97 protein-coding genes, 2 tRNA genes, 7 pseudogenes and 1 other annotated feature (2 of these 107 cut by a window edge) are annotated in these 115343 nt (G+C 65.4%); of the genes and pseudogenes, 57 read left to right on the top strand and 49 right to left on the bottom strand.

Features of this window, described 5'->3' with window-relative positions:
* The 3 genes and pseudogenes from K2L43_RS04810 to K2L43_RS04800 form a co-directional block, all read right to left on the bottom strand.
* Positions 1 to 401 (bottom strand): annotated as a pseudogene (locus K2L43_RS04810) (LysR substrate-binding domain-containing protein) (its annotated part extends 277 nt beyond the left edge of the window); the annotation flags it as partial.
* A 36-nt stretch (positions 402 to 437) separates the two neighbouring features.
* The gene (locus K2L43_RS04805; protein ID WP_011804356.1) at positions 438 to 1664 is read right to left on the bottom strand and encodes an IS256 family transposase; all 1227 of its coding nucleotides are present in this window, start codon (positions 1662 to 1664) and stop codon (positions 438 to 440) included.
* Positions 1665 to 1735: 71 nt separating this feature from the next.
* Positions 1736 to 1996: pseudogene (locus tag K2L43_RS04800) on the bottom strand (LysR family transcriptional regulator); the annotation flags it as partial.
* Between the two features lie 111 nt (positions 1997 to 2107).
* On the opposite strand from K2L43_RS04800, the gene K2L43_RS04795 reads away from it, so the two are divergent.
* On the top strand, positions 2108 to 2500 hold the full coding sequence (locus K2L43_RS04795) for a Rid family hydrolase (RefSeq protein ID WP_196995046.1): 393 nt from the start codon (positions 2108 to 2110) through the stop codon (positions 2498 to 2500).
* 66 nt (positions 2501 to 2566) lie between these two features.
* Entirely contained in the window at positions 2567 to 3070 is a 504-nt protein-coding gene (locus K2L43_RS04790; protein WP_196995045.1) for a hypothetical protein, read from the top strand.
* A 535-nt stretch (positions 3071 to 3605) separates the two neighbouring features.
* Here K2L43_RS04790 and K2L43_RS04785 read toward each other — a convergent pair.
* On the bottom strand, positions 3606 to 4694 hold the full coding sequence (locus tag K2L43_RS04785; RefSeq protein ID WP_011803559.1) for an IS5-like element ISDisp1 family transposase: 1089 nt from the start codon (positions 4692 to 4694) through the stop codon (positions 3606 to 3608).
* Between K2L43_RS04785 and K2L43_RS04780 the strand changes: the two genes are divergently transcribed.
* From K2L43_RS04780 to K2L43_RS04770, 3 genes are all read left to right on the top strand, one after another.
* Positions 4684 to 6093, top strand: coding sequence for a tyrosine-type recombinase/integrase (locus tag K2L43_RS04780; protein ID WP_370633109.1), 1410 nt, complete (start codon positions 4684 to 4686; stop codon positions 6091 to 6093). The genes K2L43_RS04785 and K2L43_RS04780 overlap by 11 nt on opposite strands.
* Before the next feature lie 72 nt (positions 6094 to 6165).
* Positions 6166 to 6765 carry an AbiEi antitoxin N-terminal domain-containing protein gene (locus K2L43_RS04775; RefSeq protein WP_049756454.1) on the top strand — a complete coding sequence of 200 codons (600 nt, stop codon included), beginning with the start codon at positions 6166 to 6168 and terminating at the stop codon, positions 6763 to 6765.
* Entirely contained in the window at positions 6762 to 7664 is a 903-nt protein-coding gene (locus tag K2L43_RS04770; protein ID WP_011804354.1) for a nucleotidyl transferase AbiEii/AbiGii toxin family protein, read from the top strand. The genes K2L43_RS04775 and K2L43_RS04770 overlap by 4 nt, the downstream gene beginning before the upstream one ends.
* A gap of 12 nt (positions 7665 to 7676) precedes the next feature.
* On the opposite strand, the gene K2L43_RS04765 is transcribed toward K2L43_RS04770, so the two are convergent.
* Positions 7677 to 8501, bottom strand: coding sequence for a hypothetical protein (locus tag K2L43_RS04765; RefSeq protein WP_220638609.1), 825 nt, complete (start codon positions 8499 to 8501; stop codon positions 7677 to 7679).
* Between the two features lie 119 nt (positions 8502 to 8620).
* On the opposite strand from K2L43_RS04765, the gene K2L43_RS04760 reads away from it, so the two are divergent.
* Positions 8621 to 9819, top strand: a protein-coding gene (locus K2L43_RS04760; protein ID WP_103738857.1) for an IS3 family transposase whose coding sequence is annotated in 2 segments (ribosomal slippage) — positions 8621 to 8888 and positions 8888 to 9819 — 1200 coding nt in all. Because the reading frame shifts where the segments join, the coding sequence is not laid out codon by codon here.
* Positions 9820 to 9827: 8 nt separating this feature from the next.
* Here K2L43_RS04760 and K2L43_RS04755 read toward each other — a convergent pair.
* From K2L43_RS04755 to hrcA, 4 genes are all read right to left on the bottom strand, one after another.
* Positions 9828 to 10196, bottom strand: coding sequence for a hypothetical protein (locus K2L43_RS04755; protein WP_220638608.1), 369 nt, complete (start codon positions 10194 to 10196; stop codon positions 9828 to 9830).
* 86 nt (positions 10197 to 10282) lie between these two features.
* A protein-coding gene (locus tag K2L43_RS04750) for an IS3 family transposase (RefSeq protein WP_085947515.1) occupies positions 10283 to 11517 on the bottom strand; the annotation gives its coding sequence in 2 pieces (ribosomal slippage) (positions 10283 to 11229 and positions 11229 to 11517; 1236 coding nt in all).
* Positions 11123 to 11239: a sequence feature (AL1L pseudoknot), on the bottom strand. Its footprint overlaps the gene before it by 117 nt.
* Positions 11417 to 12103: a hypothetical protein gene (locus K2L43_RS04745; RefSeq protein WP_083766726.1), complete on the bottom strand. Its 687-nt coding sequence runs from the start codon at positions 12101 to 12103 to the stop codon at positions 11417 to 11419. The genes K2L43_RS04750 and K2L43_RS04745 overlap by 101 nt, the downstream gene beginning before the upstream one ends.
* Before the next feature lie 674 nt (positions 12104 to 12777).
* Positions 12778 to 13782, bottom strand: coding sequence for a heat-inducible transcriptional repressor HrcA (gene hrcA, locus K2L43_RS04740; protein WP_220638607.1), 1005 nt, complete (start codon positions 13780 to 13782; stop codon positions 12778 to 12780).
* A gap of 28 nt (positions 13783 to 13810) precedes the next feature.
* Between hrcA and K2L43_RS04735 the strand changes: the two genes are divergently transcribed.
* The 3 genes from K2L43_RS04735 to rapZ are packed head-to-tail and all read left to right on the top strand — an operon-like array spanning position 13811 to position 17241.
* On the top strand, positions 13811 to 14707 hold the full coding sequence (locus K2L43_RS04735; protein ID WP_012655803.1) for an NAD kinase: 897 nt from the start codon (positions 13811 to 13813) through the stop codon (positions 14705 to 14707).
* Between the two features lie 2 nt (positions 14708 to 14709).
* Entirely contained in the window at positions 14710 to 16374 is a 1665-nt protein-coding gene (recN, locus tag K2L43_RS04730; protein ID WP_220638606.1) for a DNA repair protein RecN, read from the top strand.
* 3 nt (positions 16375 to 16377) lie between these two features.
* Entirely contained in the window at positions 16378 to 17241 is an 864-nt protein-coding gene (rapZ, locus tag K2L43_RS04725) for an RNase adapter RapZ (protein WP_123675086.1), read from the top strand.
* A 110-nt stretch (positions 17242 to 17351) separates the two neighbouring features.
* On the opposite strand, the gene mutY is transcribed toward rapZ, so the two are convergent.
* The 3 genes from mutY to mutM form a co-directional block, all read right to left on the bottom strand.
* A complete protein-coding gene (mutY, locus tag K2L43_RS04720) occupies positions 17352 to 18425 on the bottom strand; it encodes an A/G-specific adenine glycosylase (RefSeq protein WP_220638605.1) in 1074 nt (357 codons plus the stop codon).
* Positions 18422 to 20404 (bottom strand): dynamin family protein, encoded by a 1983-nt coding sequence (locus K2L43_RS04715; protein WP_047350002.1) that lies wholly within the window; start codon positions 20402 to 20404, stop codon positions 18422 to 18424. Before K2L43_RS04715 ends, mutY begins: the two co-directional genes overlap by 4 nt.
* Positions 20405 to 20497: 93 nt before the next feature.
* Positions 20498 to 21313 (bottom strand): bifunctional DNA-formamidopyrimidine glycosylase/DNA-(apurinic or apyrimidinic site) lyase, encoded by an 816-nt coding sequence (gene mutM, locus K2L43_RS04710; RefSeq protein WP_220638604.1) that lies wholly within the window; start codon positions 21311 to 21313, stop codon positions 20498 to 20500.
* 29 nt (positions 21314 to 21342) lie between these two features.
* Between mutM and K2L43_RS04705 the strand changes: the two genes are divergently transcribed.
* From K2L43_RS04705 to pth, 7 genes are all read left to right on the top strand, one after another.
* The gene (locus K2L43_RS04705) at positions 21343 to 23142 is read left to right on the top strand and encodes a tetratricopeptide repeat protein (protein WP_220638603.1); all 1800 of its coding nucleotides are present in this window, start codon (positions 21343 to 21345) and stop codon (positions 23140 to 23142) included.
* Complete coding sequence (locus K2L43_RS04700; protein ID WP_220638602.1) at positions 23139 to 23654, top strand: lipoprotein insertase outer membrane protein LolB; 516 nt, start codon at positions 23139 to 23141, stop codon at positions 23652 to 23654. Before K2L43_RS04705 ends, K2L43_RS04700 begins: the two co-directional genes overlap by 4 nt.
* Before the next feature lie 9 nt (positions 23655 to 23663).
* Positions 23664 to 24548 (top strand): 4-(cytidine 5'-diphospho)-2-C-methyl-D-erythritol kinase, encoded by an 885-nt coding sequence (gene ispE, locus K2L43_RS04695; protein ID WP_220638601.1) that lies wholly within the window; start codon positions 23664 to 23666, stop codon positions 24546 to 24548.
* Positions 24549 to 24555: 7 nt separating this feature from the next.
* Positions 24556 to 24632: transfer RNA gene (locus K2L43_RS04690), tRNA-Gln, on the top strand.
* Positions 24633 to 24679: 47 nt separating this feature from the next.
* Positions 24680 to 25645: a ribose-phosphate pyrophosphokinase gene (locus K2L43_RS04685; protein ID WP_011804339.1), complete on the top strand. Its 966-nt coding sequence runs from the start codon at positions 24680 to 24682 to the stop codon at positions 25643 to 25645.
* A gap of 153 nt (positions 25646 to 25798) precedes the next feature.
* The gene (locus tag K2L43_RS04680; protein WP_011804338.1) at positions 25799 to 26425 is read left to right on the top strand and encodes a 50S ribosomal protein L25/general stress protein Ctc; all 627 of its coding nucleotides are present in this window, start codon (positions 25799 to 25801) and stop codon (positions 26423 to 26425) included.
* A gap of 134 nt (positions 26426 to 26559) precedes the next feature.
* Positions 26560 to 27195, top strand: a complete 636-nt coding sequence (gene pth, locus K2L43_RS04675) for an aminoacyl-tRNA hydrolase (RefSeq protein WP_011804337.1) — start codon at positions 26560 to 26562, stop codon at positions 27193 to 27195.
* A gap of 63 nt (positions 27196 to 27258) precedes the next feature.
* Here the strand turns inward: pth and K2L43_RS04670 are convergent, their stop codons facing one another.
* A complete protein-coding gene (locus tag K2L43_RS04670; RefSeq protein WP_011804336.1) occupies positions 27259 to 27516 on the bottom strand; it encodes a YfhL family 4Fe-4S dicluster ferredoxin in 258 nt (85 codons plus the stop codon).
* A 175-nt stretch (positions 27517 to 27691) separates the two neighbouring features.
* Between K2L43_RS04670 and K2L43_RS04665 the strand changes: the two genes are divergently transcribed.
* The 6 genes from K2L43_RS04665 (at position 27692) to K2L43_RS04640 (ending at position 34477) form a co-directional block, all read left to right on the top strand.
* On the top strand, positions 27692 to 28654 hold the full coding sequence (locus tag K2L43_RS04665; RefSeq protein WP_220638600.1) for an ABC transporter permease: 963 nt from the start codon (positions 27692 to 27694) through the stop codon (positions 28652 to 28654).
* Positions 28651 to 29526: an ABC transporter permease gene (locus K2L43_RS04660; protein ID WP_011804334.1), complete on the top strand. Its 876-nt coding sequence runs from the start codon at positions 28651 to 28653 to the stop codon at positions 29524 to 29526. The genes K2L43_RS04665 and K2L43_RS04660 overlap by 4 nt, the downstream gene beginning before the upstream one ends.
* Positions 29523 to 30527: an ABC transporter ATP-binding protein gene (locus K2L43_RS04655; protein ID WP_220638599.1), complete on the top strand. Its 1005-nt coding sequence runs from the start codon at positions 29523 to 29525 to the stop codon at positions 30525 to 30527. The genes K2L43_RS04660 and K2L43_RS04655 overlap by 4 nt, the downstream gene beginning before the upstream one ends.
* Positions 30524 to 31381 (top strand): ATP-binding cassette domain-containing protein, encoded by an 858-nt coding sequence (locus K2L43_RS04650; RefSeq protein WP_220638598.1) that lies wholly within the window; start codon positions 30524 to 30526, stop codon positions 31379 to 31381. The genes K2L43_RS04655 and K2L43_RS04650 overlap by 4 nt, the downstream gene beginning before the upstream one ends.
* Positions 31382 to 31479: 98 nt before the next feature.
* Positions 31480 to 32970: an ABC transporter substrate-binding protein gene (locus K2L43_RS04645; protein ID WP_220638597.1), complete on the top strand. Its 1491-nt coding sequence runs from the start codon at positions 31480 to 31482 to the stop codon at positions 32968 to 32970.
* A 103-nt stretch (positions 32971 to 33073) separates the two neighbouring features.
* Positions 33074 to 34477, top strand: a complete 1404-nt coding sequence (locus K2L43_RS04640; RefSeq protein WP_220638596.1) for an amidase — start codon at positions 33074 to 33076, stop codon at positions 34475 to 34477.
* 66 nt (positions 34478 to 34543) lie between these two features.
* On the opposite strand, the gene K2L43_RS04635 is transcribed toward K2L43_RS04640, so the two are convergent.
* Positions 34544 to 35200, bottom strand: coding sequence for a LysE family translocator (locus K2L43_RS04635; protein ID WP_103737771.1), 657 nt, complete (start codon positions 35198 to 35200; stop codon positions 34544 to 34546).
* 128 nt (positions 35201 to 35328) lie between these two features.
* Between K2L43_RS04635 and K2L43_RS04630 the strand changes: the two genes are divergently transcribed.
* A complete protein-coding gene (locus tag K2L43_RS04630) occupies positions 35329 to 35940 on the top strand; it encodes a hypothetical protein (protein ID WP_047349991.1) in 612 nt (203 codons plus the stop codon).
* 74 nt (positions 35941 to 36014) lie between these two features.
* Positions 36015 to 36701, top strand: coding sequence for a hypothetical protein (locus tag K2L43_RS04625; RefSeq protein WP_220638595.1), 687 nt, complete (start codon positions 36015 to 36017; stop codon positions 36699 to 36701).
* On the opposite strand, the gene K2L43_RS04620 is transcribed toward K2L43_RS04625, so the two are convergent.
* Entirely contained in the window at positions 36691 to 37509 is an 819-nt protein-coding gene (locus tag K2L43_RS04620; protein WP_220638594.1) for a DUF429 domain-containing protein, read from the bottom strand. The two genes, K2L43_RS04625 and K2L43_RS04620, sit on opposite strands and share 11 nt — an antisense overlap.
* Before the next feature lie 321 nt (positions 37510 to 37830).
* Between K2L43_RS04620 and istA the strand changes: the two genes are divergently transcribed.
* Positions 37831 to 39375: an IS21 family transposase gene (gene istA / locus K2L43_RS04615; protein WP_024099860.1), complete on the top strand. Its 1545-nt coding sequence runs from the start codon at positions 37831 to 37833 to the stop codon at positions 39373 to 39375.
* A gap of 36 nt (positions 39376 to 39411) precedes the next feature.
* Positions 39412 to 40149 (top strand): IS21-like element helper ATPase IstB, encoded by a 738-nt coding sequence (gene istB / locus K2L43_RS04610; protein WP_011805003.1) that lies wholly within the window; start codon positions 39412 to 39414, stop codon positions 40147 to 40149.
* A 295-nt stretch (positions 40150 to 40444) separates the two neighbouring features.
* On the opposite strand, the pseudogene K2L43_RS04605 reads toward istB, so the two are convergent.
* From K2L43_RS04605 to serA, 20 genes and pseudogenes are all read right to left on the bottom strand, one after another.
* A pseudogene (locus K2L43_RS04605) lies at positions 40445 to 40756 on the bottom strand (EamA family transporter); the annotation flags it as partial.
* A gap of 268 nt (positions 40757 to 41024) precedes the next feature.
* Positions 41025 to 41594 (bottom strand): annotated as a pseudogene (locus tag K2L43_RS04600) (SMR family transporter); the annotation flags it as partial.
* 220 nt (positions 41595 to 41814) lie between these two features.
* Complete coding sequence (locus K2L43_RS04595; protein WP_011804324.1) at positions 41815 to 42237, bottom strand: BLUF domain-containing protein; 423 nt, start codon at positions 42235 to 42237, stop codon at positions 41815 to 41817.
* A gap of 3 nt (positions 42238 to 42240) precedes the next feature.
* On the bottom strand, positions 42241 to 42966 hold the full coding sequence (gene folE, locus K2L43_RS04590; RefSeq protein ID WP_011804323.1) for a GTP cyclohydrolase I: 726 nt from the start codon (positions 42964 to 42966) through the stop codon (positions 42241 to 42243).
* Between the two features lie 127 nt (positions 42967 to 43093).
* A complete protein-coding gene (clsB, locus tag K2L43_RS04585; protein ID WP_220638593.1) occupies positions 43094 to 44323 on the bottom strand; it encodes a cardiolipin synthase ClsB in 1230 nt (409 codons plus the stop codon).
* Positions 44324 to 44327: 4 nt separating this feature from the next.
* Entirely contained in the window at positions 44328 to 45095 is a 768-nt protein-coding gene (locus tag K2L43_RS04580) for an endonuclease/exonuclease/phosphatase family protein (protein ID WP_011804321.1), read from the bottom strand.
* A complete protein-coding gene (gene nudB / locus K2L43_RS04575; protein ID WP_103737776.1) occupies positions 45092 to 45544 on the bottom strand; it encodes a dihydroneopterin triphosphate diphosphatase in 453 nt (150 codons plus the stop codon). Before nudB ends, K2L43_RS04580 begins: the two co-directional genes overlap by 4 nt.
* Positions 45545 to 45572: 28 nt before the next feature.
* Complete coding sequence (locus K2L43_RS04570; RefSeq protein WP_011804319.1) at positions 45573 to 46376, bottom strand: hypothetical protein; 804 nt, start codon at positions 46374 to 46376, stop codon at positions 45573 to 45575.
* 96 nt (positions 46377 to 46472) lie between these two features.
* Positions 46473 to 48284, bottom strand: a complete 1812-nt coding sequence (aspS, locus tag K2L43_RS04565; protein ID WP_135148778.1) for an aspartate--tRNA ligase — start codon at positions 48282 to 48284, stop codon at positions 46473 to 46475.
* A gap of 92 nt (positions 48285 to 48376) precedes the next feature.
* Complete coding sequence (locus K2L43_RS04560; RefSeq protein ID WP_011804317.1) at positions 48377 to 49000, bottom strand: DUF502 domain-containing protein; 624 nt, start codon at positions 48998 to 49000, stop codon at positions 48377 to 48379.
* A 15-nt stretch (positions 49001 to 49015) separates the two neighbouring features.
* Positions 49016 to 49288 carry an FmdB family zinc ribbon protein gene (locus tag K2L43_RS04555; protein WP_012655780.1) on the bottom strand — a complete coding sequence of 91 codons (273 nt, stop codon included), beginning with the start codon at positions 49286 to 49288 and terminating at the stop codon, positions 49016 to 49018.
* 75 nt (positions 49289 to 49363) lie between these two features.
* Positions 49364 to 50815 carry a sodium:solute symporter family protein gene (locus tag K2L43_RS04550; RefSeq protein ID WP_012655779.1) on the bottom strand — a complete coding sequence of 484 codons (1452 nt, stop codon included), beginning with the start codon at positions 50813 to 50815 and terminating at the stop codon, positions 49364 to 49366.
* Between the two features lie 35 nt (positions 50816 to 50850).
* Positions 50851 to 52416, bottom strand: a complete 1566-nt coding sequence (gene ubiB / locus K2L43_RS04545; RefSeq protein ID WP_012655778.1) for a ubiquinone biosynthesis regulatory protein kinase UbiB — start codon at positions 52414 to 52416, stop codon at positions 50851 to 50853.
* Positions 52413 to 52991, bottom strand: coding sequence for a hypothetical protein (locus K2L43_RS04540; RefSeq protein WP_220638592.1), 579 nt, complete (start codon positions 52989 to 52991; stop codon positions 52413 to 52415). The genes ubiB and K2L43_RS04540 overlap by 4 nt, the downstream gene beginning before the upstream one ends.
* Before the next feature lie 80 nt (positions 52992 to 53071).
* Positions 53072 to 54076 carry a Tim44 domain-containing protein gene (locus K2L43_RS04535; protein ID WP_047350043.1) on the bottom strand — a complete coding sequence of 335 codons (1005 nt, stop codon included), beginning with the start codon at positions 54074 to 54076 and terminating at the stop codon, positions 53072 to 53074.
* Between the two features lie 38 nt (positions 54077 to 54114).
* A complete protein-coding gene (ubiE, locus tag K2L43_RS04530) occupies positions 54115 to 54846 on the bottom strand; it encodes a bifunctional demethylmenaquinone methyltransferase/2-methoxy-6-polyprenyl-1,4-benzoquinol methylase UbiE (RefSeq protein WP_012655775.1) in 732 nt (243 codons plus the stop codon).
* 124 nt (positions 54847 to 54970) lie between these two features.
* Positions 54971 to 55387 (bottom strand): gamma-butyrobetaine hydroxylase-like domain-containing protein, encoded by a 417-nt coding sequence (locus K2L43_RS04525; RefSeq protein ID WP_012655774.1) that lies wholly within the window; start codon positions 55385 to 55387, stop codon positions 54971 to 54973.
* Positions 55388 to 55550: 163 nt separating this feature from the next.
* On the bottom strand, positions 55551 to 56042 hold the full coding sequence (locus K2L43_RS04520) for an HIT family protein (protein ID WP_255580532.1): 492 nt from the start codon (positions 56040 to 56042) through the stop codon (positions 55551 to 55553).
* Positions 56039 to 59962: an FAD/FMN-binding oxidoreductase gene (locus K2L43_RS04515; protein ID WP_220638591.1), complete on the bottom strand. Its 3924-nt coding sequence runs from the start codon at positions 59960 to 59962 to the stop codon at positions 56039 to 56041. Before K2L43_RS04515 ends, K2L43_RS04520 begins: the two co-directional genes overlap by 4 nt.
* Positions 59963 to 60154: 192 nt before the next feature.
* The gene (gene serA, locus K2L43_RS04510; protein ID WP_041835901.1) at positions 60155 to 61384 is read right to left on the bottom strand and encodes a phosphoglycerate dehydrogenase; all 1230 of its coding nucleotides are present in this window, start codon (positions 61382 to 61384) and stop codon (positions 60155 to 60157) included.
* 311 nt (positions 61385 to 61695) lie between these two features.
* Here serA and ugpB point away from each other — a divergent pair.
* The 6 genes and pseudogenes from ugpB to K2L43_RS04480 all read left to right on the top strand — a co-directional run bounded on the left by ugpB (position 61696) and on the right by K2L43_RS04480 (position 69339).
* A pseudogene (gene ugpB, locus K2L43_RS04505) lies at positions 61696 to 63009 on the top strand (sn-glycerol-3-phosphate ABC transporter substrate-binding protein UgpB).
* Between the two features lie 130 nt (positions 63010 to 63139).
* Positions 63140 to 64021, top strand: a complete 882-nt coding sequence (gene ugpA, locus K2L43_RS04500) for a sn-glycerol-3-phosphate ABC transporter permease UgpA (protein ID WP_012655769.1) — start codon at positions 63140 to 63142, stop codon at positions 64019 to 64021.
* Positions 64022 to 64023: 2 nt separating this feature from the next.
* The gene (ugpE, locus tag K2L43_RS04495; RefSeq protein ID WP_047349979.1) at positions 64024 to 64872 is read left to right on the top strand and encodes a sn-glycerol-3-phosphate ABC transporter permease UgpE; all 849 of its coding nucleotides are present in this window, start codon (positions 64024 to 64026) and stop codon (positions 64870 to 64872) included.
* A 63-nt stretch (positions 64873 to 64935) separates the two neighbouring features.
* Entirely contained in the window at positions 64936 to 65943 is a 1008-nt protein-coding gene (locus tag K2L43_RS04490) for a sn-glycerol-3-phosphate import ATP-binding protein UgpC (RefSeq protein WP_012655768.1), read from the top strand.
* Between the two features lie 25 nt (positions 65944 to 65968).
* Positions 65969 to 66718, top strand: a complete 750-nt coding sequence (ugpQ, locus tag K2L43_RS04485; RefSeq protein WP_012655767.1) for a glycerophosphodiester phosphodiesterase — start codon at positions 65969 to 65971, stop codon at positions 66716 to 66718.
* Positions 66719 to 66816: 98 nt separating this feature from the next.
* The gene (locus K2L43_RS04480; RefSeq protein ID WP_220638590.1) at positions 66817 to 69339 is read left to right on the top strand and encodes a DUF3772 domain-containing protein; all 2523 of its coding nucleotides are present in this window, start codon (positions 66817 to 66819) and stop codon (positions 69337 to 69339) included.
* A gap of 72 nt (positions 69340 to 69411) precedes the next feature.
* Here K2L43_RS04480 and K2L43_RS04475 read toward each other — a convergent pair whose 3' ends face one another.
* Both K2L43_RS04475 and K2L43_RS04470 read right to left on the bottom strand, forming a co-directional pair.
* A complete protein-coding gene (locus K2L43_RS04475; protein WP_220638589.1) occupies positions 69412 to 70305 on the bottom strand; it encodes an N-formylglutamate amidohydrolase in 894 nt (297 codons plus the stop codon).
* A gap of 10 nt (positions 70306 to 70315) precedes the next feature.
* Positions 70316 to 71302, bottom strand: coding sequence for a tripartite tricarboxylate transporter substrate binding protein BugE (locus K2L43_RS04470; protein WP_041835900.1), 987 nt, complete (start codon positions 71300 to 71302; stop codon positions 70316 to 70318).
* 117 nt (positions 71303 to 71419) lie between these two features.
* On the opposite strand from K2L43_RS04470, the gene K2L43_RS04465 reads away from it, so the two are divergent.
* Entirely contained in the window at positions 71420 to 72322 is a 903-nt protein-coding gene (locus tag K2L43_RS04465) for a LysR substrate-binding domain-containing protein (protein WP_123675060.1), read from the top strand.
* A 1-nt stretch (position 72323) separates the two neighbouring features.
* On the opposite strand, the gene K2L43_RS04460 is transcribed toward K2L43_RS04465, so the two are convergent.
* Complete coding sequence (locus K2L43_RS04460; protein ID WP_220638588.1) at positions 72324 to 72602, bottom strand: hypothetical protein; 279 nt, start codon at positions 72600 to 72602, stop codon at positions 72324 to 72326.
* 74 nt (positions 72603 to 72676) lie between these two features.
* Here K2L43_RS04460 and hemA point away from each other — a divergent pair, with 74 nt between their 5' ends.
* The 5 genes from hemA to K2L43_RS04435 all read left to right on the top strand — a co-directional run bounded on the left by hemA (position 72677) and on the right by K2L43_RS04435 (position 77983).
* The gene (hemA, locus tag K2L43_RS04455) at positions 72677 to 73987 is read left to right on the top strand and encodes a glutamyl-tRNA reductase (protein ID WP_220638587.1); all 1311 of its coding nucleotides are present in this window, start codon (positions 72677 to 72679) and stop codon (positions 73985 to 73987) included.
* Positions 73988 to 74100: 113 nt separating this feature from the next.
* The gene (gene prfA, locus K2L43_RS04450) at positions 74101 to 75204 is read left to right on the top strand and encodes a peptide chain release factor 1 (RefSeq protein WP_012655760.1); all 1104 of its coding nucleotides are present in this window, start codon (positions 74101 to 74103) and stop codon (positions 75202 to 75204) included.
* Between the two features lie 57 nt (positions 75205 to 75261).
* Positions 75262 to 76104 carry a peptide chain release factor N(5)-glutamine methyltransferase gene (gene prmC / locus K2L43_RS04445; RefSeq protein WP_220638586.1) on the top strand — a complete coding sequence of 281 codons (843 nt, stop codon included), beginning with the start codon at positions 75262 to 75264 and terminating at the stop codon, positions 76102 to 76104.
* Positions 76105 to 76158: 54 nt separating this feature from the next.
* Positions 76159 to 76488: a Grx4 family monothiol glutaredoxin gene (gene grxD / locus K2L43_RS04440; RefSeq protein WP_220638585.1), complete on the top strand. Its 330-nt coding sequence runs from the start codon at positions 76159 to 76161 to the stop codon at positions 76486 to 76488.
* A gap of 178 nt (positions 76489 to 76666) precedes the next feature.
* Positions 76667 to 77983 (top strand): hemolysin family protein, encoded by a 1317-nt coding sequence (locus K2L43_RS04435; protein ID WP_220638584.1) that lies wholly within the window; start codon positions 76667 to 76669, stop codon positions 77981 to 77983.
* Between the two features lie 84 nt (positions 77984 to 78067).
* Here the strand turns inward: K2L43_RS04435 and K2L43_RS04430 are convergent, their stop codons facing one another.
* Positions 78068 to 78748: a lytic transglycosylase domain-containing protein gene (locus tag K2L43_RS04430; protein WP_041835899.1), complete on the bottom strand. Its 681-nt coding sequence runs from the start codon at positions 78746 to 78748 to the stop codon at positions 78068 to 78070.
* On the bottom strand, positions 78745 to 80490 hold the full coding sequence (locus K2L43_RS04425) for a proline--tRNA ligase (protein ID WP_011804290.1): 1746 nt from the start codon (positions 80488 to 80490) through the stop codon (positions 78745 to 78747). The genes K2L43_RS04430 and K2L43_RS04425 overlap by 4 nt, the downstream gene beginning before the upstream one ends.
* Before the next feature lie 90 nt (positions 80491 to 80580).
* On the opposite strand from K2L43_RS04425, the gene K2L43_RS04420 reads away from it, so the two are divergent.
* Positions 80581 to 81270, top strand: a complete 690-nt coding sequence (locus K2L43_RS04420; RefSeq protein ID WP_220638583.1) for an RNA pyrophosphohydrolase — start codon at positions 80581 to 80583, stop codon at positions 81268 to 81270.
* A 46-nt stretch (positions 81271 to 81316) separates the two neighbouring features.
* Here the strand turns inward: K2L43_RS04420 and proB are convergent, their stop codons facing one another.
* The 4 genes from proB to rplU all read right to left on the bottom strand — a co-directional run bounded on the left by proB (position 81317) and on the right by rplU (position 84339).
* Positions 81317 to 82459: a glutamate 5-kinase gene (proB, locus tag K2L43_RS04415; RefSeq protein WP_220638582.1), complete on the bottom strand. Its 1143-nt coding sequence runs from the start codon at positions 82457 to 82459 to the stop codon at positions 81317 to 81319.
* A 73-nt stretch (positions 82460 to 82532) separates the two neighbouring features.
* On the bottom strand, positions 82533 to 83606 hold the full coding sequence (gene cgtA / locus K2L43_RS04410; RefSeq protein WP_220638581.1) for an Obg family GTPase CgtA: 1074 nt from the start codon (positions 83604 to 83606) through the stop codon (positions 82533 to 82535).
* A gap of 146 nt (positions 83607 to 83752) precedes the next feature.
* Complete coding sequence (gene rpmA, locus K2L43_RS04405) at positions 83753 to 84010, bottom strand: 50S ribosomal protein L27 (protein WP_011804286.1); 258 nt, start codon at positions 84008 to 84010, stop codon at positions 83753 to 83755.
* Between the two features lie 17 nt (positions 84011 to 84027).
* Positions 84028 to 84339 carry a 50S ribosomal protein L21 gene (rplU, locus tag K2L43_RS04400; protein WP_011804285.1) on the bottom strand — a complete coding sequence of 104 codons (312 nt, stop codon included), beginning with the start codon at positions 84337 to 84339 and terminating at the stop codon, positions 84028 to 84030.
* 172 nt (positions 84340 to 84511) lie between these two features.
* Between rplU and K2L43_RS04395 the strand changes: the two genes are divergently transcribed.
* From K2L43_RS04395 to K2L43_RS04325, 15 genes are all read left to right on the top strand, one after another.
* Positions 84512 to 85495: a polyprenyl synthetase family protein gene (locus K2L43_RS04395; protein WP_011804284.1), complete on the top strand. Its 984-nt coding sequence runs from the start codon at positions 84512 to 84514 to the stop codon at positions 85493 to 85495.
* Positions 85496 to 85520: 25 nt separating this feature from the next.
* Positions 85521 to 85597, top strand: a tRNA-Pro gene (locus tag K2L43_RS04390).
* Positions 85598 to 85823: 226 nt separating this feature from the next.
* The gene (locus K2L43_RS04385) at positions 85824 to 86162 is read left to right on the top strand and encodes a hypothetical protein (protein WP_011804283.1); all 339 of its coding nucleotides are present in this window, start codon (positions 85824 to 85826) and stop codon (positions 86160 to 86162) included.
* Positions 86163 to 86570: 408 nt separating this feature from the next.
* A complete protein-coding gene (locus K2L43_RS04380; protein ID WP_011804282.1) occupies positions 86571 to 87479 on the top strand; it encodes a replication protein RepA in 909 nt (302 codons plus the stop codon).
* Positions 87476 to 88525: an integrase gene (locus tag K2L43_RS04375; protein WP_196995926.1), complete on the top strand. Its 1050-nt coding sequence runs from the start codon at positions 87476 to 87478 to the stop codon at positions 88523 to 88525. The genes K2L43_RS04380 and K2L43_RS04375 overlap by 4 nt, the downstream gene beginning before the upstream one ends.
* A gap of 131 nt (positions 88526 to 88656) precedes the next feature.
* The gene (locus K2L43_RS04370) at positions 88657 to 89697 is read left to right on the top strand and encodes a Fic family protein (RefSeq protein ID WP_011804278.1); all 1041 of its coding nucleotides are present in this window, start codon (positions 88657 to 88659) and stop codon (positions 89695 to 89697) included.
* 14 nt (positions 89698 to 89711) lie between these two features.
* Positions 89712 to 95009: a DEAD/DEAH box helicase gene (locus K2L43_RS04365; RefSeq protein WP_220638580.1), complete on the top strand. Its 5298-nt coding sequence runs from the start codon at positions 89712 to 89714 to the stop codon at positions 95007 to 95009.
* 21 nt (positions 95010 to 95030) lie between these two features.
* Complete coding sequence (locus K2L43_RS04360) at positions 95031 to 97823, top strand: helicase-related protein (protein WP_196995928.1); 2793 nt, start codon at positions 95031 to 95033, stop codon at positions 97821 to 97823.
* Complete coding sequence (locus K2L43_RS04355) at positions 97823 to 99256, top strand: ATP-binding protein (protein WP_220638579.1); 1434 nt, start codon at positions 97823 to 97825, stop codon at positions 99254 to 99256. The genes K2L43_RS04360 and K2L43_RS04355 overlap by 1 nt, the downstream gene beginning before the upstream one ends.
* Before the next feature lie 2 nt (positions 99257 to 99258).
* The gene (locus tag K2L43_RS04350) at positions 99259 to 104175 is read left to right on the top strand and encodes an N-6 DNA methylase (protein ID WP_220638578.1); all 4917 of its coding nucleotides are present in this window, start codon (positions 99259 to 99261) and stop codon (positions 104173 to 104175) included.
* Positions 104176 to 104179: 4 nt separating this feature from the next.
* Entirely contained in the window at positions 104180 to 106126 is a 1947-nt protein-coding gene (locus K2L43_RS04345; protein ID WP_220638577.1) for a chromosome partitioning protein ParA, read from the top strand.
* A gap of 73 nt (positions 106127 to 106199) precedes the next feature.
* Complete coding sequence (locus tag K2L43_RS04340; RefSeq protein ID WP_011804274.1) at positions 106200 to 107597, top strand: DUF3696 domain-containing protein; 1398 nt, start codon at positions 106200 to 106202, stop codon at positions 107595 to 107597.
* Entirely contained in the window at positions 107594 to 108121 is a 528-nt protein-coding gene (locus tag K2L43_RS04335) for a hypothetical protein (RefSeq protein WP_011804273.1), read from the top strand. Before K2L43_RS04340 ends, K2L43_RS04335 begins: the two co-directional genes overlap by 4 nt.
* A gap of 5 nt (positions 108122 to 108126) precedes the next feature.
* Entirely contained in the window at positions 108127 to 108834 is a 708-nt protein-coding gene (locus K2L43_RS04330; RefSeq protein WP_220638576.1) for an RNA ligase family protein, read from the top strand.
* Between the two features lie 150 nt (positions 108835 to 108984).
* Positions 108985 to 109764: an HNH endonuclease gene (locus K2L43_RS04325; RefSeq protein WP_255580531.1), complete on the top strand. Its 780-nt coding sequence runs from the start codon at positions 108985 to 108987 to the stop codon at positions 109762 to 109764.
* 294 nt (positions 109765 to 110058) lie between these two features.
* On the opposite strand, the pseudogene K2L43_RS04320 reads toward K2L43_RS04325, so the two are convergent.
* Positions 110059 to 110388 (bottom strand): annotated as a pseudogene (locus K2L43_RS04320) (transposase); the annotation flags it as partial.
* Between the two features lie 82 nt (positions 110389 to 110470).
* Here K2L43_RS04320 and K2L43_RS04315 point away from each other — a divergent pair.
* The 3 genes from K2L43_RS04315 to K2L43_RS04305 all read left to right on the top strand — a co-directional run bounded on the left by K2L43_RS04315 (position 110471) and on the right by K2L43_RS04305 (position 112772).
* On the top strand, positions 110471 to 110809 hold the full coding sequence (locus tag K2L43_RS04315) for a transposase (protein WP_015912731.1): 339 nt from the start codon (positions 110471 to 110473) through the stop codon (positions 110807 to 110809).
* The gene (gene tnpB, locus K2L43_RS04310) at positions 110806 to 111138 is read left to right on the top strand and encodes an IS66 family insertion sequence element accessory protein TnpB (RefSeq protein ID WP_015912732.1); all 333 of its coding nucleotides are present in this window, start codon (positions 110806 to 110808) and stop codon (positions 111136 to 111138) included. Before K2L43_RS04315 ends, tnpB (K2L43_RS04310) begins: the two co-directional genes overlap by 4 nt.
* A gap of 80 nt (positions 111139 to 111218) precedes the next feature.
* Positions 111219 to 112772 carry an IS66 family transposase gene (locus K2L43_RS04305; protein ID WP_015913892.1) on the top strand — a complete coding sequence of 518 codons (1554 nt, stop codon included), beginning with the start codon at positions 111219 to 111221 and terminating at the stop codon, positions 112770 to 112772.
* Between the two features lie 38 nt (positions 112773 to 112810).
* Here the strand turns inward: K2L43_RS04305 and K2L43_RS04300 are convergent.
* From K2L43_RS04300 to K2L43_RS04285, 4 genes and pseudogenes are all read right to left on the bottom strand, one after another.
* Positions 112811 to 114016 (bottom strand): annotated as a pseudogene (locus K2L43_RS04300) (IS66 family transposase); the annotation flags it as partial.
* A gap of 68 nt (positions 114017 to 114084) precedes the next feature.
* Complete coding sequence (gene tnpB / locus K2L43_RS04295) at positions 114085 to 114396, bottom strand: IS66 family insertion sequence element accessory protein TnpB (RefSeq protein WP_011804029.1); 312 nt, start codon at positions 114394 to 114396, stop codon at positions 114085 to 114087.
* 20 nt (positions 114397 to 114416) lie between these two features.
* Positions 114417 to 114824 carry a transposase gene (locus K2L43_RS04290; RefSeq protein ID WP_041835871.1) on the bottom strand — a complete coding sequence of 136 codons (408 nt, stop codon included), beginning with the start codon at positions 114822 to 114824 and terminating at the stop codon, positions 114417 to 114419.
* A 470-nt stretch (positions 114825 to 115294) separates the two neighbouring features.
* Positions 115295 to 115343, bottom strand: the end of a protein-coding gene (locus tag K2L43_RS04285; RefSeq protein WP_220638574.1) for a metallophosphoesterase. 662 nt of this gene lie beyond the right edge of the window; the window shows 49 of its 711 coding nt (coding positions 663-711); its start codon lies beyond the right edge, outside the window — the gene reads right to left on this strand; its stop codon occupies positions 115295 to 115297.

Raw genomic sequence — 115343 nt, 5'->3', positions numbered from 1 at the left:
CGGCCCATCACGCGCACTTGTTCGTCACCGCGGTGCAATACGCAGGATAAGACGCGTCCGGTGCTTGATCCCAGAAAGCCCACGATGTGGTGCGGTGCGGCCTCCAGGTTCTTGGGGTGCAAGGGCATTCCGGCATTCGCCAAGTATGTAGGTGCCGCATACAGCCCCATGGAAAGATCGCCTACATGCCTTGCCACAAGCGAGGCGTCGCCCGGCTCACCTCCCCGCACCACGCAATCGACGTTTTCATCGATCAGATCGACCACTCGGTCACTTACACCCATGTGCAGCTGGATGTCCGGATAGCGCGCATGGAATGCAGCAAAAGCCGGAACAAGGACCATGCGTGCCAGAGGGCTGGGCACGTCCACCCGCAGGCGGCCTTGAGGCGCGCTTGAGGCGGGCGTGTCCGAATTTTTGTGTAAACGGTTCGGACTTCAGTTGACGGAGATGCGGTCTCCGAACTGAATGGTAAAGCGGGTCAGCGCAGCCTTCCAATCCCGGATGGGCATGGTCCACTTCTGGCTGATGTTGCGCAGGGCCAGGTAGAACAGCTTGCTCAGCGCCTCATCGCTGGGGAATGAGCCCCGGTTCTTGGTCAGCTTCCTCAGGCCCATGTTCACCGACTCGATGGCATTGGTGGTGTAGATGACCTTGCGGATTTCCGGCGGGTAGTCAAAGAACGGGGTCAAGCGGCTCCAGTTCCTGCGCCAGGACTGGCCGATGGGCAGGTACTCGGCATCCCATCGGGCCTCGAACTCTGCGAGCATCAGTTCGGCCTCCTCGGCGGTGGCGGCCGTGTAGATACGGCGCAGGTCGGCCGCCACTTCCTTGCGGCGCTTCCATGAGACGTAGTTCAGGCTGTGACGCACCATGTGAACGATGCACAGTTGCACCACCGCCTTGGGGAAGACTGCCTCGATGGCGTCAGGGAAGCCCTTGAGCCCATCGACGCAGGCGATGAAGATGTCCTGCACGCCCCGGTTGCGCAACTCGGTGACCACCTGCAGCCAGAACTTGGCGCCCTCGGTCTGGGCCAGCCACAGGCCCAGCACCTCCTTGTCGCCCGTCATGGTGATGCCGATGGCCAGGTACACCGCCTTGACCCGCACCGCGCCCTCGCGCACCTTCACATGGATGCAGTCCAGATAGACGATGGGATAAATCGGCTCCAGCGGTCGGGCCTGCCAGGCCTTGACCTCGTCGGCCACGGCATCTGTCACCGAGGAAATCAGGCTGGGTGAGACCTCGGTGCCGTACATCTCTTCGAGGTGGGCCTGTATCTCGCGCACCGTCATGCCACGGGCGTACAGCGAGATGATTTTGTCGTCGAAGCCGGCCCAGCGGGTCTGGTGCTTGGGGATGAGCTGAGGCTCGAAGCTGCCATGGCGGTCGCGTGGCACTTCGATGGGCAATTCGCCGAACTCGCCCTTGAGGGTCTTCTTGCTCTTGCCGTTGCGGGTGTTGCCAGCGGGGTTGGCCACCGCCTCGTTGCGTTCATGGCCCAGGTGCTCAGTCAGCTCAGCGTCCAGGGCTCGCTCGACCAGCAGCTTGGTAAGTTGCTTGAGCAGACCGTTCTCGCCGATGAGGTCTTCGGGCTTCTTGTAGTTGGCCAGCAGGCCAGACAGCAGTTCTTCGGGTACGTCGTGTTTCTTGGTGTTCATTGTGCTTACGGACAGGCCGGCTTACGCCGGCGGTGGATTGTCCGTTTACACAAAATTCTGCACACCCTCCTTGAGGCACTGATCAGACTGGTCTCCGCATCATCCAGGTCACCCAACAGACGCACGACACGCTCGTAATAGGCGGCACCTTCGGCTGTCACGTTCACTTTGCGGGTGGTGCGGTTCAAAAGCCTGACCCGTAAACGCGCTTCCAACTGCTGCACAAGCTGAGTTACCGTAGTTTTGCTCATGTGCAGCGTTTGAGCGGCCTAGGTAAAGCTGCGTGTCTCTACCACGCGAGCAAAGGCCACCATAGCGTCGAAACGATCCATAGAGGTCAGGAGATTGTCCAGATTCTGCAAACAGTCTTGATGATACTTTCCTGTTTATCCGAACAGATACAGTGCCTACAGTGGGTTCTTTTATCCAATGAAAGATGTCCCATGCCTCCACGCGACGTTGTCTTCCCGCCAGGCCGCCAAGCTCTTTACGAGAAGAACCGCTACTCACCAGCGATCCGGTCCAACGGCTTTCTATTCGTCTCGGGCCAAGTGGGCAGCCGTGCAGATGGCACGCCAGAGCCCGATCTGGAATCTCAAGTCCGCCTCGCCTTCACTCACCTGAACGCTGTGCTGGAGGCAGCCGGGTGCAGCTTTGACGACGTAGTCGACGTGACGGTGTTCGTAGTGGACCCCGAGAAGAATTTCGAGCGCATTTGGCAGATCGTGCCGGACTATTGGGGCAATGCCCCCTATCCCACGCTGACCGGTATCGGCGTAACCTGGCTTTACGGCTTCCAGTTCGAAATCAAGGTAATCGCAAAGCTTCCAAGCTAAACACTGAGTCCTTGGGGCAACGTGGGCAAGGTAACCTTCGCCTCCAACGAGCAACGGGGGGATAGCATGTCCAATTTCACAGATTACTTGTCGGCGTTCTCTGGTGCGGTGAGTGCGGCAGCCGCTTACTGGGCTTGGAAAACCGCAACCGAGGCGCACCAGTTGTCGAAGTTTGTGACTGCGAAAGCCGAACAAGACAAATTCACGCTGGAACTGGAGCGGCTCACATTGGCCGCCGCTGAAATTGAAGCCGAAGCGACAAACCTCTATTTCCTCGCTGGCACCACTCGCGTTACAGCCACGTCCCGCGCTGTGGCGCTTAGCGGCATGTCGAACAACAGGTTCCAGCTTTTTATAAAACGTCTCGATGAGGAAATAGCCGGTGCGCTTGAAGCGACGACACGCGCAGCATTCTTTAGAGAGCAATCCACGACCGGTTGCAAAGGGAACCTAGAGACGGCGCGAGACATGCGAATTCAGGCCACAGAGCTTTGCATTGCGCTTCGCGGAAAAATACGGTCCCTCGAAGTCGAGCGCACGGGCTGGGTTCACGACGCCCCCAGCAACTGACCACTGACGGAAATTGCGCCCCAACGGCTACATGGTGGCTACATGACCCGGGAAACAAAAAACCATGCTACCAAAACGATAGCAGGGTTTCCTTTATCTACTTGGTAGGGCGTGTTGGACTTGAACCAACGACCAAAGGATTATGAGCATGGTTACGGCTAATGTTGTTTTTCGCCACTCGTCGCCATCTGCGGACAACGGACGTTAACAACCTCAACAGCCCTGCGGGTCAAACGGCAAGTCTCGGTAAACCGTGACCGGCCTCGATCAACGCTCGGCTAGCAAGCGTGCGATCTATCTCTGCAAAAGGCACGGGGCTCGTAGCCACCGCGTAGCAAGATTTCCCGCATGCACAAAGACCAACCGACCCCCAGCAACCGCCTAACAGGCCGTTGAAAAAGTGCTTTTCGAACGCATCAGGGACGCTGAGTGCGAAGACACGAGCTGCCCAGACGCGTCTGCGCAGCGATTGCAACGGCCCATCTGGCCGGTTTGCAGGCCCTCCCGCCCATTTCGGGCGCACGTATCCCTGGGCTCACGCATGATGCGCGTCCCACCAGCCGCCGATGCTGCCCATTCGCACAAGGTTGTAGGTGGCAAAGCACAGCAGCGCCTGGCCCGTGAGCTTGGCCTGACCGATCAGCTTGGTCTTTGCCAGACCACCGACGGTCTTGATCCAGCCAAAGGCCTCTTCGATGCGCTTGCGCACCTTCAGGCTGGTCTTGTAGCCCTCGTGCCGTGTCACTCGCGCATCCACCGCCGAGTGTTTGTCCTTGGCCGCCACGTGGGGCGTGACTTTGAGCTTTCTGCAGCCTTTGATGAAGGCCTTGCTGTCGTAGCCCTTGTCGGCACCGACCGTGGCCCGTTTGTTCCTGTTGCCCCGACGCTCCAACATGGCCAGCGCCGCCTCGCGCTCGGCCGTGCCGCTGGCGTGGGTGATCTCGACATCCACGATCAGCCCGTTGCGGTTCTCCATGAGGATGTGCCCCATGTGGCACAGGCGGGATTTGTCGCCCTGGCTCTTCTTGAACAGCCGGGCATCGGCGTCCGTGGTGCTCTCGTGGGTGTCGTTGCAGCGCTCCTGCCCCTTGAAGTCCACCTCGGGGTTGCGCCCAGGCGGCGTGCCGCTGTCGTCGTCTTTGCGCTTGAAGCTCTTGTGCGAGGCCCAGGCGTCAATGAGCGTGCCGTCCACGCTGAAGTGCTCGTCGCTGGCGAGCTTGCCCCACTGGGCACTGAGCTTGACGCGCTCGAAGAAGGCGCGGGCGAGGTCTTCGTTGAACAGACGTTCGCGGTTGGCGCTGAAAGTGGAGTGGTCCCAGACCTTGTCTTCGATGTTCAGGCCCACGAACCAGCGGTACAGCAGGTTGTAGTTGATCGCTTCGACCAACTGGCGCTCGCTGCGGATGGAGAACAGGATCTGCAGCAGCAAGGCCTTGAGCAGCATCTCCGGTGGCACCGATGGGCGGCCACGGCGGGCGTACACCGCTTCGAACTCGCGGTTCATGGTTGCCAGCAGCGCATCAACCACCGCGCGCAACTTGCGCAGCGGGTGTGCCTGCGGCACGCGCTCTTCAAGGCTGATGTAGCTGAACATCGCCCCCTGGAAATCTTGACTGCCTCTCATCGTCCTCGTCTGGGTCGTTCACCGATGGCTTCAGATCGTAGCGGCCAACGCGGGCGTCGGCGGGGGATTTTTCAACGGCCTGCTAAATTTCACCAAGCGCGCCCTCGACCGGCTGACGCTGCCGTCCGAAGGTGTGGCCTACTTCTACGACACAGACACCAAAGGACTCGCGATCAGCGTCGGCAAGACCGGCCGGAAGAGTTTCTTGCTCTACCGACGCATCCAAGGCAGGCCAGAGCGCATCAAGATCGGGCGCTACCCGGATGTGAGCATCGAGCAAGCTCGCAAGACGGTCGCGGCGCTGAATGCAGACATCGCGCAGGACCTCAACCCTGCCGAGTCGATGCGCGAACGACGCAGCGAGATAACGCTGGCCGACTTCTTCAAGGTCTACTACGAGCGGCACTCGTCCGTCCGCAAGGTGTCCCACAAGGAGGACATCGAAAAATTCGAGCGCCACATCGACACGAACAGGTACGGCGTCAACCTTGCAAAGCTGCGGCTGTCAGACATCACGCGCGCTCAGCTGATCTCCCATCACGCAAAGATGGGCCACATCCCGACGACGGCCAACCGCGTGATTGCACTCATCAGCTCGATGTACAGCCGTGCCATCCAGTGGGGCTACTTCGACGGCAATCATCCTTGCCGGGGAATGGACAAGTACAGGGAGAAGTCCCGCTCAAGATTCGTACTCCCCGATGAGATGCCCCGCCTCATGCTGGCCATGGAGCATGAATCGAACGAGCTGGTGCGTGACTTCGTGAAACTCGCCCTGTACACGGGAGCACGCCGCAGCAACGTCATGTCGATGCAATGGCCGGATGTTCACCTTGAACGCAAGGAATGGAACATCGAGAGAACAAAGAATGGCGAGCCACAGACCGTGCTGCTGACCCCCGAGGCCATCGAGGTTCTGGAACGAAGAAAGAAGGCTGCCCAAAGCAGCGATTCTCTTTTCGTGTTCCCTGGTTCCGGCGAATGCGGTCATTTGGTGGAGCCACGAGGGGCTTGGGAGCGCATGCTGGCGCGCGGCACGGCGTTGGGTTTGGTGGAGGCATTGACGGAGAAGGCAACGGCCAAGACCTTCGACTACCAACTGGCCCTGGAAGAGGCCATCGACTTCCCGGCCCAGGCCATCGAACGCTACACGCCGTTGGCGGAGAAGCACGGACTGCACTTGCAGCACTACGAGATGCGTGACCTGCACATCCATGACCTGCGCCGCACGCTGGGCTCTTGGCTGGCCAGCAGCGGCACCAGCCTGCCCATCATCGGCAGGGTTCTGAACCACAAGACCCCGGAAGCCACCAAGGTCTACGCTCGATTGATCGTCGCCCCGGTTCGCAACGCCATGGAAGAAGCCACGGCGGCCATGCGCAAGATCGGCGAGCAGTAGAACCACGGCGCGGGACTGATTGAATTTCGCATCACTTGAATAAAAGTAATGCGGATATTAAACTACCCCCTCATGAACCAGTCTGACCACATCCTCGAACTGGCCCGGCACCGGCGCGTGCTGCGGGCAGCGGATGTGCGCGAGCATGGCTGGTCACCGCAGCTGCTGATCCGGCTACACCAGGCCGGAAAGCTGCAACGGCTGGGCCGTGGCCTGTATGGACTGCCCGATGCTGAAGTCACCGAGCACCAGACGCTGATCGAGGTCTGCCAGCGCGTGCCCAAGGCAGTGCTGTGCCTGCTGAGTGCGCTGCAATTTCATGAGATCGGCACGCAACTGCCGCATGAAGTGTGGATTGCGCTGCCCGAAGCGACACAGACCCCGGCGCTGAGCTACCCCACGCTGCGCATCACGCGCCTGCGCGGCACCGCCTACAGCAACGGTATCCAGACCGTGACCGAACACGGTGCCCCCATCCGCGTGTACAGCGCCGCCAAGACCGTGGCCGACTGCTTCAAGTTCCGCAACAAGATTGGCCTGGACGTGGCGCTGGAGGCGCTGAAAGATGCATGGCGCAGCCGCAAGGTCACCATAGCCGAACTGAGCCACTTCGCCAAGATCAACCGGGTCGACCGTGTCATGCAGCCCTATCTGGAGGCGGTGACGCAATGACCGGCAACCTATCCGCGTCGATCCTGGCCCGACTGCTGACCCTCGCCAAACAGCGCGGCGACGACTACAACCTGCTGCTGAACCGCTACGGCATGGAGCGCCTGCTGGCCCGCGTCAGCACGTCCCCGCATGCTGACCGCTTTCTGCTCAAGGGCGCCCTGCTCTTTGCGCTGTGGTACGACACCCCGCACCGCCCGACGCGGGACGCTGACTTGCTGGGCTTTGGCCCTGACGACGAGGCGAACCTGATCGCCACTTTCCGCGACATCGCCGCCATGGACCTGGGCGACGGCATCGTGTTTGACCCCGAATCCGTGAAGGCCGACGCCATTCGCGAGGACAACACCTACGGCGGCACCCGCATCACGCTGGTGGCACGCATCGGTTCCGCACGCTGCGCCCTTCAGATCGACGTGGGCTTCGGCGATGCCGTCACGCCGGGGCCACAGACGGTGGCTTACCCGACTCTGCTGGGTGACTTCCCAGCCCCCACGCTGCGGGTCTATCCGGTCTACACCGTGATCGCAGAGAAATACCAGGCCATGGTGATGCTGGGGCAAGCGAACAGCCGCATGAAGGACTTCTTCGACCTGGCGGTGATCGCACGGCGCACGGAACTGGACGGTGCCACACTGGCAGCAGCCATTGCCGCCACCTTTGCCCGACGCCAGACCGCCCTGCCCACCGGGCGGCCCTTGGCACTGACCCAGCAGTTCAGCGAAGACGCCGCAAAGCTGCGTCAGTGGCAGGCCTTCCTGAACAAGAACCGCATCGAAGCCGCGAGCCTGGGCGAGACCGTCGCACTGCTGGACGACCTGCTGTGGCCACCGACGCAGGTCGCCACCGCCAGCAGTCAGGCAACGGCCACTTGGCGCCCTGAAGCCCTGCGCTGGGTCTAAGCGCCAAGCCGTTCATGCCCTCTCGGCAAACAGCCCGGCGAAATCGTCATGCCAAAAGGGACTTTCGCGTTTCGGGAAAACATAGGCGGAGCCCCCACTGTCAGTCACGCCACCAGCAGCGGGGCGTAGTCCTCCTTTGCTGATAAACCCAACCCCAATGACATGGTCCCGGCCGTGGCTGGCCAGAAATTCACTGACCCGAACGCGAAGGGCCGTTGGTGGCTGATCGCCAGCTCCATCCTGCTGAGCAAGGTCCAACAACGATTCCGCCTCCAGCCCGTCGAGGCCCAACAGGAACATCCCGGCTCTTTGTCCAGACAGCTGCCTGTTGGCCGACCGGGACAGGGTGTCAAACGTGTAGGTCAGCAGAGAGTCGTCTTGCGCGCTCTGAAGCACTAGGACGATGGCGCCTCCACTCTTTCGACCAACGATCAGAGCCTGCCTGTTTGTCGTCCCGGTAATCGTATCGACTTGGTCTCTTGAGATCACGGGCCGCCCGTCGTCTCCAACATCTCCAAGCAGAAGGGGATCGAATTCATGAATTCGCAGATTCGCCCCATCCAACTGGCAGTTGCTGACGCCAGACAGCACATGACGAACCAATGATTCCGCCAACTTCCGACGTTCCAAGAAGTTCCCTGGCATGCGCCCATCAAGGGTCAGTACAGCCGCGACACCTACTTTCAGCCCTTTCCCAAGAGCATCCAGCTTGGGCGCCACAAGTGCGCAGAAATCCAAGGCGTCACGCTTTGGAATTTTGCGCCCTTTGTCATCGGAGATAGATTTGCACTCGATTTCAAGCCCTTGTGGTCCGAGAGCCGGGATCAAGAGATCCATCGTGCCTCCCCCGGTCACTTCGGGCCATTGAACTTCGAGACCACGTCGAAGGAAGTGAGGTTGCCCCTGAAAAGTGGAGTTCTTAACCCTTGTTGAAGATACCGACAAGGAGTTCAGAGATGAGTGACAAGCAGGTGCGTGCGCAGTACACGCGAGAGTTCAAGCAGGAGGCTGTTCGGCAGGTCCGCTCGGGTCAGGCGATTGCGGTGGTGGCCAAGGTACTGGGCATCCCCAAAGCGAGCCTGGGCAACTGGGTGCGGCTGTCAGCCAAGGGAGAATTGGACGGTGCGGGCGGTGGTGACAAGGGCATCCAAGTCTCGCCCGAGCAGATGGAGATAGCCCGGTTGCGTGCAGAGAATGCTCGCCTTCGCATGGAGCGCGACATCGCAAAAAAAGCCGCGGCGTACTTCGCGCAGGACACGCTGCGAGGTACGCCTGGATTCACCAAATGAGAAAGCTGTACCCGGTGAGTGTGTCCTGCGGGGTGCTGGAGGTCAGCGCGAGCGGGTACTTCAACTGGCTGCGCCGGCGTGAGTCTGGCCACGGTGGACCTGCCCGGCGTCACAGCGACGAAGCCCTGCTGGCGTACATGCGCGCCATCCACGCCGAGGTGAAGGGGGAATACGGCTGGCCACGCATGCACAAGGAACTGCTGGCCCGGGGCATCCGAGTGGGCAAAGACCGGGTGCGCAAGCTCATGCAGCAGCACGGCATCAGGGCCAAGACCAAACGCAAGTTCGTGGTGACCACCGATAGCCGCCACAGCCTGCCGGTGGCGCCCGACTTGGTACAGCGGCGCTTCAACCCCGAGGCGCCCAACCAGCTCTGGAGTGGCGACATCACCTACATCCAAACCGACGAGGGCTGGCTGTACCTGGCTGCGGTCATCGACCTGTTCAACCGTCAGGTGGTGGGCTGGAGCCTGCAGCCGCACATGCAGGCCAGCCTGGTCAAGGACGCGCTGGCCATGGCGTGGTGGCGCCGCAGGCCGCCTCCTGGGCTGATATTCCACAGCGACCGGGGCAGCCAGTATTGCAGCCATGAGTTCCAGGATGCCTTGAAGGGCTGGGGCATGCGTTCATCGATGAGCAGAAAGGGTAACTGTTGGGACAACGCACCGACCGAGAGCTTCTGGGGCCGGCTGAAAACAGCCAGCGTACATGGGTGCAAATTTGCTACCCGTGAGCAGGCCAGGCAGGCGGTGATGGACTGGATGGCCTTCTACAATCACCGAAGGCTGCATTCGTCGCTGGGCTACCTCAGCCCGATGCAGTACGAGCAGCGCTGGTACGAGGCACAGCGTAAAAAGGCCGCGTGAACCGTGGGTTAAGAGCTACACGAAACAGGGGCAAGGTCAAAGTGAGTCGCGGCCGTCAGCTCCAGGCGCATGCCGCGCAAGTCATCAGGGTTCTTCAGCGCACCGTGAACACGGCGCACCAGCTGGGCTCGCTGGGGGCCGGCGGAGGATTCAGCAATCGACAGTATCTGAGCGGCAAAGGCCATGCACGGATACAGCGGGCTGATGTCCATCTGGTGCACGGGCAACCGGCCATACTTCTTCGTGAGTTCGGACGCCGCCTGCAAGCCAAAAGCAAACTCATTCTCTTGGAGCAGGTGCTCCCTCAGCAGCTTGTTGCCTCGGATATCGGCCTTGAGAAGGTCAACTCGCTTCTTCCAGTGCTGCGCACCGACCAAGTCACTGAACCGCTCAAAAACTGACGGGACGTCCCCGGTATATAGCTCGACCTGAACCGCCCCGGCTTTCGAGGAGGCCGATTGGTTTAAGTTGACACTTCTGTCGAGGTGTCGCTGGCGGCGAGTTGCCTCCAGTAGTTTGCCTCAGCTTCTGCCGGAGGGATGCCCCCAATCGGCGTGAGCAGTCGGACGTGGTTGAACCAGTGCACCCATTGCAGGGTGGCCAGTTCCACGGATTCCCTGGTCTTCCAAGGTCCCCGGCGGTGAATCAACTCGGCCTTGTACAGACCGTTGATGGTCTCGGCCAGCGCGTTGTCATAGCTGTCTCCCCTGCTGCCCACCGAAGGTTGTATGCCCGCCTGGTCCAAGCGTTCGGTGTAGCGGATGCTGACGTACTGACTGCCCCTGTCGGAATGGTGCGTCAAGACATGGGCCGCTGGCTGGCGTTCGTACAGAGCCTGCTCCAGGGCATCGAGCACGAAGTCCGTCTGCATGCTGCGACTGACGCGCCAGCCCACGATGCGCCGAGCGTACACATCCACCACAAAGGCCACATACAACCAGCCTTGCCAGGTGGAGACATAGGTGAAGTCCGACACCCATAGCTCGTTGGGACGGCTGGCATGGAAGTGCCGGTTGACGTGGTCCAGCGGGCACGGGGCCGAGGTATCCGGCGTGGTGGTGCGCACCGCCCTGCCACGGCGTGCCCCTTGCAAGCCCATGGCACGCATCAGACGCTCGACCGTGCAGCGCGCCACCACGATGCCCTCGCGGTTCATCTGCAGCCAGACCTTGTCGGCTCCGTAGACCTGCCAGTTGGCGTGCCACACGCGCTGAATGTCGGCCTTCAAACCCTCGTCACGCTGGGCGCGTGCACTGCGCAGTTGCGCGTTGCGTTGCCGGGCTGCGTGGCGCCAGTAACACGACGGGGCCATCTGCAGCGCCCGGCAGATGGGCTCGACCCCGTAGTCATCACGGTGGCGGTCGATGTAGGCCTTCACGACTTGAGTCGGCGGTCGAGCTCCGCCTGCGCGAAAAACGCGCTGGCCGTCTTCAGGATGTCGTTGGCCCGGCGCAATTCTTTGACCTCACGCTCCAGTTCCTTGATGCGCTGCGCATCCGAGGTGGTGGTGCCGGGGCGCTGGCCGCTGTCGACCTCGGCCTTCTTGACCCAGTCGTTCAAGGTCTGTGGCACGCAGCCAATCTTGGGGGCAATCGATTCAATCGCTGCCCACAGCGACGGGTAGTCGGCTCGGTGCTCCTGCACCATGCGCACGGCGCGCTCGCGCACTTCCGGGGAGAACTTCGGTGACTTGTTCATAGCTCCATCTTCTCAAGTGTTGGAGCCTCCTCAAAACCCGGGGCGGTTCAGCAGCGGGCGCACCGAACAAGCCGCTCTTGCGCAAGTGGTCGAAATGCGTGGCCGGGTTCGGCACGTAGGTGATCCCCCACAGGTCCATGACCCAGCGGTATCGGTTCATCACGAACCATGGCTGCCCCGCTTTCTCCTGCGCCGCGATATAGGAGCCGAAGGTCTCGTCCTGACCTGCAATGGGCGGTTCGCACTGGTGACCACGCAGCGGGCATGTTGCCCAGCCCGGAAAAGCCGGAGGGCTGTCGCTGGTGTAGAAATGCTTGGGACTCGACTTGAAGAAGCTGGGTGACTTGATGCCCAGCTGACCGAGCTTGCGATGTTGCCTGCGGTAACGCGGCATGCGCCGCAACAGTTCCCAGGCCAGTCGCAGGTAGTCGTCGCGCGTGTAGCTGTCCAGCGGCTTGAGCGCCGGATACTGGTCCTGCTTGCGCCAGTTGGCGCCGGGTGCAAACAGCTCGTGCGACTCTTCATCACCCGCCTCGAAGCGCAGCCACTTGGGGCGGTCTGCGGGGCTTGAAGGCGTGCGGGGCATGGGTCCAATTGTCTTATGAATGGTAGGCCGTGTTGGACTTGAACCAACGACCAAAGGATTCAGGTTTGCATGAGTTTCCTCATTCCCTGGACTATCTCACCACCCTCGCCGCGAAATGCTGCGCGCGTTAGGGTGCCGGGCGCTCTTGGGGTGCTTATCGGATTGGCTCCTCACACCCTAGTCTCTGCACCTTCTCGCCTACCGGTCCTTCGACCTGCCTTCGGCGAGCTTGGCTCAGGATTGCCGGGCCATTGACTGGCTGACGGTTTCCCTGAGTTCACCCGGTTTTTCCATTGCCGCTTTCACGGCAAGGTCACCATTTCGATGAGTCCTCTGCTCTAACCAACTGAGCTAACGGCCCATTCATAAAACAACTTCAACTCTCCGCGTTTTCAGCGACCCCAAAGGCCGCCGAAAAACGCCATTTCTCCCTCAGTAGCAAGAACGTAGCAAGCGCCTACCCGCCAACTTCCTCGGTAGCAATCCGGCGAAATCGCCAGACCGCTGTAAGTGCTTGATTTCAAAGCGTTGGAATCAAGCAACCAGTCCGAAAAAAGTGACGGTTAATCGCTCTGGCCTCTTGATTATGAGTCCTCTGCTCTAACCAACTGAGCTAACGTCCCAGGGTGCACTGCCCTGCCTCGTAGGCGGCGCAGCGGCGCGTATTGTAGGGGCTACTTCCGGTGACTCAGGGCGTTGGAGACCAGCTTGGAGGTGATGTCCACGATCTGGATCATGCGGTCATAGGACATGCGCGTGGGGCCGATCACGCCCAGGGTGCCCACCACCTGACCGTCGACCTCATAGGGTGCACTCACCACGGACAGCTCTTCAAATGGCACCACCTGGCTCTCTCCACCAATGAAGATGCGCACCCCTTCTGCCCGGCTGGAAATGTCCAGCAGGCGCAGAATCTGGGTCTTTTGCTCGAACAGGTCGAACGCACGGCGCAAGTGGCTCATGTCGCTGGAAAAATCGCTCACGGACAGCAGGTTGCGCTCGCCCGAGAACACCACCTCGTCCTGCGACCCGGACATGGCCTCCGAGCCCACGCTCACCGCGGCCTGCATCAGCGCCGCGATTTCTCCGCGCAGCTTGTCCACCTCAAGCTTCAGGCGCTCGCGCACCTGCTCCATGGTGAGGCCCGCGTAGTTGGCGTTGAGGAAGTTGGCGGCCTCCACCAGTTGCGACTGGGAGTAATCGGCCTCGGTAAAGATCACGCGGTTCTGCACATCACCGTCGGGCGAGACGATGATCACCAAAAAACGCTTCTCGGACAGCCGCAGGAATTCGATGTGGCGAAACACCGAGGCGCGCCGCGGCGCCATCACCACACCCACGAACTGCGACAGGCTCGACAACAGGTGGGCGGCGTTGGCGATCACCTTCTGCGGCTGCTCGGGCATGAGCTGGACTGTCGGCAACTGCTCCTGCTGCACGGTGAGCATGGTGTCGACGAACAGGCGATAGCCCTTGGCGGTGGGCACACGGCCCGCGGAGGTGTGGGGGCTGGCAATAAGCCCCAGGTCCTCCAGGTCTGCCATCACATTGCGTATGGTGGCGGGCGACAATTCAAGCCCTGATGCCCGCGACAAGGTTCTGGAGCCGACTGGCTGCCCCTCGGCTATGTAGCGTTCCACCAAGGCCTTGAGTAACAACTTGGAGCGGTCATCAAGCATTGAATCATTTTAATGATGTAATTTCTGCATGAAGCCCATCTTCCGCCGCGTTGCAGTCATAGGCAAATACCCGGGGCCTGGCGCCGTTTCAGCGTCCGACAGCGCACGGCAGATCATCGAGAGCATTGCCCAGTTCGTCACCCAGCAGGACTGCGAGTTGACGCTGGAGGCCGAAACCGCCGCCCACACGGGCCTCACGCAATACCACACGCTGGATGTGGAGGGGATCGGCCGGCAATGCGACCTGTGCCTGGTCGTAGGCGGCGACGGCACCATGTTGGGCGTGGGCAGGCGGCTGGCCGGCTACGGCACGCCGCTGGTGGGCATCAACCAGGGGCGGCTGGGCTTCATTACCGACATTCCGCTGGAGGGCTACCAGGACGCGCTCACGCCCATCCTGCACGGAGACTACGAAGAAGACGTGCGCCCGTTGATGCAGGCTTGCGTGATGCGCGGTGGCGAGTGCGTGTTCGAGGCGCTGGCCCTCAACGACGTGGTGGTCAACCGCGGCTCCACCTCCGGCATGGTGGAGCTGCGCGTGGAGGTGGACGGCGTATTCGTTTCCAACCAGCGCGCCGACGGCCTGATCGTCGCGTCGCCCACCGGCTCCACGGCGTATGCCCTGTCTGCAGGCGGCCCGATGCTGCACCCATCGATCCCCGGCTGGGTGCTGGTGCCGATCGCGCCGCACACCCTGTCCAACCGGCCGATCGTGCTTTCCGACGCGACCGAGGTGGCCATTGAGGTGGCCGGCGGGCGCGACATCAGCGCCAACTTCGACATGCAGTCGCTCGCATCGCTGCAACATGGCGACCGCATACTGGTGCGCCGTTCCGCGCACCGGGTGTGCTTTCTGCACCCGCGCGGCTGGAGTTACTTTGCCACCCTGCGCAAGAAGCTGGGTTGGTACGAGGGAGGTTCCTGACCATGGCCCTGAGGCGGATCGCCCTGAGCGATTTCGTGATCGTGCGATCGCTCGAGCTGGACCTGCATGCCGGCTTCACCGTGCTCACCGGTGAAACCGGTGCCGGCAAGTCCATCCTGATCGACGCGTTGCAACTGGTGCTGGGCGCGCGTGCCGACTCCGGTGTGATCCGCGAAGGCGCGCAGCGCACCGACGTCTGCGCCGAATTCGACGGTGGCACCATCGCGCTGGCAGCCTGGCTGGACGAGGCGGGTTTTCCGCGCGACGACACGCTGCTGCTGCGCCGCACCGTCGATGTGCAAGGCAAGAGCCGCGCCTGGATCAACGGCATCCCCGCCACGGCAGCGCAGATGCGTGCCGTGGGCGAGCATCTGCTGGACATTCATGGGCAGCACGCCTGGCAGAGCCTGACGCGGCCCGACGCCGTGCGCGGCCTGCTGGACGCCTATGCCGGCGCGCAGGTGCAACCCTTGGCCGCGCTGTGGACGAGTTGGCGCGACGCGCAGCAGGCGCTGACCCACGCCCGCGCTGCCCAGGACACGCTGCAACAGGAACGCGAGCGCCTGCAGTGGCAGATCGGCGAAGTGGACAAGCTGGCGCCGCGCGATGGCGAATGGGAGGAACTCAATGCCGAGCATGCGCGACTGTCCAACGCCCAGTCGCTGCTGGACAACGCCCAGGCCGCCCTGAGTGTGCTGGAGGACGAAGACGCGGGCGGCGCGCTGCGGGCCCTGGCGCAGGCACAGCACCTACTGCAGGACTACGAGCATGTGGACCCGTCGTTTCGCACCATGAATGAGGTGCTGACCTCCTGCATCGCCCAGGCGGGCGATGTGGCGCACTCTCTGCAAAGCTACCTGCGCCACGCGGAGCCCGACCCGGATCGGCTGCAGCAGCTGGACGCCCGCGTATCGCAGTGGATGCAGCTCGCGCGCCGCTACAAGCGCACCCCACCCGAACTACCCGCGCTGCTGCAAGACTGGAAGGACACGCTGCACCGTTTGGACAGCGCCACTGACCTGGCCGCATTGCAGGCTGCCGAGCAAACCCATGGCGCCGCTTACCAGAAGGCCGCACGCGCCCTGTCGCAAAAGCGCGCCAAGGCTGCGCCGCTACTGGCGCAGGCCATCACCCGCGCCATGCAGGGCCTGGGCATGGCGGGCGGGCGCTTCGAGGTGCAACTGGACAAGGCCGAGCCTGGGCCGCATGGCATCGACCAGGTGGCTTTCCTGGTCAGCAGCCACCCGGGCATGACGCCGCGGCCCATCGGCAAGGTGGCGTCGGGGGGCGAGCTGTCGCGCATGGCGCTGGCGATCTCGGTCACCACCAGCGAACTGGGCGAGGCGCCCACGCTGATCTTTGACGAGGTGGACTCGGGCGTGGGCGGCGCCGTGGCGCAGACCGTGGGCCGTCTGATGCAGCAGCTCGGGACGGCCCGGCAGGTACTGGCCGTCACCCACCTGCCCCAGGTGGCCGCGTGCGCGGACCATCACCTTGTGGTGGCCAAACACAAGCATGCCGAGGGCACCACCAGCAGCGTGGCCGCCGCCAACGAGGAGGCGCGCGTGGCCGAGATTGCGCGCATGCTGGGCGGCGAGCGTCTGTCCCCTACCACCCTGGCGCATGCACGCGAGATGCTGCAGGGCGTCGCCAAACCCACACCCTGAGCCATGGATCTGGAAGTCGTCGTCATCACCGGTATGTCCGGCTCGGGCAAGTCCGTCGCGCTGCATGCGCTCGAAGACGCGGGCTACTACTGCGTGGACAACCTGCCGCCGGAACTTTTGACCTCCTTCGTGGAGCTGGAGCACGCGCACCACGGCCACCGCGTTGCCGTGGCCATGGACGTGCGCAGCGCCACCGCCCTGCCCCTGGTGCCGCAGCAGTTGGCCGGCCTGCGCGAGCAGGGCGTGCAGGTGCGCCAACTGTTCCTGGACGCCACCAACGACGTGCTGGTGCGGCGTTTTTCAGAAACCCGGCGCCGCCACCCTCTGTCCCAGGCCGAGATGCGCGAAGGTCCGCGCCCGCTTTTGCACACCATGCGGTTGGAGCGCGAGCTACTGGCCCCGCTGCGCGAGCAGGCACACGTCATCGACACCAGCACCCTGCGGTCCGCGCAATTGCTGAGCTATGTGAAGGACCTGCTGTCGGTGCCGCCGAGTCGGCTGACCCTGGTATTCCAGTCGTTTGCGTTCAAGCGCGGCATCTCCATGGATGCCGACTATGTGTTCGACGTGCGCATGCTGCCCAATCCCCACTACGAGCCGCTCTTGCGCGCCCTCACGGGCAAGGACGCGCCGGTCATCGACTACCTGCGTCAGCAGCCCGAAGTAGCGCTGATGCTGGCGCACATTGGCGACTTCCTGGACCACTGGCTGGACGCGCTGGCCCACAACCACCGCAGCTACGTGACCGTGGCCATCGGTTGCACGGGAGGACAGCACCGCTCCGTCTACCTGGTGGAGCAGCTGGCGGCGCGCTTCGAGGGCCGCTGGAATACGCTGCGCCGCCACCGCGAGCTCGACGGCATCTAGCATGCACCGCTAGGTGACAGCTATTGTTTTAGTAGCTGCTAGCGCTTGCTATTGAACGACTTGCAATAGTTTTCTACCGGAAGTCGCCTATCTACGGGCGCTACCAGCTCTCATTTTTGACAGTCGTCCCCAAGGGAGGCGAGCAGCTTGCGCACGGGCGCGGGCAGCCCCAGCGCCGGCCATTGCGCCGGAGCGAACCACCCCGACTGCTGCTCAGCGCAATGCGCGTCCGGCTGCGGCGTTGCATCGCGCGCCAGCACCGGATGCAGGTGCAGGTCGCGGTGCGTCAGCACGTGGGTAAAGGCCGGCAGATCCCGCGCATCGCAGCTGGCGTGCAGCTGCAGCGCCTCGTCCAGCGCCGCGCGGCTGTCATAGACCGGCGGACAGTACAGCCCCGCCCAGATGCCGGTGGACGGACGCCGCTCCAGCCACAGCCGGCCAGCACCATCCTGGCGCAGCAGCAGCCACCAGGCCTGCGCGCTGCGCTTGAGCTTGCGCGTGCGCACCGGGTAGTCCTGCGGGTTGCCGTCGCGGCGCGCCGCGCAGGCCTCTTGCAAGGGGCACAGCAGGCAGTTGGGGTTGCGGGGCAGGCAGATGCCGGCACCCAGGTCCATCAGGCCCTGCGTGTAGCGCGGCATGGCATGGGACAGGTCCTGCCGTGGCAGCAGCGCCTCGGCCTGCTGCCATAGCGCGCGCTCGTTCTTCGCCTCGGCCAGGTCGGCGCCGAACCCCAGCACCCGCGTGAGCACGCGTCGCACGTTGGCATCCAGGATCGGCGCCCGTGCGCCGAAGCAGAAAGCGGCTATCGCCCCTGCCGTGGAGCGGCCGATGCCCGGCAGGGCCGCCAGCTCATCCACCGTGCGGGGGAATTCCCCGCCGTGCTGGTGCACGACGATCTGGGCGCAGCGGTGCAGGTTGCGCGCGCGGCTGTAGTAACCCAGTCCGCTCCACAGCGCCAGTACCTCGTCTTGCGCCGCAGCAGCCAGTTGGCGCACGTCGGGAAAGCGCGCCAGAAAGCGCGCGTAGTACTCCAGCACCGTGGCCACCTGGGTCTGCTGCAGCATGATCTCCGACAGCCACACGCGGTATGCATCGCGCGTGTTCTGCCAAGGCAGGTGGTTGCGCCCATGCGCTGCCTGCCAGCGCACCACCTGGGTCGCCAGCTCTGCGGACGGACCGCTCATGACGCCGCGAGCGGCTGGGGTTCGGTAAGGGGTATGTCGATGTCCACGCCCTCAGGCGCTTGCGGCTGCCGCACGAGGTCGGAGGTCAGCTCCGTCAGCCGCTGCTCCAGTTCGGCGAGGTGCTGCTCGGCCTCTTCGATCTCGGCGATGCGGTCCACCAGCCCGTTGGCGGCCTGCTGGATGCGGTTCACCGCCTCGATACGCCGCGAGAAGCTGCGCTTGCGCTCACGCAGTTGCGCGTCCAGCTGCGCCGTGGCCGTCTTGCTCCACAGCTCCAGCTCGTTGGCCGCGGACTCGAACACGGTGCGCAGGCGCAGGCCCATGGCCCGCAACAAGCGCTGCGCGAACTCCGGCTGCGCCAGGCGCAGCGTGTTGCCCATGCCCACGTATTGCAGGTGCCGCTGCTCGATGGCCACGATCTCCTGCACATAGTTACCCAATTGGGGCGCCGCAGGTACTTGCAACGAGAACCCGAACTCCGTGTTGAGCTGGCGGAAGGTGCCGCCCAGCATGGCCTGGATCTCGATGCCCGTGGACTGCGCGGCCTCCATGATGGTGCGCACCTTGGCGAAGGTGTCGCCGTATACCTTGCGCACGCCCAGCTTGAGCCCCTTGGGCTGCAGCGCCTCGGTCAACTCCACCAGTTGCGCCTTGAGCGAACGCGGCCCAAGCTGGTGGAACACCTCGCGCAGCATCTTCAGGTGCACTGCCCGCACGGCCTGGATCTTGGCCGTGCTGGCTTCAAACTCCTGCTGCTCCTGCTCGATGCGCCCGCGCATGGCGTCGATCACCGAGGCATTCTTGCCGCGCAGGCTGCGCAACTCCAGCATCTGATCATCCAGATCGCGCCGGCGGATGTTGATCACCCGCCGCGTCTCGGACTGCAGGCTTGCCACGCCGCTGGCCACCGTGGCCCGCAGGATGGCCTGGCGCCGGCCCATGATGCCCTCGGCCAGCGCTTCCTCCAGCAGCGGCAGCCCGCTGGACTCCAGCAGGATGTCGTCACAGTTGATCTTGGCCACCAGGCCCTTCTGGGCCGACACGGGCACGACATGGCTGAGCGGCACGCCCAGCAATTCGGCCGATGTCTGGCGCTGGCGCTCCAGCTGCGCTTGCACTTGCGACGGGGAACTGAGCGTGTCCCACAGCGTGTCGATCTTGTTGAGCACCACCAGCCGCGCATCGGTCGCGTCTTCAGCCGTGCCCAGGTGGTCGCGCCAGATGGTCAGGTCCGAGCGCGTCACGCCCGTGTCTGCGCCCAGGATGAACACCACGGCGTGGGCCTGCGGGATGAGGTTGATGGTGAGCTCGGGCTCCGCGCCTACGGCGTTCAGGCCCGGCGTATCCAGAATCACGAGCCCCTGCTTGAGCAGCGGATGCGGAATGTTGATGACCGCGTGCCGCCACATCGGCACCTCGACCATGCCCACAGCGTCCAGCACGGGGTTCTCGTCGGCGGCCTCATCGCTCCAGAAACCCAGCGCACGCGCCTCATCCACGGACACGCGGCGCACTTCCGATACTTTTTCAAGCGCCTGGGCGAGTTGGGCCGGGTCGTCCATGTCCAACGGCACCTTCACCCAGCGGTCTGCCTTCAGGCGCCACTCGGCCAGCCCCAGGGACTGCATGCGCGTGTCGATAGGCAGCAGGCGCAGGCTGGGGGCGGTGCCGTTTTCATAGCCCAGCTCGGTCGGACACATAGTGGTGCGCCCCGCACTGGCCGGCATGATGCGTCGGCCATAGCCGGCGAAGAAGATCGCATTGATGAGCTCGGACTTGCCGCGCGAAAACTCCGCCACAAAAGCGACAGTCACCTTGTCGCTGCGCACCTGCTCTTCCAGCCGCTGCAGACGCTCCTCCACAGCCGCGTCCATGAGGTCGTGCGAACCCATCCATTGCCCCAGGCGCTTGAGCTGCTGGGCGAAAGCACGCCTCCATGCGCCGTGCTGGTCAAACTGTTCGTTGAATGAAGGTCCCACTTTGCTCCCGGATATCAATGCAAGCGCCCGCGTGGGCGGGAGATGGCGCAATATAGCATCGCCATTGCGCCGGTCCGCCGCCACGCGGCCCGGTCAGGCGCGCTGGCAGTGCGGACAGAAATAGGTGCTGCGCTGCCCCTGGCGCAACAGACGCACGGGCGTACCGCACTGGCGACACGGCAGGCCCGCGCGGCCATAGACATTGGCCTCCAATTGGAAATGCCCGGCGCTGCCGTCGGCGCTAGAGAAATCACGCAGCGTGCTGCCGCCCCGCTCCACCGCGCGCGCCAGCACCTCGCGGATTGCGCCGTGCAGGCGCCGGGCACGCTGGGGTCCGATCGCGCAAGCGCGGGTGGTTGGCCGGATGCCCGCGAGGAACAGCACCTCGCACGCATAGATATTGCCCACGCCCACGACCACCGTGCCCGCGAGCAGGAGTTGCTTGATGGGCGTGCGTTTGGCGCGCAGCCCCGCGTGGAAGGCCTCGAAGGCGAAGTCCTCGCCCAGCGGCTCCAATCCCCACCCATCGAGCAGCTTGCGCGCACGGGGATCGGACTCACCCGCCGCCCAGACCACGGCGCCGAAGCGCCGCGGGTCGTGCAGCCGCAGCGTGCCGTGGTCCGTTATCAGTTCGAAATGATCGTGGGCGCCGCGCGCGGGCAGGTCGCGCGCAAAGCGCAAGCTGCCCGACATGCCCAGGTGAATGAGCAGCAGCCCTTCATCCAGATCCAGCAACAGGTATTTGCCGCGCCGGCGCACACCGCACACGCGCCGTCCGACCAATACTGCGGGCTCCGTGCCCAGCGGCCAGCGCAAGGGCTTGCCCACCGTAATGCCGCGGACAGTTGCGCCCTCGATCGCGCCAGCGAAGCTGCGCCGCGTGACTTCCACCTCCGGCAGCTCAGGCATCGCAATACTCGTCAAGAAGTTCAAGAGCCATGGATTATTATGGGCCGATGGTGCAATCTCTTCGTTTCAGGGCCGTCGCACTGGCATGTTGGGCTGCGGCGAGCATGCTGCCGGCCATGGCCCAGACGCCTGCCCAGTCCACCGTCCCCGCCCCCCCAGCCGAGCTGGAAGATACCGATGCGGCTTCCAGCGACGATGCAGCCGCCTTGAATGCCGAGCTGTTCTACGAATTGCTGCTGGGCGAGATGACCACCAGCCGGGGCGACCCCGGCACCGGTTATGCCCTGATGCTGGACGCTGCACGCCGCAGCGGCGACCCACAGTTGTACCGCCGCGCCACCGAGATCGCCCTGCAGTCGCGCTCGGGCGAATACGCCTTGATGGCCGCGCGAGCGTGGAAGGAGGCCCTGCCGCAGTCGCGCGATGCCAATCGCTACATGCTGCGCATCCTGGTCGCCCTCAATCGCATCGGCGATAGCGCCGAACCCTTGAAGCGGGAACTGAGCACCGCGCCGACGCGCGACAAGATATCCACCATCCGCGCGCTGCCTCAGCTCTATGGCCGTGCCAGCGACAAGGCACTGGCCGCGCAGGTGGTGCGCCAGGCCCTGCAGGCAGAACTGAACCACCCGGCCATCGGCCCCATTGCCTGGACCACCGTGGGGCGCATGGACCTGGCAGCCAGCGACAAGGCGGGCGCCCTGGAGGCGGCGAGCCAAGCCCATGCACAAGACCCCGCCGACGATGGCGCCGCCATGCTGGCGCTCGAGCTGCTCGCAGAGGGCGTCACGCAGGCGGAGCCGCTGCTCGCGGGTTACCTGGCCGGCAAGCCCCTGCCCGAAGTCCGCATGGCCTACGCACGCCTGCTGCTGGAGTCTCAGCGCCTGGCCGACGCACAGTTCCAGCTGGATGCAGTCAATCGCGAACAGGCCGACATGCCCGAAGCCTGGTTGTTGCAGGCGTCGCTACACCTGCAAGGCGGACGGCTGGAGCAGGCGGAGGAAGCACTGCGGCGTTTTACCGGCTTGCTCGAAGACCTGCCCGCCACGCCCCAACGCAAGCGCGCGCTCACCCAGGCATATCTGATGCACGCGCAAGTAGCGGAGAAGCGTGGCGACTACGCCGGGGCCGAAGGTTGGCTTTCGCGCATTGAAGATGCCGCCGAACGGCTCACGGCTCAAAGCCGCCGCGCTGCACTGCTCGCACGCCAGGGCAAATTGGAAGAGGCGCGCGCACTGATCCGCGCCGTGCCCGCAAGCACCCCGGATCAGGAACGCCTCAAGTTGCAGGCCGAAGCCCAGTTGCTGCGCGAAGCAAAACAATATGCACAGGCCTACACGGTCCTCGGCAAGGCCGTAGCGCTGGCGCCCGCGGACAACGACCTCGCCTACGACCAAGCCATGCTGGCGGAAAAGGCGGGCCGCCTCGACGACATGGAACGCCTCTTGCGCGCCATCATCGCCCGCCAACCCGACTACCACCACGCACTCAATGCCCTGGGTTTTTCCCTCGCAGAGCGGGGCGTACGGCTGGAGGAAGCCAAGGCGCTCATCGTCAAAGCGCTGGAGTTTGCACCGAACGATCCGTTCATCACCGACAGTCTTGGCTGGGTGGAATTCCGCCTGGGCAACCGCCAGGAAGCGCTGACCATCCTGAAACGCGCCTACGAAACACAACCGGACGCAGAGATAGCGGCCCACATCGGGGAAGTTCTGTGGTCTCTGGGAGAACATGATCGCGCGCGTGACATTTGGCGCGAGGGCCTGCGTATCAACAAAGACAACGACACACTCAAGGGCACGCTCGACCGGCTGGGAGTGCGTCTGTGAGCCAACCGCAACTGGCGGCTGACCCCCGCCCTCTGCGCGGCCGGCTGGTGCTCGGGATCGTCGCAGCGGCAACCCTGGTCGCCTGCGCGCAGCCGCCACGCCCTGCGGACGCCAGCCCGGACCACTGGTCCGGCCGGCTGGCCGTTCAGGTGGAAGACGATGCAGGCCAATCCTTCAGTGCCGGTTTTGAATTGAAGGGCCACCCCTCTGCGGGAGAGCTCACTCTCATCAACCCGCTGGGCAACATCATCGCGCGTGTGGAATGGACTCCGCATCGCGCCGTGCTCGTCCAGGGGCAGGAACGCAGGGAGGCTGCCTCGCTGCAGACCCTGGTACATGACCTGACCGGCAGCGACCTACCCATTTACGCGCTTTTCAGCTGGCTGAAGGGCGAATCCCTCCAGGTCGCCGGCTGGCGCACCAACCTCGATGCCCTGCAGCAGGGGCGCTTGTCGGCCACGCGCGAGCAGCCGCTGCCTCGCACTACGCTGCGCATTGTCTTGAGCCTCTGACCGCTTTCCATGCAAGCCCTGTACGACGTGCCGGCGCCGGCCAAACTGAACCTGTTTCTGCATGTCACGGGTCGCAGGCCAGATGGCTATCACCTGCTGCAGTCGGTCTTCATGTTGATCGATTGGTGCGATGTTCTGCATTTCGAGGTGGGCGGCAATGGGACCGTCACACGTGAAGACCTTACCAGTTCCCTGCCTGCGGACGATCTGGTCGTGCGCGCCGCACGTGCGCTGCAAAAGGCCACCGGTTGCCCGCAAGGGGTACATATCGGCGTCTCTAAACACATCCCCACACAAGCCGGCTTGGGTGGCGGATCTTCGGACGCGGCCAGCACACTGCTGGCGCTCAACCGCTTGTGGAAGTTGAAACTGTCTCGGCAGCAGTTGCACTCGATAGCCCTGACGCTGGGCGCCGATGTTCCGTTTTTTTTGTGCGGCGCAAGCGCTTGGGTCGAGGGAATTGGTGACATAATTCGCCCTCTTGAGTTGGAGCACCAACTTCCGCCTGCGGCTTTCGCGGTGGTCAAGCCCGAAGCGGGGCTGGATACGAGAATGATTTTTTCGCATCCCTCCCTTAAACGTGATTCGAGTTGTGCTACAATTTCAGGCTTTGCTGCAACACACTACCAATTTGGAAGTAATGACCTGCAGCCAGTCGCACAAGCCTTGTGCCCCGAGATCACGCAAGCCATCAATTGGCTTGAATCAAAAGGGTTGCGAGGACGCATGACAGGCTCTGGAAGTGCGGTGTTTGCACAAATCACACACGCTGTCGATCTGCACGATGCACCCGCTGCTTGGCATGTCAAAGTGTGTGAAAATCTAAAGTCTCATCCGCTAGCGGATTGGGTTTTGGATGAAAAGATACTGGGTGAGCTGACGCAAGACAGCTGACCTGCGTAGGGGAGTCGCCAAGTTGGTTAAGGCACCGGATTTTGATTCCGGCATGCGAGGGTTCGAGTCCTTCCTCCCCTGCCAAAGATTATTTCCCACACGGGATTTAAATTCAGACGGCTGAGTCGCTCATGCAAACCAATCCCCCCGACTTCGTGGTTTTCACGGGCAATGCCAACCCTGGATTGGCTGCCGAGATCGCTCAAAATCTTGGCACCACTCTCGGCGCCATTGATGTGGGCCGGTTCTCCGACGGCGAAGTCACCGTCGAAATCAAGCAAAACGTCCGCGCCCGCGATGTATTCGTGGTGCAGTCGACCTGCGCGCCGACCAACGAGAACCTGATGGAACTGCTGATCATGGTCGACGCGCTCAAGCGCGCCTCGGCCGAACGCATCAGCGCCGTGATTCCCTACTTTGGTTACGCTCGCCAGGACCGCCGTCCGCGTTCCACACGCGTTCCGATCTCCGCCAAGGTGGTGGCTAACATGCTGCAGGCAGTGGGCGTCGCCCGCGTGCTGACCATGGACCTGCATGCCGACCAGATCCAAGGTTTCTTCGACATTCCGGTGGACAACATCTACGCGTCGCCGGTGCTGCTGGGTGACCTGAACCAGAAGAAGTACGAGAACTTGATCGTGGTGAGCCCGGACGTGGGCGGCGTGGTGCGTGCACGCGCCCTGGCCAAGCAGCTCGGCACCGATCTGGCCATCATCGACAAGCGCCGCCCCAAGGCGAACGTGTCGGAAGTCATGCACGTGATCGGCGACATCGAAGGCCGCAACTGCGTGATCATGGACGACATGATCGACACCGCCGGCACGCTGGTGAAGGCCGCCGAAGTGCTCAAGGAACGCGGCGCCAAGAACGTTTACGCCTATTGCACGCATCCCATTTTCTCGGGCCCGGCCATCGAGCGCATCGCGCAAGGCACGGCCCTCGATGAAGTGGTGGTGACCAACACGATCCCCCTGAGCGATGCCGCCAAGGGGTGTTCCAAGATTCGCCAGCTCTCCGTGGCGCCGCTGATCGCCGAAACGATCCAGCGCATTGCCAAGGGTGAGTCGGTGATGAGCCTGTTCTCCGACCAGGCTTGATGATCGCTCCGCCGCTAGCGGAGGTGTCACAGCCCCAAGCCTCCTTCGGGAGGCTTGCTTGTTCGGAGACAGCGCGGGCCCATGCCATGGTGGCGTGCGGTCTTTATCAACAGGGCCAGGCTGGTCGCGGCCGGCCCCTTCAGGAGTTCAAACATGCAATTCGTCGCTTTTGAGCGCGCCAAGCAAGGTACGGGTGCGAGCCGCCGTCTGCGCATTTCGGGCAAGGCCCCCGGCATCGTCTATGGCGGCTCCGCCGAGCCCCAGCTGATCGAGATCGATCACAACGCCCTGTGGCACGCCCTCAAGAAGGAAGCGTTCCACTCCAGCATCCTGGACATGGAGCTGAACGGCCAAGTCACCAAGGTGCTGCTGCGTGACGTGCAGTACCACCCCTTCAAGCAGCAAGTGCTGCACGTGGACTTCCAACGCGTGGACGAGAAGACCCGCGTGCACCTGAAGGTGCCGCTGCACTTCGAAGGCGTCGAAGGCTCGCAGGCCGTAAAGGTGGAAGGTTGCACGGTGACCCCGCTGATCCATGAACTGGACGTGATGTGCATGCCCGCGCAACTGCCCGAGTTCATCAAGGTGGACCTGAGCGGCCTGACCTCCAAGTCCACCATGGGCCTGCAGTCCGTGAAGCTGCCCCACGGCGTGAAGGCCGTGGTGCGTGGTTCCAACAAGAACCCCGCCCTGGTGTCGATCAAGCTGCCCGAAGTGGTGGCCGACGCGACCGCAGCCGCAGCACCCGCAGCCGCACCCGCCAAGAAGGGCAAGAAGTAAGCACTTCTGCCGGGCCGTCGCCCTCAGGGGCGGCCTCTTGCCTCTCAACGGCCCACCTCGCGTGGGCCGTTGGCGTTTTGTGGCTCCCTGCAAGCGCACGTCGCGCCGCTTCAGGCGCGCCGGATAATCGCAACATGATCAAACTGTTTGTGGGCCTGGGCAACCCCGGCCCGGAGTACGAGGCCACACGCCACAACGCGGGGTTCTGGTGGATCGACGCGCTGGCGCGCGAACTCAAGGTCACCCTGGTCCCCGAGCGCAGCTACCACGGCCTGGTCGCGCGCGCCAGCGTTGCCGGCCACAGCGTCTGGCTGCTGCAGCCGCAGACCTTCATGAACCTCTCAGGCAAGTCGGTGGCGGCCCTTGCGCGCTTCTTCAAGATCCCGCCGGAGGAAATCCTCGTCGCACACGACGAATTGGACATTCCGCCCGGACAGGCCAAGCTCAAGCGCGGCGGCAGCCACGCAGGCCACAACGGGCTGCGCGACATCCACGCGCAACTGGGCACCAGCGACTACTGGCGGCTGCGCATCGGCATCGGCCACCCCGGCGTAAAGGCGGAGGTGGTGAACTGGGTGCTCAAGAAGCCCGCGCCCGACCAGCGCACGCTGATCGAGGACAGCATCCTGCATTCGCTCAAGGCCTACCCCGCCCTGCTGGCCGGTGACATGGACAAGGCCACGCTCCTCGTGCACACCACCAAGCCGCCCCGCCCCAAGACCGCACGCCCCGCCCAGGCGCAGGCCGCACCACAAGCGGGCGCAGATTAACTATTGTTTTGATAGCTGGTAGCGCTTACCAGATAAGCGCTAGCGGCCCAAAAGCCTCCACATTCAAGCCACTTTCGGTGGCTTCAGGCGCTGGAACTTCTGCCACAGCGTCTCGCGGCTTTCCTGGTGGGCCGGGTGGACCGGAATGCAGGCCACGGGACAGATGGCCACGCACTGGGGCTCATCGAAATGGCCCACGCATTCGGTGCACTTGGAGGGTTCGATCTCGTAATGCTCCTGGCCCAGGAAGATGGCCTCGTTGGGGCATTCTGGCTCGCACACGTCGCAGTTGATGCACTCGTCCGTGATCATCAACGCCATGGCGCAACTCCCTTGCGGCACATGGCGCAATGCGGTGACAGGCGGGCGGTGAACAGCATCCTGCAATTATCCGCCCACCCCTGTGCCCCCGTGGGGATGGCCGCCATGCGCCCGCGGTTTTTGTCCTATGCTCGGTCCACCACCGCCCCGGCCGCGCGCCGCGGCCTTCCCTCCCATGGCCCTGTTCTTCCTCCAACGCCTCGCCACTTTGATCGCCACGCTGCTGGGCGCGTCGGCCGTGGTGTTCGTGGTGCTGGAGGTCCTGCCGGGCAACGCGGCCGAAGTGCTGCTGGGGCCTGACGCCGCACCCGAGGCCGTGGCCGAGCTCGCCGCCCGGCTGGGCCTGGACCAACCCGCGCTCGTGCGTTATGGGCAGTGGCTGGGTGGACTGCTCACGGGCCAGTTGGGGGACAGCCATGCCTACAGCGCGCCCGTGGCCGACCTGATCGGCGAGCGCCTGGCGCTGACCATTCCGCTGGCCCTGCTGGCCATGCTGCTGACCACCGCGTTGGCGCTGGCCGCTGGCGTGTATGCGGCATCGCGCCACAACCGCCTGGGCGACTGGGGAGTGATGGGGCTGGCGCAACTGGGCATCGCCATTCCCAACTTCTGGTTCGCCATCCTGCTGATCCTGCTGTTTTCGGTGAAGCTGCAATGGTTCTCGGCCGGGGGCTTTCCCGGCTGGAGCGCCGAAGCCGGCGGCGGCGTGCTGCCCGCGCTGCAGGCCCTGCTGCTGCCCGCCGTGGCCCTGGCCGTGGTGCAGGCCGCCATCCTGGCGCGCATCACGCGCTCCGCCGTGCTGGACGTGCTGCGCGAAGACTTCGTGCGCACGGCGCGCGCCAAGGGGCTTTCGCAACGCGCGGCGCTGTGGGGCCATGTGCTGCGCAACGCCATGATCCCCGTGGTGACGGTGATGGGCCTGCAGTTCGCCAACCTGCTGGCCGGCACCATCGTGGTGGAGAACGTGTTCTACCTGCCCGGGCTGGGCCGGCTGATCTTCCAGTCCATCGCCAACCGCGACCTGGTGGTGGTGCGCAACTGCGTGATGCTGCTGGCGGCCATGGTGGTGGTGGTGAACTTCGTGGTGGACCTGCTGTACGCGGCCATCGACCCGCGCGTAAAGGCCCGCGGCCTATGAGCGCGCTGCCGACCTTCCCCGCGCCCAGCCCCCACACGCCGGCGTTCTGGCGCCGCGCGCTGCGCCACCCCAGCTGCGCGATCGGTGCCGTACTCACGCTGGCGCTGGTGCTCTCCGCCCTGCTCTCCTTCGTCTGGACGCCATGGCCGCCTTATGAGATGGCGATGGATGCCGCCCTGCAGCCCCCCGGCGCGCAGCACTGGCTGGGCACCGACGCCTACGGGCGCGACGTGGCCTCGCAACTGCTCGTGGGCGCGCGCGCGTCCATCGCAGTGGGCGTGATCGCCGTGGGCATCGGCCTGGCGCTGGGCGCCGCGCTGGGGCTGCTGGCAGCGGCGCGCGGCGGCTGGGTGGAGGAAGCCGTCATGCGCCTGGCGGACTTCACCTTCGCGTTCCCCGCGCTGCTGCTGGCCATCATGCTCACGGCCGTGTTCGGCCCCGGCATGGTGAACGCCATCATCGCCATCGGCATCTTCTACATACCGACCTTTGCCCGCGTCACGCGCGCATCGGCCAAGGCGGTGTGGGCGCGTGAATACATCCTGGCGGCGCGCGCCTGCGGCAAAGGCCCATGGCGCATCACCTTCGAGCATGTGCTGCCCAACATCGCTTCCGTGCTCATCGTGCAGGCCACGATCCAGTTCGCGCTGGCGATCCTCGCCGAGGCCGCGCTTTCGTACCTGGGCCTGGGCACGCAGCCCCCGCAACCGTCGTGGGGACGCATGCTGGCCGAGGCCCAGACCCTCATGTTCCAGGCGCCGCTGCTGGCCGTGTGGCCGGGCGTGGCGATTGCGCTGGCGGTGCTGGGCCTGAACCTGCTGGGCGACGGGCTGCGCGATCTGCTGGACCCCCGACTGTCCCGCCAGCGATGACACCAGCGCACGCACCTCCCTCCCCTGCGCCGTTGCTGGACGTGCAGCAACTGGCCATCACGCTGCGCACGCCCCGCGGCCCGGTGCGCGCCGTGCATGACGTGGACTTCGCCCTGCAGCCCGGCGCCACGCTGGGGCTGATCGGCGAATCGGGCTGCGGCAAGTCCCTTACCGCGCTCGCACTCATGGGCCTGCTGCCTGAAGGCGCGCGCGTGCAGGGCAGCATCCGCCTGGACGGGCAGGAACTGCTGCCGATGACCGAGCCCCAGTGGTGCCGGCTGCGCGGCGACCGCATCGGCATGGTGTTCCAGGAACCCATGACCGCGCTCAACCCCGTGCACACCATCGGGCGGCAGGTGGCCGAGCCGCTGCGCCTGCACCGCGGCCTGTCCGACCGGCAGGCGCGTGCCGAGGCCGTTGCGTTGCTGGAACGTGTGGGCATCGCACAGGCCGCGCAGCGGCTGGACGCCTACCCGCACCAGTTCTCGGGCGGGCAGCGCCAGCGCATCACCATCGCCATGGCGCTGGCCTGCGGGCCGCAGCTCCTGATTGCCGACGAGCCCACCACGGCGCTGGACGTGACGCTGCAACGCCAGATCCTGGAGTTGATCCAGGGTCTGGTGGCCGAGCGCGGCATGGCGCTGATCCTCATCTCGCACGACCTGGGCGTGATCGCGCAGAACGTGCAGCGCACGCTGGTGATGTATGGCGGCACGGTGGTCGAGGCCGGCCCCACGCGCGAAGTCTTCCGCACGCAGGCCCATCCCTACACCCGCGGCCTGTTCGCCGCACGCCCGCAGTGGGGCTCCGCACGCGTGCCCGGTGCACGCCTGCCCACGATCGCGGGCACCGTGCCCGACCTGGCCGATCTGCCGCCGGGCTGCCCGTTCGCCGGACGCTGCCCGCTCACCGTGCCCGACTGCCACGCCGCCCTGCCGCCCACCACGGCGCTGGGCCCGGGCCACATGGCGCGCTGCATACGGCTGGGGGAGAGCGCGTGAACACTATCAATTCAATAGCTGCTAGCGCTTTCCCTACAAGCGCTACAGACCATTTCGACCCGAATGCACCCCTTTTGCGCGTACGCGGCCTGCAGCGGGACTATCCGCTGCCCCGCACACGGCCGTGGGGACCGCGCGCGCAGGTGCAGGCGCTGCGGGGTGTGGACCTGGACATCACCACCGGCCGCAGCCTGGGCGTGGTGGGTGAATCGGGCTCGGGCAAGTCCACGCTGGCGCGCCTGGTGATGGCGCTGGACACGCCCAGCGCCGGCAGCGTGCACCTGCTGGGGCGCGACCTGCACCGGTTGCCCGCGCACGCGCTGCGCGCCGCACGGCGCGACTTCCAGATGGTGTTCCAGGACCCCTATGGCTCGCTGGACCCGCGCCAGACGGTGGAGCGCATCGTCACCGAGCCGCTGCAGGCCCTGGGAAGCGCCACACGCGCCGAACTGCGCGAGCAGGCCGCCGCCGTGCTGCAGCAGGTGGGCCTGCGCGCGGGCGATGCCCACAAGTACCCGCACGAATTCTCGGGCGGCCAGCGCCAGCGCATCGCCATCGCGCGCGCGCTCATCACGCGGCCGCGCCTCATCGTGGCCGACGAGCCCGTGAGCGCGCTGGACGTGTCCGTGCAGGCCCAGGTGCTGAACCTGCTGCAGGACCTGCAGGAGCGCCTGGGCGTCACCTATCTGCTCATCAGCCACGACCTGGCCGTGGTGCAGCACCTGTGCGACGAGGTGCTGGTGCTGTACGAGGGGCGCGTGGTGGAGCGCGGTGCGCCGCACACGCTGTTCAGCACGCCGCAACACCCCTACACGCAGGCGTTGGTGGCCGCGGTGCCGCGCATCACGCTCTAGCCACCCTGCGCCGCGCGCCACGCCCGGCCGCGCCCTGTAGTAAAAAGCAGAGCACAGCCCGCCGCACGCATTCCACCCCGTCCAAGGAGATCCCGCCCATGTTCACCCGCCGCACCGCCCTCGCCTCCGGCGCCCTGGCCACTGCCGCGCTGGCCACGCCGCTGCACGCGCTGGCGCAGGGCAAGAAGGACGCCGTGACCCTGGCCCTGGCCCTGGAGCCGCCGGGGCTGGACCCCACGGCCGGCGCGGCGTCCTCGATTGCCGAGGTCACGCTCTACAACATCTACGAGACGCTCACCAAGATCAACCCGGACGGCAGCGTCTCGCCGCTGCTGGCCGAGAGCTGGGAGGTCTCGCCCGACCTCAAGACCTACACCTTCCGCCTGCGCAAGGGCGTCACCTTTCACAACGGCGAGCCGCTCAATGCCGCGGCCGTGAAGTTCTCCTTCGACCGCGCGGGCGGCGACAAGAGCACCAACAAGGACAAGCGCAGCTTTGCCAACCTGAGCACGCTGGCGGTGGACGAGTACACCGTGGTGGTGCTCAACAAGGACATCGACCCCGACCTGCTGTTCGTGCTGGGCCAGGCCACGGCCATCATCGTGGAACCCAAGAGCGCCGCCACCAACGCCACCAAGCCCGTGGGCACGGGGCCCTACAAGCTCGCCGGCTGGAGCCGCGGCGCCTCCATCACGCTGGCCGCATGGCCGGGGTGGCGCCAGCCGTCCAGCATCCGCATCCGCCGCGCCACGTTCCGCTTCATTCCCGATGCGGCGGCGCAGGTGGCCGCGCTGCTGGCGGGCGACGTGGACGCCTTCCCGCGCGTCACGCCGCGCAGCATGGCGCAGTTCAAGAACAACCCGCGCTTTCAGGTGGTGGTGAGCGGCTCGCGCGCCAAGACCATCCTCGCCATCAACAACGCGCGCAAGCCCTTGAACGACGTGCGCGTGCGCCGCGCCATCGCCGCCGCGATCGACCGCAAGGCCATCATCCAGGGCGCGGCCGACGGCCTGGGTGTGCCCATCGGCAGCCACTACGTGCCCGGCGCCTTCGGCTACGTGGACACCACGGGCATCAACCCGCATGACGTGGAGAAGGCCAAGCGCCTGCTGGCCGAGGCCGGCGTGAAGACACCCCTCACCCTCACCATGACGCTGCCGCCGGCGCCCTACGCACGCCAGGGCGGCGAGCTGATTGCCTCACAGCTCGCCAAGGTGGGCATCGTTGCCAAGCTGCAGAACGTAGAGTGGGCCCAATGGCTCAGCGGCACCTACGGCAACAAGAACTACGACCTGACGCTGATCTCACACGTGGAGCCTTTCGACCTGGGCAATTTCGCCAAGCCGGACTACTACTGGGGCTACCACTCGGAAAAATTCGACCAGCTGTACGAGCAGATCAAGACCGCCACCCGCCCGGCCGACCGCGCCCGCCTTCTGGGCGACGCGCAGCGCCTGCTGGCCGAGGACGCGGTGCACGCCTTCCTGTACCAGCCGCAATGGGTCACCGTGGCCCACAAGCAATTGCGCGGTCTGTGGAAGGACATGCCGGTGTTCGTCAACGACCTGTCGGCATTGCACTGGGCATAAGGAGCTGGCGCGTGGTAGCGCCAGCCCCCTCGGCACGGCCACTTCCGCCCGGGTGGAACAGCCGTTCTCTCCACACCGCCTCCGCGATGACACAAGGATCGCCATGACGCAATTGCACGAGCTGTCCGCCAGCGAACTGCTCGCCGGCTACCGCAGCCGCCAGATCTCTCCGGTGGACGCGTTGCTCGACGTGCTCAGCCACGTCGCGCGGTGGGAGCCCCACCTGCAGGCCACCTACCTGCTGCGCCCCGAGGCTGCGCTGGCCCAGGCCCGCCAGAGCGAGGCCCGCTGGCTGCGCGGCGCCCCCTGCGGCCCGCTGGACGGCGTGCCGGTCACCCTCAAGGACAACATCGCCACGCAGGGCGATCCCACACCGCTGGGCACCGCGGCGCTCCCCCTGGTGCCCGCCGCGGCCGACGCACCGCCTGCGGCCCGTCTGCGCGAGGCGGGCGCCGTACTGCTGGCCAAGACCACCATGCCCGACTACGGCATGCTGTCCTCGGGGCTGTCGAGCTTTCATCCGCTGGCGCGCAACCCCTGGGACCTGTCCAAGGGCCCGGGCGGCTCCAGCGCCGGCGCGGGCGCGGCGGCGGCGGCGGGCTACGGGCCGCTGCACGTGGGCACGGACATCGGCGGCTCGCTGCGCCTGCCGGCCAGTTGGTGCGGCATCTTCACGCTCAAGCCCAGCCTGGGCCGCATTCCCATCGATCCGCCCTACACCGGCCGCGCGGCCGGCCCCATGACGCGCGGCGTGGAGGACGCCGCGCTGATGATGCAGGTGCTGTCGCAGCCCGACGCGCGCGACAGCATGAGCCTGCCAGCACAGCCCATCGACTGGCTGCGGCTCGCGCCCGGCACGCAGCGCCTGCGCGGCCTGCGCCTGGGGCTGCTGCTGGACGCGGGCTGCGGCCTGGCTACCGATCCCGAGGTGCGCGCCGCCGTGCAGGCCGCCGCGCAGCGCCTGGCCGACGCGGGCGCCATCGTCGAGCCCATGGAGCCGCTCCTCACGCGCGCCATGCTGGACGGCATGGACCACTTCTGGCGCATGCGCTCGCACATGGACATGCGCACGCTCACCGTCGAGCAGCGGGGCAAGGTGCTGCCCTACATCCGCGCCTGGGCGGATAGCGCCGCCACGCTCAGCGCGGCCCACGTGTACGAGGCCAGCCAGCAGTTCCACGCCACGCGCGTAGCCACGGTGCGCGCCTGCGCAGGGTACGACTACGTGCTTTCGCCCGTGGCGCCCATCACCGCCTTCGCGGCCGAGCTGCCCTCGCCCACCGACGACCCGCTGCGGCCGCTGGAGCACATTGCCTTCACCGTGCCGTTCAACATGTCGGAGCAGCCGGCCGCGTCGGTCAACTGCGGCTACAGCGCCAGCGGCCTGCCCATCGGGCTGCAGATTGCCGGACAGCGCTTTGACGACCTGGGCGTACTGCAACTGGCCCACGCCTTCGAGCAGTTGCGCGGCGCGCAGCGGCCCTGGCCCGCGCCGCCCGCGCCTTGAAGGCACAAGCCAAAATGGCCTCCAGCGCTTGATAGACAAGCGCTAGCAGCTATAAAAAGTGAAGTATCAGCGCTCGGCTGTGGCCAGCCGCACGGCCAGGCCCAGGAACACCAGGCCCGCCGCGCGGTTGAGCATGCGCTGCGCGCGCGCCGAGCGCTGCAGCAGCGCGCCGAACGCCCCGCTGAAGCATGCGATGGCCCCGAACACCAGGAACGTGGCCAGCATGAACACCACCCCCAGCACCAGGATCTGCCGCGCCATGCCGCCGCGCGCGGGGTCGGCAAACTGCGGCAGGAAGGCCAGGAAGAAGATCAGCACCTTGGGGTTGGTCAGGTTCATCACCACACCGCGCCCCACCATGCGCAGTGCACCACCGGGCACGCGGGCGCCCGGCGCCATCGCCGCGCCCGTAGCGGGCGCCTCCTCGGGCACGCTGGCCGGCGCCCGCAACGCCCCCCAGGCCAGATAGGCCAAATAGGCGGCGCCGCAGAACTTGAGCACCGTGAACGCCACGGCCGACGCGGCAAACACGGCCGCCAGTCCCAGCGCCACGGCCGTGGTGTGCCCCACCAGTCCCAGGCACAGCCCCAGCACCACGCACATGCCCGCGCGCCAGCCGCGCTGGGCCGACTGCAGCAGCACGAACAGGTTGTCGGGCCCCGGCGTGAGCGCCAGCAGCACGGAAACACCAAAGAACGCGACAAGGGTTTCGATCGAGGGCATGGGACGGTCTGAGGGTGGGACAGAGAACCGCCGGAGCGGCGGCGCACCATTCTGCACCGCGCACACGGCGGCGCGTGCGCAGGCACGACAATCGACGGTTTCGCCCGCTTTTCACGGACTTGTCTGCCATGGACCTTTTATTCGTGGTGGCCCTCGCGGCCACCGGCGCCTACATGCTCAACACCCAGCAGCAGCGCCGGCGCATCGTGCTGCTGGCGCAGCATCTGCAGCCCTACCAGATCGAACGGCTCATGGAGACACTGACCCAGGGCTACCTGCGCGCCATGGGCGAACAGGACCCCGAGCGCCGCCAGCAGGTGCTGAACCTGCTGGCCAGCAGTGAGGCACAGTTGAGCGAACAGTTTGAGCGCTTTGCGGCAGACTTCCGCCGCGTGCCCGCACCGCTGGCGCGCGCGAGCCGCCTGGCGCTGGGCCTGCCGTTTGCCACGCAGTTGCTGCCCGCCGCCACCTTCGACATGCGCGAGGCCATTGACGTGCACGCGCGCGGCATCGCCCGCGTGGCACGCAACGACGCCGGCCTGTCGCCGCGCGACAAGGCCTTCACCATGACGGCCGAGCTGCTGCTGATGCAGCACACCTGCCACTGGTTCTGCAAGTCCAAGACCGTGGCATCGGCCCGCACGCTGGCGCGCCACCAGACGCCGCACGCCCAGTTGGTGGCTGCGGTTTCGCCGGAAACGCGCGCCGCTTACCTCGCCCTGACCGGCCCAGTGCGCTGAAGCGCGGCGGCGCGGCAACTCGCGCCCCCGTCCTACCCTGCCGGCGCCGGCGCCCGGTTCCAATCAGCCAGCCCATGAATACCCTCCCCACCGACAACGATCCCGTCCAGGCCTGGATGGCGCTGGGCGTGCAAAGCGCCATCCTTGCGCGCACCATGCCCGCCGTGCGGCACGACCTGGCGGGGCCGCTGTCGGCCATGCGCATGGCGGCCACCGTGCTCAAGCGCCGGCTCGGCACGGGCGAGTTGCCGCCCGCACAGGCAGTGGAGCGGGTGGAGCAGTTCGAAGGCCACCTGACCCGCTTGGCCGACAGTGCCAAGCGCCTGCGCCATTGGGACCTGCCCGCGCAGGACAGCGCTCAGCCCCTGGCGGCCGTGGCCGCCCAGGCGGCTCAGCTGGCCCGGCCGCTGCTGGCCATGCGCGGCACCGACCTGCAAGCGCCCGGCCCGTTGCCCGAAACGCCCGTCGCGGCACACACCACCCTGTGCCTGCTGCTGGGCGCCCTCTATCACCTGGCGGAAACGGGCTCCCCGCCTCCCGCACGCATCACGGTGCAGGCCGTGCAAGGCCGCAGCGGCCTGCGGGTGCAGGCGGACGGACAGGCGGACGCCGGCCTGGCGGCATTCGCGTCCCAGCCAGTCCCGCCCCTGGATGCCGCTGCGCTGCTCTGCCTGGCGCGGCATGGCGGCGCACATGTGCAATGCGGCGCAGGCTGGGTGGAGCTGGACGCGGCACCTGCACGACCAGACGTTACGCCGTGACGATCCAGCCCTCCAGCGGGTCCATGTCGGGCGGCAGACCGTAGCGCAGGTCGCCCTGCTGCCGGCAGCGCCATGCCCATGCGGCCTGCAGCAGGCACAGCACCGCATCCAGGCGGTCGCCGCTGCCGTCGTCCAGCAGTGCCGCGCGCTGCGCGGCATCCACTGTCAGGCGCAGGCCCAGGCGGGTGTCGCCGCACTCCAGGCGGCGCAGCAGCTCCGTGCGCGCCGCGTGCCGGTCGGCCGTCTGGCGCGCACGCGCGTCGCTCTTGTAGCTGCGCCGCCCGATCAGCTCGCGCGCCAGCAGGCCGGGGTAGGCCTCCAGCGCCACGCGCCGCGGGTCCCCGGCATGCAGGCCAGGCAGGTGCACGCCGGCCTCCAGCAGCAGCGGCACGCCCGCATGCAGCATGTAAGCCACGGGTGGGTTCACCCATTTCATCGACGGGCTGGAGCCCGCGGGACGGTCCGTGGCGCGGTGGGCCAGCTTGGCGCCGGCAGGGCGCGCGGCGCAGAACGCGGCAAAGGTTTCACGCACTTGCGCGCGCGTGAGGCCGCGGTAGTGCGCGATGCTGCGCGCCCATTCGAGCGGCCAGCCGAGTCCGGTGAGCAGTTCGCGGGGCAGGCCGAAGGGCAGATCGAAGCCGCCCACCCACGCGCGCGGCGCGGCCAGCCATCGGCCGAAGGCGGCGAACGTATCCAGCGGCTGCAGGTCTTGCAGCACCACGCTGCCGCCCTGCAGCGCGCCCAGCGCCAGCACGATGGGCTTGCGCCGGCTGGGACTGCTGGAAAAATCGCACCCTACCAGCAGCATTGCAGCCAGAGCCTGTTCACACTATTTTTGCCAGTGCGAAGGGCGTGAAAACCGCGCCAATCTAGGCGCGTGACGACGCCAAGGCCGGGGCCTTGGCTAGGAGGGCAACGACGCGTGGCGCGGTTCTCACTCCGGCCCTGCGTATTCCACGCGATGGCGGACACGATTCCATGCTGATGGCGGACAGTGTTCCAGCGTGATGGCGGACAGTGTTCCACGCTGAAGGCGGACAGCATTCCAAACTGATGGCGGACACCTGCGGGGTGTTCTGAGTGACCCGAACGCGGCATACGCTGCCCGGTTTTTTGACCGGAACCAGCGATGCCCACACCCAGGGTCACCATGAGCAAACTACGACACACACTGCAACTGCTGCACCGCGGGGCCTTGAGCACCCGTCAAATCGGTGCCGCCCTCGGCATCTCCAAATCCACTGTCAGCGAGATAGCCAGCTACGCGCGCGTGGCCGGCGTGGACTGGGCACTGGCCCAGAGCCTGAACGACGACGAACTCCAGGCCCGGCTCTACAAGCCACCCGTGGCGCGCGAGTCCCGGCACCTTGAACCCGACCACGCCCACATCCACCGCGAACTGCGCCGACCTGGCGTGACGCTGCAGTTGCTTTGGGAGGAATACCAGCAACAGCACAGCGGGCAGGCGTACAAGTACAGCGCCTTCTGCGAGAAGTACAAGGCCTGGGCCCGGCGCCTGCAGCGCTCCATGCGCCAGACCCACACGGGCGGTGACAAGCTCTTTGTGGACTACGCCGGCCAGACCGTTCCCGTGGTGGATGCCGACACTGGCGAGATACGCCAGGCCCAGGTCTTCGTGGCCGTGCTGGGCGCATCGAACTACACCTACGCCTGCGCCACCGCCAGCCAGAAGGCCACCGACTGGGTGGCCAGCATCATTAGCGCGCTGGAGTTCATCGGCGGCGTGCCCCGCCTGCTGGTGCCTGACCAGCCGCGCGCCCTCATGGCCCGACCCGACCGTTACGAGCCCACCGCGCACCGCCTGCTCGAAGAGCTCTGTGCGCACTACAGCCTGGCCGTGATGCCCGCGCGCCCGGCCAAGCCACGCGACAAACCCAAGGTGGAGGTCGCTGTGCAGGTGGTCGAGCGCTGGATTCTGGCCAGGCTGCGCCACCAGACCTTCTTCAGCCTGGCCGAGCTCAACCGGGCGATTGCCGCCTTGCTGGTGGACTTGAACCAGCGCGCGTTCAAGAAGCTGCCGGGCAACCGCACTAGCGCCTTCGCCGAACTCGACCGGCCAGCCCTGCGCCCCCTGCCGCCGGTGCGCATGCCCATCGCGCGCTTCAAACCCGCCCGCGTCAACATCGATTACCACGTTGAGCTCGATGGCCACTACTACTCGGTGCCCCACGCCCTGGTGGGTGAGCCGGTGGAGTTGCGCATCACGGCCGGCACGCTCGAAGTCCTGCACGGCAGCAAACGCGTGGCCGCCCACGCCCTCAATCCCCGACGGGGTGCACACACCACCACGCCCGAGCACATGCCGGCCTCGCACCGGGCGCACCTGCAGTGGACGCCGGCCAAGCTCATCGCCTGGGGTGAGCGCGTGGGCGCGGCCACCGCCGCCGTGGTGCGCTGGCAGATGGAGCACCGCCAGCATCCCGAGCAGGGTTACCGCTCCTGTCTGGGCCTCATGCGCCTGGGCCGTGAGTACGGGGCTGACCGGCTGGAGGCCGCCTGTGCGCGGGCGCAGTCGATTCGCTCACCGTCCTACAAGAGCATCGCCTCCATCCTGGGCTGCGGCCTGGACCAGCGGCCGCTGGATGCGCCGATGGCCGCACAGGCGAACCTGCCGCTGCACGAGAACGTGCGCGGGCCGGGCTACTACCACTGAACTCCAACGTGCAAGCAAACCTAACAAGGAAGAACCATGCTCAACGAACAGACCTTGAACCAACTGCGCGCCCTGCGCCTGGACGGCATGGTGGCCGCCCTCAGCGACGCGGCCACCCACATCACGGCCAGCGAGCTGCCCTTTGAACAACGCCTGGCGCTGCTGGTGCAGCGCGAGGTGGACTGGCGTGACAGCAAGCGCCTGGAGCGCCTGTTGAAGGCGGCCCGCCTGAAGGTCTCCAGTGCCTGCCTGGAGGACATCGACTGGCGCGCCAGCCGGGGCCTGAGCCGAGAGGTCATCACCAGCCTGGCCGGCGGGGACTGGCTGCGCCATGGCCACAACGTGCTGCTCACCGGCGCCACCGGGTGCGGCAAGACGTGGCTCGCCTGCGCACTGGGGCAGCAGGCCGCGCGCCTGGGCTTCTCGGTGCTCTACACCCGCGCGCCACGGCTGCTGCAGGAGCTGCACGTGGCCCACGGCGATGGCAGCCTGGGCAAACGGCTGGCGCAACTGGCGCGGCTGGACCTGCTCATCCTGGACGACTTCGGCATCGCGCCGATTGCCGCGCACGAGCGAAACGACCTGCTGGAATTGCTGGACGACCGGGTGGGCACGCGCTCGACGCTCATCACCAGCCAGTTGCCGGTGACGGCCTGGCACGCCTGGCTGGACGAGCCCACGCTGGCCGACGCCATCCTGGACCGCATCGTGCACGGCTCGCACAAGATAGCCCTCAAGGGCGAGTCGATGCGCAAGCTCACCAAGGCCGTCTGAGCCGGCCGCGCCGACCGCCATTCCACGCTGATGGCGGACACTTCGGCTACGATTTGAGCGTCACTCAGGACACCCGCGCAACGTGTCCGCCATCGCCTGGAACGCTGTCCGCGATGGGAATGGAATCACTGTCCGCCATCAGTGGAATGCGCACCGGCCCCCTCGGGTTGCGATCAAAACGGGACATTCGCGGCGGTGCCAAGCCGCGCCGGGGTCACACCCCAGCTTCGTTTGGCGCCTTGCGCCTGGCCCCTTTTGATCGCAACGCATCTGGCAAAAACAGTGTGAACAGTCCCTAGCCCAGCGCCAGCGCCACCACGCCGGCGGCAATCAGCAGCGCCCCCGCCAGGCGCGCGGCGCGGTCGCCCTCGTCCAGCAGGTGCCCGCCGATGAGCGCCGCGAACAGCATGGAGACCTCGCGCGCCGGCGCCACGTGGGCCATGGGCGCCTCCTGCATGGCAAACAGCACCAGCACGTAGGCGATCGGGCTCACCACGGCCACCAGCAGCGCAAAGCGCCACTGCCCGGCCCACAGGCGCGCCGTCTCGGCGCGGTTGCGCAGGGCCACGGGGGCGAGCGCTGCCACGCGCACGAAGTTGCCCATGTAGGGCCTGTTCACACTATTTTTGCCAGTGCGAATGGCGTGAAAACCGCGCCAATCTAGGCGCGTGACGACGCCAAGGCCGGGGCCTTGGCTAGGAGGGCAACGACGAATGGCGCGGTTTTCACTCCGTTCCCTCCGGGTTGCGATCAAAAAGGGCCATTCGCGGCGTTGCCAAGCCTCGCTGGGGTAGCACCCCAGCTTCGTTTGGCGCCTTGCGCCTGGCCCTTTTTGATCGCAACGCATCTGGCAAAAATAGTGTGAACAGGCCCTAGTCCACCAGCACGGGCGACAGCAGCATGGCCTTGACGGCGTAGCCGTCCACCACGGTATAGCTGGCGATGAAGATGCCGGTCAGCACGCCGTAGCGCAGGCCCGCGCGCACACGCAGGCGCGCCTGGGGGTCGTGCGCCGCGCGCAACAGCCCGGGGCCGCCCGCAATCAGGAAGACGCCGCCCACCACCGCCACGATGCCCAGCACGCCCCAGGCGGACAGCCGCTCGCCCAGCAGCGTGACGGCCACCAGCGCGGTCAGCAGCGGCCCCGTGCCCCGCGCCAGGGGGTAGACCACGGTGAGGTCGGCCTTGCGGTAGCCGCGCAGCAGGATCACGTAGTACAGCACGTGCAGCACGCCGCTCAGGGCCACGATGGCCCACTCGCGCGCGCCCCACAGCGGCACGGCGTCGCGCCCAAGCCACCAGCCCAGCGGTGCCCACACCAGCATCATGAGCACCGAGGTGAAGAAGGCGAAACGCGCATCGCCGCCGGCCTTCTTGGCGGCGATGTTCCAGCCGGCGTGGATCAGGCCGGCGAGGAGGATGAGTGCGAAGGCGTTGAGCGACATGAAGGGCCCGCCGCCGCAGCGCCTCGCGGCCGGCTGCGGCGTTCAGGAGGTGGTCGGCGGCATCAGTGCGCCACGGCGGCACCGGCATGCGCCAGACGGGAGCCGCCCGGCAAGCGCCTGGACCGGCCCCACCGCCCCGCCATACTGACGGCGCCCCCGTCCCGCACGTCGCGCGGGAGTCGGGGACAGCGGCGCAAGCCGCTCAGGGGGTGGTCCACCCTCAGGCCCGGCCGATGATGCTGGCCGTGGCCATGAGTTCTTCGAGCAGCGCGAACGACACCTTGCCCGAGGCTGCATAGGGGTCGAACTCGGGCCGCTCGGAATACTTGAGCACGATGGAGTGGTTGAGCTTGGTCAGGTTGACCTGGCCCATGGTCCAGCCGCCAAAGCGGCGCTCGGTGATTTCCTCGAAGGCCAGCAATTCCACGTCCTTGTGGCGCGGGTCGCGCTGGATGTGGCCGTACAGGTCGCTGACGGCCGAGCGCCCGCCTTCGATGGCCTGCAGGAAGATGCCGCCGCCGTAGCACAGCACGCCCGTGATGCCACTGGCGGGGTTGTGCTGGCGCGACTGGGTGAGGATGGCCTCGATGGCCTCGGACGAGGTATCGACGGCGCGGCTGACGTAGAGAAGACGGACCAGCATGGGTCAGCTCCTTCGGGGAATGAGGGCCAGGAATTCGCGGCGCAGCGTGGGGTTGGTGAGGAACACCCCGCGCATCACCGAGTTGATCATCTTGCTGTCCATCTCGCGCACACCGCGCCAGGACATGCAGAAGTGGCTGGCCTCCATGACGATGGCCAGCCCGTCGGGCTGGGTCTTTTCCATGATGAGGTCGGCCAGCTGCACCACGGCCTCCTCCTGGATCTGGGGACGCCCCATGACCCAGTCCACGAGGCGCGCGTACTTGGACAGGCCGATCACGTTGGTGTGCTCGTTGGGCAGCACGCCGATCCAGATCTTGCCGATCACCGGGCAGAAGTGGTGGCTGCAGGCGCTGCGCACGGTGACGGGGCCGACGATCATCAGCTCGTTCAGGTGCTCGGCGTTGGGAAACTCGGTGATCGCCGGCGGCTGCACGTAGCGGCCCTTGAAGACCTCGTTGAGGTACATCTTGGCCACCCGGCGCGCCGTGGCCTGCGTGTTGTGGTCGCCCGCTGTGTCGATGACCATGCTGTCGAGGACGCCCTGCATCTTGGCTTCGACCTCGTCCAGCAGGCGCTCCAGCTCGCCGGGCTGGATGAACTCCGCGATGTTGTCGTTGGCATGGAAGCGCCGGCGCGCCGCGTTCAGCCGTTCGCGAATCTTGACGGAGACGGGCGTACCCTCGTCGGGCGCGGCGCCGCTCAGGGGTGCTGGGGGTTCTGAAGACATGGCGGCATGGTACCAGCGAATGCCGATCCAGGCTTTATAAGCCTTTTATGCCTCTAGCGCTTATGGGGCAAGCGCCAGCAGCTATCGAAACAATAGCAATATTTTCCCACCGGCAGGGGCGCGGCATTCAGTAGCGGTTGCCCGTCACCCACAGGGCCGCGCGCATGATGCCGAAGGCGATGCGGTCCAGCGCGCGCTCGCGCCAGGGGCGTTCGGCGTAGCGCTGCGGGTCAAGCCGGCGGCCCTCGTGGGCCATGGCGTGGCGCAGCCGCTTGCGCAGGTCCTGGGCAAAGGGGGCGTCGCGCACGATCACATTGGCCTCGCGCGCCAGCAGCAGCGACAGCGGGTCCAGGTTGGACGAGCCCACCGTGGCCCAGGCGCGGCGGCTGTCCGCGTCGATCACCGCCACCTTGGCGTGCAGGAAGCTGGGCGCGTATTCATGAATCTCCACGCCCGCCGCCAGCAGCGTGCCGTACACCGGCCGCGCTGCGTGGTATTGCATGAAGTATTCGTACCGCCCCTGCAGCAGCAGCTGTACGCGCACGCCGCGCAGCGCCGCCAGCACCAGCGCGCGGCGCAGCTTGCCACCGGGCACGAAGTAGGCGTTGGCGATGATGACCTCATGCCGCGCGCGGGCAATGGCGCGCAGGTAGGCGCGCTCGATGCGTGCACGGTTGCGCACGTTGTCGCGCAGCACCAGCTCGGCGCGCATGCCCCGCGCACGGCTCTCGGCGCGCCGCGCCGCCAGGCGTGCGGCGCTGGCGGCGCGCAGGTCGGCCAGCGCCAGCGACAGGCGGCGCTGGCGTACGTCGCGCACCGCGCGCATGCGCCACCACAGTTGCTCCATGGTCTCGCTGGCCTGCTGCACCAGGCTGCCCTCGGCGCGCACGGCAAAGTCAAAGCGCGGCGCGGTGAGCGCGCCGTGGTTGGGGTCGTGGAAGTCGTCCAGCACGTTGATGCCGCCGCAGAACAGCACGCAGCCATCCACCACGCACAGCTTGCGGTGCAGCCGGCGCCAGCGCATCGGCAGCAGCAGGCCCAGCGGGCCGAGCGGCGAATACACCTGCACGTGCACGCCGGCCTGCACCATGCGGGTGCGCCAAGGCTCGGGCAGCCGCCCCGTGCCCACGCCGTCCAGCGCCAGGTGCACGCGCACGCCGCGCCGGGCTGCGCGCATCAGCGCCTCGGCCACGTCGGCGCCCGCGCCAGTGCAGTCAAAGATGTAGGTCTCGAACTGGATATCGGACAGCGCCGCATCCATCTCGGCGATCAGCGCCGGGAACAACTCCTGCGTGCCCTGCAGCAGCTGGATCTGGTGGTCTCGGCCGGTAGCGTGCGCGCGCGTGGGGGCGACCATGGAGTCAGAGCTTGAACTCTGCGATCAGCGGCAAATGGTCCGACATGCGCCACCAGATCCGCCCACGTGGCACCTGCAGCCCCAGCGGGGTGAGGCCCCGCACGTACACATGGTCCAGCTGCACCATGGGCAGGCGGGCGGGGTAGGTGAAGGCCTGGGGCGCATCGTCGTACTCGAAGAGCCCGAAGCCCGCAAGCATGCGCTTGATCTGCAGCCCCCAGTCGTTGAAGTCGCCCGCAACGACCAGCGGGGCATCCTCGGGCACCTCGCGCGCGATGAAGCGCTGCAGCTGCGCCACCTGGCGGATGCGGCTGCCGGGCACCAGGCCCAGGTGCACCACGATGGCATGCACCCGGCGGCCCTGTATCTCCACCTCCACATGCAGCAGGCCGCGCTGCTCGAAGCGATGGTCGGAGATGTCCTCGTGCTGGTGGCCGATCACCGGCCAGCGCGTGAGCAGCGCGTTGCCGTGCTCTCCGTGGCGCGTGAAGGCATTGGTGCGGTAGATGGCTTCGTAACCTTCGGGGGCCAGGTACTCGGCCTGCGGCACATGGGGCCAACGCTCGAAGTAGCTGGCCTCCTTGCGGTTCATCCTGCGCACCTCCTGCAGACAGACGATGTCTGCATCGAGCTGCTCGACCGCCAGGCCCAGATTGTGGATCTCCAGCCGGCGCGCGGGGCCCAGCCCCTGCACACCCTTGTGGATGTTGTAGGTCGCTACGCGCAGGATGCCGGAATGCTCGGCAGGCAGTTCGATCGGTGTTGCGGTCATCGTCCAACGAATCGTGGCAGCCAGAGTATGGCCTCGGCATTGGAAGGCGAGTAGCAGCGGTCCGCGGCTTCGCGCCAGCCCATCCAAGCATATGCCGTGTGCTCGCGCGGATTCAAGGCCACTGGCGTCTGCGCCGGCACGCACAGGCCGAAGACACGCTCGGTATTCAGGCAGACACCCGGCGCGTAGCGGTGCCGCCATTGCGGGTAGATGGTGTAGATGTTCTCCATGCCCCAGTCGCGCAGCGCGCAGCCCGCAGCGGCGGCCTGGATGCCGGTTTCCTCCGCCGCCTCGCGCGCGGCGGTGACGGCCCAGTCCTCGCCCGCAAAATCCTTGCTGCCGGTGACCGATTGCCAGAAATCTTCGGCCGAGTCGGCACGGCGCAGCAGCAGCACGTCCAGCGCAGGCGTGTGCACCACCACCAGCACGGATTCGGGAATTTTGTACATGGTGCCGTCCCTGTGCACGCGCGCTGCGCTAGCGGCTCGGCACCGGCGGCGGCAGGGGCTTGGCTTGCAGCGCCCGCACCTGCTCCACCAGGGCGTTGTGCGTATCCAGGAAGGCGGCGGCAACCACCTTGGCTTCGTTGGTGTTGCTCCAACCCGCCCCGGATGCGCCCCCCAGCCGCCCGATCATGATGCCGCCGATGCCCAGATCGGTGGTGCGGGCTGCGCCCGTGGCGGCAGCCACCTGTTCGGTGGTTTCGTTGTCCGACAGCAGTAGCGCCGTCTGCGCCTCCTTGAACTTCACCTGCTCGGCCAGGCCGATCAGGCCGGCCAGGTCGCGCAGCACCGGAATCATGCCCATGATGCCCGCCAGGCCGCGCCCGGCATCGCTTTCGCTGAAGGTCAGGCTGGGAGTGAGCGTGTACTGCGCCTCATAGCCGCGCCCCTTGGCCACGGTCGAGTTGGGGCGCAGCACGCCGGATTCACGCAATTCGCTCTCCTGTACCGTACCACGCAGCCCCGCGCCACGGTCCATCACGCGAAAGCAGCCGCTTTGTTGCACCATGAGCTTGATCAGGGGCACGGGCGAGGTGGGCAGGTTGTAACCACCCGTGGCATAGCCGTGGGGACTCTCGGCCAGCGCCACGGTGGCCACGGGGCTGTCGCAGCGCAGCAGCTCGCGCGCGGCGTTGCGCGGGCCCTGGGGCCCGGCCGAGCCAGCGACCACCGAACCGCCTTCGCCCAGCTCGGTTTTCTTCTCGCCGCAAGCCGATCCCCCCAGCGCCACGCACAGCAGCAAACCGGTATGGGACAGCCGTCGAAACAGCATGCGCATGGTCTCCCTCCAAGAGCTTGTGGACACGTTATGGCAAACAAAAACGGCAGGCACGTGAACGCGCCTGCCGCTTAGGTGTCGGAGCCCGCGCGCTCCTCAGTGGGCTGCAGGCAGCGGGTTGCGCAGGCGGATGTGCAGTTCGCGCAGCTGCTTTTCGTCCACAGGCGAAGGGGCCTGGGTCAGCAGATCCTGGGCGCGCTGGGTCTTGGGGAAGGCGATCACGTCGCGGATGGACTCGGCTCCCGTCATCAGCGTGATCAGGCGGTCCAGGCCGAAGGCCAGGCCGCCGTGCGGAGGCGCGCCGTACTGCAACGCGTCCAGCAGGTAGCCGAACTTCGCGCGCTGGTCTTCCGGGCCGATATTGAGCGCCGCAAACACCTTGGCCTGCACATCAGCGCGGTGGATACGCACCGAGCCGCCGCCCAGCTCCCACCCGTTCAGCACCATGTCGTAGGCCTTGGCAATGCACTTGCCGGGGTCGGTGTCCATGAGGTTCTCATGGCCGTCCTTCGGCGACGTGAAGGGGTGGTGCACGGCCACCCAGCGGTCTTCTTCCTCGTCATGCTCGAACATGGGAAAGTCCACCACCCACAGCGGCGCCCAGCGGTTCTCGAACAGACCATTCTTCTTGCCGAATTCGCTGTGGCCGACCTTCAGGCGCAGTGCGCCGATGGCGTCGTTGACGATCTTTTCCTTGTCGGCGCCAAAGAACAGCAGGTCGCCGTCCTGCGCGCCCGTGCGCTGGAGCACTTCGGCCAGTGCGGCGTCATGGATGTTCTTGACGATGGGCGACTGCAGGCCGTCACGGCCCTTGGCCTTATCGTTGACCTTGATGTAAGCCAGACCCTTGGCGCCGTAGATCTTCACGAACTCGGTATAGCCGTCGATCTCGCCGCGCGACAGGCCGCCCTCTTCACGGGCGCCACCGGGCACGCGCAGGGCCACCACACGGCCGCCCTTCATGTTGGCGGCGCCGGAGAAGACCTTGAAGTCCACGTCCTTCATGACATCGGTCAGCTCGGTGAATTCGAGCTTCACGCGCAGGTCAGGCTTGTCGGAGCCGAAACGGTGCGCTGCTTCCTGGTAGGTCATGGTGGGGAATTCACCCAGGTCCACGCCCAATTGCTGCTGGAACACTTCCTTGATCATGCGCTGGAAGATGGCGCGGATCTCTTCCTCATTCAGGAACGAGGTCTCGCAGTCGATCTGCGTGAACTCGGGCTGGCGGTCGGCGCGCAGATCCTCGTCGCGGAAGCACTTGGTGATCTGGTAGTAGCGGTCGTAGCCGGCCACCATCAGCATCTGCTTGTAGAGCTGGGGCGACTGCGGCAGCGCGAAGAACTGACCGTCGTGCACGCGGCTGGGCACGAGGTAGTCGCGCGCTCCCTCGGGCGTGCTCTTGCCCAGCACGGGCGTTTCGATGTCGATGAAGCCTTCCTTGTCCAGGAAGTTACGCACCTGGATGGCCGTCTTGTAGCGCAGCATCATGTTGCGCTGCATGTACGGGCGGCGCAGGTCCATCACGCGGTGCGTGAGGCGCGTGGTTTCCGACAGGTTGTCGTCGTCCATCTGGAAGGGCGGCGTCACGGACGGGTTCAGGACGTTGAGCTCCTGGCACAGCACCTCGATCTTGCCGCTCTTGAGGCTGTCGTTGGTCGTGCCTTCGGGGCGCGCGCGCACCAAACCCTTGACCTGCACGCAGAACTCGTTGCGGACGTCCTCGGCCACCTTGAACATCTCGGGACGATCAGGGTCGCAGACCACCTGCACATAGCCTTCGCGGTCGCGCAGGTCGATGAAGATCACGCCGCCATGGTCGCGGCGACGGTTCACCCAGCCCGACAGGGTGACGGTTTGGCCCAGGAGGGCTTCGGTCACAAGACCGCAGTAGTGGGAGCGCATGGCCATGGATCAGTCTTCCTGCGTCCTCGTGGGACGCGACGATGGTTGTTCTTTCCACCCACTCGGCGCACAGGCACGGGCGGGCGACGACGGTTTTCTTATGGAGCGGGTTCCGTGGCAACGGGGTCGGGTGGCGACACCACCCCCATCGACACAATGTACTTGAGGGCCGCATCGATGCTCATGTCCAGCTCGATGCAGTCGCTCCTGCGCATGAGCACGAAGTACCCGCCCGTGGGATTGGGCGTGGTGGGCACGTAGACGCTCACATACTCGTCACGCAGGTAAGCCGCCACCTCGCCGCTGGGCGCGCCGGTGATGAAGGCCACCGTCCACACCCCCTCGCGCGGCCACTGCACCAGCACGGCGGTGCGAAAGGCGTTGCCGCTTTCAGAGAACAGCGTGTCGGAAACCTGCTTGACACTGGAGTAGATCGAACGCACCACAGGAATACGGCTGACCAGGCGGTCGCCCCACTCCACCAGCTTGCGCCCCGCGAAGTTGCTCGCCAAGGCCCCCACTACCAGCAGGATGCTGAGCGTGAGCAACACCCCGAAGCCCGGGATGTGAAAGCCCAGCAGTTTGTCCGGCTGCCAGGAGCCCGGCAGGATGGCGAGGGTCTGATCCAGGGTGCTCACGATCCAGCTCAACACCCATGCGGTGATGACGCCGGGCACGATGACCAGCAGACCCGTGAACAGCCACTTGCGCAAGGCAGCCATGCGAGTTATCCGAGGTTAGGAGTCAGAAGTGGCCGTAGCGCTTGCCGGAGCAGCGCTGGCAGCTTCTGTTTTAGGAGCGTCCGATGCCGCAGCAGGCGCACTGGCACGGCCGCTGAAATCGGTGGCATACCAGCCCGTGCCCTTGAGTTGAAAGCCCGCGGCCGTCAGCTGCTTGGAAAAAGCCGGCGCACCGCAGGACGGGCAGACGGTGAGCGGCGCGTCGGAGATTTTTTGCAGCACGTCCTTGGCATGGCCGCAGGAACCGCATCGATAGGCGTAAATAGGCATTACGAAGAAGTGCGAAGAATGTGCAAAACCTTCAATTATAGGCATGCATCCCAGGCCGCACCGCGCGCCCGTGCGTCACTCCACCCCCACCACCCGGTGGTGCGGCGCATGCGAATTGCGCACCACCTGCGGTGCAAGCGAACCGGCCACCATGCCGACCATGGCGGCCAGCAGGCCGGCGAGTTGCTGGGGGAACGCCTCATGCAGCGCGGGGGTGACCATGAACACCAGCCACACGCCAATGCCCAGCGCCACCGCGCACAGCGCGCCTTGCGTGTTGGCACGCTTCCAATACAGGCCGAATACCAGCGGCACGAACGCCCCCACCAGCGGCACTTGGTAGGCGCTGGACACCAGCTCGTAAATGGGCGTGCCTTCCATCTTGATGGAATAGGCCAGCACACCCACCGCGAACACCAGCACACTGATGCGCATGGCCAGCAGGTTCTCGCGGTCGCTGATCTTTTCAGGGCGGAACTGCCGCCAGATGTTCTCGGTGAAGGTGACGCTGGGCGCCAGCAGTGTGGCCGAGGCGCAGGACTTGATGGCCGACAGTAGCGCACCGAAGAACAGCACCTGCATGACGAGCGGCATCTTGTCCATCACCAGAGTGGGCAGCACCTTCTGCGGGTCATCCTTGAGCAGTTCGGCCGTCTCCTGCGGCATGATCAGCAGCGCGCTTGCCACGAGGAACATGGGCACGAAGGCGAAGAAGATGTAGGCCGTACCACCGATCACCGTGCCATGCGTGGCGGCACGCTCGGTATTGGCCGACATGACGCGCTGGAACACATCCTGCTGCGGGATGGAGCCCAGCATCATGGTGATGGCGGCACCGAAGAAGAAGATGATCTCGTGCCAGGTGGGTTCGGGCCAGAACTGAAACAGGTCGCGGCTGGTGGCCAGCTCGATCACCTTGCCCGCGCCCCCCGCCATGTCGCTGGCGAACCAGGCCAGCACCACCAGGCCGACCACCAGAATGATCATCTGGATGAAATCGGTCACCGCCACCGACCACATGCCACCCCACAGCGTGTAGACCAGGATGGACAGCACGCCGATGGCCATGCCCATGGGGATGCTCACCGCACCGCCGGACAGCAGGTTGAACACCAGCCCCAGCGCCGTGACCTGCGCCGACACCCAGCCCAGGTAGCTGAGCATGATGATGAGCGAGCAGATCACCTCCACTGCACGGCCGTAGCGCTCGCGGTAGTAGTCGCTGATGGTCAGCAGCGTCATGCGGTAGAGCTTGGCCGCGAAGAACAACCCCACCAGAATCAAGCACATGCCGGCGCCGAACGGGTCTTCCACCACGGCCTTGAGCCCCCCTTCGATGAACTTGGCGGGCACGCCCAGCACGATCTCGGAGCCGAACCACGTGGCGAACGTGGTGGTGATGATCATGTACATGGGCAGGTGGCGTCCGGCAATCGCGAAATCAGCCGTGTTCTTCACCCGTTGGGCAGCCCACAAGCCAATGCCGATGGTGACAAACAGGTAGGCAATCACCATGAAGAGCAACACGCTGGTACTCCTGAGGAATGAAAGAGGGAAGGAAGTTAGAAGATGCGCACGCGCACGAAGAGCTGCATGACCAGCAGCCCCAGCACGAAGCCCAGGCCGCCATAGATGATGCTTTGCAGCAGCCGGTTGGTGCGCTTCTGGGTGGCCAGCAGTTCCTGCAGATCGCCCCGGTTGTCATGGGGCCGCTGGCGCAGGAAGTCGTGGAGCAGGCGTGGCAGATCGGGCAGGATCTTGGCGTAGTGCGGCGCCTCGGCACGCAGCTCGCGCCACAGGCGTTGGGGACCCAGCTGATCGAGCATCCACTTCTCCAGGAAGGGCTTGGCCGTGCTCCACAGGTCCAGGTCGGGGTCCAACTGCCGGCCCAGCCCTTCGATGTTGAGCAAGGTTTTTTGCAGCAGCACCAGCTGCGGTTGGATCTCCACCTGGAAGCGCCGCGAGGTCTGGAACAGCCGCAGCAGCACCATGCCCAAAGAGATTTCCTTGAGCGGCCGGTCGAAATACGGCTCGCACACGGTGCGGATAGCGGCTTCCAGTTCGTTCACGCGGGTATGGGCGGGAACCCAACCGCTTTCGATGTGCAGTTCGGCCACGCGCTTGTAGTCGCGCCTGAAAAAAGCCGTGAAGTTCTGCGCAAGGTATTCCTTGTCGAACTCGGTCAGCGTCCCGACGATGCCAAAGTCCAGCGAGATGTAGCGGCCGAAGGTCTCGGGTGCCAGGCTCACCTGGATGTTGCCGGGATGCATGTCGGCATGAAAGAACCCGTCGCGGAACACCTGGGTGAAGAAGATGGTCACGCCGTCGCGGGCCAGCTTGGGAATGTCCACGCCCGCGCTGCGCAGGCGCTCCACCTGGTTGATGGGCACGCCCTTCATGCGCTCCATCACCAACACTTCGGCATGGCAGAAATCCCAGAACACCTCCGGGATGAGCACCAGATCCAGCCCCTGCATGTTGCGGCGCAGCTGCGCCGCGTTGGCCGCCTCGCGCACCAGGTCGAGTTCGTCGTGCAGGTAGTTGTCGAACTCGGCCACGACCTCGCGCGGCTTGAGGCGCTTGCCGTCGGCGGACAGGCTTTCCACCCACCCGGCCATCATGCGCATGAGCGCCAAATCCTTGTCGATCACAGGCAGCATGCCGGGGCGCAGCACCTTCACGGCGACTTCACGCGCGTGCCCTTGGCGGTCACGGATCACCGCGAAGTGCACCTGTGCGATGGACGCGCTGGCCACGGGCTGCCGGTCGAACGAGACGAACACCTCGCCGATCGGGCGGCGAAATGCGCGCTCGATGGTGGCGATCGCCACATCAGGGTCGAACGGCGGAACGCGATCCTGCAGCAGCGCCAGCTCGTCCGCAATGTCCGGCGGCATGAGGTCGCGGCGCGTGGACAGGACCTGCCCGAACTTCACGAAAATCGGACCCAGGCTCTCCAAGGCCTCGCGCAGCCGCTGGCCGCGCGGCGCGTCCAGCTTGCGGCCGAAGGTGATGACCCGCGTGACGGCGCGCAGCCACGGCTGCCGGAAGGTCGACAGCACCAGTTCGTCGAGTCCATAGCGCAGCACCACCCAGACGATGGTGATGCCGCGGGCAAAGCGGCTCATGGCGGGGAGCGGTCCGGCAACTCGCCCGCTGCGGGCGCGGGCGCTTGGCCGCCGGGCACGCGTGCGCCCACGAAGCTGCGCAACGCCTGCACGGCGCGTCCCACGACGGATGCCACGGCGCGGGCCGGGGCATCGCCGATCACGCGCGCCAGGTCTTCCTCGACATCCCAGCGCACATGGTCCACCAGCCAATTGATCTCGGCCGCGAATTGCACGTCGCCTTCGATGCGGATGGTGGGCTTGTCGCCGCGCAGCGCACTGCCGGCCAGCGACAGCGGGGAGGTCTCGGACACTTCCAGCCGGAGGTCGGCCACGGCCTCTGGGGGCGCGAGATCGAACAGCCCGGCGGGCGTCACCTGCAGCGCCATCGAGAAGATGCGCCACTGCACGCGCGCGACGCGGCCGCGCTGGCGTGCCAGACGGTCCATGGCTTCCCGCTCCTGCATCAGCACATGGTTGAGGAACAGCACCGTTCGGTGCTGCACCTCATGCACCAGCCACGCGGGCGGCAGGGGGCCAGACATGACGCGTTCGAAGAGCCCGTCCAGGAAAGAAAAAGGGGACCGTGTTGCCATAGTCCCCGATTATTCCCCGAACTGGGCGCAGCGCAGCAGGCTTTTTCGCCGTGCGCCGCCCGGTTCCAGCGGCGCCATGCTTACTGCAGCGCCTGCACGCCCGCAACCAGCCAGCCGCTGGCGCCGTTCTTGGGCTTGGTCATGTTCCAGACCTCGCGGAACGGGCTCGGGCCGGCCGAAGGCTCCTCGCGGATCATGCCGGAGAACTCCACGCTGGCCATGTAGCCGTCGCCCAGGTCCTCGATGCCCAGCAGTTGCGCCTCGAGCATGATCACATCGGTCTGATTGGGCTGCTGGTCGCCGCGGTGCGATTCGCGCTCGTTGAGCTGCGTGCGAATCTCGTCAACCATGCTGTCGGTCATCATGGAGCGCAGCGTGGCGACGTCCGAGCGATCCCATGCGGCCTGCAGCGTGGTGAAGTTGCGCTTGGCGGCCGACAGGAAGCCTTCGGTGTCGAAGCCGGCCGGCACGCCCCAGTTCTGCGAACCCGACAGCGCCGAGCCGATGATCCCGCCGGTAGCGGCAGCGGCCGGCGCCTGGAAGGCCATCCCGCCGCGCTCCCACGGGCGGGCGGACGCGTCGTTACCCACCTTGTCCGGGCTGTACTGGCGCGGCATGCGCGCATCTGCGGCGGGCGCGGAACCCGCGCCCTGGAAGGCGAAGGGCGAGGCGTTCACCGGTGCGCCCGCGGATTTGCGCGCACGCATGACCATGCCGACCACCACCATGACCACCAGTGCCAGCAGGGCGATCAGCAGGAACTGGCCGAACTCTGCGCCCAGGCCCAGCGAGCTGGCCAGCCAGGCCAGGCCCAGGCCCGCGGCCAGGCCGCCCAGCATGGCGCCCCAGGGCTTCCTGGGGGCGGCTGCGGCGGTATTGGGCGCCGCGGCGGGCTTGGCCGCAGTGGTGCCTGCCGCATTCTGCGTGGGTGCGGCAGGAGCGGCGGGGGGCGTCGCAGCGTCGCGCTGGGTCACGTTGCTGGACTGCTTGCCGATGGATTTGCCACCCCCGAGACGGCGCGCATCCGCATCCAGATGCACGACCGCCAACATGGCGACCAAGACCACTGACCACAGTTTCATCATGGCTTCTCCGAAATATCGATAGTTTTCAATGAACTCTTTCAGCACTTGATTCCAACATGCAACGCGACGATGCCGCCGGTCATGTTGTGATAGTCCACATGCCCAAAGCCACTTTGCTGCATGAGGGATTTGAGCTCTTCCTGGCCCGGGTGCATGCGGATGGACTCGGCCAGGTAGCGGTAGCTCGAATCGTCGCCCGCCACCAGCTTGCCCAGCCGCGGCAACACCTGGAACGAATACCAGTCATAGGCCTTTTCCAGCGGCTTGGCCACGCGGGAAAACTCCAGCACCAGCAGCCGGCCGCGCGGCTTGAGCACGCGGCACATCTCGCGCAGCGCAGCGTCCTTGTGCGTCATGTTGCGCAGGCCGAAGGCCACGCTCACCAGGTCGAAGTGGTTGTCAGGAAACGGCAGGTGCTCGGCATCGCACACCGTCGTGGGCAGCACCACGCCTTCGTTGATCAGCCGGTCGCGTCCCACGCGCAGCATGGCCTCATTGATGTCGGTATGCACGACGCGGCCCGTGGCGCCCACTTTCTTGGAAAAGGCCAGCGACAGGTCGCCCGTGCCGCCCGCGATGTCCAGCACCTGGTCGCCCTCGCGCAGGTTGGCCACCATGACGGTGTAGGCCTTCCAGGCGCGGTGCAACCCGGCCGACATCAGGTCGTTCATCAGGTCGTACTTGGGCGCGACAGAATCGAACACGCCGCGCACGTGGCGCGCCTTGTCCTCTTCCTGAACCGACTGGAATCCGAAATGCGTGGTACTCATACCACGATGCTAAGCGCCCACTGACCATGCGTACAGCGGCAACCCCGCATGCGCCTAGGTCATCTGTCGCTATTTAGGCTAAAGCGTGGCGCGGCGCGGCCACGCGGGCGGGCCGTGCTGCGCCTCAATGCCCGCCGCAGCCGTGGCCGCCGGCCTTGGGCGCCATGGGTGCATCACGGTCCACGCCGGCGGCGGCCAGCCGCTCGGCATAGTCTGCCCACAGCGCCTGCTCGTCACGGCCCAGTTCGTACAGGTAGTCCCACGAGAAGATGCCGCTGTCGTGCCCGTCGGAGAAGGTGGGCTGCACAGCGTAGTTGCCTACGGGCTCCAGCCGCGTCAACGTGACGTCGCGTTTTCCGGTCTGCAGCACCTGCTGGCCCGGCCCATGGCCCTGCACTTCGGCCGAGGGGGAATACACGCGCATCAGCTCGAACGGGATGCGAAAGTGTGCGCCGTCGGAAAACGTCACCTCCAGCACGCGCGACTGCTCGTGCACCGTGATGGATTGGGGCATGGGCGCGCCCGCCGTCAGACCTGCCATGGATTTCACCTGCGCAATGAAAAGGAATGAACACCGGCGGCGGAGACCGCGCACCGCCGCCCTGCCGCTATTGTCCGCCGCCGGAGCCAAGGCGGCGCGATGCGAGCCAAATCAGCCCCCAGCGCCCAAGGGGAAAGCGCTGGCAGCTATCAATTGATGAGCATCACTGCTCACCCAGGTCGGCCCAGCGCTCCAGGCGCTCGCGCATCAGCGCGTGCAGGGCGGGCAAGCGCTCGGCCACCAGCGTCTCGCGCGCGGTGTCGCACTCGCGCTGCGGGTGCGCCCAGACGGGTGCGGGGAAGTGGCTGTCCCACTCGTAGCGCGCGATCACGTGCCAGTGCAGGTGCGGCACCACGTTGCCCAGGCTGGCCAGGTTGATCTTGGCCGGCGCCAGTTGCTCGCGCAGCGCCTGCTCCACCAGCGTCACGGCCTCCATGCAGTGCTGGCGGTCGGCGGGGGAGAGGTCCGAGAATTCCGCCACATGGTCCACCCAGATCACGCGGTAGAAGGCCGGAAAGCCGGCCTCCTGCGCATGGATCACGCGCAGCTTGGCGCCGCGCCAGACCAACGCACCCGCGTCGGAGTCACACAGGGGGCACGCGCCAGCGCCACCCGTGGTAGGCGCGGACATGCCGGGCATGGCGGACTGGCTCATACCAGCACCCGCTCGATGCCGCCGGCGTTGGCGCGTTGCACGTACTCGGGCAGCCAGTTCTCGCCCAGGATCTGCTTGGCCATCTCGATGACGATGTAATCGGCTTCCAGCAGGCCGGTGGACAGGTCGTCCTGGTAGCGCGAGATGCCCTGCAGGCAGCTGGGGCAGCTGGTCAGGATCTTGATGTTGTCCTGCGCGCCCACCGCGCCGCTGGAACGCAAGGCCGCCTCGCCCTTGCGGATTTCCTCGGTCTTGCGAAAGCGCACCTGGGTGGAAACATCGGGGCGCGTCACGCCCAGCGTGCCCGACTCGCCGCAGCAGCGGTCGCTCTTGAGCACCTTGTCGCCCACCAGGGCGCGCACGGTCTTCATCGAGTCGCCCTGCTTCATCGGGTTGTGGCAGGGCTCGTGGTACAGGTAGCCGCCCTGCCCCGCGGGCAGGGTGATGCCCTTTTCCAGCAGGTATTCGTGGATGTCGATGATGCGGCTGCCGGGGAAGATCTTGTCGAACTGGTAGCCCTGCAGCTGGTCGTAGCAGGTGCCGCACGAAACCACCACGGTCTTGATGTCCAGGTAGTTCAGCGTGGTGGCCACGCGGTGGAACAGCACCCGGTTGTCGGTGATCATCTTCTCGGCCTTGTCGAACTGGCCGCTGCCGCGCTGCGGATAGCCGCAGCACAGGTAGCCCGGCGGCAGCACGGTCTGCACGCCGGCGTGCCAGAGCATGGCCTGCGTGGCCAGCCCCACCTGGCTGAACAGGCGCTCGGAGCCGCAGCCGGGGAAGTAGAACACCGCCTCCGTGTCGGCCGAGGTGGCCGCCGGGTTGCGGATGATGGGCACGTAGTCCTTGTCCTCGATGTCCAGCAGCGCGCGCGCCGTCTTGGTGGGCAGGCCACCGGGCAGCTTCTTGTTCACGAAGTGGATCACCTGCTCCTTGACCGGCGCCGTGCCCACGGTGGCGGGCGGGTGCGCGGTCTGCTTGCGGCTCACGCTGCGCAGCACGTCCACGGCCATACGCTGGGCCTTGAAGCCTACGTTGACCATGCCCGCGCGCAGCAGCTTGATGGTGTCGGGGTTGGTGGCGTTGAGCATCGCCATGGCCATCTTGTTGCCGGGGCGGAAGCTTTTCTTGCCCATCTTGCGCAGCAGGTTGCGCATGTTCATGGTCACGTCGCCGAAGTCGATCTTGACCGGGCACGGCGAGTAGCACTTGTGGCACACGGTGCAGTGGTCGGCCACGTCCTCGAATTCCTGCCAGTGGCGGATGGACACGCCGCGGCGCGTCTGCTCTTCGTACAGGAACGCCTCGGCCAGCAGCGAGGTGGCCAGGATCTTGTTGCGCGGGCTGTACAGCAGGTTGGCACGCGGCACGTGCGTGGAGCACACGGGCTTGCACTTGCCGCAGCGCAGGCAGTCCTTCACGCTGGCAACGATGTCGCCGATGTCGCTCTGCTGCATGATCAGCGACTCGTGCCCCATCAGCCCGAAGCTGGGCGTGTAGGCGTTGGTCAGGTCCGCGAACATCAGCGAGGTGCGCGAGCCTTTATGCGCCAAATGGGCCTGCAGTGCTTGCCCGTCCTGCGCGAGCAGCTCCTGATTGCGTAGCAGCTTGCCGCGGTTGAAGCGGCCTTGCGGGTCCACCTTGCGCTTGTACTCGGCGAACGGCGCCAGTTCCTCGTCGGTCAAAAACTCCAGCTTGGTGATGCCGATGCCGTGCTCGCCCGAGATCACGCCACCCAGGCTGCGCGCCAGCACCATGATGCGCGCCACCGCCTCGTGCGCGGTCTGCAGCATGGCGTAGTTGTCGCTGTGCACGGGGATGTTGGTGTGCACGTTGCCGTCGCCGGCGTGCATGTGCAGCGCCACCCACACCCGGCCCTTGAGCACGCGCTTTTGCACGTCGCCCAGCGCCTGCATGAGAGGCTCGAAGTCGCTGCCGGTGAAGATGTTGCGCAGCGGATCGCGGATCTGCGTCTTCCAGCTGGCCCGCAGGCGGTGGTCCTGCAGCTGAGGGAACAGTTCTTCCACGCGCTGCAGCCAGTCCTGCCAGAGCGCGCGCGTCTCGCGCACCAGGGCCAGGGCCAGGGCCAGCTTTTCCTCCAGCAGCTCGGGCGAAGGCAGCTCGCCGCCCGCCTCGGGCTTGCCCAGCGGCAGGTTGCCGCGCGCGAGAAACTCCTCCAGCGCGTCGGCCAGCTCGATCTTGTTGCGCAGGCTGAGTTCGATGTTGATGCGCTCGATGCCGTCGGTGTACTCGGCCATGCGCGGCAGCGGGATCACCACGTCTTCGTTGATCTTGAAGGCGTTGGTGTGGCGGCTGATGGCGGCCGTCTTCTTGCGGTCGGCCCAGAACTTCTTGCGGGCCTCGGCGCTCACCGCCGTGAAGCCCTCGCCGCTGCGGCTGTTGGCGATGCGCACCACCTCGGCGGTGGCGCGGGCCACGGCATCAGGGTCGTCGCCCACGATGTCGCCCACCAGCAGCATCTTGGGCAGGCCGCCGCGCTTGGACTTGGTGGTGTAGCCCACGGCGCGCAGGTAGCGGTCGTCCAGGTGCTCCAGGCCCGCCAGCAGCACGCCGCTGCGCTTTTGCTCGGCGAACATGAAGTCCTTGATCTCCACGATGCTGGGCACGGCGTCCTTGGCGTTGCCAAAGAACTCCAGGCACACGGTGCGCGTGTGCTCGGGCATACGGTGCACGATCCAGCGCGCGCTGGTGATCAGGCCGTCGGTGCCTTCCTTTTGCACACCGGGCAGGCCGCTGAGGAACTTGTCCGTCACGTCCTTGCCCAGGCCCTCCTTGCGGAAGGTGTTGCCCGGGATGTCCAGGCGCTCGGTGCGGATCGGCGTCTTGCCGTCGGCCTGGAAGTACTGCAGTTCGAAGCTGGCGACGTCGGCGTCGTGGATCTTGCCCAGGTTGTGCCCCACGCGGGTGACCTCCAGCCACTGCCCTTCAGGCGTCACCATGCGCCAGCTGGCCAGGTTGTCCAGCGCCGTGCCCCACAGCACGGCCTTCTTGCCGCCCGCGTTCATGGCGATGTTGCCGCCGACGCACGAAGCCTCGGCGCTGGTCGGATCCACGGCGAACACGAAACCGGCGGCCTCGGCCGCGTCGGCCACGCGCTGGGTGACCACGCCGGCCTCGGTCCAGATGGTGGCCACCTCGGCGTCCAGGCCCGGCAGGCGGCGCATCTGCACCTCGGTCATGGCCTCGAGCTTTTCGGTGTTGATGACGGCGCTGCGCCAGGTAAGCGGGATCGCGCCCCCCGTGTAGCCGGTGCCGCCCCCACGCGGGATGATGGTCAGTTCCAGCTCGATGCAGGCCTTGACCAGCGCGGCCATCTCGGCCTCGGTGTCGGGCGTGAGCACCACGAACGGGTATTCCACGCGCCAGTCGGTCGCATCGGTCACGTGCGATACGCGCGACAGGCCGTCGAACTTGATGTTGTCCTTGGCGGTGTGGCGGCCCAGGCGGCGCGCCACCTTCTTGCGCAGGTCGCTGGCCTCGACCAGCGTGGCGTCGAACTCGTCGATGGCGCGGCGCGCTGCGTCCACCAGCACGCCCACGCGGCGGTCGCGCTCGGCGTCTTCCTGCGGCAGGCGGCGCTTTTCGATCTCGGCCATGCGGTGCTGCAGCGCATCCACCAGCAGCTTGCGCCGGGCGGGGTTGTGCAGCAGGTCATCTTGCAGGTAGGGGTTGCGCTGCACGGCCCAGATGTCGCCCAGCACCTCATACAGCATGCGGGCGGATCGGCCCGTGCGGCGCTCGCGGCGCAACTGGTCCAGCACATCCCAGGCGGAGGCGCCCAGCAGGCGGATCACGATTTCCCGGTCGGAAAACGAGGTGTAGTTGTACGGAATTTCGCGCAAACGGGCAGGCTCGGCGCCTTGCGTCTGCAGGGCGGCCAGCGCAATCGGAACATTCATGGGATCAACCTGGGTTGGGCGTGCAGGGCGCCCTCGTGCCTCGGGGTCGGGATTTTAAGCCAGTGCCCGTTACCGCACTGTCCTGCCCGTAGAGCCCCGCCACTGGCGCGGGGCGGCCAAGGACGGGCAAGAGCCAAATCAGGCTCCAACGCCCGTCCATTCAGCGCAAGCAGCTATTAAAATAATAGCTATTTAATACAGCACGCGGCTGCGGATGGTGCCGGGCACCTGGGCCAGCTTCTCCAGCGCCAGGTCGGACGAGCGCGCGTCGAGGTCGATCACCACATAGCCGATCTTCTCGTTGGTCTGCAGGTACTGCGCCGCGATGTTGATGTGGTTGTCCGACAGGATGCTGTTGATCTGCGAGAGCACGCCCGGCACGTTGTGGTGCACGTGCAGCAGGCGGTGCTTGCCGGCATGCTCGGGCAGCGCCACCTCGGGGAAGTTGACCGACGAGGTGCTGGTGCCGTTGTCGCTGTACCTGACGAGCTTTTCCGCCACCTCCAAGCCGATGTTGGCCTGCGCCTCCATGGTGGAGCCGCCGATGTGGGGCGTGAGGAGGGCGTTGTCCAGCCCGCGCAGCGGCGAGACGAACTCGTCCTTGTTGCTCTTGGGCTCCACGGGGAACACGTCCACGGCCGCGCCCAGCAAGTTGCCACCCTTCAGCGCCTGGGCCAGGGGGTCGATCTCCACCACCGTGCCGCGCGAGGCGTTGATGAGGATGCCGCCCGGCTTCATGGCCGCGATCTCGGCGGCGCCAATCATCCACTGGGTGGAAGGCAGCTCAGGCACGTGCAGGGTCACGATGTCGGCCTGGCCCAGCAGCTCGTGCAGCGAACCGACCTGGCGCGCATTGCCCAGCGGCAGCTTGTGCACCACGTCGTGGAAGATCACGTGCATGCCCAGCGCCTCGGCCAGCACCGACAGCTGGGTGCCGATGGAGCCGTAGCCCACGATGCCCAGCGTCTTGCCGCGGATCTCGTAGGCGTTCGTGGCGCTCTTGAGCCAGCCGCCGCGGTGGGCCGCGGCGTTCTTCTCGGGCACGCCGCGCAGCAGCAGGATGGCCTCGGCCAGCACCAGCTCGGCCACCGAGCGGGTGTTGGAATACGGCGCATTGAACACGGCGATGCCGCGCTCGCGCGCAGCGTTCAGGTCTACCTGGTTGGTGCCGATGCAAAAGCACCCCACGGCCACGAGCTTGTGCGCATGCGCGAACACGTCCGCCGTGAGCTGCGTGCGCGAGCGGATGCCAATGAAGTGCACGTCGGCGATCTTGCGGCGCAGCTCCTCGCCCTCCAGCGCCCCGGCCAGCACCTCGACCTGCGTATACCCCGCGGACCGCAACACTTCCACCGCGGAGGGATGGATGCCCTCCAGCAACAGGAACTTGATCTTGCTTTTATCCAGGGAAGTCTTGGCCATGGCGTGCAAATTGAGAGGAGATGAAAACACCCAGGCGGCGCGCGCCGCTGGACAGGAGAGGGGATCATTGTGCAATGCACAAATCCCTGTCGGCATCCATGCGATTGCCCGCGGCGGCCCATGCATGCCCCCAGCGCGGCTGGATGTTTGTCACAACACCGTCATGCCAGTGACACAATTCGTCACCCAAGCGCCGCGGGGTTTACCCCGTTGCTGCGCTTTTTGCAGTGTGCGAGAACGACACATTCCTGTCACGGAACGCGACCACCATCGCCGCTTTCCTGCCTATCGTCTATCAACGAGGAGTATTCATGCAGATCAAACACTTGGCGCTGGCCGCCGCAGTGGCCGCCACCAGCCTGGCCGCACAAGCTCAAACAGAGATCCAGTGGTGGCACTCCATGACGGCTGTCAACAACGAGTGGGTCAATGACCTGGCCAAGCAGTTCAACGAGAGCCAGAAGGAGTACAAGGTCATCCCTACCTTCAAGGGGTCGTATGACGAAAGCATGACGGCCGCGATCGCCGCGTTCCGCTCGGGCAACGCGCCACACGTCCTGCAGGTGTTCGAGGTGGGTACGGCCACGATGATGGCCAGCAAGGGCGCCACCGTACCCGTGGGCAAGGTGATGAAGGACGCGGGCGCTGCCTTCGACCCCAGCGCCTACATCCCCGCCGTGGCTGCGTACTACACCGACCCCAACGGCCAGATGCTGAGCTTTCCGTTCAACAGCTCCACAACCATCTTTTATTACAACAAGGACGCCTTCAAGAAGGCCGGCCTGAACCCCGACAAGGCTCCCGCCACCTGGCCCGAAGTGTTCGAGGCTGCCAAGAAGCTCAAGGCCAGCGGCCACAGCTGCCCCATGACGCTGGCCTGGATGGGCTGGACGCAGCTCGAATCGTTCTCCGCCTAGCACAACGTGGAGTTCGCCACCGAGAAGAACGGCCTGTCGCCCAACGGCTACAAGGCCCGCATGAAGATCAATTCGCCGCTGCACGTGCGCCACATCGACAACCTGTCGCAGGCCGCCAAGGCGGGCGAGTTCGTCTACAAGGGCCGCGGCTCGGCGGCCCAGGCATCGTTCACCTCGGGTGAGTGCGCCATGATCCAGACGTCGTCGGGCTTCTACGGCGACGTGGCCAAGAACGCCAAGTTCGCCTACGGCCTGGCGCCCCTGCCCTACTACCCCGACGTGAAGGGTGCACCGCAGAACACCGTGATCGGCGGCGCATCGCTGTGGGTCATGGCCGGCAAGAAGCCCGCCGAATACAAGGGCGTGGCCAAGTTCTTCGAGTTCCTGTCCGACACCAAGGTGCAGGCCGCCAGCCACCAGCGCACGGGCTACCTGCCCATCACCATGGGCGCGTATGAGCTGACCGACAAGTCCGGTTTCTACGCCAAGCACCCCGGCACCGACACGGCCGTGAACCAGATGGTGCGCAAGGTGACCGACAACTCGCGCGGCATCCGCCTGGGCAACTACGTGCAGATCCGCACCATCGAGGACGAAGAACTCGAACAGGTGTGGGCCGGCAAGAAGACGGCCAAGGAAGCCCTAGACTCCATCGTGAGCCGCGGCAACGAACTGCTGGCGCGCTTCGAGCGCTCTTACAAGAAGTAAGCCCTGTCATCCGTGACGGGCGAGGCGTTCCCATGAACGCCCCTTCGGTCAGCGGCCCCTGCCTGGGGGCCGCTTTTCCTTTTCCCGCTGGTGCAGCCTTGCGCCAGCGGTTTTCTCGTTTGTGAACGTCATGGAAAAACGCGTACTTTTCCGCTCGGCGTGGCTGCCCTGGGTGTTGATCGCCCCGCAGTTGCTCATCATCGGCATCTTCTTCTTCCTGCCCGCGGGCCAGGCCATCCTGCAGTCCTTCCAGATGGAAGACGCGTTTGGCATGAGCACCGAGTGGGTGGGGCTGGACAATTTCAAGCAGCTTTTCGACGATCCGTCCTATCTGGAATCCTTCCAGCGCACGGCGCTGTTCTCGGTGCTGGTGGCGGGCATCGGCATCGTGGTGTCGCTGGCGCTGGCCATCTTCGCGGACCGCATCGTGCGCTTTGCCATGGTCTACAAGACCCTGCTCATCGTGCCCTATGCCGTGGCCCCGGTGATCGCGGGCGTGCTGTGGGTGTTCCTGTTCTCGCCCTCCATCGGCGTGGTGACCTACTACCTGGGTGAGCTGGGCTACGGCTGGAACCACATGATGAACGACAACCAGGCGATGACGCTGATCGTCATCGCCTCGGTGTGGAAGCAGATCTCCTACAACTTCCTGTTCTTCCTGGCGGGCCTGCAGTCGATTCCGAAGGCGCTGATCGAGGCGGCCTCCATCGACGGCGCGGGTGCATGGCGGCGCTTCTGGAACATCCAGCTGCCGCTCTTGTCGCCCACCACGTTCTTCCTGCTGGTGATCAACATCGTGTACGCCTTCTTTGACACCTTCGGCATCATCGACGCGGCCACGCAGGGCGGGCCGGGGCAGTCCACGTCCATCCTCGTCTACAAGGTGTACCAGGACGGTTTCAAGGCGCTGGACCTCGGCGGCTCGGCGGCGCAGTCCGTGATCCTGATGCTGATCGTCATCGCGCTCACCGTGGTGCAGTTCCGCTACGTCGAGAAGAAAGTGCAGTACTGACCATGATCGACCGTAACCCCTGGCTCAATTTCATTTCGCACGCCGTGCTGGTCCTCGGCGTGGCCATCGTGGCCTTCCCGCTGTACCTGGCGCTGGTGGCCTCCACCCACACGGCGGATGCCATCGTGCAGTCGCCCATGCCGCTGCTGCCGGGCAGCCACCTGTGGGAGAACTACCAGGCCGCGCTGTTCGGCTCGGGCAAGCTGGGCTTCAACACCAACGTGGTGCACATGATGTGGGTGAGCTTCGTGGTGGCCATGGTCATCACCGTGGGCAAGATCGCCATCTCGCTGCTGTCGGCGTTCGCCATCGTGTACTTCCGCTTCCCGTTCAAGATGCTGTGCTTCTGGGCCATCTTCGTGACGCTGATGCTGCCGGTGGAAGTGCGCATCCTGCCCACCTACAAGGTGGTGGCAGACCTGGGCCTGCTCAACAGCTACGCCGGCCTCACGCTGCCGCTGATCGCCTCGGCCACCGCCACGTTCCTGTTCCGCCAGTTCTTCCTGACGGTGCCCGACGAGCTGGTGGAGGCCGCGCGCATCGACGGCGCCGGGCCCATGCGCTTTTTCAAGGACGTGCTGGTGCCGCTGTCACGCACCTCGATCGCTGCGCTGTTCGTGATCCAGTTCATCTACGGCTGGAACCAGTACCTGTGGCCGCTGCTGATGACCACCTCCGAAGACATGTACCCGGTGGTGATCGGCATCAAGCGCATGCTGGCCGGCGGCGAGGCCGCCGTGGACTGGAACATCGTGATGGCCACCGCCATCGTCGCCATGCTGCCGCCCACGGCCGTGGTGATCCTGATGCAGAAGTGGTTCGTCAAGGGCCTGGTCGACACCGAGAAATAAACATCCAAACCGGCTGTAGCGCCCACCCTTCAAGCGCAAACAGCTATTGATTAAATAGCACATATGGCATCCCTTACCCTCACCAACGTCGTCAAGCACTACGGCAGCGGCAAGCAGATCGTGCCCGTGATCCACGGCGTCAACGCCGAGATCCGGGACGGCGAGTTCATCGTCATCGTCGGCCCCTCGGGCTGCGGCAAATCCACCCTGCTGCGCATGGTGGCCGGCCTGGAGGAAATCACCGGCGGCACCATCGCCATCGGCGAGCGCGTGGTCAACAACCTGGAGCCCGCCAGGCGCGACATCGCCATGGTGTTTCAGAACTACGCCCTGTACCCGCACATGAGCGTGTTCGACAACATGGCCTACGGCCTGAAGATCGCCAAGGTGGCCAAGGACGAGATCAAGGCGCGCGTGGACAAGGCCGCCAAGATCCTCGAACTGGGCCACCTGCTGGAGCGCAAGCCGCGCCAGCTCTCGGGCGGCCAGCGCCAGCGCGTGGCCATGGGCCGCGCCATCGTGCGCCAGCCCCAGGTGTTCCTGTTCGACGAGCCGCTGTCCAACCTGGACGCCAAGCTGCGCGCGCAGACCCGTATCGAAATCCAGAAGCTGCACCGCGAACTGGGCATCACCAGCCTGTTCGTGACCCATGACCAGGTGGAGGCCATGACGCTCGCGCAGCGCATGATCGTCATGAACGCCGGCAACATGGAGCAGTTCGGCACGCCCGAGGAGGTCTACCACACACCGGCCTCCACCTTCGTGGCCAGCTTCATCGGCTCGCCGCCGATGAACCTGCTCAACCACGCGCCGGGCGCCCAGCCCGGCACCACGCTGGGCATCCGCCCCGAGCACCTGGACATCACCGCCGACGGCGGCTGGGCCGTGCAGGTAGAGACGGTGGAGCTGCTGGGCGCCGAGCGCCTGGTGTATGGCCGCGTGGGCGACGAACAGCTCATCGTGCGCATCGAGGAAGGCGCCCCCGCGCCACAGCCGGGCGACACCATCCACGTCACGCCGCGCGCCCACCGCCTGCACACCTTCGATGCCGGCACCGGCAAGCGCCTGTAGCACCCGACCGCCTGGAGCACCGCGCATGACGACACCTTCCGCCTGGCCCTACCCCCGCTGGATCGCCCACCGCGGCGCCGGCAAGCTGGCGCCCGAGAACACGCTGGCCGCCTTCCGCCTGGGCGCGCAGCATGGCTACCGCATGTTCGAGTGCGACGCCAAGCTGAGCAGCGACGGCGTGGCCTTCCTGCTGCACGACGCCACGCTGGAGCGCACCACCAACGGCCACGGCACCGCAGGCGATCAGCCCTGGGGCACGCTGGCCCAGCTGGACGCCGGTGCCTGGCATTCGCGCACGTACGCGGGCGAGCCGCTGCCCACGCTGGAGCACCTGGCGCGCTGGTGCATCGCCAACGGCCACTTCCTCAACATCGAGATCAAGCCCACGCCCGGCACCGAAGCCGAAACCGGCCGCGCCGTGGCCGCGCTGGCGGCACGCCTGTGGCACGGCCAGAGCGTGCCACCGCTGCTCACCTCGTTCAAACCGCAGGCGCTGGCCGGCGCGCGCGAGACCGCGCCGCATCTGCCCCGCGGCCTGCTGCTGGACCAACTGCATGACGGCTGGCTGGACACTGCGCGCCAGTGGGGCTGCGTGGCCGTGGTCTGCAACCATGCGCTGTGGAGCGCCGCCACCGTGGCCGAGGTACACCTGGCCGGCATGCGCGCCCTGAGCTACACCGTGAACGACGACTGGGCCGCCCAGCGGCTGCTGGCGCTGCACACCGACGGCATCATCACCGACCGCGTGGACCTGTTCAGCCCCGCCGGGGCCTGACGCGGCGCCACCCGTCCACGCCGGCGGGCCGTGCCGGGCACGCCACTCGCGCTGCCGTCTGGCAAGGCCGGGGCCGCTCGACAGCGGACAATGCGCGCATGCATCGCCTTTCCCGCACCGGCGTGCGCCCGCTGCGCCGCCGTCTCCCCCCGCAGAGCGCACGCCACCTTTGGCAGTGGTTGGTACTGGCCTGCTGCCTGTGGCTGGGCGGCACGCCCGCCCTTGCCCAGACCCGGCCCGCTGCGGCCACCGCCTCCGACGCGGCCAGCGCGGTGGACACGCTAGGTGAGGACAACGCCCCCCTGCCCTCGGTGGATGAACTGCGCAAGCAGCTCGACGCCATTCCCGCAAAGCTCGGCGAGGAGGACGACGGCCGCAAGCTGCTGACCGAGCTGGCCGCCATCGGCACCGCGGCCGAGCGCGTGGTCGCCCAGCGCACCAGCGACCTGGCGGACCTGGACCGCCGCCTGGAAGGCCTGGGCCCCACGCCCGAAAAGGGCGCACCGGCGGATGCGCCCGACGTGGCCGAGCAGCGCACCGCGCTGAACAAGCAGCGCGGCGTGATCGATGCGGAACTCAAGCTCGCCCGCCTGGTGGCCGTGGATGCCGAGCAGCGCAGCGCGGAGATCGGGCGCCAGCGGCGCGCGCTGTTCCAGGCGGCCCTCACGACGCGCGTCGATTCGCCACTGGCCCCCGCCTTCTGGCGCAGCCTGCGCTACGCCGCGCCCGGCGACAGTGCGCGGCTGCAGGCGCTGGGCGCCAACCTGCGCCGCGCCGTGCAGGCCACGCTGGACTCGCCGCGCCGCGGCACCTTCCTGGGTTACCTGGCCCTGGCCGTCGCCCTGGCCGTGGGGGGCACCTGGCTGGCGGAGCGTGTGCTGGTGCGCGCGCTGCCCGCGCGGCTGCCAGCCACCCGGCTGCGGCGCACGCTGCTGGCGGCGGCGGCGGTGGTGGCGAACGTGCTGATCGTCAGCGCTGCGCTGCAACTCGCGTGGAGCGGCGTCAAGCTCGGCGGCGTGCTGGACGAGGACGTGCGCGCCGTGCAGCAGGCCAGCCTGCGTGCCGCGGCCTACGCCACCTTCGTTATCACGCTGGGGCACGCGCTGCTGTCGCGCCGGCGCAGCTCCTGGCGGCTGCTGCCCATCTCCGACGCGCTCGCCCGCCGGCTCAGCCCCTTCCCGTGGTGGATCGCGGCACTGTCGGCGCTGGGCGGACTGGTCACGCAGGTCAACGCCATCGTGGGCGCCAGCCTGGCGGCCGAAGTGCTGGTGCACGCCGTGTCCGCGGTGTTGCTGTCGGTGACGGTGGCCGTCGCGCTGGGCCGGCTGCGGGCAACGCCCCAGGCAGCGGATGCGGCCGATGGCGCCACCGACGCGGCGCCCGCGGAGAAGGCGGGCCGCCCCCTCTGGGTGGGGCTGATCCTGGCCAGCGCGGGCCTTGCCGCGGCCGCGGCCGCGCTGGCCGTGGTGCTGGGCTTCGTGGCGCTGGGCGGCACGCTGGCGCGGCAGATGGTGTGGTCGGGCGTGGTGTTTGCCACCACCTATCTGCTGATGCAGTTGGTGGACGACCTGTGCGACGCGTTGCTCTCCTCCCACGGCGGCCTGGGCGCGCGCATCCACGCCGCGCTGGCCATCGACGCCCAGTTGCTGGACCAGGCCGCGGTGCTGCTGGCCGGCGTGCTGCGTGTGGCGCTGTTCTTCTACATGGCGATCGCGCTGATGGCGCCGCTGGGCACCAACCCGGACGAGCTGTTCCGCCGCGGCAGCAAGCTGGACCACAGCCTGCAGATCGGCGACTTCACGCTGGCGCCCCAGGCACTGCTCACGGCGCTGGCGGTGATCTGTGCGGGCTTCCTGGCGATACGCATCGTCAAGCGCTGGCTCAGCGACCGCTACTTCCCCCACACATCGCTGGAGCCGGGCATGCGCAGCTCCATCGTCACGCTGCTGGGCTACGTGGGCGGCGTGGTGGTGATCGCCGTGGCGCTGGCGGGCCTGGGGATCAGCGTGGAGCGCATCGCCTGGGTGGCGAGCGCGCTGTCGGTGGGCATCGGCTTCGGCCTGCAGGCCATCGTGCAGAACTTCATCTCGGGCCTGATCCTGCTGGCCGAACGGCCGGTGAAGGTGGGCGACTGGGTGGTGCTGGGCGACACCGAGGGCGACGTGCGCCGCGTGAACGTGCGCGCCACCGAGATCCAGCTGGGCGACCGCTCCACGGTGATCGTGCCCAACTCGGAATTCATCACCAAGACCGTGCGCAACATGACGCTGGGCAGCGCCCAGGGCCGGGTGCTGCTGCGCCTGCCCGCACCGCTGGACACCGACGCGCGGCGCATGCGCGAGCTGATCCTGCAGGCCTTTCATGCGCACGAGGACATCCTGGAGAGCCCCGCGCCATCGGTGACGCTGGAAGGCATCCAGAGCGGCACGCTCACCTTCCTGGCGATCGGCTACGTGAGCAGCCCGCGCAACGCGGGAGGCGTGCGCAGCGACGTGCTGTTCGCCATTTTGGAGGCGCTGCGCGACGCGGGCCTATCGCTGTCGCCTCCAGCCACCACCTCGGTGGCGCAGGCGCCGCGCGACGCCGCCCAGGAGGCGCCGCCGCTGTCGGAGCGCGTCTGAACGGCGCCTGATTCGCTCCTGTTTCAATAGCTGTTAGCGCTTATCAGACAAGCGCTACAGGCCAATTTTGCTTCAAACCGACAGCTGCGACCGCACATAGCCCGCCACCACTCCCAGCAACTGGTCCAGGTGCTGCTGCAGCGGTGCAAAGCCGGCGTTGGGCGCACGCGTGTCCTCGTCCATGTACACCGGGCGGCGGATCTCAATCTGCAGGCTGTGGCGCCCCAGGTGCGGCTGGCCGATGCGGCCGATCAGCTCCACACCCTTGTAGGGCTCGTTCAGCGCCACGCTGTAGCCAAAGCCGCGCAGCTGCTCGGCGATCAGGTGCACGAACTCGGGCGCGCAGGTGGTGCCGTCGCGGTCGCCCAGCACGAAATCGGCCAGCGGCGGCGCGTCCGTGCGGCCCAGGCGCCGGTACACGTCATTGGGCATCGAATGCAAATTCAGGTGCCACACGCGGCCAAAGCGCTGCACGCTCGCGTCGATCGCCTGCTGCAGCTGCGCATGGTAGGGGCGCCAGTAGCCCTCGATGCGCCGCTGCACCTCGGCCACCGTGCGCGCACGCGCATACAGCGGCGTGGCCACGCCGTCCTTGCTGATCTGCTGCCAGACCAGGCCCAGGCCCTGGCGCGTCTTGGGGCCGGGAGCGAGCGGCACGGGCCACGCGCCGTCGATCTGCGCGGGGTCCAGGTCCGTGTCGGCCCGGTTCACGTCGATGTAGGTGCGCGGGAAGGTCGCGGCGATCAGCGTGGCACCGTGCGCGGGCGCGGTATGCCAGAGGCGGTGCACGTGCGTGTCCTCGCCGCGACGCAGCAGCGCCAGCGGCACGGCGTGGCCGAAATCGTCGGGGTAGGCCGTGCCGCTGTGGGGCGAGTCGCACACCAGCGGCAGCGGCTGCCCCGTGGGTTGCCAGACCTCGACCGGGGTGTCCGGCCGAGGGCTCAGGTCGTCATGCAACGCTGTCAAAGGCGCACCATCAGTCCAGCTTGATGTTGGCGCGCTTGGCCACGGCCGTGTAGCGCGCGATGGCGGCGTCGATCTGCTTGGCAAACTGCTCGGGCGTGTTGGCCATGGATTCGCCGGAGATGCTCTTTTGCTTCTCCAGGTAGTCGGGCTGGGCCATGGCCTTGTGCGCGGCGGCGTTCAGCTTGGCGATGATCTCCTTGGGCGTGCCCGCGGGCGCCACCAGGCCGAACCACCCGCCGTCACCCATGCCGGCGTAGCCCAGCTCGGTGTAGGTGGGCACGTCGGGCAGCACGGGGCTGCGCTTCAAGGCCAGCACGGCCAGCGGGCGCAGCTTGCCCGACTGGATGTTGGCCAGCGTGGAGGGCAGGTTGTCCGTCATCGCGTTGACCTGGCCCGCCAGCGCATCGGTCGCGGCCTGGCCCGCGCCCTTGTAGGGGATGTGCAGCAGGTCGATGCCCGCCAGGTTCATGAAGTTCTCGATGTTGGCATGGCCCAGCGAGCCCGTGCCTGGCGAGGCAAAGGTGTACTTGCCGGGGTTGGCCTTGGCCAGCGCCACGAACTCCTGCATGGTCTTGGCGGGCACGCTGGGGTGCACCACGAAGACGCTGGGCACGCTCATCACGTTGGTGATGGGGGCGAAGTCCTTCACCGCGTCATACGGCAGCTTGGCGTAGATGGCGGGGTTGGCGCCGTGGGTGCTCACCGTGGCCATGCCGATGGTGTAGCCGTCCGGTGCCGCCTTGGCGATGGCGTCGGCGCCGATGGAGCCGCCGGCTCCGCCCTTGTTGTCCACCACCACGGCCTTGCCCAGGATGGGGCCCATCTTGTCGGCCAGCAGGCGGGCCACCATGTCGGTGGAGCCGCCGGGCGCGAACGGCACGATCAGCTTGATGGGGCGGTTGGGGTAGTCGCCCGCCTGGGCGTGCGCCAGGGGTGCGAAGGCCGCAGCGGCGGCGCAGGCAGCCAGGGTGGACAGCAGGGTGCGGCGCAGTGCCATGGAGATCTCCTCGGTATTTGAATGAATGGGGGCAGGCCCATTCTTGAGCGCCCCCGCGTTGACGAAAAGCGACAAAATGGCGGCAATCCATTACCAACGCTCATCCATCAGCCATCCATGCGCATCCACTCGCCGTCGCTGCCCGAACTGCACGCCTTTGCCGTCGCGGCGCGGCTGGGCAGCTTCTCGCAGGCGGCCGATGAACTCAGCGTGACCCAGGGCGCCATCAGCCGCGCCATCGCCCGGCTGGAGGAGCACCTGGGCGTGGCGCTGTTCGCGCGCGAGGGCCGGCGCAGCGTGCTCACGCGCGCGGGGGCCGACTACCTGCAGGCCGTGGGCCCGTCGATCGCCACCATCGAATCCGCCACGCTGGCCGTGCGCACGCGGCGCAACCCGCGCCAGTTGCGCCTGTCGGTGGCGCCCACGCTGTTCAGCCACTGGCTGATCCCGCGTCTGCCCGATTTCCACGCGCGCCACCCCGGCATCGCACTGTCGTTCGCACCCTACCGGCGCGACGACCCTCTGAGCGCACCTGAGATCGATGCCTGGATCCGTGTGGGCCGCGCCGACTGGCCTGCGGGCATCGCGGCCGACTACCTGGTGGGGCGCGAGCTGGTACCCATCTGCCGCCCGGCCGATCTGCAGGGGCCCCAGGCCATCCGCGCACCGGCCGACCTGCTCGCGCGGCCGCTGCTGTTCCACACGAACTACCCGGACAACTGGGCGCACTGGTTCGCCGGTGTGGGCTGTGTCCACGGGCCGCTCACGCCGGCGGCGGACTTCGAGTTGGTGTCGCTGCTGGTGCAGGCGGTGATCGCCGGCCTGGGCGTGGCGGTGGTGCAGCGCGCGCTGGTGGAGCCGGAGCTGGCCGCCGGGCGCATCGCCATCGCCATCGACCACCCCGTGCTGCTGGACCGCGGCTACCACCTGTGCATTCCGACGGGGCGCGCGCCCAATCCGGCCCTGGACGACCTGCGCGGCTGGCTGCTGGCGCAGGCGTGCGGACAGGGCGGGAGTTGAATCAGCCGCGCCAGGCGCGCAGCAGCAACCACTGGCTGGTGGCGCAGGCCGCCGCCAAGCCGGCGTAGGTGGCCATGCGGCCGTCGCGCCCCAGCAGCACCAACCCCGCCACGAGGACGCAACACCCCACTGCAAAGTTGATAGCTATTGGCGCAATCCAGCCGTGCGCTCTGGCCAGTTTTCGCATAAAGACGTGGCTGCATGCCACCAGCAGCACGGCGACCGCCAGCGCCGGTGCGGTGAAGTTCAGTAGATGGTTGAGGGCGAGCAGCAGGTCCATGGAGTCATGATGCAGATCAAGCCATTGGCGCGGTGGCCTGCCTGAGTGCGCGGCGGATTTTATAATCCCACCCCATGGCAGTCTGGGCCCTCGGCATCAACCACCACACCGCTCCGCTCGATCTGCGGGGCCGGTTCGCGTTCGCCCTGGACCAGATCGCACCCACGCTGCACGGGCTGCGCGATTCGCTGTCCAGCGCCTCGGGCCGCCACCCGGGCGTGGAGACAGCCATCATCTCCACCTGCAACCGCACCGAGATCTACTGCGCAGCCGAGGCCCCGGCGCTGGACCACACGCTGGACTGGCTGGCCCACAGCGGCGGCGTGAGCCCCGCGCTGCTGCGTTCGCACTCCTACAGCCTGGAAAACGGCCTCGTCGCCCGCCACGCCTTCCGCGTGGCCAGCGGGCTTGATTCCATGGTGCTGGGCGAGGCCCAGATCCTCGGCCAGATGAAGGACGCCGTGCGCGCCGCTGAAGGCGCAGGAGCGCTCGGCACCACGCTCAACCAGCTCTTTCAGCGCAGCTTTGCCGTGGCCAAGGAGGTGCGTACCAGCACCGACATCGGCGCACACAGCATCAGCATGGCCGCCGCGGCCGTGCGGCTGGCCGGCCAGTTGTTCGAAGACCTGACGAAGATCCGCGTGCTGTTCGTGGGCGCGGGCGAGATGATCGAGCTGTGCACCACGCACTTCGCGGCCAAGACGCCCCAGCAGATCACGATCGCCAACCGCACGCTGGAGCGCGGAGAAAAGCTCGCCACGCGCTTTGGCGGCGAGGTCATGCGCCTGGCCGACCTGCCCGACCACCTGCACGAGTTCGACGCGGTCATCAGCTGCACCGCGAGCACGCTGCCCATCATTGGCCTGGGCGCCGTGGAGCGCGCGCTGAAAAAGCGCCGCCACCGCCCCATCTTCATGGTGGACCTGGCCGTGCCGCGCGACATCGAGCCCGAGGTCAAGCAGCTCGAAGACGTGTACCTGTACACCGTGGACGACCTGGCCAGCGTGGTGCAGACGGCACAGGCGCATCGCCAGGCCGCCGTGGCGCAGGCCGAGGCCATCATCGACGCGGGCGTGCAGAGCTTCGTGCACTGGATGGAGCTGCGCAGCCCCGCCACGCAGAACGGCGGCGTGGTGCCGCTGATCCAGCAACTCAACTCCCAGGCTGACGAATGGCGCGCCCTGGAAATCGCCCGCGCCAAGAAGCGCTTGGCCAAGGGCGAGGACATCGAGACCGTGCTTGAGGCGCTGTCGCGCGGCCTCACGCAAAAGATGCTGCACGGCACCATGGCCGAGCTGCGCGCGGGCGATGCCGAAGCGCGCGCCCAGACCGCACAGGCCGTCTCGCGCCTGTTCCTGCGCTCGCACAGCAAAAACGGGCTGTAGCGGCGCTCGCTCGCGCACCCCTGATTTCATAAGCCCCATCGGCCTACCGCGCTTACCAGACAAGCGCAAGCAGCTACCAGACTGGTAGCAAAACCCTTCTTTCACACCCCTTGATGAAACCCTTTCTCCGCAGCCAGCTGGAACGCTACGCGCAACGCCTGCAGGAACTCGACTTCCTGCTCTCGCGCGAAGACATCATGGCGGACATGCAGCAGTACCGCAGCATCTCGCGCGAGCACGCCGAGGTCACCCAGGTCGCGGGCCGCTACGCCCGCTACCAGCAGCGCGAGGCCGACCTGGCCGGCGCGCGGGAGATGCTGGAAGACCCCGACATGGCCGAGATGGCGCAGGAGGAAATCCACGCCGCAGAGACCGAACTCGTGCAGTTGGAGGACGAGCTGCAGCGCCTGCTGCTGCCCAAAGACCCCGACGACGAGCGCAACGCCTTCATCGAAATCCGCGCCGGCACGGGCGGCGACGAATCCGCCCTGTTCGCGGGCGACCTGGCGCGCATGTACACGCGCTACGCCGCCACCGTGGGCTGGAAGGTCGAGGTCATGAGCGCCAACGAGAGCGAGATCGGCGGCTACAAGGAAGTGGTGCTGCGCATCGAGGGCCAGCCCGGGACGGGCCCCTCCGGTAGCGGTGTGTACGGCGCACTCAAGTTCGAATCCGGAGGCCACCGCGTGCAGCGCGTGCCCGCCACCGAGACCCAAGGCCGCATCCACACCAGCGCCTGCACCGTAGCGGTGATGCCCGAGCCCGACGAGCACCAGGCCATCACGCTGAACCCGGCGGACCTGCGCATCGACACCTTCCGCGCCAGCGGCGCGGGCGGCCAGCACATCAACAAGACCGACTCCGCCGTGCGCGTGGTGCACCTTCCCACCGGCATCGTGGCCGAGTGCCAGGACGGGCGCAGCCAGCACAGCAACAAGGCCAAGGCGCTGCAGGTGCTGCAGGCGCGCATCCAGGAAAAGGAACGCAGCGAGCGCGCCGCCAAGGAGGCCGCGCTGCGCAAGGGCCTGATCGGCAGCGGCGACCGCAGCGACCGCATCCGCACCTACAACTTTCCGCAGGGGCGCCTCACCGACCACCGCATCAACCTCACGCTGTACAAGCTGCTGGCCATCATGGAGGGCGACTTGGGCGAGGTGCTGCAGGCCCTGCAGCATGCGCGCGAGGCCGAGCTGCTGGCCGAACTGGGTTTGGAGTGATTTTGGCCTCTAGCGCCCACGCAGCAAGCGCCAACAGCTATCCATAGAGAAGCACCCATGCCTTCACCCACGCTGGCCCAGGCGTTGACCCAGGCCCAAGCCGCAGGGCTGGGGCGCATCGACGCGCAGATGCTGCTGCTGCATGTGCTGGGGCGTGCGCCGGCCGACCGCGCCTGGCTGCTGGCGCACGACGGCGACACGCTGCCCGCGGCGGCCATGGAACAGTACGCCGCGCTGTGCGCGCGCCGGGCCAAGGGAGAACCCGTGGCCTACCTCCTTGGGCGCAAAGAGTTCTGGGGCCTGCCGCTGTCCGTAGACGCGCGCGTGCTGGACCCGCGCCCGGACACCGAGACACTGGTGGCGTGGGCGCTGGAGGTGCTGGCCACCCGCGCCGCGCCGCGCGTGGCCGATCTGGGCACGGGCAGCGGGGCCATCGCCCTGGCCCTGCAGCATGAGCGCCCCGATGCCCAGGTGCTGGCCGTGGACGCCAGCGCCGGCGCGCTGGCCGTCGCCCGCGCCAATGCCGGGCAGTTGGGCCTGCCCGTGCGCTTCATCCAGGGCAACTGGCTGCATGGGGTGGATGGTCCGTTCGATGCCATCGTCAGCAACCCGCCCTACATCCCCGCGCAGGACCCGCACCTGGCCGCGCTCACCCATGAGCCGCTGTCCGCGCTGGCCAGCGGCGCCGACGGCCTGGAGGACATCCGCACCATCGTGGCGCAGGCGCCTGCGCGGCTGGCGCCCGGCGGCTGGCTGCTGCTGGAGCATGGGTGGGACCAGGCCGAGGCCGTGCAAGCACTGCTGCGCGACACAGGCTTTGACCAGGTGCAAAGCCGCCACGATCTGGCCGGCATAGCCCGATGCTCCGGCGGGTCAATGCCCGGCGGCGCCCCGCAGTGAAATAATCCCCCCATCGCCGCCCTGCCCCAGGGCGCCCCCCTTCAGGAGAACCCCATGAGCGACGTCCAGCAATGCATCGACCAACTGGTCAAGACCAACGACATTCTGCTGTTCATGAAAGGCAACGCCAGCTTTCCGATGTGCGGCTTCTCGGGCCGCGCCGTGCAGATCCTCAAGGCCTGCGGTGTGGACCCCAAGAACATCGCCACCGTGAACGTGCTGGACGACCAGGAAATCCGCCAGGGCATCAAGGACTACAGCCACTGGCCCACCATCCCCCAGCTCTACGTGAAGGGTGAGTTCATCGGTGGCTCGGACATCATGATGGAGATGTACGAATCCGGCGAACTGCAGCAGGTGCTGGGCACCGGCGACGCCGCCTGAAGCGCCGCGTCCTGCCGCCAATGGACCAACCGCCCACACCGGGCGGTTTTTTTATGTCCGCCGGCGCGCGCAGCGCCCCGCCACGCGGGCCCGCTACACTTGGCGGCACCTGGCCCCGTGCCTGCGTGCTTGGCACACCCCGCTGCACGACAGGCGCGCGGCATTGCATCCTCGCTCCATGCCTTTGTCCGAAAGCCTGATCGTCATCACCGCCCTCATCGGGGCCAGTGCCTTCTTCTCGCTGGCCGAGATTTCCCTTGCGGCATCGCGCCGCCTGCGGCTGCGCCAGCTGGCCGACGAGGGAGACCACCGCGCCGACCGCGTGCTGCGGCTGCAGGAAAACCCGGGCGACTATTTCACCGCCGTACAGATCGGCCAGAACGCCGTGGCCGTGCTGGGCGGCATCGTGGGCGAAGGCACCTTGAGCCCGCACTTCTCCGGCTTCTTCGGTATGTGGCTGGGCGCCTCGCATGCGCAGACGGCGGGTTTCCTGCTGTCATTCACCGTCATCACGTCGCTGTTCATCCTGTTTGCCGACCTGTTCCCCAAACGCATGGGCATGGCGGAGCCCGAGCGCCTGGCGCTGCGCGTGGTGGCGCCCATGCAGGCCACCATGGCGCTGTTGCGGCCCGTGGTATGGCTGTACAGCCGCTGCGCGGACCTGCTGTTCCGCGTGCTGGGCATGAACGCGCTGCGCGACGACCGCGTCACCTCCGATGACATCCTGGCCATGATGGAAGCCGGCGCGCGCGCCGGCGTGCTGGCCGCGCGCGAGCAGCAGGTGATCGAGAACGTGTTCGAGCTGGACACGCGCAGCGTGGCGAGCAGCATGTCGCCGCGCGACCGCGTGGCTTATTTCCTGCGCGACGATCCCGACACGGTGATCCGCGCACGCATTGCGGCCGAGCCGTTTTCCACCTACCCCGTGTGCGAAGGCGACATCGACCACGTGGTCGGCTACGTGGACGCCAAGGACCTGTTCCAGCGCGTGCTGAACAACCAGCCCATCTCGCTGGCCGACGAAGGCCTGGTACGCAAGGTGCTCATCGTGCCGGACCGGCTGTCGCTGGCCGAAGTGCTGGAGCAGTTCCGCCAGGTGCATGAGGACTTCGCCGTCATCGTCAACGAATACAGCCTGGTCGTGGGCGTGGTCACACTCAACGATGTGATGAGCACGGTGATGGGTGACCTGGTGGGCCCGGCGGATGAGGAGCAGATCGTGCGCCGCGACGAGAATTCCTGGCTCATCGACGGCACCACGCCCGTGTCCGACGTGCTGCACGCCCTGGGCCTGGACGAGCTGCCGCACGCCGATGAGTACGAGACCCTGGCGGGCTTTCTGATGGTGATGCTGCGCCGGGTGCCGCGCCGCACCGACAGCGTGGCCTTCGGGGGCTACAAGTTCGAAGTGCTGGACGTGGACAGCTATCGCATCGACCAGGTGATGGTGTCAAGGCTGGAAGGCGCGTCCAAACCAGTGCTGCCCGTTGAATAAGGGGCGGTGCTGCTGACAAGGGCAGCACCTGCCGGCGTGTGTGGCCATCCGCAAGACGGGTATGGCCCGCTGGCCGACGGCAGATCAGGCGTCCGAAGTACGCTCCTGGAAGAACCAGTTGCGCTGCGCTGCGAACACGGCGCTCGGATACGGCGCCTTGCCCCGGCTGCCGTTGTAGCGGCCCAGCGCCATGTACAGGTCGCCCCGCTCGCGGTCGAGGTAGTGGCGCAGGATCACGCAGCCAAAGCGCAGGTTGGTCTGCATGTGGAACAGCTTGCCCGGGTCGCCGTCACCGATCACGCGGGTCCAGAATGGCATCACCTGCATATAGCCGCGCGCGCCCACTGGAGAGACGGCGAACTTGCGGAACGCGCTCTCCACCTGGATCAGGCCCATGACCAGCGACACATCCAGCCCCGAGCGCTTGGACTCGTACCACACCGTCTGCAGGAAGTCGCGGCGCACTTCCCATTCGGGCTTGCGCCGGCGCAGGCGGTCGCTCATGGTGCCAAGCCAGCGCAGATACAGCAGGCGGGCCTCGGTGGAGGCAAACAGCGGCTCGGGCGGTGCCAGGTCTGCCACGGCGGAGCTGAGCGCGGTGCGCACGGAATCGATCAACGGCTCCTCCAGCTGGCTCCCCGCATGCGCAGGTGCAGCCACGCCCAGCCATGCAGCCGGCCCCGCCGCCAGCGAAGCCAGGCAGGCGCGGCGCGACAGCCGGCCCTGCCGTTCGTCGCTCATTGGACCACCTCCCGCCGCGTTCATGCTGCCAGCCGTTCCTTCACATGCGCCAGGATGTCCGCCACGCCCACTTTGGTGGCAGATGCATCGCGGCGGTGCTGGTATTCGACCTGCCCTTCCTTGAGGCTCTTGTCGCCAATGGTCACGCGATGGGGCACGCCGATCAATTCCCAATCGGCAAACATGGCGCCCGGGCGCTCGCCGCGGTCGTCCAGGATCACGTCCACACCGGCGGCTAGCAGGTCGGCGTACAGCGACTCGGCCTGTGCCTTGACGGCTTCGCTGCGGTCCATGCCCACGGGGCAGATGACCACGGTGAACGGGGCGATGGCGTCGGGCCAGATGATGCCGCGCTCGTCATGGTTCTGCTCAATGGCCGCTGCCGGCAGGCGCGTGACGCCAATGCCGTAGCAGCCCATCTCGAAGAAGGCGGGCTTGCCGTCTTCGCCGAGGAAGGTGGCATTCATGGCTTTGGAATACTTGGTGCCGAGGTAGAACACGTGGCCGACTTCGATGCCGCGCTCGATGGCAAGTTCCCCCTGGCCGTCCGGCGACAGGTCGCCAGCCACCACATTGCGCAGGTCGGCCACCATGTCGGGCTCCGGCAGGTCGCGGCCCCAGTTCACGCCGGTGATGTGGTGACCTTCCTGGTTGGCTCCGCAGATCCAGTCGGCCATCACGGCCACGTCGCGGTCCACCACCAGCTTCACCGGCTTCTGCAGGTTCAGCGGGCCCAGGTAGCCCGGCTTGCAGCCAAAGTGGTCCGCGATCTCGGCCACGGTGGCAAAGCGGAAACCCGCGTCCAGGCCCGGCACCTTGGCCACCTTGATCTCGTTCATGTCGTGGTCGCCGCGCAGCAGCAGCAGCCAGACCTGGCTGCGGATGATCTCGCCCGCCGCATCGGTTTCGTCCGTGGCCAGCACCAGCGATTTCACCGTAGTGCTCAGCGGCACGCTCAGCAGTTCGGCCACGTCCGCGCAGGTGCTCTTGCCAGGCGTGGGTGTCACCGTCAGCGGCTGCTTGGCCGCGGGACGCGCGCCCGCGGGGGCCAGCGCTTCGGCCTTTTCCATGTTGGCCGCGTAATCGCTGGCGGGGCAGTAGACGATCGCGTCCTCACCCGTGGCGGCGATCACCTGGAACTCTTCGCTCAAGTCGCCACCGATGGCGCCCGAATCCGCCGCCACGGCGCGGTAGCGCAGGCCAAAGCGGTCGAAGATGCGGCGATAGGCCTGCGCCATCACCTGGTAGCTCGCCTTGGCGCCGGCCTGGTCCCGGTCGAAGCTGTAGGCGTCCTTCATGATGAATTCGCGCCCGCGCATCAGTCCGAAGCGCGGGCGGCGTTCATCGCGGAACTTGGTCTGGATCTGGTAGAGGTTCTTGGGCAGCTGCTTGTAGCTGCGCAGTTCCTGGCGTGCGATGTCAGTGACCACTTCCTCGCTGGTGGGCTGGATCACGAAGTCACGCCCATGGCGGTCGTGGATACGCAGCAACTCGGGGCCCATCTTGTCGAAGCGCCCGGTCTCCTGCCACAGCTCGGCGGGCTGCACCACGGGCATGGTGCATTCCACGGCACCTGCGCGGTTCATCTCCTCGCGCACGATGGCTTCCACCTTGCGGATCACGCGCAGGCCCATGGGCATGTAGTTGTAAATCCCGGCACCCAACTTCTTGATGAGGCCTGCGCGCATCATGAGTTGGTGACTGACAACCTCGGCGTCGGCAGGCGCCTCTTTCAAGGTGGAAATGAAAAATTGGGAAGCTTTCATCGAACGGGCTTGACAACTGGGGCGGGTGCGCTTGCCGCACGCGAGGTAGCGTGCATAATGACCGCAGTTTTAAAAATTTGGGGTTAGATTATGCTCGACCGGGACGGATTCCGCCCAAATGTCGGCATCATCCTGCTCAACCAGAGAAACCAGGTATTCTGGGGCAAGCGCATACGCACCCATAGCTGGCAGTTCCCTCAAGGCGGCATCGACCGCGGAGAAACCCCCGAGCAGGCCATGTTCAGGGAACTGCACGAAGAGGTAGGACTGCTGCCGCCCCAGGTGCGTGTGATTGCCCGTACCCGGGACTGGTTGCGCTACGAGGTGCCAGACCGGTTCATCCGCCGCGATGCACGCGGACACTACAAGGGTCAGAAACAGATCTGGTACCTGCTGCAATTGCTGGGGCACGACTGGGACCTGAACCTGCGCGCCACCAACCATCCAGAGTTCGATGCCTGGCGCTGGAACGACTACTGGGTTCCGCTGGACGTGGTGGTCGAGTTCAAGCGAGGCGTATATGAGATGGCGCTGACTGAACTGGCGCGTTTTCTGCCGCGCCACGAACAGCGCAACCGCTATTTGCGCAGCGGCATGCGTACGCGCGAGCACGAGAGCAGCGGCCAAGCCTCGCTGCCTCGTACCAGTTCACTGTTGGTCAAGCCCGGGATGGAACTGCCTCCGGGCGCTAGCTTCGACCCTGACCCGCAAAACAGCGTGCCAGCGCCGTTGGAGGCGCTGCCTACCCTGCCCGCCCCCAAGAAACCACTGGACGCCTAGCGTGTGTAAGAAGGCACGCGTCCGCAAGACGCACCCTTCTTAAGCGTCATCGCGCGCCGAGCACCACCATGTTGTCGCGGTGAACCATCTCCGGTTCGGCCGCGTACCCCAGCAGGCGCTCAAACTCTGCGGAAGGCTTGCGGCACAGCAGGCGCGCCTCGGCGCTCGCATAGTTGGCGAGACCGCGGGCGATCTCTGTGCCGCCGGCGTCGCGCACCGCGATCACATCGCCGCGCACGAAGTCGCCCTCCACCGCCACCATGCCGATCGGCAGCAGGCTCTTGCCCTCTTCGCGCAGCTTGGCCGCCGCGCCGGCATCCACCGTCACGGAGCCGCGCAGTTGCAGGTGGTCCACCATCCACTGCTTGCGCGCCTGGTTCTTCTGCGTCTGCGCCACGAGCAACGTGCCGATCGATTCGCCCCGGGCCAGCCGCAGCAGCACGTCCGGCTCCCGCCCCCATGCGATGACGGTGGAAGCACCCGAGCCCGCCGCACGTTTGGCCGCGAGGATCTTGGTGATCATCCCGCCCTTGCCGATGCTGGAGCCCGCGCCGCCGGCCATTGCCTCCAGCGCCGCATCGCCAGCCTGTGCCTCGTGGACGAACTGCGCCTGCGGGTCGCGCCGCGGATCGGCGGTGTACAGCCCCTTCTGGTCGGTCAGGATCACCAGCGCGTCGGCTTCGACGAGGTTGGCGACGAGGGCCCCCAGAGTGTCGTTGTCACCGAACTTGATCTCGTCGGTGACTACGGTGTCGTTCTCATTGATCACCGGCACCACGCCCAGGCGCAGCAGCGTCAGCAGGGTGGAGCGGGCATTCAGGTAACGCTCGCGGTCCGCCAAGTCGGCATGGGTCAGCAGCACCTGCGCACTGCCCATGGATTGCTCGCGCAGCTTGGTCTCGTACATCTGCGCCAGCCCCATCTGTCCCACGGCGGCAGCGGCCTGCAGTTCGTGGATCTCGCCGGGGCGGCTGCTCCAGCCCAGGCGCTTCATGCCTTCGGCGATCGCTCCGCTGGAGACCATGATAACCTCGCGCGGCTCGCCCCCCTGCCCCCGCACCAGCGCTGCCAGTTGCCGGCACCACTCCCCAATGGCCACCTCGTCCAGCCCCCGTCCCTCATTCGTGACGAGACTGGACCCTACCTTGACCACGATGCGACGCGCGTCGCGCAATACACTGGACACCATTTTTATAAGAAATTAGGCCCTAGCGCTTGTCAGGTAAGCGCCAACAGCTATAAATTAAATAGCAATCCTCGCATCACCCACGCGGTGGCTCACCTGCGAAGCGCGGGTCCACCTCAGCCGGCGCATTCTGCGCCAGCTGCTGGGCGTGCACATGCTGGAAAATGGACTGCACCAGGGGCTCGCAGCCTTCGCGCGTCAGCGCGGAGATTTCGAACACGGGGCCCTTCCATTTGAAGCGCTTCACGAAATCCTTCACCCGCGCAGCGCGCTCTTCGGATGGCACCATGTCCAGCTTGTTGAGGACCAGCCAGCGGGGCTTTTCATACAGTCCGGCATCGTATTTCTTCAGTTCGCCCACGATGGCCTTGGCCTGGGCCACCGGGTCCACCGCTTCGTCGAAGGGTGCCAGGTCCACCACGTGCAGCAGCAGCCGCGTGCGCTGCAGGTGGCGCAGGAACTGGTGGCCCAGGCCCGCGCCCTCGGATGCGCCCTCGATCAGGCCGGGGATGTCGGCCACCACGAAGCTCTGCTCCGGCCCCACGCGCACCACGCCCAGGTTGGGGTGCAGCGTGGTGAACGGATAGTCGGCGATTTTCGGGCGCGCGTTGGAGACCGCGGCGATGAAGGTGGATTTGCCGGCATTGGGCATGCCCAGCAGCCCCACGTCCGCCAGCACCTTGAGCTCCAGCTTCAGGCTCTTGCGCTCCCCGGGCCAGCCCGGCGTCTTCTGGCGCGGCGCGCGGTTGATGGCGCTCTTGAAGCGCAGGTTGCCGAAGCCGCCGTCCCCGCCCTTGGCGATCGTGACCACCTCGCCCGGCGTGAGCAGCTCGTACAGCAGCTCGCCGGTATCCGCGTCGCTGATGATGGTGCCCACGGGCATCTTGAGCGTGATGTCGGCGCCTGCCGCGCCGAACATGTCGGAGCCCATGCCGTGCTCGCCACGCTTGGCCTCGTGCCGGCGTGAATAGCGGAAGTCGACCAGGGTGTTGAGATTGGGGTCGGCCACGGCGAACACGTGGCCGCCACGCCCGCCGTCGCCGCCGTTGGGCCCCCCGAACTCCTTGTACTTCTCGTGCCTGAACGAGACACAGCCGTTGCCGCCGTCACCTGCGGCAACGTCGATAAAGGCTTCGTCGACGAACTTCATGGGTATCCAGTTTACAAAAAGCGCACCTGGGCGCTGGAGGGTGCGCAAAAGGGTGCCATCACGCATGCGCGCGGCTGCGCCAGGCGCTGAAAACAACAAAGCCCCGACGGGTCGGGGCTTTGTTGTCGCTTCAGCGGCGAAGGGCCTTAAGCAGGCGTCACGCTGACCGTATGCTTGGACAACGCGCCCTTCGTGCCGAAGGAAACATGGCCATCCACCAGGGCGAACAGCGTGTGGTCCTTGCCCACGCCGACGTTCACGCCGGGGTGGATGCGCGTGCCGCGCTGGCGCACGATGATGGAGCCGGCGCTGATCAGCTCACCACCGTAAGCCTTCACGCCCAGCATCTTGGGCTTGGAATCGCGCCCGTTTCGCGTAGAGCCGCCGCCTTTTTTCTGTGCCATGAGATCAGCTCCCTGATTTAAGCGGCGATCGCCTGGATCTGCAGCTCGGTGAACTGCTGGCGATGGCCTTGACGTTTCTGATAGTGCTTGCGACGGCGCAGCTTGAAGATGCGCACCTTGTCGTGCTTGCCGTGGGCCACGACCGTAGCCTTCACCGTTGCGCCGGACACCAGGGGCGTGCCGACCTTGAGTTCAGCGCCGTTGCCGACTGCCAGAACCTGGTCGATCACGATCTCCTGGCCTACTTCCGCAGCAATCTGTTCTACCTTGATTTTTTCGCCAGCGGCAACGCGATACTGCTTGCCGCCGGTTTTTATGACCGCGTACATGTAAACCTCGAATCTGAAATTGGAGTTCTGCGGACGGATTTCCACAGAACCGAAGATTCTATCACAAGCACCCGAAACCGATCCAGGCAACGCGACACAGCGCCCCAGGGGTCCCCAGGCCCCCTGGGGCGCTTCCTATAATTGCCGCTTCACTTCACCACCACCGATCACCTTGGCCGCCAACTCCCCCAGCACCGCCGCCACCCTCGCCCTGATTGCCGACGACATGCGGGAGGTGGACAAGGTCATTGCAGCGCGGCTGCAATCGTCCGTCCCGCTTGTGGGCAGCGTGGCCCAGTACATCATCTCGGCGGGCGGCAAGCGCCTGCGCCCGGCGCTGCTGCTGCTGACCTGCGGCGCGCTCGAATACAAGGGGGAGCAGCGATTCAACCTCGCGGCGGTAGTGGAATTCATCCACACGGCCACCCTGCTGCACGACGACGTGGTGGACGAATCCACCCTGCGCCGCGGCCGGCCCACCGCCAACGAGACCTTCGGCAACCCGGCGAGCGTGCTGGTGGGCGACTTCCTGCACACACGCTCCTTCCAGATGATGGTGGAGGCAGGCAGCATGCGCATCCTGCAAGTGCTGGCCGACGCGACCAACGTGATCGCCGAGGGGGAAGTCCAACAGCTCATGAACACCCATGACGCGTCCCTGGACGAGGCCGGATACCTCCACGTCATCCGCTCCAAGACCGCCAAGCTGTTCGAGGCCAGCGCCCGGCTCGCCGCCATCCTGGCCGGCAGCACGCCCGACATCGAACAGGCCTGCGCCGACTACGGCCAGGCGCTGGGCACGGCCTTCCAGGTCATCGACGACGTGCTGGACTACGACGGCGACGCGCAGGAGATGGGCAAGAACCTCGGCGACGATCTGCGCGAGGGCAAGGTCACGCTCCCCCTCATCATCGCCATGCAGCGCGGCAGCCAGGCGCAGCGCGAGTTGCTGCGCAACGTCATCGAAACAGGCAGCGCCGACGAACTCCAGCCCGTCATCGCCATCATCCGCGAGACAGGCGCCCTGACCGCCACCCGCGACGCGGCCGCCGCTCAGGCCCGGCTGGCGATGGATGCCGCCGCCAAGCTTCCCGCCAATCCATACACCAAAGGTTTGCTACAATTAGCGGCTCAGCTACTTGAACGCCGGACTTGAATTCCGGGCGGTTCGGGGACGCGATCGGGGTGTAGCTTAGCCTGGTAGAGCGCTACGTTCGGGACGTAGAGGCCGGAGGTTCGAATCCTCTCACCCCGACCAGGAAACCACAGAAAAAGCCCATGTGAATCAATCACTTGGGCTTTTTGCTTTGAATCGTCATTCATGCCGATTGAGAGTAAATTTGTCCCATCGTTGTCCCAAATTTGTCCCAATGCTCTCCATGCTTGCGACACCGACGGGCGTTCTCGACGTGAAAGATACTTGACGACCACGCGGGTGTGCCCTTACCGTACTGTCATTCATAGTCATTGACAGCAGCATCTACGTGAAGCTCTACCGCAAGCAGCCTCCCGCGATCGAGATCGCCGCATTTTGGGTGATTGCGGTGTCCTGTGCGGTTGGTCTGCTGGGCCATTGCGCTGTTTTTTCGGCCGAGCATATTCAAGCGCTATCTTGGCTCGGCCCAATCGCTGGCAAGTTGATGATGCTTGCATTGGTCTGCGCGCTGCTAATCTTGGCAGGGGCGCCTTTCTATGCGTTTCCTTGGCTCACGCTACGAATTGTCTTGCAGGGTGAGCGGCATCTCCCGTCGCCGCCTTCGCACAATCTGATCGATTTCAAGCCGAGCACCGACACGCCTCCTCCTCGGCCTCACCTTCACTGACCCCAGGTGCCGCGCGCATAGCGCGTGGCGTTCGGCGGCCACGCCGCTGACGACCAGTGAAGAGTGATAAATGTTCGAAGCATCTCATGCAGCTGCAGAAGGCCAGCTGCCCAAAATACTTTTCGTCGAGCAGCTGTCAGCGCTGCTCGGAAAGACAACAAACACGATCCGTACATGCGCGACCAATCGCAAGTACGCTCATTTGATCCCAAGGCCATTCAAGTTGCCGCACAGCCGACGGCTCTGCTGGTACGAGCATGAAGTTTTGGAATGGATTGAGTCCAATCGTCCAGCACTCCCCCCTCCAACCAAAAGGTCACGAGGGCGGCCAACCAAGATTGAGCAACTTTCGCGAGCGCGCTGGGAGCAGCGAAACGCACCGATCCGAAATCGTGCAGGGGGTCAAAAGTGAAGGCCCACACATCGCACGACAAACTGCTTGCGAGCAGCGAACTGATCCGTGCCACCCCACCCGTTGGCGATGACCTAGCCTTCCACTATTCGCTGTTGTGCTCGCTTGGATTTCCTCGACGCCACGTCCCAAGTCGCGAATTTCTGCGACAAGCCGGGGAAGGATGGCTGCACGTGCAGGCAGGAGTCCTTGACGTAGGCGATGGCCCGGTTCTACAGCCTGTACCTTACGGAAGCATGCCGCGTCTTGCGCTCATCTGGATTTCTACTATCGCTAGACGCTCCAACTCCCGCGAAATATTCCTCGGCCGTAGCGCAGCTGAATTTTTGGGAATGCTCGGCTTCGACCAGCAAGGGCGCCGGTACTGCACACTGCGACAGCAGCTGCACGCGCTGGCTGCTTGCAGGATACAGCTGGGCTTTCGTGGACGCACAATCAACGAATCGGTGATCAAACGCATCGATGCTTGGCTCCCGTCTGCCCACAACCAACGCGCGACATGGCCGGGCACTCTCGTGCTCGAAACCGAGTTCTTTGACGAGCTTGTGCAGCATTCAGTCCCCTTGGATGCGCGCGCATTGCACGTCCTGCGCGGATCAGCGTTGGCGATTGATGTGTATGCCTGGTTGGCACATCGTCTTTACCGGCTCAACCATCGGCCACTGTGGCTGCCGTGGCATACGCTCAAAGACCAGTTCGGTCACGAATACGTCGGTAAGCATGGCCTCGGGGACTTCTGCACCAGCTTCAAGACTGCCCTGGACAAGGTGTTGATGGTTTATCCCACTGCAAGGGCCTGCATTCAACGCGGTGGCATCGAACTGCGCCAGTCACCACCACCCGTCCCCACCAGGACCTGGCTGCCGATGAAAGCTACTTCACCAATCACAAAGGAAGCGGCATGAACGATCTGCTCAAAAAACTGCAGGAATTGGAAAAACGCTGCCGAGCGATCCTGGATGCCATGTTCTCACGAGATGCGCGGGAGCCCCGAAGTGCCTCGCCCAAAACCGAGATGGAGTATGAGCGACAAGCTCAGCAGCTCCTTCGGCGTGCCCGACACGTCGAAGGCGGCCTGTTCTATGTGGTTCAGTCAACAACTAGTGTTGCGACATTTCGAAAGCGCCTGGCGGCTCTACAGCATTTCCTTTGCACGCAGCAGCAACAGCTGACGCAGCAGTTGAATGCGCCGGTGGTAAAAGCGGCAGAAATCTTGCACATAAGGCTGCTTTTGCAACTGAAGAACCTGCAAACGCTGCAACGCTTGCGACAGGAAGGCATGACAGGCCAACGCGCCAAACGTCGCAGCAAACGCCAGGCCCTGGCTGGACTGCCGACCAACTGGCGCACCACCCTGTGCAAGCAAGCAGCAGGCGGTCGGTATCTGTTTCCCCTCATCCTGCTGAGCTTGACGGGATGCCGTCCGAGTGAGCTGGTGAATGGCATTCACGTTTGGCGTACCAAGGAGGCAGCCAGTGGCAGATCGCTGATCCATTTCAGCATTGCGGGAGCAAAAGTCAAAGCCTCGCAGGGCCAGCCGGTTCGGACAATCACCTACGACGCGAAAGACCCTCACCCCTTCATCGTTGTCGTCAACGGACTGCTGGATGCTCAGCCAGAGCCACAGGTTTTCGCTCAGATCAGCAGCGCTGTCAATTTGACTGTGGAGATACGCCGTCTGGCCCGTAGTCTGTGGCCCAAACACAAGCAGCCGATTACGGCCTACTGCTTCCGCCACCAATTTGCCGCAGACATGAAGGCCAATGGTGACGACGAGGCTACAAGCCGCAGCTTGGGACACATCAGCGCCGAAACCCGGCGTGCGTACGGCACTGCTGGTCAAGCCAGCAAAGGAGAGCGCGTTCGTCCTGCGCGCATTGACTCACAGCGCCCAGTGAAACCACGTCGTCGAGGGCCATGCACAAAGCGGCGTGGCGACCTGGCACCGTAAGACCTGACTACCCGCCTGGGCGGCGCGTCGCGCCGCAGACGAAGGATCGTCGCTTATCGGGGTAATTTCCACGAAAATTCCCTCGATTTTCGGTACTATTACCTCAATTCATCGTATCCAAATGCTTCTGCATGCACTCGCTCTCGCCCGAATACATCGCCAAGCTGCGCTTCAATGCACGGCAACTGGCGATGCTGCGCACCCTGGGTGAGCAGCGAGGCAGGCAACCGCTCCATATAGCTCAGTTGCCCGAGGTCTTGAATGACGTGCGTCGCGTGGCCATCGCCGACTCCATCGAATCGTCCACCCGACTCAATGGTGTCACTGTGGCCGGGCACCGACTCAAGTCCCTCGCACTGGAAAAGGTGACGCCGCAGAATCGTGCAGAGCAAGAAATAGCGGGCTATCGCGATGCCCTGAAATTGATATGTGACGGCGGTGATCGGATGCCTCTTTCAGAGAGTATCGTCCTCCAACTCCATGCCACTTTGCACCGCTACATGCGACAGCCAGGCGGGCAGTGGAGGACTGCCGACAGCGACATCATCGAGGGCCTCTCCGGCTACAGTTTTCACCCGGTCGCTGCACACCTCACGCCCGTGACAATGGAAAGCTTGGTAGCACGCTACCGTACGGCGCTCGATCAGCAACTGGCCGACCCGTTGGTACTGGTCCCACTGGTCATCTTCGACTTCCTCTGTATCCATCCATTCCCGGACAACAACTGCCGCATGGCCAGGCTACTGAGCTTGCAGTTGCTTTGCCACTTCGACTATGCCGTGGGCCGCTTCATCAGCCTGGAACGCATTTTCGAGAACTCTAAAGAGGACTACTGCACAGCGGTAGGGGCCAGTTTGCAAGGCTGGCATGAGGGTATCCACAACATTACCCCCTGGTTCGATTACTTCTGGGGAACATTAGCGCGCGCCTACGAGGAATTCGAGGATCGGATAGGCACTATCGAACGAGGGCGCGGCGCCAAAGGCGACCGAGTGCGCACAGAGATCCTGAAACACCGATTGCCTTTTTCCATCTCGGAGATCGAGAAGGCTTGTCCCGGCGTAAGCCGCGACATGGTGCGTTTGACTTTGCGCACCATGAAAGCCGAGGGACTGATAGAGCCGACAGGCAAAGGCAGAAATGCCAAGTGGCAGCACACGCAGAACAGGTAAGAAAGGGTTGCACCGTGGATGACGTTTTTCAGTTTCGCAATCAATTAGTCGAGCGCTACAGCAACTTCTCACGCAGCTTTGTCCGCATTGCCGCTCCCGACATTCAACGAGAAGTCGAGAGCCAGTACCAAGATGGCCGCTACTGGCCAGAGCCTCTCGTACAGATCAACCCCAACTACCAACGCAAAGGCACGGTGCAAACGCTGGCAACCGAGGGCGTGCTTCATCCCGTTTGCGCCGACGTATTCCAGGCTGGCAAGCCGGAGGGAAACCCGCAACCCCTGCACCTCTATGCCCATCAGTTGCAGGCACTCGCCAAAGGCCAGTCAGGGCAAAGCTATGTCGTGACCACCGGGACCGGCTCCGGCAAATCGCTGTCATTCTTCATTCCGATCATCGACCGAATCATCAAGGCCAAGGCAGAAGGCGGTAAACAACGCACCCGAGCCATCGTCATCTACCCGATGAACGCCTTGGCCAACAGCCAGCTGGAAGAGCTGGACAAATTCCTGCACGGCTATGCCCCCGATCAGCGGCCCTTCACCGTCGCCCGCTACACCGGGCAAGAAAGCAACCCTGAGCGCGATGCCATAGCCGACAACCCGCCGGACATTCTGCTCACCAACTTCATGATGCTGGAGTACATACTCACCCGCTTTGACGATGTGGATCGCAAGGTGGTGGACCATTGCGAAGGGCTGGAGTTTCTGGTGCTCGACGAGCTCCACACCTACCGAGGCCGCCAGGGGGCGGATGTGGCCTTGCTCGTACGCCGCCTGCGTGAGCGGCTCAAGGCCGACAAGCTGGTGTGCATTGGCACCTCAGCCACCATGTCCAGCGCAGGCACCGAGGCGGATCGCAATCGCACCGTCGCAGAAGTTGCCTCCAAACTCTTTGGCGCATGCATCAGCGAGCATGACGTGATTGGGGAGACCCTTGAGCGCGTCACCGACCCGCTCAAGGACGTTTCAGCCATCGCAGCCGAACTGCCTGCCGCCATCGCACGAGAAACCCACCAATGGCCTGACTTCCAAACCTTCCAGCGCGACCCTCTGGCCATCTGGGTGGAACTCAACCTGGGCATCGAGCTACCCGACGACGAACCACCGCGCCGCGCCAAGCCAAAAACCATCCAGACCGCCAGCGAAGATTTGGCACGAGATGCCCAATGCTCTGTCTCTCAGGCCCGCATGGCCCTGCAGCGTTTTCTGGTGGCCGCGCATGACGTTCGCACACCCCAAGGTCGTCCGCCTTTCGCCTTCAAGCTACACCAGTTCATCAGCGGCCCCGGCAAGGTGCTCACCACGCTGGAGCCGACGGGCCAGCGCCACATCACCCTGGATGCGCAGCGCTTTGCCCCAGGGCGTCAGGCCGAGGGCGTGCACCTCTACCCCGCCCACTTTTGCCGAGACTGTGGGCAGGAGTACCTGCCAATTTGGCAGTCTGGGCAGCATCCCACCATCTACTTGCCGCGAGAAATCGACGACGTCAGTGCCGACGACAGTGAGGATGCCAGCTACGGTTTTCTGTGCCCAGTCAACCCAAAGCAGCCATACACCGGGCAGCTTGAAGACCTGCCTGAGACTTGGCTGGATCTGAGTCGCAATGAGCCCAAGATCAAACCCGCTTACAAAAAGGCGATCCCTTACCATGTGGCCGTTGATCCCCAGGGGCACGAAGGTGCCGGAGAAGCCTTCTGGTTTATCCCCGGCAAATTCCGCTTTTGCTTGAGTTGCGGCACGGTGCATGAGGCACACGGCAAAGACGCCAACCGTCTGTCCAGCCTCTCTGGAGAGGGTCGATCATCGGCCACAACGATGATCGCGCTCAGTGCCCTGCAGCAGCTCTTTGCACTACCCAATCCCGCACATGGCCAACCCGATCCCCGCAAGTTGCTGGGTTTCACGGATAACAGACAGGATGCCGCCCTGCAAGCCGGTCACTTCAACGACTTCATTTTTCTACTCACTCTGCGTGCGGGCCTCATCGGCGCATTGCAGGACAACTCTGGCGTACTCGATGAAGAACAATTGGCCGAAGCCGTTTTCAAGGCGCTAGGCTTTGGCCAAGTCGATCAGGGCACGCTGGTCGAATACCTCCGATCACCCAAGCTCATGGGACCGGCACGACAGCAGGCGCAGCGCACACTACGCTTCATCATCGCCTATCGATTGCTGCGCGACCTGCGCCGTGGCTGGCGCTACAACAACCCGAATCTTGACCAGTTGGGGCTGTTGTCCATTCGCTATCGTGGCCTGGACGAATTCTGCGCAGACACTGGTGCATTCGCAAAAAACAAAGTGCTTGCCAAGCTCAAACCGGCTGACCGTGCCCGCTTGTGCAACCTGCTTTTTGACCACCTGCGCAGCCACCTGTGCCTCGAAACCCGTTATCTCGATCCCGTCGAGCACGACAAAGCCCGTACCAGCGGCCACACCTACCTCACCGAACGCTGGGCATTTGCTCCTGATGAAAAACTGGAAACGGGCCGCTATCTCATCCTTGGCAAGCGCCCTGAATACAAAGGTAAACCGCGTGCTGACTTGGTCACCGGAGGCCCTCGCTCACGCCTTCTGCGCCTCGTCAAAACATCCAGCCTTTGGCAAGACTCGGTCTTCGCCACCGAAACCAAACACTGGAAAGATACCGAGTGGGTAGAACTGGTCCAAGACTTGCTGCACGCTGCGAGTAACTGCTATGTGCAAAAGTACGCCATCGATACGGACCTCGCCGGCTGGCGCCTCAACGCCGCCGCATTGGATTGGTGCCTGACGGCAGAACAGCCCCAGGACGAAAACAGCCGGATCAACACGTTCTTCCGTGAGCTCTACCTCAGCATCGCTGACCTGCTGCGCTTGCCATCGCACCCCCTGTTCGAGTTCGAAGCACAGGAACATACCGCGCAAGTGGATGCGCCGCGCAGACAACTACTGGAACAGCGCTTTCGCTACACCGACAAAGACCGCAACGACTGGGCACAAAACCCAGCACACGAAGCACCGCTGGAGCGCCTGCCCGTAATGTTCTGCTCGCCCACCATGGAACTGGGCGTGGACATTTCCGCGCTCAACACCGTGTACCTGCGCAACATGCCGCCCACCCCCGCCAACTACGCGCAGCGCAGCGGGCGTGCCGGGCGCTCAGGCCAGCAAGCCCTGGTGGTGACCTATTGCGCGGCACTCAGCCCGCACGACCAATGGTTCTTCCACCACGCCAACGACATGGTGCATGGCGTGGTGCGTGCGCCGACCCTGGACTTGGCCAATCGCGACCTCGTGGAAAGCCACCTGCAGGCGGTCTGGCTGGCCAGCACCCAGATGAAGTTGGACCCCAGCATTGCCCCCATGCTCGATCTCGATCAGGAAGGCAAACCACTGAAGCCGGCGTACCTGGACGCCTTCACGACTCCCGACGTGCGGGCCCGTGCACTGTCCAGCGCCCACGGCGTGATTGAACAACTACAGGCAGAACTCAACGACAGCCACTGGTATACACCCGAGTACGTGCAACAGGTCATTGACCGCGCTCCCCAGCAATTCTCGGGAGCCCTGGAGCGCTGGCGCGTGCTATTTGACGCGACCCGCCAACAAATGGACATGGCCGACCACATCGTCAAAAGCCATACCGCCTCGCACGCCGAGCGCCAAAACGCCCAACGCCGCTATGGCGATGCTGCGCGCCAATATGCGGTGCTGCTTAAGTCAGGCAATGGCCAGAACACCGACTTCTACACCTACCGCTACCTCGCCAGCCAGGGTTTCCTGCCCGGCTACAACTTCCCCCGCCTGCCCCTCATGGCCTGGATTCCCGCGCGCGGCGGGCAAACCACCAGTGGCAAGGACGACGAAGGCAGCATGGTCAGCCGCCCGCGCTTTTTGGCACTGTCCGAATTCGGACCACGCAGCCTCATCTACCACCAGGGCCGCATGTACCGCGTGGTGCGCGCCAAGCTCAACGTCGGCAATGCCGACCACATCTCAGGCAACAGCCAGCTCTCCACCATCACATCCCTGGTCTGCAGCCAATGCGGCTACGGCCACCTGGGAGAGCCGGGTGGCAGCCAACCCTTGGTCAACCGTTGCGAAAACTGCGACGCCCTGCTGACCGAAACCGACTGGGTGCGCGATCTCTATCGCATCGAAACCGTGGAAACCGTGCCGGTCGAGCGCATCTCCATCAACGACGAAGAGCGCCAGCGCCAAGGCTTCGAGCTGCAAACCACCTACCGCTTCCTGCCCGGGCCCGATGGACAGATTCAAAAACAGAAAGCCGATGTGCTGCAGGCAGAGCAGATCCTCGCCGAACTCACCTACGCGCCCGCCGCACGCATCTGGCGCATCAACCGGGGTTGGCGCCGCCGCAAAGACAAGGAACAACTGGGCTTCTACATCAACCCCATCACCGGCACCTGGAGCAAGCAGGACGCCCCCGATGCGAGCGACGACACAAGCAACGACGACGCACTCTTGGACAAAGTGCCCAACCAGCGCATCGTGCCCTTCGTGGAAGACCATCGCAATTTGTTGATCCTTGCCCCGGTGCATGCACTCCCGCTGGAGGCCATGGCCACGCTACAAGCCGCCCTCAAGCGCGGCATCGAGATGTCCTTCCAGATCGAAGAGTCCGAGCTGGTGGCCGAGCCCTTGCCCAAGCAGGCGGAGCGCCGCGCATTGCTGTTCTACGAAGCCGCCGAAGGCGGTGCGGGCGTACTCACCCGCCTGGCCAATGACCCCGCCAGCCTTGCTCAAGTGGCCAGCAACGCCCTGCAACTCATCCATTACCGCCCCCCTGCCGACGGCACCTGGCGACTGGAAGACTTGCCCTCCCAAGAAGCCACCGACGCCCTGGGCAACCACATTTGCGAAGCAGGCTGCTACCAATGCCTGCTGTCGTATTTCAACCAGCCAGACCACGAACACATCAACCGCCGCAACCCCGAGGCGCTCGCTCTGTTGGTGGCACTGGCCAACGCCCAGGTGAAGCCCCGCCTCCTTGAAGATGGTGAGCAGGCGGCCGCCAATGGCACCCAGGCAGCCATAGCTGGCGACTCACTGGAATCACGCTGGTTAGCAGCCCTGAACCAGGCGGGCCTCGCCCCACCCGATGCACTGAATCTTCCCGTCAACCAGGGCACAGCCACCGCCGCAGCCCAGTACAAGGCAGCCCGCGCACTGGTTTTTCTCACTCCGGTCGATGCAGGTATCACAGCAACCTTGCAGGACAAAGGCTGGCAGGTGCTGGACTTTTCCGAGCCCGAGCATTGGGCCGCGCGCTTTGCTGAACACCATGCCGTGTTTGGCGCCACCTGCTGACGTACCTCCATCACGCATTCCATGACCACACTTGCCCACGACTTCCTGCCTGGCAACCTGGTTCGCGCCCGAGGCCGCGAATGGGTTGTGCAGACCGAATCGCGCCGCGACTGGCTGCGCCTGCGGCCCCTCGGAGGTGTGGAGGACGAGACCATCGCCCTCATACCAGAACTCGAACTGCTGCCCGTAGAGCACGCTACCTTCGAAGCACCCGATCCCGCACGCGCCGGCAACCATGCCGCCGCCCTCCTGCTGCGCGATGCCCTGCGCCTGACCCTGCGCGCCGGTGCGGGCCCCTTCCGTTCATTCGGCAACATCGCCGTAGAGCCGCGCGGCTACCAGTTGGTGCCTCTGCTGATGGCGCTGCGCCTGTCCACCGTGCGCCTTCTGATCGCCGACGACGTGGGCATTGGCAAAACCATCGAGGCCGGCCTCATTGCCCGTGAATTGATGGACCGAGGCGAAGTCACCCGCCTGGCCGTGCTTTGCCCGCCGCACCTGGTGGAGCAATGGCAATCCGAGTTGGAAGAACGCTTCAACCTGCACGCCGTGGCCCTCACCGCCGCCTCGGCCGCGCGGGTGGAGCGCGAACTGCCCCACGGCGTACCCCTGTTCGACCACCACCCCGTCGTGGTGGTGAGCCTGGACTACATCAAGAGCGAGCGTCACCGCGAGCAATTCATCGCCACCGCGCCCGAATGCATCATCGTGGACGAAGCCCACACCTGCGCCAGCAGCGGCGCGGGCAAGCAACTGCGCTTCGAGCTGTTGCAACGCTTGGCCAGCAACGCGCACCGCCACCTCATCCTGCTCACCGCCACGCCCCACTCGGGCGATGAAGCAGCGTTCTACAACCTGCTGTCCCTGCTGGACACACGCTTTGCGGCCCTGCAAGGCCGCATGTCCGCCAGCGACTCGCTACGCCAGGAACTGGCCCGCCACTTCGTACAGCGCCGCCGCAAGGACATTGCCGAATGGCAGGCCGAAACAGAAGACGGTCGCGGCTTCGCCCGGCGCATGAAAACCGAGCTGACCTACCAACTCAGCGGCGACTGGGGCAACTTCTTCGACGCCGTGCAGGACTACTGCCGCGAACTCGCAGAAACCGCCGAACGCCAAGGCACCGCAGGCGGCACCAGCCTGATGTGGTACGCCACCCTGGCCCTGCTGCGCTGCGTGGCCTCGTCCCCGGCGGCGGCCGTCAAGGCACTCACCACCCGACTGGAAGGCAGCGAGACCGCAGAAGACCTGTTGACCGACGAACGCCTGCACGATGGTGAAGCCGACGACCTCTCCAGCAGCGACCTGGAACCCCCCGCACAGGTACAAGACGCATCCCGCCTGCAAGCGCTGATTGCCTCGGCCCAACGCCTCTCGGGCCAGAAGGGCGACCCCAAGCTCACCGCACTCATCCAGCACGTAGACCAGTTGCTCAAGGACGGATACCACCCCGTCGTGTTCTGCCGCTACATCGCCACGGCGCACTACGTGGCCGAACACCTCAAAACCGCATTTCCTCAGGCCACCATCGACGCCATCACCGGCGAGCTCACACCCGAAGAGCGCCGCGAGCGAGTCGAAGACATGGCCGAAGCCGACAGCCGCATCCTGGTGGCCACCGATTGCCTTTCTGAAGGCATCAACCTCCAGCACCTTTTCACCGCCGTCGTCCACTACGACCTGGCCTGGAACCCCACGCGCCACGAACAGCGCGAAGGCCGGGTGGATCGCTTCGGCCAGCAGGCCCCCGAGGTGCGCTGCACCATGCTCTACGGCCAGGACAACCCCATCGACGGCTTCGTGCTCAAAGTCATCCTGCGCAAGGGCGAGGCTATCCAGAAAGAGCTGGGCGTGATGGTGCCCCTGCCCGAAGACGACGCCCGCATCAACCAGGCCCTGGTCAAGGCCGCATTGATGCGCCGCGAACACCGGGCTCAAGCCCCCATGCGGCAAGAATCCTTCGACTTTGGCGAACCCGAGCGCCTGCTCGCCCCCCTGCAGGCTCAATGGCAAGACGCCCTCGAAAAAGCCAAAGCCAACCGCACCGTCTTCGCGCAGCGCCGCATCCGCCCCAACGAAGTACTGCCCGAATGGCACAAACAGCAGCAGGCCCTGGGCACCCTGGCAGACGTGCAGCGCTTTCTGCAAAGCGCCTGCGTGCGCCTGGGCGCGCCGCTGGAGGGCACACGCCGCCCCCACCAGATGCGCCTGCTGCCCCAGCACATGCCCGAAGCCTTGCGCCTGCGCCTGTCCGACGAAGGGCTGGCCGCGCCTCAACTGATTGACTGGAGCGAACTGCACCGCAGCCACCCCCTCGTCGGCCTCTTCGCTCAGCACCTGCTGGAAGACGCCCTGGGCGCGGCGCACCCCCTGGCTGCCCGCTGCGCCGCCACACTCACCAACGACGTGGACGTGGCCACCACGCTGTACCTACTGCGTCTGCGCCACCAGCTCAGCTACGTGCGCCGGCGCGAGCCCTTCCAGATGATGGCCGAGGAAACCGTGGCCCTGGCCGTGCGCGGCCGCACCCAGCCCGAATGGCTGGTGAATGACCAGGCCACCCGCCTGCTCGAATGCACGCCCAGCGGCAACCTGCCCCCGGACGCCGTGCAGCGCGAAGTACGCCAGGCCATCGCCTTCCTGGCCGCGCACCCCGAGCAATTGCAGGCACTGGCCCAACGGCGCGCCGACAACTTGCTGGCCGACCACCATCGCGTGCGCGAGGCCGCGCGCGACGTGGGCCAATACAGCGTCAGCCCCTGCCTGCCTGTGGACGTGATGGGCGTGTACGTGCTGCTGCCGGATGCGTTGTGATGAACGCCCCCAGCGCCATGGAAACCGAAACCAGGGAGTTCAAAAAATCCCTGGCGGAACTCAAACAGGGCCTGGTCTCGCTGGCCGCCATGCTCAACAAGCACGGCCAGGCCGAGCTGTGGTTCGGCATCGCGCCCAATGGCAAGGCCGTGGGCCTGGACGTGAACGAGAAAACCCTGCGCGACGTCTCTCAAGCCATTGCCGCGCACATCGAACCGGCCATCTACCCGCACATCAGCCGCCAGGTGGTGGACGGCAAGCCCTGCCTGAAAGTCGAGACCGAAGGCTGGCAGTCACCGTATTTCGCTTACGGACGCGCTTACATCCGCGTGGCCGATGAAGACAAGAAACTCAGCGCCAGCGAACTCCAAAGCCTCATCCTGGAACGCAACCGCGACGCGCTGCGCTGGGAAAACGAACCCAGCGGCCTGACGCTGGAACAACTGGCACCCGAAAAAATCAGCCACTTCCTCACCTTGGCCAACCTGCCAGAAAGCGCCCCAGCCAGCGCCCTGGAAAAACTCGATCTGTTACGCCAAGGCACACCCGTCAACGCAGCCAAGCTGTTCTTTGCCCGCGCCCCCGTCCAATTGCGCTGCGCCGTATTTGCCACCCACACCAGCTCCACCATCATCGATCGTCATGATTTCGACGGCGACATCCTCGAACTGATCGAGGAGGCCGAGAAGTACATCCTGAAAAACATCCACATCGGCATGAGGCTGGAAGGCTTGCGCCGCGTGGACGTACCCGAAATCTCCCTCAAGGCCATCCGCGAATCGCTGGTCAATGCCTTCTGCCACCGCGACTGGCGCGACCCGGATTTCGTGCAGGTCGCCGTGTTCAAGGATCGGCTGGAAATCCGCAGCCCTGGCAGCCTCTACGGCAACCTGACCTTTGACGAAATACGCCAGGGCAACGTCTCCCGCCGCCGCAACCCGAAAATCGCCGAACTGCTGCGCCGCATTCATCTGGTGGAAGCCTGGGGCCGGGGGGTGCCGCTGATTCTGGAAAACGCACCGGATGCCAGCTTCATCGAAATCGGCGGCCTGTTCATCACCCGCTTCAAGCGACCATCGGCGCTGGAGGCCGTGGCGCAAGCCGACGCAAAGAAGACTCACCCAAACACTGGGACAGAAACACCGGCCACCACCCCAAAGACTGGCCTAAAGACTGGACCAAAAACCAGCCCAAAGACTGGCCTGGAACACTCGGACAACGCCAAAGAAACACCAAGAAAACACCAGCAAACCCTGCTTCAACTCCTGCGGCAGCGCCCTACGGCCAGCGTGCCTGAGCTGATGCAGACCACTGGTCTGAGCACCAACGGCGTCAAGTACCACCTGAACCAGCTCAAGCGCACCGGCAAGCTGCGCCGCCATGGCCCCACCAAGGGCGGCCATTGGGAAGTCATCGACGAGGCCACCGAATAAGCATGAAACGCATCCGCCACCACCGGCAGCAAGCCACGCTCAACCTGCCTACCCTGCAGCTTGAAGGCAGCCTCTTCCTGCCCGACCAGCTCGAAAAAGCCGCCCAGGGCCGCGCGCAAGACCAAGCAGACACCGACTACGGCATCCCCAAAGGCGTCAAGCTCAAGGACGAATACAGCCGCGCCTTCCAGATCGCCTGCGCCCAGTGGCAGCACTTTGCCGCCCAAAGCGAGCGCGCCGACGTGGACGACCACGCGCTCACCCAAAGCTATGTGGCCGAACTGCTGCGCGATGCCCTGGGCTACGCCGCCGCGCAGTCCACGGCCACGGTGCAGGCCGGGGCCTTCGCCTACCCCGTCAGCTTCATGGCCGGGCCAGCCACCGCCAGCGTGCCCGTGCTGGTGGCCCCCCACTCCCTCGCGCTGGACGAAGCCGACCCGCGCTTTGCCGTGGCTGGCAGCGGCAGCCGTAAAAAGTCGGCCTTCCAGGCCATGCAGGAGCTGCTCAACGCCAGCCCTGACCACACCTGGGGCATTGTCAGCAACGGCCGCCAACTGCGCCTGCTGCGCGACGCCGCCAGCCTCACCCGCCCCGCCTACCTCGAATGCGACCTGGCCGACCTGCTGGGCGGCCAGCGTTATGCCGAGTTCGCCAACATCTGGCGCCTGTTGCACGCCAGCCGCGCGCCGCACACCGGCGGCGCGTGCATTTGGGAGCGCTGGCGCGAAGCTGGCAAGGCCGAGGGCACCCGCGTGCGCGACGGCCTGCGCCACGGCGTGGAACAGGCCCTGCTCACCTTCGGCGAAGGCTTCTTGCAGCACCCCGCCAACGACGCGCTGCGCGCCGCACTGCACGAAGGGCAGCTCAGCCAGGACGCCTACTTCCAGCAACTGCTGCGCCTCATCTACCGCCTCATCTTCGTCTTCACCGTCGAAGAACGCGGTGTGCTGCACCCGCAGGACGACAGTGCCGATGCCCTGGCCGCCCGCAAAGCCTACGCCGAAGGCTATGCCCTGGCCCGCCTGCGCCAGCTCTGCCTCAAGCGCCGCGCCCGCAACCGCTTCGACGACCACTGGCAGGCCATTCGCATCGTCTGGCGCGGCCTGGCCCAGGGCGAGCCCCGCCTGGCCCTGCCCGCGCTGGGCGGCCTGTTCGTGCCCAGCCAGTGCCCGCACCTGGACGCGGCCAGCCTGCACAACACCCACCTGCTGGCCGCCTTGCAGCACCTGCGCTGGGCCGTCACCACCCAGGGCAAAGCCAGCAGCCTCACCCCCATCGACTACCGCAACATGGGGCCGGAAGAGCTGGGCAGCGTGTACGAAAGCCTGCTCGAACTCGTGCCCACCATCGACCTGCCCGCGCGCCGCTTCGGCTTCGTCGGCCTGACTGAAGAAGGCAGCACCGCCGGCAACGCGCGCAAGCTCACCGGCAGCTACTACACCCCCGACAGCCTGGTGCAGCAGCTCATCCACAGCGCGCTCGACCCAGTGATCGCGCAGCGCCTGGCCGCCAACCCCGCCCAGCCGGTGGAAGCGCTGCTCTCCATCCGCGTCATCGACCCCGCCTGCGGCAGCGGCCACTTTCTGCTGGCCGCCGCGCGCCGCCTGGCTGAAAAGCTGGCCCAACTGCGCGCGCCCGAGGGCGCCGTGACGCCCCAGGCCTACCGCCACGCCCTGCGCGAAGTGGTGGGCCGCTGCATCTTTGGCGTGGACCGCAACCCCATGGCCATCGAACTGGCCCGCACCGCGCTGTGGCTGGAAGGCTTTGAAGAAGGCCGCCCCCTGGGCTTTCTGGACCACCACCTGCAATGCGGCGACGCCCTGCTGGGCCTGACCAACCTGGAGGCCCTCAAACAAGGCATTGCCAAGGACGCCTTCAAACCCCTGAGCGGCGACGACAAAGAGGTGTGCAAACAGCTTGCCAAACGCAACAGCGCAGGCCTCAAGCAACTGGCCAAAGACGTGCAAAGCGGCCAGCACCTGCTGGCCTTTGCCGCCGATACCGGCCTGCAAGCCCTGCAGGCGCTCGAAGCCCTGGGCGCCGACACTGCTGAAGACGTGGCCGCGCAAGAACGTGCGTACTATCAAATTTGTGAGCAGCTAGCACACAGCCCGCTTGCGCTGGCGGCCGATTTGGCTATCAGTGCCTACCTGCTACCCAAAACGCCAGACACCGCTGCACAGGTGCCCACCAGCGAAACCCTGCACACCGCCCTGACGGCCCCGCAGCTTCTGGCCGACCCTGGCGCAGACCAATCCGCCACCGTAGCCGCCGCCCGGGCTGCTTGCCAGCAGGCCCGTGTGTTGCACTGGCCGCTGGCCTTTCCGCAGGTCTATGCCGCAGGCGGTTTTGACTGCGTGCTAGGCAACCCGCCGTGGGAGCGCATCAAGCTGCAAGAAGAAGAATTCTTTGCCACACGCCACCCCGCCGTGGCCGCCGCGCAAAACAAGGCCGAGCGCACCCGCTACATCAACGCACTCAGCCAAGGCCAGTTGGCGCATCTGCTGGCCAGCGCAGGCACCGGCACGCCCCTGCCCGAAGGCGGTAGCGCCGCTGAAAAGCGCCTGTACGCCGAATTCATCGCCGCCCGCCGCGTGGCCGAAGCCACCAGCGTCTTCATGCACGTGGATGGCAGCGATGGCGGGCGCTACCCGCTGACCGGCGTGGGCGACGTCAACACCTACGCCCTGTTTGCCGAAACCATCCTGCAAATCACCGCACCCACGGGCCGGGCAGGGTTCATCGTCCCCACGGGCATTGCTACCGACGACAGCACCAAGGCCTACTTTGGCCACATCACGCAAAGCGGACGCCTGGTCAGTCTGTACGACATTGAAAACCGTGATGCCCTGTTTGCCTCCGTACACCGCAGCTTCAAGTTTTGCCTGCTTACGTTGGGCCAGGCCGAGGCGGCAGAGTTTGTCTGCTACGCCGGCCAAGTCGTCCAACTGGCCGACCCGCGCCGCCGCTTCACCCTCACGCCCGACGAATTCCGCCTTATCAACCCCAACACGCTCACCTGCCCGGTGTTCCGCAGCAGCGCCGACGCCGCGCTTACCAAGAAGCTCTACAACGCCGCCCCCGTGCTCATCCGCGAAGCCGTGTGGGCCGGTGAAGGCAAGCAGGCCAAGCTGGTGGAACCCGAGGCCAACCCTTGGGGGATTTCGTTCTCGACCATGTTCCACATGTCGAACGACAGCGGCCTTTTCCTGAACGCCCCCGCCGAGGGCCGCCTGCCCCTGTACGAAGCCAAGCTCATCCGCCAGTTTGACCACCGCTGGGCCACCTACACCCCCGATGGCGACAGCCGCGACCTGCTGCTTGGCGAAAAGCAAGACCCCGCCACCACCGTCACCCCGCGCTACTGGGTGCAGGCGCGCGAAGTCTGGCTGCGCGTGGCCCGCCTGCCCCAGGGCCTGCACAAAGCCCTGAAAGACGGCAACCCAGACGCCACTGTGCTGTGCGCCACCCAACTGCTGTTCGGCTGGTGGCTGCAGGAGGCCCGCCGCCGCGACCCCGCCGTGGGCACCTACACCGCTTGGCAGGCCTTTGTGCGCCAGCACCCCTACGCCAGCGAAGTGGCACCTGTCAGCCTGGGCCTGTGCGGCAACAACCCGGCCAGCATCCAGCCCTTGAACGACAACTATCTGCCCGCCGAGGGCGCGGTGGAGGTCTTCATGTCCAACGAGCGCCACGGCACTGCCTGGTACGCCGTGGATGCGCAGGCCGAGCAAACCGTGCTCGACTTCACTGCCGACCACCGCCACCTTCCCGCACCCAGCGGCCCCTTGCACGACCGCGACGCCGTGCTGGCCCTGGCCGAGCGCTGGTTGCAAGCGGCTTGCCCGCAGTGGTTGATGGGGTGGCGAGACATTTGCCGAGCGACTGACGAGCGCACGGTGATTGCGTCGGTAGTGCCGCTGGCTGGGGTGGGGCACACCATGCCGCTGTTTTTCACGTCGCAGACGGCCGCACACAACGCCGCCTTGCTGGGCAATCTGGGGGCTTTGGTGCTGGACTTCTGCGCACGGGTCAAAGTGGGCGGCACCCACTTGACCTATGGGTATCTCAAGCAGTTTCCCGTGCTACCTCCTGACCGCTACACCGAAGCCGATCTGGCCTATATCGTCCCGCGCGTACTTGAACTGACCTACACCGCGCACGACCTGGCGGGCTGGGCCAAAGACCTGGGCTACAACGGACCACCTTTTGCCTTCAACCCCGAGCGCCGTGCCGCCCTGCGCGCTGAACTCGACACCTACTACGCCCGCCTTTACGGCCTTACCCACGACGAGCAGCGCTACATCCTCGACCCTGCTGCTGTCATGGGCGAGGACTACCCCAGCGAAACCTTCCGTGCGCTCAAGAACAAGGAGCTGCGCGAATACGGCGAGTACCGCACACAACGGCTGGTGTTGGAGGCGTGGAAGGCGCTGGAAGCACAACTCCCAGTGACCATTCCAGCACCCCGGCCGGCGCGGCGCACCACGCCGCTTCCCATCTATGCGCAAGGCGGCACACCGGCTTCCGAAGCCGAGGATTGGCTGGCGGGCGTGGTGTGCGATGTACTCCTGCAAGCCGGCCAGTGCGATGACAACCGCCTGCGGCGCATCGTCTTGGCCCCGTTACCTAAAAGCACTCCTTTCATCGAGGCGCTGCCCTCTTGGCTGGCACCCGTGAACACGGAGCGCTGGGCGCATATCCGTGGCTGGCTGCACGGCCTGCTGGGCGTTCCCGTGACGGCACCACTGTCCATCCGCAATCCGGAGGCGCTGGCCAACGTGATCGGCGATCACCGCACCCAATCACTGGCTGCCGCATTGATCCAGGCCCACGATCAACAGGAGGCGGCGCTGAAAGAAGTACTGGCCGGTGCTGCATCGGTCGTGCAGTCCAACGAATTACGCAAACAAGGGTAATCCGATGAGCGACGTCAGCATCTCCGCACCCAACCCCGTCCTCCAGCCCCGTTTGTGGGTGGAAACGCTGTGGCTGCTGGATTCGCTCACGGCCACCCAACCCCTGCGCGAAATCCCCTTGCAACGCGGGCTAAACCTGATCGTGTCGCCGCCGGGTACGGGCAGCTCTGGGCACGGCGTGGGCAAAACCGCGTTCTGTCAGTTGCTGCGCTTTGCGCTGGATGATCCGCTCTGGTCCGATGGCTCCACCTTGCGCGACGAACTGCTGCACAGCCGTGAGTTGAAAGAGGGCGCCGTCGCCGCGCGCGTGCACGTGGGTGGTGAAACCTGGACAGTGCTGAAGCCCTGGCTGCACCAGAAGCAATACCGTGCATCGCGCACGGCGGACTGGAAGCAACTGGCAGCCAACGAGGCTGAGAATGAATTCGCCGCCTACCAGGCCGCGCTGCGGCGGCATCTGGTGGAGATACTGCCCGTGCAAAAGCTGCCGGGGTCCGAGCAGCCCATCGAATGGCATCAGATTCTGGCCTGGTGCTCGCGCGACCAGAACGCCCGATATCACAGTTACTACCAGTGGCGTGCGGACGGCTCAGGCTTCAGTTGGCCGGCCAAATCACCTGCCGCGCTGATGCAGATCGTGCTGGGCCTGCTGCCTGATGGCACCACTTTGCGCGAGCTGGACGGCACGGCCAAAGCGCTGGAGAAGCACAAAGCGGATTTGCAAGCGCTGCGCGAGGAGCCCGCCCGCTTGCTGAAACACGTGCGCCGCCAACTGGCCCGCCACCTGAACGTCTCCACCAAAACACCGTTCCGGCAAGATGGCTTGCTTGAACACCCCAACCTGATCGGTTTTGCCAAGCAACGGCATGAGGCCTATCAACAGGAACTGGTGGCCATCAATGCCGAACGGCAAGAGCTGGCAGCACAGCGCCAAGCATGGATGGAAAAGCGTGCGCCGCTGAAAGCGGGCATCGATCTTCTGACCAACCGAATCCAGCAAAACGAAGCACTTGCCGCTGGTGATATGCAGGCGGTCAAGCGGCTGCAAAACGAAGCCTCGTCGTTGCAGCAGTTGCTGCCCACGCGCTGCGATGCAGGAAGCCGCTTGCTCAAGGAATGCGATCACGTGATGGAACGAATCGAGCAGACGCAGATTGACCGAAGGCAGCGCATTACACAGCACCAGCGCTCCAAAGAAACGCTTGAAAACGAACTGCTGCCCCTGCGCCGCCGACTGGCCGAGCTGGAGGCCGAAACGGCTCCCATGAATGAGCAACTGACAGCCATTGATCAGCAGGATGCCGCGCTGACGACAAGGCATGCACAGTCCCTGTCCGCCGACCAGCTTCTCAGCGATGCCATAGAGGACTATGAACTGTATGAAGACATTGCCACAGGCAAGTCAACCTCACCGGAGATCGGGAAGCTGGAGCGTCAACTGGAATCGACCCAGCGCCGCCATGGTCAGCTTCAAATCCAGCTCGTCAAAGAGCGCGATGCAGTGGCGGGGCGCCGCCAGGTCATCAGTGCCACGATGCAGTCTGTCGCCAAGTCACTACCCTCATTTCACTGGGGCGTGCTCAGCGATGACGACAAGTACCGCAACCGCCCGTTCCAGATGGGGCCCAGGCACTCGACGACCTTCAAGGTGCTCGAAATTCTGGCCGGAGACATTGCTTGCCTGATGGACAGCACCTCTCCTGAAAGCTTTCATCCAGGCTTTCTTCTGCATGACTCGCCCCGAGAGGCGGAGATGAGCGAATCCATGCTGTGGGCACTGCTGGGCCACGTGGCGTCGAGCGAAAGCGATGCATTTCAGTACATCGTCACCACCTCAACAGAGCCAGCAGAAGCGTTCAAGCGCTTTGAGCGTCTCAAACTTTCTTCGGACAGTGAAGATGGCCTTCTGCTACGTCGCCGCGTGGGTGCGGAGCAGAGGCCATTAGCGTGAAGAATGAGGGCATGGACAGATTCACACAGATATTGATGACGTGCGATAAATAGAAATCCGGAGAATTGCCTCAATGCTTACCCACCTGCACATCAAAAATTTCAAGGCTTGGAAAGATACCGGGCCTATTCGCTTGGCTCCGCTCACCGTGCTCTTTGGCGCCAATAGCGCGGGTAAGAGCAGCCTAGGCCACCTGCTGCTGGCATTGCAGCAAACTGCACGCTCCACCGATCGCAAGCGCGCGCTGCATCTGGGTGACACCTCATCGCTGATCGATCTGGGCACGTTCACCGATTGCCTCCATGGGCACGATTTGACGCAATCACTTTCCTTTGAACTGGGTTGGACTCTGCCCAAAGCAATGGATGTACGTGACCCGCTGCAAACCGAAGCCCGCTATCAGGGCAATCACATGCGACTGGATGTGGCACTCGCCGCCAACAAGGCACAGCAACCGGAAGTTCAGACGTTGCGATATGGCTTATTTACAGGTGAGAAAGAGGTGCTTGATGTTGTGCTTGAGCGCGACGAGAAGCGCAAGCTCCATCTGACATCTGAGCTCTACGGCTTCAAGATGGCCGATGGACGCAAGTGGCCGTTGGAAGAGCCCGAGAAGTTTTACCGTCTCTCGGACACCAGCATGGCTCGATACAAGAACGCAGGCTTTCTGGCGGACTTCGCCCTGGCCACCGAAAGCATGCTGGAGCGTATCTCCTACCTGGGGCCCCTGCGCAGTCATCCTCAGCGTATTTACCAATGGTCGGGCGATACACCTGCCAGCGTCGGGCAGATGGGCGAGTACACCATCGCTGCCATTCTGGCGGCGCAAGGCGAAGGCCGACGGCTCAATCGGCAGGTCGGGCACCACACCAAGGGTTTTGCCGAGTTCATTGCTGCGTGGCTCAAAGACTTGGGTGTCATTCACGACTTTGCGGTGCGCCCCGTGGCCGCAGGGCGTAAGGAATACGAAGTGCTGGTGAAAACACACGCCAAGGCACCAGAAGTCAAGATTACCGATGTTGGCTTCGGAATTTCTCAGGTGCTGCCGGCGTTGGTGCAAGCGTTTTACTGCCCACCGCATTCCACCATATGGATGGAACAACCCGAGATTCATCTGCACCCGCAAGTTCAGGCCGAGTTGGCCGATGTCTTCATTTCCGCGACTCAGGCCCGCGAGGGCGGGAGGCCTCGTGACGTGCAGTTGATTGTGGAGAGCCACTCCGAGCATTTCTTGAACCGCTTGCAGCGCCGGGTTGCAGAGGGCGTTGTCAAGCCTGAAGACGTGGCGGTGTACTTTTGCCGTCGCGCGGATTCAGCCACGGAGTTGGAGCCATTGAAGCTCAACATGTTTGGTGAAATCGAGAACTGGCCACCGAATTTTTTCGGTGACGAGATGGCCGACATTGCGGGGCGTACCTTAGCGGCCATGAGGCGGAAAAAGGAGATCAACCAACAAGGTGGTGCGCTGTGAAGGCAGTGATTGATACCAATGTGCTACTGGTCGCTAACGGTCAGCATGCGGATGTTTCGGAGGATTGTGTGATCGCATGTGTGACTCGCCTGCAGTCAATCCAACAATCAGGCGTTGTGGTCATTGATGATGGCTACCGGCTTGTGGGTGAGTACCACCACAAAACCAGCCTGACACCTCCAAAGGGTGTCGGAGACAAGTTCCTGAAATGGATCCTGCAACACACCGGAACGTCAAGGGTAGAGCAAGTCAATCTAAACGAAACCGTTCCAGACTGTTTCATCGAATTCCCCGATCCAGCGCTCGAACCACTATTCGACGCGCCAGATCGCAAATTTGCTGCTGTGGCCCATGCCCACCCGGACAAACCCAAGATCTTGCAAGCGGCAGATTGCAAATGGCTGGACTGGTGGCCAGCGCTCCGCGCCAAAGGTGTCGAAGTCGATTTCCTATGCCCAGCTGATGCCTGCTCGTTCTACAACAAGAAATTTCCGAAATACCCCGCCCCCCAGCTGCCGGATTGAACGCCATGGGTAAGGATTTCTTCCGTTTCCCCTCCACCCCGCACCTCGCCTGGCTGGCCAAGGACGGCATGCCACGTGACGACAAGGTGTTGTCGCCCGCCGAAGCGCAGGCGCTGCTGTCTGGCAACGTAGTGGTGGAAGAAAAGCTTGACGGTGCGAACCTGGGTCTTTCTCTGTCGCCAGATAGCGCACTACGCGCCCAAAATCGTGGCCAGTATCTGAGCGATCCCCATACGGGGCAGTTCGCGCGCCTGCCCGCTTGGCTGACGCAACATGAACCCGGCTTGCGTACCGTACTCCGCCCGGAGTTAATGCTGTTTGGCGAATGGTGTGCCGCTCGCCATTCACTGGGCTACGACGCGCTGCCCGACTGGTTCTTGCTGTTCGATGTATATGACCGCAGCATTGGACGTTTCTGGAGCACTTCCCGGCGCAACGCGCTGGCCGCAGAGGCCGGGCTGTCCACGGTGCCGCTGGTATCGAGTGGCCTCACCACCCTGGCAGCGCTGAAGCAGTTGCTAGTGGATACGCCTAGCCGCTATCGCGCCGGGCTGCCGCTGGAAGGCGTGGTGGTGCGGCGCGAATCGGGCGAGTGGTGCGAAGCACGTGCCAAGCTGGTGCGACCCGATTTCACCCAGGCCATCGACACCCATTGGCGCAAGCGCACCATCGACTGGAACCGGGTGGATTGGACTCGCGTAGAGACGCATTGACATGGTGTTGTCCATTTCTAAGTGCGATTTCCCCACCGTTGATGTCAGCAGCGACCAACCCTCTCCTGAACTGGCCGGGGCGTCGTTTCGAGGCGTATCGGATCAAATCGGATGAATTCGGATGTCCCATTCAATATCACAGCGTCGCCCATGAACCCGCTGCAACGTGCGCTCGTTGAAAAAACCGGCCACGACCATGGTTTTGAGCATGTGCTGGCCAGTGACTTGGAAGGCGTGACGCTGGCCTCGGCACTGCATGCGGCACGCGCGTCGGTCTCGGTGCTACCCGAGGGCGGCTACCTGCTGCGACTGCAAGCAACCACCCCAGCGTTGTTGCCCGAGATGCTGCGCTCGTTTGCCCAGGTGCTGCGTGCTGACGGTTTTGCGGCCAGCAGTGAAGCTGCGCTGGCCGCGCTTCTGGGCCGCAGCGCCAGTTTGGCACGGGCCTTGCCCAGCCAAGCGGCACAGGACTTTGAGGCTGCCGTGTCCAGCCAGTTGGCCCAGTTGCCTGCTGGGCTGGGCGGCACCGAGGTGGAGCGCTTGGTACGTCAGCGGGTCGGCCAGCAAAAGTTCCGCGAGGCTATGCTGGACTACTGGGGCGGCACCTGCGCTGTAACCGGCGTGACCCTGTCCGAAGTTTTGCGAGCGAGCCACGCCAAGCCCTGGGCAGAGTGTGCAAACGATGCCGAGCGGTTGGACGTGTTCAACGGTTTCTTGCTGGTCGCCAATCTGGACGCGCTGTTCGACCGTTTTTTAATTAGCTTTGACAACACGGGGCGGTTGTTGGTGTCTTCCGCCCTGCACGTTGATGATCAGCATCGCTTGGGGTTGCAACCGGGCATGAAACTGCGCTGGCTCGGTGAAGCCCATCGGGGCTATCTGGCTTGGCATCGAAAGCAGTGGGAAGAAGGGACCGGGTACTGGCGATAGGCAAAGACCGGGCAATCAACCATCGCAGCCCCATTGCAGCCCTTGGCAGCATGCATCCGGCACCGTAGCAGCACACATCCGACGCTTGGCAGCACGAAGTTGGCTCGCTGATGGCCCGCCCATGGCACACACGGGGGTCAAGTAACAATCTTCGCCAGTTGCCTTCTTGGCACCATGGCGGCACGCAATGAGCACCCGCATGGCTCCATGACAACACGTATGACCGCATCTGCGGCACCAATGTATCCGTCCGGCCACCCCATATTGACCGTCGCCGGCGGTCATGACTGAGACTCAGATCGTGGCGCTCTGCCACCGATGCGGCAACAGTTCCCCGATGCGGCTGTCCTTGTGTGTGGGCAGTCGGGTCATCACATCCTTGAGGTAAGCGTGTGGGTCGTGGCCATTGAGCTTGGCCGACTGGATCAGGCTCATCACGGCAGCCGCACGCTGTCCCGCCCGCAGCGACCCGGCGAATAACCAGTTCTTACGACCGAGCGCGACCGGTCGCATCTGGTTCTCGATCCAGTTGTTGTCGATCGGCAGTTGGCCGTTGTCCAGCAAGCGCGTGAGCGGCTGCCAGCGCCGCAGGCTGTAGTCGATGGCCCGTGCCGTGGCTGAACCGTAAGCGCACGGTCATCCCACCCTTGAGGGCGGCGGCGTAAGCGGCAACGATGGTGTCCACCAAACCAGATAGGTGGACACCATGACCGAAGCCCAGAACAAGACCCGTCGGCGCCACAGCGCCGAGCTCAAGCAGCAGATCCTGGCCGAGTGCGCCCAGCCCGGTGCATCGGTGGCCAGCGTGGCGCTCTCGCACGGCATCAACGCCAACGTCGTGCACAAATGGCGCCGACTGGCCCATGCCCCCAGCACAGATATGCAAGTTCCCACCTTCGTGCCGGTGACGCTGCCTGCGCCCAGCTGTGCGCCGGCCCCAGACATCCGCATCGAGTTGCGCCGTGGCGCTACCAGCATCTCGCTGACCTGGCCGGTCTGCGCGGCCGAGCACTGCGCGGCCTGGATGCGGGACCTGCTCAAGTGATCCGCATCGACGCCCTGTGGCTGGCTACCGAGCCGCTGGACATGCGTGCCGGCACAGACACCGCGCTGGCCCGTGTGGTGGCCGTCTTCGGTGCTGCGCGTCCGCATCACGCCTACCTGTTTGCCAACCGGAGAGCCAGCCGCATGAAGGTGTTGGTGCACGACGGCATTGGGGTGTGGCTGGCGGCGCGGCGCCTGAACAGCGGCAAGTTCGTCTGGCCGCGTGACGGTGCGTTGACCACCACGCTCAGCCGCTCGCAGTTCGACGCTCTGGTGCTCGGGTTGCCTTGGCAGCGCCTGGGCGATGGTGGCCTCATCACCGTGCTCTGAATCTGATCGCTGACATGCGGCCTGCCAATCGGTGCATGTGCCAATGGCGTGGCGTTACCGGCGCTGGCACAGTCATGCCCATGGTCGTAGAGCCGCAATCCCTGGATAGTCTGAGTCCCGAGCAATTGCGCTCGGCGCTGCTGTCCATGCTGCAAGCCGCTGCTGCCAAGGACCAGGAGCTTGCCTTCAAGCAGACCCTCATCGACAAGCTCACGCACGAGAACGCGCTCTTGAAGCGCATGAAGTTCGCCGCCCAATCAGAGCGCTTCAGCCCTGAGCAGAAGAGCCTGCTCGACGACGAGATCGAAGCGGACCTGGCGGCCGTGGCCAGCGAGATCGACGCGCTGGCGCAGACGCAAGCACCGGCCACCCCCGAGAAGAGACAGGCCAAGCGGATGCCCTTGCCGGCGCACCTGCCACGCCGCGAGATCCGCCACGAACCCACGTCCACCACGTGCGCGTGTGGCTGCCAGATGAAACGCGTGGGCGAGGACGTGGCCGAGAAGCTGGACTATGTGCCCGGCGTCTTCAGTGTCGAGCGCCACATCCGCGGCAAGTGGGCCTGCGCCCGGTGCGAGACCATTCAACAAGCGCCGGTCGAGGCGCACGTCATCGACAAAGGTATCCCCACCACCGGCCTGCTGGCCCAGGTGCTGGTGGGCAAGTACGCCGATCACCTGCCGCTGTACCGGCAGGAGGCGATCTTCGGCCGCGCTGGCCTGGCCATCCCTCGCTCGACCCTGGCGCAGTGGGTGGGCACCTGCGGGGTGCGGCTGCAGCCGCTGGTCGATGCCCTGAAGACCGAGATCCTCAGCCACCGGGTGCTACACGCCGATGAGACGCCGGTGGCCATGCTCAAGCCCGGCGATGGCAAGACGCACCGCGCCTACCTCTGGGCCTATGCGCCGGGGGCCTTCGAGAGCATCAAGGCTGTGGTCTACGACTTCTGCGAATCCCGCTCGGGCGAACACGCCCGGCGCTTCCTGGGCCACGGCACCGACAAGGCCTGGAAGGGCTGCCTGACCTGCGACGACTTCAGCGGCTACAAGGCCTTGATCGCCAGCGGCGTGACCGAGGTGGGCTGTCTGGCCCATGCCCGGCGCAAGTTCTTCGACCTGCACGCGGCCAACCAGAGCCAGATCGCCGAGTTCGCCCTGCAGCAGTTCGCCCGGGTCTATGAGATCGAGCGGGACGTCAAAGAGCTGGACACCGAGCAACGGCAAGCCGTTCGGCAGCAGCAGACCCGGCCGATCCTGGACGCTCTTAACGAGTGGATGACGCTGCAACGGCGCCAGGTGCCCGACGGATCAGCAACCGCCAAGGCGCTGGACTACAGCCTGCGGCGCTGGGATGCGCTGACCCGATTCGTGGATGACGGACAACTGCCGGTCGACAACAACTGGATCGAGAACCAGATCCGGCCCATTGCCATCGGTCGTAACAACTGGCTGTTTGCCGGCAGCCTGCGTGCGGGCCAGCGAGCGGCCGCCGTCATGAGCCTGATCCAGTCGGCCCGTATGAACGGGCACGACCCGTATGCCTACCTCAAGGACGTGCTCACGCGACTGCCCACGCACAAGGCCAGCCGCATCGTCGAGCTCCTGCCACACCGCTGGAAACCCGCCGACGCCTGATCACCGGCCTCGGTAGGCCTGGGTTTGCCGGACGCTTACGCTGAACCCTCGGGTACCTTACTGCGGTGCTCGCTCAGCCAGGCGTGCAATTTGTCCACGATCGGGCGGCTGTGCTGCTGGCGCATTCGCAGCCGCTCGGTGCCATCGACATTGCTCGCCTGCCTCTCCACCTCGTAGAGCTGCCCGATCTGCACCAGCGCCTGCTCGGCGATCTGGCTCTTGTTGGCTGCGTGCAGCTCAAAGAACTTGCGCCGGGCGTGCGCCCAGCAAGCCGCTTCGGTGATGTGCTCGCCCATGAGCTGCTTGTAGCCCGCAAAGTCATCGACCAGCAGCGTGCCGCGCCAGCCGTTGAGAAATTCACCGGCGTGCTTGCCCGCGCGGCTTTCGCAGAAGTCGTAGACCACGGCCTTGAGGTCTTCGTGCCGCCCCGGGGTGTAGGCCCACAGGTAGGCGCGGTGCGTCTTGCCATCGCGCTCGCTGCCGCGCTTGAGCATCTGCACCGGGGTCTCATCGGCGTGCACGATGCTGTGTGCGAGCACCTCCTGACGCAGCGCATCGACCAGCGGCTGCAGTTGCACGCCGCAGCTGCCCACCCACTGCGCCAGGGTCGAGCGTGCCAGCGGCACCCCAGCACGGGCATAGATGCTCTCCTGGCGGTACAGGGGCAGGTGGTCCGCGTACTTGGCCACCAGCACCTGGGCCAGCAAGCCGGTGGTGGCCAGGCCCTTGTCGATGATGTGCGCCTCGACCGGCTGCTGCTTGAGCGTCTGGCAGCACGCGCACACCCATTTGCCGCGCACATGGCGGTGCACCATGAACACGCCGGGCGTGTAGTCGAGCTTCTCGGCCACGTCCTCGCCCATGCGGCGCATGGCCTGGCCGCAGCACTCAGTCACCTCGGGCTCGTGTGTGAATTCCTGGCGCAGCAGTTGTGCCGGCAATGGCAGGCGCTTGGGTTGCTGGCGTGGGCTGCGCTCTTCAGCCGAGCGCAGCTGCTCGATCTCCTCATCCACCGCCTGCAGGTCTTCTTCGAGCGCGTCTTCCAGCAGACTGCGCTGATCGGCGTTCAATGCCTCGGTCTTGGCGGCGAACTTCAGCCGCTTGAGGATGGCCATCTCGTAGCTGAGCTTGTCCAGCAGCGTCTGCTTGTGTTTGAGCTCGCTCATGAGGTGCTGCAGCATCTGGCGCATTTGCGCCTCGTCCATGCTCTGCAGATCCACCGGTTCGTTCATGGCCGTCATCATCCCTGATGGGTGGGCAGCCGCCTACTGGCATATCCACGAATTGAACGCCGCCCCAGGGGCGACCAACATCACAGCACCGTGATCACAGCGTCTTCTCCCAGGCGCTGCCAGGGCAAGCCCGTGACCAGGGCTTGCAGTTGTTCGACGCTGAGTGTGAGCCGAGGACCCAGGCGCTCATCGCCCCAGGCAAACTTGCCCTGGTTCAGGCGCCTTGCGGCCAGCCAGACGCCAAAGCCATCGTGCACCAGTACCTTCAGGCGGTTGGCCCGTGCGTTGGCAAAGAGATAAGCGTGGTGCGGGCGGGCCGCGCCAAAGACTTGCACCACTCTGGCCAGGGCCGTCTCGGGGCCGGCGCGCATGTCCAGCGGTTGCGTGGACATCCAGACCGCATCGACCCGGATCACCGCAACACCTCGCGCAAGAGCGCCCCGCACTGGCCCAGTGGGCACTGCAGGCTGACCACCAGTTCGCCGCGTTGCAGGCGCACATGGACTGGCGCAGACGGCAGCGGTAAAGGCGCGGATGGCGGTAATGCAGCCAGCGCCTGCTCCTCATGGGTGCTGTCCGCCATTGCCGTCAGCGGCAGCGAGATGAAGCCGGGCTCAGCATCCGAACAAACGCCCGGTTGAGCGCGCACAGGGCCCGCCTCCCGAATCCATCGGTGCACCATGTTCGCGTGCAGCCCGTGCGACAAGGCCACACCACCGACACTGGCACCGGGCTGCGCGCACGCAGCCACCAACTGTGCCTTGAACGCTTTGCTGTATTCACGCCGGCGCGGCCGGCCTTCGCTTGAAACCTGTTCCATCGTCTCCACGATCCTCCAATCGTGGGCACGATGCCCGCTTCTCACGGCGCGTTCAATATGGGGTCACCGGACGGATACGCACCAATCGCATAGGCGGCACCTCCATGGAGCCAATGCGGTACGCTGGCTACACGCTGGCGGCTCCATCGTGACGTCTTCGCAGCACGCTCATTGGACGCAGCTAACCCAAAGAGCCCCTGTCCCCAGTGCAAAAAACCCATTCTTTGTGCTATGGCATGCAGCACAAAGAATGGGGCCGCTGGGTCAGATTTTGGAAGAAATCAGACACGGCGGCATCCTGGGGACAAAGCCACCCACTCCTGCGTCCAAACCAACGCCTCCATTTGCGGCCATTTGCCGCGTTGCCGCCACTCGCGGTCTTGGTGCCTAAAGCGACGGTGTTTCCTTGGTGCCGGCCATCCGCCTCAGCAGTTTCGACCTTGTAGGCGCAGGGCAAGTCATGCGCTCCTTTACCGCCGGCGCCCTGCACGTGCGTGGTCAAACGTCCCCGGCCGAATG

The sequence above is a fragment of the Diaphorobacter sp. MNS-0 genome (genome assembly GCF_019602835.1).
GTDB lineage: Bacteria > Pseudomonadota > Gammaproteobacteria > Burkholderiales > Burkholderiaceae_C > Diaphorobacter > Diaphorobacter nitroreducens.
This window is presented reverse-complemented; position numbering and strand designations above follow the sequence as displayed.

Coding starts and splice junctions, on each gene's coding strand:
- K2L43_RS04805 (WP_011804356.1), bottom strand. CDS start 1,664: ATGAACACCAAGAAACACGACGTACCCGAAGAACTGCTGTCTGGCCTG.
- K2L43_RS04795 (WP_196995046.1), top strand. CDS start 2,108: ATGCCTCCACGCGACGTTGTCTTCCCGCCAGGCCGCCAAGCTCTTTAC.
- K2L43_RS04790 (WP_196995045.1), top strand. CDS start 2,567: ATGTCCAATTTCACAGATTACTTGTCGGCGTTCTCTGGTGCGGTGAGT.
- K2L43_RS04785 (WP_011803559.1), bottom strand. CDS start 4,694: ATGAGAGGCAGTCAAGATTTCCAGGGGGCGATGTTCAGCTACATCAGC.
- K2L43_RS04775 (WP_049756454.1), top strand. CDS start 6,166: ATGAACCAGTCTGACCACATCCTCGAACTGGCCCGGCACCGGCGCGTG.
- K2L43_RS04770 (WP_011804354.1), top strand. CDS start 6,762: ATGACCGGCAACCTATCCGCGTCGATCCTGGCCCGACTGCTGACCCTC.
- K2L43_RS04765 (WP_220638609.1), bottom strand. CDS start 8,501: ATGGATCTCTTGATCCCGGCTCTCGGACCACAAGGGCTTGAAATCGAG.
- K2L43_RS04745 (WP_083766726.1), bottom strand. CDS start 12,103: ATGCCCCGCACGCCTTCAAGCCCCGCAGACCGCCCCAAGTGGCTGCGC.
- hrcA (WP_220638607.1), bottom strand. CDS start 13,782: ATGCTTGATGACCGCTCCAAGTTGTTACTCAAGGCCTTGGTGGAACGC.
- K2L43_RS04735 (WP_012655803.1), top strand. CDS start 13,811: ATGAAGCCCATCTTCCGCCGCGTTGCAGTCATAGGCAAATACCCGGGG.
- recN (WP_220638606.1), top strand. CDS start 14,710: ATGGCCCTGAGGCGGATCGCCCTGAGCGATTTCGTGATCGTGCGATCG.
- rapZ (WP_123675086.1), top strand. CDS start 16,378: ATGGATCTGGAAGTCGTCGTCATCACCGGTATGTCCGGCTCGGGCAAG.
- mutY (WP_220638605.1), bottom strand. CDS start 18,425: ATGAGCGGTCCGTCCGCAGAGCTGGCGACCCAGGTGGTGCGCTGGCAG.
- mutM (WP_220638604.1), bottom strand. CDS start 21,313: ATGCCTGAGCTGCCGGAGGTGGAAGTCACGCGGCGCAGCTTCGCTGGC.
- K2L43_RS04705 (WP_220638603.1), top strand. CDS start 21,343: ATGGATTATTATGGGCCGATGGTGCAATCTCTTCGTTTCAGGGCCGTC.
- ispE (WP_220638601.1), top strand. CDS start 23,664: ATGCAAGCCCTGTACGACGTGCCGGCGCCGGCCAAACTGAACCTGTTT.
- K2L43_RS04685 (WP_011804339.1), top strand. CDS start 24,680: ATGCAAACCAATCCCCCCGACTTCGTGGTTTTCACGGGCAATGCCAAC.
- K2L43_RS04680 (WP_011804338.1), top strand. CDS start 25,799: ATGCAATTCGTCGCTTTTGAGCGCGCCAAGCAAGGTACGGGTGCGAGC.
- pth (WP_011804337.1), top strand. CDS start 26,560: ATGATCAAACTGTTTGTGGGCCTGGGCAACCCCGGCCCGGAGTACGAG.
- K2L43_RS04670 (WP_011804336.1), bottom strand. CDS start 27,516: ATGGCGTTGATGATCACGGACGAGTGCATCAACTGCGACGTGTGCGAG.
- K2L43_RS04665 (WP_220638600.1), top strand. CDS start 27,692: ATGGCCCTGTTCTTCCTCCAACGCCTCGCCACTTTGATCGCCACGCTG.
- K2L43_RS04660 (WP_011804334.1), top strand. CDS start 28,651: ATGAGCGCGCTGCCGACCTTCCCCGCGCCCAGCCCCCACACGCCGGCG.
- K2L43_RS04655 (WP_220638599.1), top strand. CDS start 29,523: ATGACACCAGCGCACGCACCTCCCTCCCCTGCGCCGTTGCTGGACGTG.
- K2L43_RS04645 (WP_220638597.1), top strand. CDS start 31,480: ATGTTCACCCGCCGCACCGCCCTCGCCTCCGGCGCCCTGGCCACTGCC.
- K2L43_RS04640 (WP_220638596.1), top strand. CDS start 33,074: ATGACGCAATTGCACGAGCTGTCCGCCAGCGAACTGCTCGCCGGCTAC.
- K2L43_RS04635 (WP_103737771.1), bottom strand. CDS start 35,200: ATGCCCTCGATCGAAACCCTTGTCGCGTTCTTTGGTGTTTCCGTGCTG.
- K2L43_RS04630 (WP_047349991.1), top strand. CDS start 35,329: ATGGACCTTTTATTCGTGGTGGCCCTCGCGGCCACCGGCGCCTACATG.
- K2L43_RS04625 (WP_220638595.1), top strand. CDS start 36,015: ATGAATACCCTCCCCACCGACAACGATCCCGTCCAGGCCTGGATGGCG.
- K2L43_RS04620 (WP_220638594.1), bottom strand. CDS start 37,509: ATGCTGCTGGTAGGGTGCGATTTTTCCAGCAGTCCCAGCCGGCGCAAG.
- istA (WP_024099860.1), top strand. CDS start 37,831: ATGCCCACACCCAGGGTCACCATGAGCAAACTACGACACACACTGCAA.
- istB (WP_011805003.1), top strand. CDS start 39,412: ATGCTCAACGAACAGACCTTGAACCAACTGCGCGCCCTGCGCCTGGAC.
- K2L43_RS04595 (WP_011804324.1), bottom strand. CDS start 42,237: ATGCTGGTCCGTCTTCTCTACGTCAGCCGCGCCGTCGATACCTCGTCC.
- folE (WP_011804323.1), bottom strand. CDS start 42,966: ATGTCTTCAGAACCCCCAGCACCCCTGAGCGGCGCCGCGCCCGACGAG.
- clsB (WP_220638593.1), bottom strand. CDS start 44,323: ATGGTCGCCCCCACGCGCGCGCACGCTACCGGCCGAGACCACCAGATC.
- K2L43_RS04580 (WP_011804321.1), bottom strand. CDS start 45,095: ATGACCGCAACACCGATCGAACTGCCTGCCGAGCATTCCGGCATCCTG.
- nudB (WP_103737776.1), bottom strand. CDS start 45,544: ATGTACAAAATTCCCGAATCCGTGCTGGTGGTGGTGCACACGCCTGCG.
- K2L43_RS04570 (WP_011804319.1), bottom strand. CDS start 46,376: ATGCGCATGCTGTTTCGACGGCTGTCCCATACCGGTTTGCTGCTGTGC.
- aspS (WP_135148778.1), bottom strand. CDS start 48,284: ATGGCCATGCGCTCCCACTACTGCGGTCTTGTGACCGAAGCCCTCCTG.
- K2L43_RS04560 (WP_011804317.1), bottom strand. CDS start 49,000: ATGGCTGCCTTGCGCAAGTGGCTGTTCACGGGTCTGCTGGTCATCGTG.
- K2L43_RS04555 (WP_012655780.1), bottom strand. CDS start 49,288: ATGCCTATTTACGCCTATCGATGCGGTTCCTGCGGCCATGCCAAGGAC.
- ubiB (WP_012655778.1), bottom strand. CDS start 52,416: ATGAGCCGCTTTGCCCGCGGCATCACCATCGTCTGGGTGGTGCTGCGC.
- K2L43_RS04540 (WP_220638592.1), bottom strand. CDS start 52,991: ATGGCAACACGGTCCCCTTTTTCTTTCCTGGACGGGCTCTTCGAACGC.
- K2L43_RS04535 (WP_047350043.1), bottom strand. CDS start 54,076: ATGATGAAACTGTGGTCAGTGGTCTTGGTCGCCATGTTGGCGGTCGTG.
- ubiE (WP_012655775.1), bottom strand. CDS start 54,846: ATGAGTACCACGCATTTCGGATTCCAGTCGGTTCAGGAAGAGGACAAG.
- K2L43_RS04525 (WP_012655774.1), bottom strand. CDS start 55,387: ATGGCAGGTCTGACGGCGGGCGCGCCCATGCCCCAATCCATCACGGTG.
- K2L43_RS04520 (WP_255580532.1), bottom strand. CDS start 56,042: ATGAGCCAGTCCGCCATGCCCGGCATGTCCGCGCCTACCACGGGTGGC.
- K2L43_RS04515 (WP_220638591.1), bottom strand. CDS start 59,962: ATGAATGTTCCGATTGCGCTGGCCGCCCTGCAGACGCAAGGCGCCGAG.
- serA (WP_041835901.1), bottom strand. CDS start 61,384: ATGGCCAAGACTTCCCTGGATAAAAGCAAGATCAAGTTCCTGTTGCTG.
- ugpA (WP_012655769.1), top strand. CDS start 63,140: ATGGAAAAACGCGTACTTTTCCGCTCGGCGTGGCTGCCCTGGGTGTTG.
- ugpE (WP_047349979.1), top strand. CDS start 64,024: ATGATCGACCGTAACCCCTGGCTCAATTTCATTTCGCACGCCGTGCTG.
- K2L43_RS04490 (WP_012655768.1), top strand. CDS start 64,936: ATGGCATCCCTTACCCTCACCAACGTCGTCAAGCACTACGGCAGCGGC.
- ugpQ (WP_012655767.1), top strand. CDS start 65,969: ATGACGACACCTTCCGCCTGGCCCTACCCCCGCTGGATCGCCCACCGC.
- K2L43_RS04480 (WP_220638590.1), top strand. CDS start 66,817: ATGCATCGCCTTTCCCGCACCGGCGTGCGCCCGCTGCGCCGCCGTCTC.
- K2L43_RS04470 (WP_041835900.1), bottom strand. CDS start 71,302: ATGGCACTGCGCCGCACCCTGCTGTCCACCCTGGCTGCCTGCGCCGCC.
- K2L43_RS04465 (WP_123675060.1), top strand. CDS start 71,420: ATGCGCATCCACTCGCCGTCGCTGCCCGAACTGCACGCCTTTGCCGTC.
- K2L43_RS04460 (WP_220638588.1), bottom strand. CDS start 72,602: ATGGACCTGCTGCTCGCCCTCAACCATCTACTGAACTTCACCGCACCG.
- hemA (WP_220638587.1), top strand. CDS start 72,677: ATGGCAGTCTGGGCCCTCGGCATCAACCACCACACCGCTCCGCTCGAT.
- prfA (WP_012655760.1), top strand. CDS start 74,101: ATGAAACCCTTTCTCCGCAGCCAGCTGGAACGCTACGCGCAACGCCTG.
- prmC (WP_220638586.1), top strand. CDS start 75,262: ATGCCTTCACCCACGCTGGCCCAGGCGTTGACCCAGGCCCAAGCCGCA.
- grxD (WP_220638585.1), top strand. CDS start 76,159: ATGAGCGACGTCCAGCAATGCATCGACCAACTGGTCAAGACCAACGAC.
- K2L43_RS04435 (WP_220638584.1), top strand. CDS start 76,667: ATGCCTTTGTCCGAAAGCCTGATCGTCATCACCGCCCTCATCGGGGCC.
- K2L43_RS04430 (WP_041835899.1), bottom strand. CDS start 78,748: ATGAACGCGGCGGGAGGTGGTCCAATGAGCGACGAACGGCAGGGCCGG.
- K2L43_RS04425 (WP_011804290.1), bottom strand. CDS start 80,490: ATGAAAGCTTCCCAATTTTTCATTTCCACCTTGAAAGAGGCGCCTGCC.
- K2L43_RS04420 (WP_220638583.1), top strand. CDS start 80,581: ATGCTCGACCGGGACGGATTCCGCCCAAATGTCGGCATCATCCTGCTC.
- proB (WP_220638582.1), bottom strand. CDS start 82,459: ATGGTGTCCAGTGTATTGCGCGACGCGCGTCGCATCGTGGTCAAGGTA.
- cgtA (WP_220638581.1), bottom strand. CDS start 83,606: ATGAAGTTCGTCGACGAAGCCTTTATCGACGTTGCCGCAGGTGACGGC.
- rpmA (WP_011804286.1), bottom strand. CDS start 84,010: ATGGCACAGAAAAAAGGCGGCGGCTCTACGCGAAACGGGCGCGATTCC.
- rplU (WP_011804285.1), bottom strand. CDS start 84,339: ATGTACGCGGTCATAAAAACCGGCGGCAAGCAGTATCGCGTTGCCGCT.
- K2L43_RS04375 (WP_196995926.1), top strand. CDS start 87,476: ATGAACGATCTGCTCAAAAAACTGCAGGAATTGGAAAAACGCTGCCGA.
- K2L43_RS04370 (WP_011804278.1), top strand. CDS start 88,657: ATGCACTCGCTCTCGCCCGAATACATCGCCAAGCTGCGCTTCAATGCA.
- K2L43_RS04360 (WP_196995928.1), top strand. CDS start 95,031: ATGACCACACTTGCCCACGACTTCCTGCCTGGCAACCTGGTTCGCGCC.
- K2L43_RS04355 (WP_220638579.1), top strand. CDS start 97,823: ATGAACGCCCCCAGCGCCATGGAAACCGAAACCAGGGAGTTCAAAAAA.
- K2L43_RS04350 (WP_220638578.1), top strand. CDS start 99,259: ATGAAACGCATCCGCCACCACCGGCAGCAAGCCACGCTCAACCTGCCT.
- K2L43_RS04345 (WP_220638577.1), top strand. CDS start 104,180: ATGAGCGACGTCAGCATCTCCGCACCCAACCCCGTCCTCCAGCCCCGT.
- K2L43_RS04340 (WP_011804274.1), top strand. CDS start 106,200: ATGCTTACCCACCTGCACATCAAAAATTTCAAGGCTTGGAAAGATACC.
- K2L43_RS04330 (WP_220638576.1), top strand. CDS start 108,127: ATGGGTAAGGATTTCTTCCGTTTCCCCTCCACCCCGCACCTCGCCTGG.
- K2L43_RS04325 (WP_255580531.1), top strand. CDS start 108,985: ATGAACCCGCTGCAACGTGCGCTCGTTGAAAAAACCGGCCACGACCAT.
- K2L43_RS04315 (WP_015912731.1), top strand. CDS start 110,471: ATGACCGAAGCCCAGAACAAGACCCGTCGGCGCCACAGCGCCGAGCTC.
- K2L43_RS04305 (WP_015913892.1), top strand. CDS start 111,219: ATGGTCGTAGAGCCGCAATCCCTGGATAGTCTGAGTCCCGAGCAATTG.
- tnpB (WP_011804029.1), bottom strand. CDS start 114,396: ATGTCCACGCAACCGCTGGACATGCGCGCCGGCCCCGAGACGGCCCTG.
- K2L43_RS04290 (WP_041835871.1), bottom strand. CDS start 114,824: ATGGAACAGGTTTCAAGCGAAGGCCGGCCGCGCCGGCGTGAATACAGC.